The sequence below is a fragment of the Streptomyces lasiicapitis genome (assembly GCF_014646335.1).
GTDB lineage: Bacteria > Actinomycetota > Actinomycetes > Streptomycetales > Streptomycetaceae > Streptomyces > Streptomyces lasiicapitis.
Map to the genome: position 1 here is coordinate 57,672 of NZ_BMNG01000019.1, position 115,343 is coordinate 173,014.

The 115,343-nt window shown below is 71.2% G+C and carries 96 protein-coding genes and 1 pseudogene (2 of these 97 cut by a window edge); 28 read left to right on the plus strand and 69 right to left on the minus strand.

Translation table 11 applies throughout. From position 1 onward, the window contains the following. The 5 genes from IEY91_RS34910 to rimP form a co-directional block, all read right to left on the minus strand. A protein-coding gene (locus IEY91_RS34910; protein ID WP_164319904.1) for a DUF503 domain-containing protein crosses the window boundary here: on the minus strand, positions 1–294 show its 5' portion. The gene continues 3 nt to the left of window position 1, outside the view; the window shows 294 of its 297 coding nt (coding positions 1–294); the start codon lies at positions 292–294; the stop codon falls past the left edge of the window. Positions 295–602: 308 nt separating this feature from the next. Further along, complete coding sequence (infB, locus tag IEY91_RS34915) at positions 603–3,752, minus strand: translation initiation factor IF-2 (protein ID WP_189177047.1); 3,150 nt, start codon at positions 3,750–3,752, stop codon at positions 603–605. Between the two features lie 145 nt (positions 3,753–3,897). Continuing rightward, positions 3,898–4,197 carry a YlxR family protein gene (locus IEY91_RS34920; protein ID WP_164319908.1) on the minus strand — a complete coding sequence of 100 codons (300 nt, stop codon included), beginning with the start codon at positions 4,195–4,197 and terminating at the stop codon, positions 3,898–3,900. 137 nt (positions 4,198–4,334) lie between these two features. Beyond that, on the minus strand, positions 4,335–5,321 hold the full coding sequence (nusA, locus tag IEY91_RS34925; RefSeq protein ID WP_164319910.1) for a transcription termination factor NusA: 987 nt from the start codon (positions 5,319–5,321) through the stop codon (positions 4,335–4,337). Positions 5,322–5,323: 2 nt separating this feature from the next. Then, a complete protein-coding gene (gene rimP / locus IEY91_RS34930; RefSeq protein ID WP_189177048.1) occupies positions 5,324–5,833 on the minus strand; it encodes a ribosome maturation factor RimP in 510 nt (169 codons plus the stop codon). A 295-nt stretch (positions 5,834–6,128) separates the two neighbouring features. On the opposite strand from rimP, the gene IEY91_RS34935 reads away from it, so the two are divergent. The 3 genes from IEY91_RS34935 to IEY91_RS34950 all read left to right on the plus strand — a co-directional run bounded on the left by IEY91_RS34935 (position 6,129) and on the right by IEY91_RS34950 (position 8,623). Further along, entirely contained in the window at positions 6,129–6,659 is a 531-nt protein-coding gene (locus IEY91_RS34935) for a hypothetical protein (RefSeq protein WP_189177049.1), read from the plus strand. 35 nt (positions 6,660–6,694) lie between these two features. Further along, entirely contained in the window at positions 6,695–7,186 is a 492-nt protein-coding gene (locus IEY91_RS34940; RefSeq protein WP_189177121.1) for a ferritin-like domain-containing protein, read from the plus strand. Between the two features lie 522 nt (positions 7,187–7,708). Next, complete coding sequence (locus IEY91_RS34950) at positions 7,709–8,623, plus strand: aminoglycoside phosphotransferase family protein (RefSeq protein ID WP_164319917.1); 915 nt, start codon at positions 7,709–7,711, stop codon at positions 8,621–8,623. A 197-nt stretch (positions 8,624–8,820) separates the two neighbouring features. On the opposite strand, the gene IEY91_RS34955 is transcribed toward IEY91_RS34950, so the two are convergent. The 17 genes from IEY91_RS34955 to IEY91_RS35035 form a co-directional block, all read right to left on the minus strand. Then, positions 8,821–10,515: a proline--tRNA ligase gene (locus IEY91_RS34955; protein ID WP_189177051.1), complete on the minus strand. Its 1,695-nt coding sequence runs from the start codon at positions 10,513–10,515 to the stop codon at positions 8,821–8,823. A 153-nt stretch (positions 10,516–10,668) separates the two neighbouring features. Next, positions 10,669–11,214, minus strand: a complete 546-nt coding sequence (locus IEY91_RS34960) for a GNAT family N-acetyltransferase (protein ID WP_164319921.1) — start codon at positions 11,212–11,214, stop codon at positions 10,669–10,671. Positions 11,215–11,374: 160 nt separating this feature from the next. Then, a complete protein-coding gene (locus tag IEY91_RS34965) occupies positions 11,375–12,223 on the minus strand; it encodes a GNAT family N-acetyltransferase (protein WP_189177052.1) in 849 nt (282 codons plus the stop codon). A gap of 106 nt (positions 12,224–12,329) precedes the next feature. Beyond that, positions 12,330–14,132: an alpha-L-fucosidase gene (locus IEY91_RS34970; RefSeq protein WP_189177053.1), complete on the minus strand. Its 1,803-nt coding sequence runs from the start codon at positions 14,130–14,132 to the stop codon at positions 12,330–12,332. Further along, positions 14,129–15,553, minus strand: coding sequence for a glycoside hydrolase family 28 protein (locus IEY91_RS34975; protein WP_189177054.1), 1,425 nt, complete (start codon positions 15,551–15,553; stop codon positions 14,129–14,131). The genes IEY91_RS34970 and IEY91_RS34975 overlap by 4 nt, the downstream gene beginning before the upstream one ends. Before the next feature lie 50 nt (positions 15,554–15,603). Beyond that, complete coding sequence (locus tag IEY91_RS34980; RefSeq protein WP_229697436.1) at positions 15,604–16,491, minus strand: ABC transporter permease; 888 nt, start codon at positions 16,489–16,491, stop codon at positions 15,604–15,606. Continuing rightward, positions 16,491–17,330 (minus strand): ABC transporter permease, encoded by an 840-nt coding sequence (locus tag IEY91_RS34985; protein ID WP_229697437.1) that lies wholly within the window; start codon positions 17,328–17,330, stop codon positions 16,491–16,493. Before IEY91_RS34985 ends, IEY91_RS34980 begins: the two co-directional genes overlap by 1 nt. Before the next feature lie 119 nt (positions 17,331–17,449). Beyond that, positions 17,450–18,634, minus strand: coding sequence for an ABC transporter ATP-binding protein (locus IEY91_RS34990; RefSeq protein WP_189177056.1), 1,185 nt, complete (start codon positions 18,632–18,634; stop codon positions 17,450–17,452). 4 nt (positions 18,635–18,638) lie between these two features. Further along, on the minus strand, positions 18,639–19,862 hold the full coding sequence (locus tag IEY91_RS34995; protein ID WP_229697438.1) for an ABC transporter substrate-binding protein: 1,224 nt from the start codon (positions 19,860–19,862) through the stop codon (positions 18,639–18,641). Between the two features lie 97 nt (positions 19,863–19,959). Then, the gene (locus IEY91_RS35000; protein WP_189177058.1) at positions 19,960–20,982 is read right to left on the minus strand and encodes a LacI family DNA-binding transcriptional regulator; all 1,023 of its coding nucleotides are present in this window, start codon (positions 20,980–20,982) and stop codon (positions 19,960–19,962) included. A gap of 167 nt (positions 20,983–21,149) precedes the next feature. Next, a complete protein-coding gene (ispG, locus tag IEY91_RS35005) occupies positions 21,150–22,304 on the minus strand; it encodes a flavodoxin-dependent (E)-4-hydroxy-3-methylbut-2-enyl-diphosphate synthase (RefSeq protein ID WP_164319937.1) in 1,155 nt (384 codons plus the stop codon). A 218-nt stretch (positions 22,305–22,522) separates the two neighbouring features. Beyond that, on the minus strand, positions 22,523–23,824 hold the full coding sequence (locus IEY91_RS35010) for a M50 family metallopeptidase (RefSeq protein ID WP_164319939.1): 1,302 nt from the start codon (positions 23,822–23,824) through the stop codon (positions 22,523–22,525). After that, the gene (gene dxr / locus IEY91_RS35015; protein WP_189177059.1) at positions 23,821–25,125 is read right to left on the minus strand and encodes a 1-deoxy-D-xylulose-5-phosphate reductoisomerase; all 1,305 of its coding nucleotides are present in this window, start codon (positions 25,123–25,125) and stop codon (positions 23,821–23,823) included. Before dxr ends, IEY91_RS35010 begins: the two co-directional genes overlap by 4 nt. A gap of 214 nt (positions 25,126–25,339) precedes the next feature. After that, positions 25,340–27,289, minus strand: coding sequence for an acyl-CoA dehydrogenase family protein (locus tag IEY91_RS35020; RefSeq protein ID WP_189177060.1), 1,950 nt, complete (start codon positions 27,287–27,289; stop codon positions 25,340–25,342). A gap of 179 nt (positions 27,290–27,468) precedes the next feature. Next, positions 27,469–28,914: an aldehyde dehydrogenase family protein gene (locus IEY91_RS35025; RefSeq protein ID WP_189177061.1), complete on the minus strand. Its 1,446-nt coding sequence runs from the start codon at positions 28,912–28,914 to the stop codon at positions 27,469–27,471. 423 nt (positions 28,915–29,337) lie between these two features. After that, the gene (locus tag IEY91_RS35030; protein WP_164319947.1) at positions 29,338–30,942 is read right to left on the minus strand and encodes a PucR family transcriptional regulator; all 1,605 of its coding nucleotides are present in this window, start codon (positions 30,940–30,942) and stop codon (positions 29,338–29,340) included. A gap of 444 nt (positions 30,943–31,386) precedes the next feature. After that, positions 31,387–33,531, minus strand: coding sequence for an ATP-binding protein (locus tag IEY91_RS35035; RefSeq protein WP_189177062.1), 2,145 nt, complete (start codon positions 33,529–33,531; stop codon positions 31,387–31,389). A gap of 327 nt (positions 33,532–33,858) precedes the next feature. On the opposite strand from IEY91_RS35035, the gene gabT reads away from it, so the two are divergent. The 4 genes from gabT (at position 33,859) to IEY91_RS35055 (ending at position 40,133) form a co-directional block, all read left to right on the plus strand. Then, positions 33,859–35,193 carry a 4-aminobutyrate--2-oxoglutarate transaminase gene (gene gabT, locus IEY91_RS35040; protein WP_164319952.1) on the plus strand — a complete coding sequence of 445 codons (1,335 nt, stop codon included), beginning with the start codon at positions 33,859–33,861 and terminating at the stop codon, positions 35,191–35,193. A gap of 465 nt (positions 35,194–35,658) precedes the next feature. After that, complete coding sequence (locus IEY91_RS35045; RefSeq protein WP_306309941.1) at positions 35,659–36,219, plus strand: phosphatase PAP2 family protein; 561 nt, start codon at positions 35,659–35,661, stop codon at positions 36,217–36,219. Between the two features lie 43 nt (positions 36,220–36,262). Beyond that, positions 36,263–38,821: an McrB family protein gene (locus tag IEY91_RS35050; protein ID WP_229697439.1), complete on the plus strand. Its 2,559-nt coding sequence runs from the start codon at positions 36,263–36,265 to the stop codon at positions 38,819–38,821. Position 38,822: 1 nt separating this feature from the next. Then, positions 38,823–40,133, plus strand: coding sequence for an McrC family protein (locus IEY91_RS35055; protein ID WP_229697440.1), 1,311 nt, complete (start codon positions 38,823–38,825; stop codon positions 40,131–40,133). 23 nt (positions 40,134–40,156) lie between these two features. Here the strand turns inward: IEY91_RS35055 and IEY91_RS35060 are convergent. From IEY91_RS35060 to IEY91_RS35095, 8 genes and pseudogenes are all read right to left on the minus strand, one after another. Next, positions 40,157–41,254, minus strand: a pseudogene (locus IEY91_RS35060) (chitinase); the annotation flags it as partial. A 213-nt stretch (positions 41,255–41,467) separates the two neighbouring features. Then, a complete protein-coding gene (locus IEY91_RS35065; protein ID WP_164319959.1) occupies positions 41,468–41,938 on the minus strand; it encodes a hypothetical protein in 471 nt (156 codons plus the stop codon). Positions 41,939–42,121: 183 nt separating this feature from the next. Next, the gene (locus IEY91_RS35070) at positions 42,122–43,540 is read right to left on the minus strand and encodes an NAD(P)/FAD-dependent oxidoreductase (RefSeq protein WP_164319963.1); all 1,419 of its coding nucleotides are present in this window, start codon (positions 43,538–43,540) and stop codon (positions 42,122–42,124) included. Between the two features lie 31 nt (positions 43,541–43,571). Then, the gene (locus IEY91_RS35075; RefSeq protein ID WP_164319967.1) at positions 43,572–44,384 is read right to left on the minus strand and encodes an ABC transporter permease; all 813 of its coding nucleotides are present in this window, start codon (positions 44,382–44,384) and stop codon (positions 43,572–43,574) included. After that, positions 44,384–45,310, minus strand: coding sequence for an ABC transporter permease (locus IEY91_RS35080; protein WP_164319970.1), 927 nt, complete (start codon positions 45,308–45,310; stop codon positions 44,384–44,386). Before IEY91_RS35080 ends, IEY91_RS35075 begins: the two co-directional genes overlap by 1 nt. Next, the gene (locus tag IEY91_RS35085) at positions 45,307–46,470 is read right to left on the minus strand and encodes an ABC transporter ATP-binding protein (protein WP_189177065.1); all 1,164 of its coding nucleotides are present in this window, start codon (positions 46,468–46,470) and stop codon (positions 45,307–45,309) included. Before IEY91_RS35085 ends, IEY91_RS35080 begins: the two co-directional genes overlap by 4 nt. A gap of 33 nt (positions 46,471–46,503) precedes the next feature. Next, positions 46,504–47,748: a polyamine ABC transporter substrate-binding protein gene (locus IEY91_RS35090; RefSeq protein ID WP_189177066.1), complete on the minus strand. Its 1,245-nt coding sequence runs from the start codon at positions 47,746–47,748 to the stop codon at positions 46,504–46,506. 72 nt (positions 47,749–47,820) lie between these two features. Continuing rightward, the gene (locus IEY91_RS35095; protein WP_189177067.1) at positions 47,821–49,326 is read right to left on the minus strand and encodes a gamma-aminobutyraldehyde dehydrogenase; all 1,506 of its coding nucleotides are present in this window, start codon (positions 49,324–49,326) and stop codon (positions 47,821–47,823) included. 207 nt (positions 49,327–49,533) lie between these two features. Here IEY91_RS35095 and ybiA point away from each other — a divergent pair, with 207 nt between their 5' ends. The 5 genes from ybiA (at position 49,534) to IEY91_RS35120 (ending at position 54,386) form a co-directional block, all read left to right on the plus strand. After that, positions 49,534–50,067, plus strand: coding sequence for a riboflavin biosynthesis intermediates N-glycosidase (ybiA, locus tag IEY91_RS35100; RefSeq protein WP_229697441.1), 534 nt, complete (start codon positions 49,534–49,536; stop codon positions 50,065–50,067). A gap of 81 nt (positions 50,068–50,148) precedes the next feature. After that, complete coding sequence (locus IEY91_RS35105) at positions 50,149–51,267, plus strand: adenosine deaminase (protein ID WP_373288091.1); 1,119 nt, start codon at positions 50,149–50,151, stop codon at positions 51,265–51,267. Between the two features lie 126 nt (positions 51,268–51,393). Continuing rightward, positions 51,394–52,128 (plus strand): glycerophosphodiester phosphodiesterase, encoded by a 735-nt coding sequence (locus tag IEY91_RS35110; protein WP_164319991.1) that lies wholly within the window; start codon positions 51,394–51,396, stop codon positions 52,126–52,128. Positions 52,129–52,172: 44 nt separating this feature from the next. Continuing rightward, entirely contained in the window at positions 52,173–52,967 is a 795-nt protein-coding gene (locus IEY91_RS35115) for an SAM-dependent methyltransferase (protein WP_189177125.1), read from the plus strand. A gap of 204 nt (positions 52,968–53,171) precedes the next feature. Next, a complete protein-coding gene (locus tag IEY91_RS35120) occupies positions 53,172–54,386 on the plus strand; it encodes a serine hydrolase domain-containing protein (RefSeq protein ID WP_189177070.1) in 1,215 nt (404 codons plus the stop codon). A 24-nt stretch (positions 54,387–54,410) separates the two neighbouring features. Here the strand turns inward: IEY91_RS35120 and IEY91_RS35125 are convergent, their stop codons facing one another. Continuing rightward, on the minus strand, positions 54,411–55,157 hold the full coding sequence (locus IEY91_RS35125) for an SDR family NAD(P)-dependent oxidoreductase (protein ID WP_189177071.1): 747 nt from the start codon (positions 55,155–55,157) through the stop codon (positions 54,411–54,413). A gap of 163 nt (positions 55,158–55,320) precedes the next feature. Here IEY91_RS35125 and IEY91_RS35130 point away from each other — a divergent pair, with 163 nt between their 5' ends. From IEY91_RS35130 to IEY91_RS35155, 6 genes are all read left to right on the plus strand, one after another. Beyond that, positions 55,321–55,932 (plus strand): TetR/AcrR family transcriptional regulator, encoded by a 612-nt coding sequence (locus IEY91_RS35130; protein WP_189177072.1) that lies wholly within the window; start codon positions 55,321–55,323, stop codon positions 55,930–55,932. Between the two features lie 117 nt (positions 55,933–56,049). After that, positions 56,050–56,619, plus strand: coding sequence for a glycerol-3-phosphate responsive antiterminator (locus tag IEY91_RS35135; RefSeq protein WP_189177073.1), 570 nt, complete (start codon positions 56,050–56,052; stop codon positions 56,617–56,619). A 288-nt stretch (positions 56,620–56,907) separates the two neighbouring features. Next, positions 56,908–58,221 (plus strand): MFS transporter, encoded by a 1,314-nt coding sequence (locus IEY91_RS35140; protein WP_189177074.1) that lies wholly within the window; start codon positions 56,908–56,910, stop codon positions 58,219–58,221. Further along, entirely contained in the window at positions 58,173–58,949 is a 777-nt protein-coding gene (locus IEY91_RS35145; RefSeq protein ID WP_189177075.1) for an SDR family NAD(P)-dependent oxidoreductase, read from the plus strand. Before IEY91_RS35140 ends, IEY91_RS35145 begins: the two co-directional genes overlap by 49 nt. 115 nt (positions 58,950–59,064) lie before the next feature. Beyond that, complete coding sequence (locus tag IEY91_RS35150; RefSeq protein ID WP_189177076.1) at positions 59,065–60,534, plus strand: FAD-binding oxidoreductase; 1,470 nt, start codon at positions 59,065–59,067, stop codon at positions 60,532–60,534. Next, positions 60,531–61,988, plus strand: a complete 1,458-nt coding sequence (locus IEY91_RS35155) for an FGGY-family carbohydrate kinase (protein ID WP_189177077.1) — start codon at positions 60,531–60,533, stop codon at positions 61,986–61,988. The genes IEY91_RS35150 and IEY91_RS35155 overlap by 4 nt, the downstream gene beginning before the upstream one ends. A 27-nt stretch (positions 61,989–62,015) precedes the next feature. Here the strand turns inward: IEY91_RS35155 and IEY91_RS35160 are convergent, their stop codons facing one another. From IEY91_RS35160 to IEY91_RS35170, 3 genes are all read right to left on the minus strand, one after another. Beyond that, positions 62,016–63,191: a polyamine ABC transporter substrate-binding protein gene (locus IEY91_RS35160; protein ID WP_189177078.1), complete on the minus strand. Its 1,176-nt coding sequence runs from the start codon at positions 63,189–63,191 to the stop codon at positions 62,016–62,018. Positions 63,192–63,357: 166 nt separating this feature from the next. After that, on the minus strand, positions 63,358–66,156 hold the full coding sequence (locus IEY91_RS35165) for a hypothetical protein (protein ID WP_189177079.1): 2,799 nt from the start codon (positions 66,154–66,156) through the stop codon (positions 63,358–63,360). A 150-nt stretch (positions 66,157–66,306) separates the two neighbouring features. After that, the gene (locus tag IEY91_RS35170; RefSeq protein ID WP_189177080.1) at positions 66,307–67,746 is read right to left on the minus strand and encodes a gamma-aminobutyraldehyde dehydrogenase; all 1,440 of its coding nucleotides are present in this window, start codon (positions 67,744–67,746) and stop codon (positions 66,307–66,309) included. A 156-nt stretch (positions 67,747–67,902) separates the two neighbouring features. Between IEY91_RS35170 and IEY91_RS35175 the strand changes: the two genes are divergently transcribed. The 6 genes from IEY91_RS35175 to IEY91_RS35200 all read left to right on the plus strand — a co-directional run bounded on the left by IEY91_RS35175 (position 67,903) and on the right by IEY91_RS35200 (position 73,722). Further along, on the plus strand, positions 67,903–68,412 hold the full coding sequence (locus IEY91_RS35175; protein ID WP_164320019.1) for an Lrp/AsnC family transcriptional regulator: 510 nt from the start codon (positions 67,903–67,905) through the stop codon (positions 68,410–68,412). Then, the gene (locus IEY91_RS35180) at positions 68,397–69,779 is read left to right on the plus strand and encodes an aspartate aminotransferase family protein (protein ID WP_164320023.1); all 1,383 of its coding nucleotides are present in this window, start codon (positions 68,397–68,399) and stop codon (positions 69,777–69,779) included. Before IEY91_RS35175 ends, IEY91_RS35180 begins: the two co-directional genes overlap by 16 nt. A gap of 180 nt (positions 69,780–69,959) precedes the next feature. Next, entirely contained in the window at positions 69,960–70,850 is an 891-nt protein-coding gene (locus tag IEY91_RS35185; RefSeq protein WP_189177081.1) for an ABC transporter ATP-binding protein, read from the plus strand. Next, the gene (locus IEY91_RS35190) at positions 70,832–72,010 is read left to right on the plus strand and encodes a hypothetical protein (protein WP_189177082.1); all 1,179 of its coding nucleotides are present in this window, start codon (positions 70,832–70,834) and stop codon (positions 72,008–72,010) included. The genes IEY91_RS35185 and IEY91_RS35190 overlap by 19 nt, the downstream gene beginning before the upstream one ends. Before the next feature lie 117 nt (positions 72,011–72,127). After that, entirely contained in the window at positions 72,128–72,532 is a 405-nt protein-coding gene (locus IEY91_RS35195; protein WP_189177083.1) for a VOC family protein, read from the plus strand. A gap of 59 nt (positions 72,533–72,591) precedes the next feature. Further along, complete coding sequence (locus IEY91_RS35200; RefSeq protein WP_189177084.1) at positions 72,592–73,722, plus strand: LOG family protein; 1,131 nt, start codon at positions 72,592–72,594, stop codon at positions 73,720–73,722. An 83-nt stretch (positions 73,723–73,805) separates the two neighbouring features. Here the strand turns inward: IEY91_RS35200 and IEY91_RS35205 are convergent, their stop codons facing one another. From IEY91_RS35205 to rpsB, 10 genes are all read right to left on the minus strand, one after another. Next, on the minus strand, positions 73,806–74,606 hold the full coding sequence (locus tag IEY91_RS35205) for a maleylpyruvate isomerase family mycothiol-dependent enzyme (RefSeq protein ID WP_164320039.1): 801 nt from the start codon (positions 74,604–74,606) through the stop codon (positions 73,806–73,808). A 70-nt stretch (positions 74,607–74,676) separates the two neighbouring features. Beyond that, on the minus strand, positions 74,677–75,747 hold the full coding sequence (locus IEY91_RS35210; RefSeq protein ID WP_189177085.1) for an ABC transporter ATP-binding protein: 1,071 nt from the start codon (positions 75,745–75,747) through the stop codon (positions 74,677–74,679). After that, entirely contained in the window at positions 75,747–77,456 is a 1,710-nt protein-coding gene (locus IEY91_RS35215; protein ID WP_189177086.1) for an ABC transporter permease, read from the minus strand. Before IEY91_RS35215 ends, IEY91_RS35210 begins: the two co-directional genes overlap by 1 nt. Beyond that, on the minus strand, positions 77,432–78,538 hold the full coding sequence (locus IEY91_RS35220; protein ID WP_189177087.1) for a thiamine ABC transporter substrate-binding protein: 1,107 nt from the start codon (positions 78,536–78,538) through the stop codon (positions 77,432–77,434). The genes IEY91_RS35215 and IEY91_RS35220 overlap by 25 nt, the downstream gene beginning before the upstream one ends. A 205-nt stretch (positions 78,539–78,743) precedes the next feature. Then, positions 78,744–79,850, minus strand: a complete 1,107-nt coding sequence (gene rlmN / locus IEY91_RS35225) for a dual-specificity RNA methyltransferase RlmN (protein WP_189177088.1) — start codon at positions 79,848–79,850, stop codon at positions 78,744–78,746. A 78-nt stretch (positions 79,851–79,928) separates the two neighbouring features. Beyond that, positions 79,929–81,062, minus strand: a complete 1,134-nt coding sequence (locus IEY91_RS35230) for a phosphatidate cytidylyltransferase (RefSeq protein WP_189177089.1) — start codon at positions 81,060–81,062, stop codon at positions 79,929–79,931. Between the two features lie 47 nt (positions 81,063–81,109). Next, the gene (gene frr, locus IEY91_RS35235) at positions 81,110–81,667 is read right to left on the minus strand and encodes a ribosome recycling factor (protein ID WP_189177090.1); all 558 of its coding nucleotides are present in this window, start codon (positions 81,665–81,667) and stop codon (positions 81,110–81,112) included. A gap of 157 nt (positions 81,668–81,824) precedes the next feature. Beyond that, positions 81,825–82,583, minus strand: a complete 759-nt coding sequence (gene pyrH / locus IEY91_RS35240; RefSeq protein ID WP_164320059.1) for a UMP kinase — start codon at positions 82,581–82,583, stop codon at positions 81,825–81,827. A 221-nt stretch (positions 82,584–82,804) separates the two neighbouring features. Further along, a complete protein-coding gene (tsf, locus tag IEY91_RS35245; protein WP_164320062.1) occupies positions 82,805–83,641 on the minus strand; it encodes a translation elongation factor Ts in 837 nt (278 codons plus the stop codon). Between the two features lie 109 nt (positions 83,642–83,750). Next, a complete protein-coding gene (gene rpsB / locus IEY91_RS35250) occupies positions 83,751–84,686 on the minus strand; it encodes a 30S ribosomal protein S2 (RefSeq protein WP_164320065.1) in 936 nt (311 codons plus the stop codon). A gap of 271 nt (positions 84,687–84,957) precedes the next feature. Between rpsB and IEY91_RS35255 the strand changes: the two genes are divergently transcribed. Continuing rightward, the gene (locus IEY91_RS35255) at positions 84,958–85,599 is read left to right on the plus strand and encodes a murein hydrolase activator EnvC family protein (RefSeq protein ID WP_189177091.1); all 642 of its coding nucleotides are present in this window, start codon (positions 84,958–84,960) and stop codon (positions 85,597–85,599) included. 120 nt (positions 85,600–85,719) lie between these two features. Here the strand turns inward: IEY91_RS35255 and IEY91_RS35260 are convergent, their stop codons facing one another. The 18 genes from IEY91_RS35260 to proS all read right to left on the minus strand — a co-directional run bounded on the left by IEY91_RS35260 (position 85,720) and on the right by proS (position 100,681). Then, positions 85,720–86,277 carry a TetR/AcrR family transcriptional regulator gene (locus tag IEY91_RS35260; RefSeq protein WP_164328159.1) on the minus strand — a complete coding sequence of 186 codons (558 nt, stop codon included), beginning with the start codon at positions 86,275–86,277 and terminating at the stop codon, positions 85,720–85,722. Positions 86,278–86,440: 163 nt separating this feature from the next. Continuing rightward, a complete protein-coding gene (gene whiG, locus IEY91_RS35265) occupies positions 86,441–87,280 on the minus strand; it encodes an RNA polymerase sigma factor WhiG (RefSeq protein ID WP_164320069.1) in 840 nt (279 codons plus the stop codon). A gap of 297 nt (positions 87,281–87,577) precedes the next feature. Continuing rightward, entirely contained in the window at positions 87,578–88,771 is a 1,194-nt protein-coding gene (dprA, locus tag IEY91_RS35270; RefSeq protein ID WP_164320071.1) for a DNA-processing protein DprA, read from the minus strand. Positions 88,772–88,860: 89 nt separating this feature from the next. After that, entirely contained in the window at positions 88,861–90,486 is a 1,626-nt protein-coding gene (locus tag IEY91_RS35275) for a YifB family Mg chelatase-like AAA ATPase (RefSeq protein ID WP_164320073.1), read from the minus strand. Continuing rightward, positions 90,486–90,878, minus strand: coding sequence for a YraN family protein (locus IEY91_RS35280; RefSeq protein WP_189177092.1), 393 nt, complete (start codon positions 90,876–90,878; stop codon positions 90,486–90,488). The genes IEY91_RS35275 and IEY91_RS35280 overlap by 1 nt, the downstream gene beginning before the upstream one ends. A gap of 96 nt (positions 90,879–90,974) precedes the next feature. Further along, entirely contained in the window at positions 90,975–91,283 is a 309-nt protein-coding gene (locus IEY91_RS35285; RefSeq protein ID WP_003965949.1) for a DUF2469 domain-containing protein, read from the minus strand. 55 nt (positions 91,284–91,338) lie between these two features. After that, on the minus strand, positions 91,339–91,830 hold the full coding sequence (locus IEY91_RS35290; protein ID WP_164328160.1) for an NUDIX hydrolase: 492 nt from the start codon (positions 91,828–91,830) through the stop codon (positions 91,339–91,341). Positions 91,831–91,915: 85 nt separating this feature from the next. Then, positions 91,916–92,695, minus strand: coding sequence for a signal peptidase I (gene lepB / locus IEY91_RS35295; RefSeq protein ID WP_189177093.1), 780 nt, complete (start codon positions 92,693–92,695; stop codon positions 91,916–91,918). A 126-nt stretch (positions 92,696–92,821) separates the two neighbouring features. Then, complete coding sequence (gene lepB / locus IEY91_RS35300) at positions 92,822–93,808, minus strand: signal peptidase I (RefSeq protein WP_189177094.1); 987 nt, start codon at positions 93,806–93,808, stop codon at positions 92,822–92,824. Then, the gene (lepB, locus tag IEY91_RS35305; protein WP_189177095.1) at positions 93,699–94,775 is read right to left on the minus strand and encodes a signal peptidase I; all 1,077 of its coding nucleotides are present in this window, start codon (positions 94,773–94,775) and stop codon (positions 93,699–93,701) included. The genes lepB (IEY91_RS35300) and lepB (IEY91_RS35305) overlap by 110 nt, the downstream gene beginning before the upstream one ends. Then, a complete protein-coding gene (lepB, locus tag IEY91_RS35310) occupies positions 94,768–95,490 on the minus strand; it encodes a signal peptidase I (protein ID WP_164320083.1) in 723 nt (240 codons plus the stop codon). Before lepB (IEY91_RS35310) ends, lepB (IEY91_RS35305) begins: the two co-directional genes overlap by 8 nt. 69 nt (positions 95,491–95,559) lie before the next feature. Beyond that, a complete protein-coding gene (gene rplS, locus IEY91_RS35315; protein ID WP_164320085.1) occupies positions 95,560–95,910 on the minus strand; it encodes a 50S ribosomal protein L19 in 351 nt (116 codons plus the stop codon). Between the two features lie 131 nt (positions 95,911–96,041). After that, positions 96,042–96,863, minus strand: a complete 822-nt coding sequence (gene trmD / locus IEY91_RS35320; protein WP_164320087.1) for a tRNA (guanosine(37)-N1)-methyltransferase TrmD — start codon at positions 96,861–96,863, stop codon at positions 96,042–96,044. Further along, on the minus strand, positions 96,863–97,426 hold the full coding sequence (gene rimM, locus IEY91_RS35325; RefSeq protein WP_164320089.1) for a ribosome maturation factor RimM: 564 nt from the start codon (positions 97,424–97,426) through the stop codon (positions 96,863–96,865). The genes trmD and rimM overlap by 1 nt, the downstream gene beginning before the upstream one ends. Positions 97,427–97,513: 87 nt before the next feature. Next, positions 97,514–97,753: an RNA-binding protein gene (locus IEY91_RS35330; RefSeq protein WP_014176063.1), complete on the minus strand. Its 240-nt coding sequence runs from the start codon at positions 97,751–97,753 to the stop codon at positions 97,514–97,516. A gap of 2 nt (positions 97,754–97,755) precedes the next feature. Next, positions 97,756–98,190: a 30S ribosomal protein S16 gene (gene rpsP / locus IEY91_RS35335; protein WP_164320091.1), complete on the minus strand. Its 435-nt coding sequence runs from the start codon at positions 98,188–98,190 to the stop codon at positions 97,756–97,758. A 213-nt stretch (positions 98,191–98,403) separates the two neighbouring features. Then, a complete protein-coding gene (locus IEY91_RS35340) occupies positions 98,404–99,006 on the minus strand; it encodes a hypothetical protein (protein WP_229697442.1) in 603 nt (200 codons plus the stop codon). 259 nt (positions 99,007–99,265) lie between these two features. Next, on the minus strand, positions 99,266–100,681 hold the full coding sequence (gene proS, locus IEY91_RS35345) for a proline--tRNA ligase (protein WP_189177096.1): 1,416 nt from the start codon (positions 100,679–100,681) through the stop codon (positions 99,266–99,268). 214 nt (positions 100,682–100,895) lie between these two features. Here proS and IEY91_RS35350 point away from each other — a divergent pair, with 214 nt between their 5' ends. Further along, positions 100,896–101,756, plus strand: coding sequence for a class I SAM-dependent methyltransferase (locus IEY91_RS35350; RefSeq protein WP_189177097.1), 861 nt, complete (start codon positions 100,896–100,898; stop codon positions 101,754–101,756). Positions 101,757–101,833: 77 nt separating this feature from the next. On the opposite strand, the gene ftsH is transcribed toward IEY91_RS35350, so the two are convergent. From ftsH to nsdA, 6 genes are all read right to left on the minus strand, one after another. Further along, entirely contained in the window at positions 101,834–103,765 is a 1,932-nt protein-coding gene (gene ftsH, locus IEY91_RS35355) for an ATP-dependent zinc metalloprotease FtsH (protein WP_164320103.1), read from the minus strand. 156 nt (positions 103,766–103,921) lie between these two features. Continuing rightward, a complete protein-coding gene (ffh, locus tag IEY91_RS35360; protein ID WP_164320105.1) occupies positions 103,922–105,487 on the minus strand; it encodes a signal recognition particle protein in 1,566 nt (521 codons plus the stop codon). Positions 105,488–105,597: 110 nt separating this feature from the next. Then, positions 105,598–108,135, minus strand: coding sequence for a [protein-PII] uridylyltransferase (locus tag IEY91_RS35365; protein WP_189177098.1), 2,538 nt, complete (start codon positions 108,133–108,135; stop codon positions 105,598–105,600). Between the two features lie 66 nt (positions 108,136–108,201). Then, positions 108,202–108,540 carry a P-II family nitrogen regulator gene (locus IEY91_RS35370; protein ID WP_006127894.1) on the minus strand — a complete coding sequence of 113 codons (339 nt, stop codon included), beginning with the start codon at positions 108,538–108,540 and terminating at the stop codon, positions 108,202–108,204. Continuing rightward, on the minus strand, positions 108,537–109,889 hold the full coding sequence (locus IEY91_RS35375) for an ammonium transporter (protein WP_164320109.1): 1,353 nt from the start codon (positions 109,887–109,889) through the stop codon (positions 108,537–108,539). Before IEY91_RS35375 ends, IEY91_RS35370 begins: the two co-directional genes overlap by 4 nt. A gap of 347 nt (positions 109,890–110,236) precedes the next feature. Further along, positions 110,237–111,712, minus strand: a complete 1,476-nt coding sequence (gene nsdA, locus IEY91_RS35380) for a transcriptional repressor NsdA (protein ID WP_164320111.1) — start codon at positions 111,710–111,712, stop codon at positions 110,237–110,239. A 698-nt stretch (positions 111,713–112,410) separates the two neighbouring features. Between nsdA and IEY91_RS35385 the strand changes: the two genes are divergently transcribed. Further along, complete coding sequence (locus tag IEY91_RS35385) at positions 112,411–113,115, plus strand: bifunctional DNA primase/polymerase (protein ID WP_189177099.1); 705 nt, start codon at positions 112,411–112,413, stop codon at positions 113,113–113,115. A 130-nt stretch (positions 113,116–113,245) separates the two neighbouring features. Here IEY91_RS35385 and ftsY read toward each other — a convergent pair whose 3' ends face one another. Then, positions 113,246–114,469, minus strand: a complete 1,224-nt coding sequence (ftsY, locus tag IEY91_RS35390) for a signal recognition particle-docking protein FtsY (RefSeq protein WP_164320115.1) — start codon at positions 114,467–114,469, stop codon at positions 113,246–113,248. A gap of 248 nt (positions 114,470–114,717) precedes the next feature. On the opposite strand from ftsY, the gene IEY91_RS35395 reads away from it, so the two are divergent. After that, positions 114,718–115,343, plus strand: partial view of a purine-cytosine permease family protein gene (locus IEY91_RS35395; RefSeq protein ID WP_189177100.1) — the beginning only. It continues 865 nt past the right edge of the window; the window shows 626 of its 1,491 coding nt (coding positions 1–626); it begins with the start codon at positions 114,718–114,720; its stop codon lies beyond the right edge, outside the window.

Consider the following 115,343-nt stretch of genomic DNA (forward strand, 5'->3'; position numbering starts at 1 on the left):
ATCGTCGTCGTCACCGTGGAGGCGCCGCCGTACCGACAGCAGCTCCACCTCGGGCCGGGCGGCGACGAGCCGTTCGCACCGGTCCAGTACGTCCGTGATGTGCCCCGCGTCCCCGGAGACCAGCGCCAGGCCGATCTCGCTCCTGCGGTGCAGGTCCTGGTGGCCGACCTCCGCCGCGCTCACCGCGTACTTCCGCTGGAGTTCCGCCACGATCGGGCGGACGAGGGAGCGTTTCTCCTTCAGCGAATGTACGTCGCCGAGGAGCAGGTCGAAGGACAGAGTCCCCACATACATGTGTGTGCCGGATGTCCCGCCGGTCCGGGATCGCGCCCCGCACGTGGTTGGCAGGGTCACCAGAACCGTACAACGCGCGACCGGTTCCGCTCGACGGAGTTTTCGCCCCCGCCGCCCCTACCCGTCCCGTACCTGGGGCTCCGCCCCAGACCCCGCTCCTCAAACGCCGGAGGGGCTGGATGGATAGCCCGTCCGGCGTTTGAGGACGAGGCGCGGAGCGCCGAAAAAGCGGGGGCAAGGGGCGCAGCCCCCTAAACAGGGTCGGGGGCCGCCCAGGGGAAACCCCGGGCGGCCCCCGACCGTTCACGCTAAGCCCGCGGCTTCTCCCGCATCTCGTACGTCGCGATGACGTCGTCGACCTTGATGTCGTTGAAGTTGCCGAGGTTGATACCGCCCTCGAACCCTTCGCGGATCTCGGTGACGTCGTCCTTGAAGCGGCGCAGACCCTGGATGTTGAGGTCCTCCGCGATGACCTTGCCATCGCGCAGGAGCCGGGCCTTGGTGTTGCGCTTGACCTCGCCGGAGCGGATGAGAACACCCGCGATGTTGCCCAGCTTGGACGAGCGGAAGACCTCGCGGATCTCCGCCGTGCCGAGCTCGACCTCTTCGTACTCCGGCTTGAGCATGCCCTTGAGGGCCGCCTCGATCTCCTCGATGGCCTGGTAGATCACCGAGTAGTAGCGGACGTCGACGCCCTCGCGCTCCGCCATCTGCGCGGCACGGCCGGCCGCGCGGACGTTGTAGCCGATGACGATGGCGTCGGAGCCCATGGCCAGGTCGATGTCCGACTCGGTGACCGCACCCACACCGCGGTGCAGGACGCGGATGTCGACCTCTTCGCCGACGTCGAGCTGGAGCAGCGAGGACTCGAGAGCCTCGACCGCACCGGACGCGTCGCCCTTGATGATGAGGTTGAGCTGCTGGATCTCGCCGGCCTTGAGCACCTTGTCCAGGTCCTCGAGCGAGACACGGCGCACGCGCTTGGCGAACGCGGCGTTGCGCTCACGGGCGGCACGCTTCTCGGCGATCTGACGGGCCGTACGGTCCTCGTCGACCACCAGGAAGTTGTCGCCCGCGCCCGGGACGTTGGTGAGACCGAGGACGAGGACCGGAGTCGAGGGACCCGCCTCTTCCACGTTCTCGCCCTTGTCGTCGAGCATCGCGCGGACTCGGCCGTACGCGTCGCCGGCGACCATCGTGTCACCGACGCGCAGCGTGCCGCGCTGGACCAGGACGGTCGCGACGGCGCCGCGGCCCTTGTCCAGGTGGGCCTCGATCGCGATGCCCTGCGCGTCCTGCTCCGGGTTGGCCCGCAGGTCGAGCGAGGCGTCGGCGGTGAGGACGACGGCCTCGAGCAGCTGCTCGATGTTGAGGCCCTGGCGGGCGGAGATGTCGACGAACATGGTGTCGCCGCCGTACTCCTCGGCCACCAGACCGAACTCGGTGAGCTGACCGCGCACCTTGGTCGGGTCGGCACCCTCGACGTCGATCTTGTTGACCGCGACCACGATCGGCACGTCGGCCGCCTTGGCGTGGTTCAGCGCTTCGATCGTCTGCGGCATCACACCGTCGTTGGCCGCGACCACGAGGATCGCGATGTCGGTGGACTTCGCACCACGGGCACGCATGGCGGTGAACGCCTCGTGACCGGGGGTGTCGATGAAGGTGATCGGACGCTCTTCGCCATTGACCTCGGTCGCGACCTGGTACGCACCGATGTGCTGCGTAATACCGCCCGCTTCACCCGCGACGACGTTCGTCTTGCGGATGGCGTCGAGCAGTCGGGTCTTTCCGTGATCGACGTGACCCATGACGGTCACGACCGGCGGACGGGACATGAGCGCCTCTTCGCCGCCCTCGTCCTCGCCGAACTCGATGGAGAACGACTCGAGCAGCTCGCGGTCCTCCTCCTCGGGGCTGACGATCTGAACGACGTAGTTCATCTCGCCGCCGAGGAGGTGCAGCGTCTCGTCGGAGACGGACTGCGTGGCCGTGACCATCTCGCCGAGGTTCATCATCACCGCGACGAGCGACGCCGGGTTGGCGTTGATCTTCTCGGCGAAGTCGGTGAGGGAGGCACCGCGCGACAGGCGAACGGTCTCGCCGTTGCCGCGAGGCAGCATCACGCCGCCGACCGACGGGGCCTGCATGGCCTCGTACTCCTGGCGCCTCTGCCGCTTCGACTTGCGACCGCGACGCGCGGGACCGCCGGGACGGCCGAAGGCGCCCTGCGTGCCACCGCGGCCACCGGGACCACCCGGACGGCCACCGAAGCCGGGACGACCGCCGAAGCCGCCGCCACCACCGGGACGACCGGCACCGCCGCCGCCACCGCCCGGACCACCGGGACGGCCGGCGAACCCACCGCCGCCACCGCCCGGACCACCGGGACGACCGGCGAAGCCGGGACGGGCACCGCCGCCACCGCCGCCACCGCCGGGACGACCGCCGCCACCGGGACCACGGCCACCGCCGGGGCCACCACCGGGACGCGGACCCGCGGCGGGACGCTGCGGCATCATGCCCGGGTTCGGACGGTTGCCGCCGGGGGCACCGCCAGGGCCGCCGGCAGCACGAGGCGCCTGCGGGCGCGGCATGCCGCCCGGGGACGGACGAGCGCCGCCCTGACCCTGCGGACGGGGAGCACCCTGGCCGCCGCCCTGACCGCCCTGCGGACGGGGAGCGCCGGGAGCGCCACCGGGACGCGGGGCGCCGCCCGGACGGGGCGCCTGCGGGCGCGCCATGCCGGTGGAGCCACCAGAGGTGAAGGGGTTGTTGCCCGGACGCGGGCCGGCCGGACGGCCGCCCGGACGCGGAGCGCCACCCTGGCCGCCGGGGCGCGGAGCACCCTGACGGTCACCGCGGTCGCCGCGGTCACCGCGCTCGGGGCGGTCACCACGGCCCTGGCCACCCTGGCCGGGGGCCGGACGGCCCGCGGGCTTCGGCGCGGCCGGGCCCGGACGGGCACCGGGGCGCGAGGCCTGCGCGGCCGCGGGAGCGACCGGAGCAGCCGGAGCGGCCGGCGGAGCGGTGAACTCCGGGGCGGCCGGAGCCGGAGAAGCCGGGGCCGGCTTGGGCGCCGGCGGCTTCGGGCCCGGACGGGGACCCGGCGCGGCCGGGGCGGCCGGTGCCGACGGGGCCGCGGGCTGCTCGGCCACGGCGGGCTTGGGCGCCGGCGGCTTCGGGGCAGCCGGACGCGCGGCCTGCGCGGGAGAGGGGGACGCCGGCGTCGCCGGCTTGGGGGCGGCCTGCTTGCGCGGCGCGCCGGGCTTGGCGGCGCCGGACTTGCCGTTGCCACCGCCCTGATTCAATGCGTCAGTCAGTTTGCGTACAACGGGCGCCTCGATGGTCGAGGACGCCGAACGTACGAATTCACCGAGTTCTTGGAGCTTGGCCATGACGACCTTGCTCTCTACGCCGAACTCCTTGGCGAGTTCGTATACCCGGACCTTAGCCACTTCGCTCCTTTTAGGTCCGGGTTACGCCGGACCGTCGCTACTTCATGGGCGTACTCATCGCGTGCTCATCGAGTGCTCATCGCAATCTCGACCTACTTCCAACTCGCGGGGTACCAGGGCCGCATGGGGTTCCGTGCGGCACTTTCTACGGTGTTGCCTGCTGGGCAACGGTCTCGGCTGTCTCGACATTCCCGCGCAGTTCCGCGGTGTCGAGCGGTCCCTGGACCCGAAGGGCCCGGGGGAACGCCCGGCGACGGAGCGCCAGGTCGATACAGACCAGGGCGGGGTGTACATACGCACCCCGGCCGGGCAGCGTACCGCTTGGGTCGGGGACGCATTCGCCCTCGACCGCCACGATGCGCAGCAGCTCACTCTTGGCCGCTCGCTCCCGGCACCCCACACACGTGCGCTCAGGGCATGCGCGGGCATGCGTCCGGCCAGACACGCTTAAGTCTACCTCCCCGCACCGACCTCACCCCTTTGGGGCAAAAATCGAACGGTTGTTGTCTTGATCAGTACGAGACCGGGCCGCGAAGCCCAGTCCGGACTACCCCCGGAGCGCCCGGGCTACTCCGGCCGGTCCTACTCCGCGGACTCCTCGGTGTCCGGCCGGATGTCGATGCGCCAGCCGGTCAGCCGGGCCGCGAGGCGGGCGTTCTGGCCCTCCTTGCCGATCGCCAGCGAGAGCTGGTAGTCCGGCACGGTCACGCGGGCGGAGCGGCCGGCCAAGTCGACGATCTCGACCTTGCTGACGCGGGCCGGGGACAGCGCGTGCGCCACCATCTCGCCCGGGTCCTCGGACCAGTCCACGATGTCGATCTTCTCGCCGTTGAGCTCGCCCATGACATTGCGCACGCGGCTGCCCATGGGGCCGATGCAGGCGCCCTTGGCGTTGAGCCCGGAGCGGGTCGAGCGGACCGCGATCTTGGTGCGGTGCCCGGCCTCGCGCGCGATGGCGGCGATCTCCACGGACCCGTCGGCGATCTCCGGGACCTCGAGGGCGAACAGCTTCTTCACCAGGTTCGGGTGGGTGCGCGAGAGCGTCACGGACGGGCCGCGCACGCCCTTGGCGACCCGCACCACGTAGCTGCGCAGGCGCATGCCGTGCGGGTACTCCTCGCCCGGCACCTGCTCCTGCACCGGCAGGATGGCCTCGAGCTTGCCGATGTCGACGAGGACGTTCTTCGGGTCGCGGCCCTGCTGGACGACACCGGTGACGATGTCGCCCTCGCGGCCCGCGTACTCGCCGAGGGTCGCGTCGTCCTCGGCGTCGCGCAGCCGCTGCAGGATGACCTGCTTGGCGGTGGTGGCGGCGATGCGGCCGAAGTCGGACGGGGTGTCGTCGAAGTCCTTGGCCTCCTGGCCCTCTTCGAGGTCCGCCGGGTCCTCCGTCGCCCACACCGTCACATGGCCGGTTTCCCGGTCCAGCTTCACGCGGGCGCGCCGGAAGCTTCCCTCCGTGCGGTGGTAGGCGATGAGGAGGGCCGACTCGATCGCCTCGACCAGCAGGTCGAAGGAGATCTCCTTCTCCCGTACCAGACCCCGCAGGGCACTCATGTCGATGTCCACGGCTACGCCTCCTCCTCTTCCGTCATGTCCTTCTTGTCCTTGCGGTTGAACTCGACCTGCACGCGCGCCTTGTCGATCTCGGCGAAGGCGATGCGGCGGGACGTGGGCTTGCGGCCCTTCACGCCGGGCACCTCGAGGTCGAGGCCCTCGTCGTCCACCTTGAGGATGCGGGCGACGAGCTCGCCGCCCTCCGTCAGCTGGAACTTCACCAGGCGGTCCACGGCGCGCAGATAGTGGCGGCGCTCGGTCAGGGCGCGCTCGGCGCCGGGGGAACCGACCTCCAGGTCGTACTCCCCCTCGCCCATGGCGTCGCTCTCGTCGAGCTTCACGGAGAGCAGACGGCTCACTTCCGCGATCGTGTCGAGGTCCACGCCGTCCTCGGAGTCGATGACGACTCGCAGCACTCGCTTGCGTCCGACCGAGGCCACTTCGATCTCTTCGAGATCCAGGTCCTGGGAGCTGACGAGCGGTTCCAGTAGATGCCGCAGCCTCTCGCTCTGGGTGGTGCTCATCCGGGTGACTCCTCGGCCGCGTGTGCTGTTGTGGGATCGTCGCGTGTCAGGTCAAAGGGTATCCGGTCCGGGAGGGTGTTGCCGTCCACCGCCGGACCCTCCGTACGCCGGGCGCGCTCGGGGTACGAGCCGATCGCGCGTACGAGGACAGGGCGCAGGTACGGTGATCACCGGGCCCGCGCCCACCCCCGCCCGCCGTCCGAGGCCCCGCCCTCCCTCTCGCACCGCCCCCTCGCTCCTTCCCCCGCCCCCGCCCTTCGTGCCCTCGCGGCCAACCTTTCCGAGGACGTCTGCCGTGCCGTCGTATCCCACGCCTTCGTGGTCCCGTCCGGGGCCGCGCCGAAGGAGCCTGCTGACCGGGGCCGCCGGCGCGGCCGGCACCACGCTGCTCGCCGGGTGCTCCGGCTCCGGCGACAGCGGCGACGGCCGCCCGTCCGCCGCCGCCGAGAAGCTGCGCGCGCGTGCGGCGCGGGACAGCGCCGGGCTGCTGCGGCGGTACGACGCCGTGCTCGCGGCCCACGCCCCGCTCGCCGAGCGGCTGCGGCCGCTGCGGGCGGAGGTGGCGCGGCACGAGAAGGCGTTCGCCGAAGGCCGCGCGACGGCGACGCCCACGCCGGCGAAATCCCCTGCGGGCTCCCCCGCCCCGGTCTCCGTCCCGGACTCCCCCAAGGACGCCCTGCGGTTCCTGGCCGCTGCCGAACGGGAGCTGGCCGGGCGGCGCGGCAAGGAGCTCCTCGACGCTCCCGCCGAACTCGCCCGGCTGCTCGCGTCGGTCGCGGCGGCGGGCGCCGCGCACGCCTACCTGCTGACGGAGGACGAGAAGTGAGCACAGTGAGCGCACGGACCGACGCGGGTGCGGCCCTGTCCGACGCACGCTCAGGCGCGTCGGACGACGACGCGAAGAGCGGGACGAAGGACGAGCTGAAGGCGCTGCAGGCGGCGCTGCGGGCCGAGCACGCGGCCGTGTACGGCTACGGGGTGGTGGGCGGCCGGGTCGGCGACGCGCGCCGGGACGAGGCCCGCACGGCGTACGACGCGCATCGCGCGCGCCGGGACGAGCTGCGGCGCGCGGTGCGCGAGCTGGACGGCGAGCCGGAGCCTTCGGCGGCCGCGTACGCGCTGCCGTTCCCGGTGCCGGACTCGGCGGCGGCCGTGCGACTCGCGGCGGAGCTGGAGGAGCGGGTCGCCGGGGTCTACTCCGACCTGGTGCGGGCGGCCGGCGGGGCGCGGCGGTCGGCGGCGGCCGAGTCGCTGCGGGAGGCGGCGGTGCGGGCGGCGCGGTGGCGCGGCGGGAGCGTAGCCTTCCCTGGGCTCTCGGAGCGGTCGGGTGGGTCTGGCGGGTCGGGTGGCTAGGTCCGGCTGGTCCGGATGGGCTGGTGGGTCCGGCCGATCTGGCGGGCCTGGCCGGTCTGACGGGTCCGGCGGGTCTGAAGGGTCTGACGGGTCCGGCGGGTCTGAAGGGTCTGACGGGCCTGGCCGGTCCGGCGGGTCTGACAGGTCCGGCGGGTCCGGCTGGTCCGGATGGTCTGACGGGCCTGGCCGGTCTGACGGGTCTGACTGGTCCGGCGGGTCTGACAGGTCCGGCGGGTCCGGATGGCCTGACTGGTCCGGCGGGTCCGGATGGTCTGACAGGTCCGGCTGGTCTAGCCGGTCTGGCCGGTCCACCGGGGTCCGGCTGGGCCCGGTGGGCGGTGGGCCCGGTGGGGCTGATCGGCTTGCGGCCGTGCGGATCCGGTGGGCCTGCTGGTTCCGATCGGGCCGGTGGCGGCTCGGAGGTCGGGGCGCCGCGGGACTGACCGCGCCACCACGTACGTATGCCTTCGGGCAGTTGGGACACGGACGTCTTCGGGCGGACGGGAAGGGAACACCTCGCGCATGGCTTTCGAACCGCCGCCGCGCCTCGTCCGTGCGCTCGGCGAGACGCCGCGCGACGCCGCCACCGACGACTGGCTCCACCGACTGCCCGAGCTGGCCCAGGAGGCCGTGGCGCGCTGGGAGCTGACCGTCGAGCGGGTGCAGGTGCCCGGGGGGCGCAGCAGCCTCGTCGTGCTCGTACGGACCCGGGAGGGCACGCCCGCGGTGCTCAAGCTGGTGCCGCCGCGGTCGCGGCCGGACAGCGAGCGGGCTGCGCTGGCGCACTGGGGCGGGCTTGGGGCCGCGCGGTTGTTGGACGACGTGGCGGAGGCCGCGGGCGACGGCGCGCTGCTCGTCGAGCGGTTGCAGCGGGACGTGTCCGTGCGGTCGCTGCCCGAGGCCAAGTCCATGCTGGAGGCGGCGGGGACGTTGCGGCGGCTGTGGGTGCCGCCGCCCGCCTCGCACCGGTTCGAGACCGTGGCGGAGCGGACGGGGCGGCAGGCCGAGGCGATGCGCTCCTGCGCCGATCCGGATGTCGCGCCCCTGGTGGCCGCCGCGCTCGCCGCGCGCGAGGAACTGCTCGCCTCGGTGCCCGAGGGGGCTGAGGCGTTGCTCCACGGGACGTTCCGGCAGAGCAAGGTGCTGGCCGCCGAGCGGGTGCCGTGGCTGGCCGTGGGGCCTGATCCGGTGGTGGGTGAGTGTGCGTTCGATCTGGCGCGGCTCGTGCGGGACCGGGTGGAGGACTTGATCGCTTCGCCGTCGGGGGCGGCGGTGGCTCGGCGGCGCGTGAAGCGGCTTGCTGAGGCGCTGGAGGTCGACCAGGAGCGGTTGCGGGGGTGGACGTTGTTCCGGGCCGTGGAGTCCGGCGTGCGCGCGCAGCGCGTCGGCCGCCCCCAGGACGCGGAGCTGCTCCTGGAGTTCGCGGGCTGGCTGTAGCCGTCGCGGGGCGCCCCAGTCCCGCCCCTTTTCCGTAACCAGGGGCTGCCGCCCCTGGACCCCGCCGATCGGCGCTCCGCGCCTCGTCCTCAAACGCCGGACGGGCTAAAACCCAGCCGCACCGGCTAGGTATAGCCCCTCCGGCGTTTGAGGAGCGGGGGTCTGGGGGCAGAGCCCCCAGTTTCCCGCGAGGACCCCTACGCCGAGAGGCGGGCGATCGCCTCCGCCACCGGGAGTTCCTCGCGGGCCCCCGTGCGGCGGTCCTTGAGCTCCAAGATGCCCTCGGCGGAGCGGCGGCCCGCGACGAGGATCTTCGGGACGCCGATCAGCTCGGCGTCGGTGAACTTGACGCCGGGGGACACACCCGCGCGGTCGTCGACGAGGACGCGCACGCCCGCGGCGTTGAGCTGCTCGGCGACGTCGAGGGCCAGCTCGGTCTGCACGGCCTTGCCCGCGGCGACGACGTGTACGTCGGCAGGAGCGACCTCCTTGGACCAGCAGAGCCCCTGCTCGTCGGCGGTCTGCTCGACGAGCGCGGCGACGGCGCGGGAGACCCCGATGCCGTAGGAGCCCATGGTGACGCGGACGGGCTTGCCCTGCTGGCCGAGGACGTCGAGCTGGAAGGTGTCGGCGTACTTGCGGCCGAGCTGGAAGATGTGGCCGATCTCGATCGCCCGGTCCAGCTTCAGACCGGCGCCGCAGGCGGGGCAGGGGTCGCCGGCCTGGACCACGACGACGTCCAGGTAGTCGTCGACCTCGAAGTCACGGCCGCAGACGACGTTGCGCGCGTGGGTGTCGGCCTTGTTGGCGCCGGTGATCCAGGAGGTGCCGGGCGCGACGCGCGGGTCGGCGATGTAGCGGACCTTCTCCAGGCCCTGGGGGCCGACGTAGCCGCGGACCAGGTCGTCGCGGCCCTCGAAGTCCTCGGCGGTGACGAGCTCGACCGCGGCGGGCGCGAGGTGCTCGCCGAGCTTGCCCAGGTCGACCTCGCGGTCACCGGGCACGCCCACGGCGACGATCTCGCCGTCGACCTTGACGAGGAGGTTCTTCAGGGTGGCGGAGGCCGGGACGCCCAGGTGCTCGGCGAGGGTCTCGATGGTGGGCGTGTCGGGGGTGTCCAGCTCCTCGACGGCCGCGTGGCCGTCGGCCGACACCGGCTTGAGGGCGAAGGTCACGGCCTCCGTGTTGGCGGCGTAGTCGCACTCGGGGCAGTCCACGAAGGTGTCCTCACCGGCGGGCGCGGGCGCGAGGAACTCCTCGGAGGCGGAGCCGCCCATCGCGCCGGACACGGCGGACACGATGCGGTAGTCCAGGCCGAGGCGCTCGAAGATGCGCTGGTAGGCGCCGCGGTGCAGGGCGTACGCCTCGGCGAGGCCCTCGTCCGTGGTGTCGAAGGAGTACGAGTCCTTCATCTGGAACTCGCGGCCGCGCAGCACACCGGCGCGCGGGCGGGCCTCGTCGCGGTACTTGGTCTGGATCTGGTAGAGGATCACGGGCAGGTCCTTGTAGGACGCGCACTGGTCCTTGACGACCTGGGTGAAGATCTCCTCGTGGGTGGGGCCGAGGAGGTACTCGGAGCCCTTGCGGTCCTTGAGGCGGAACAGCAGGTCGCCGTACTCCTCGTAGCGCCCGCTGGCCTCGTAGGGCTCCTTGGGCAGCAGGGCCGGGAGGAGGACTTCCTGGCCGCCGATGGCGTCCATCTCCTCGCGGACGACTCGGGCCACGTTCTCGTAGACCTTCTTGCCGAGCGGCAGCCACGTCCAGATGCCCGCGGCGGTCCGGCGTACGTAACCGGCGCGCACGAGCAGCTTGTGGTTGAGCGTCTCCGCGTCCGCCGGGTCGTCGCGCAGTGTCTTGACCATCAAACGGGACATGCGCTGGACCTGGGCCATGGTGATCTCCTGCGTCTTCCTGACGGGGGCGTCTCGTGCCGTGCATCGGCCTTCGGCCTCGTCCTCAAGCGCCGGACGGGCTTTAACCCCTGCTGCTACGAAAGTGTGATGGCCGCAGGTTAGCCGGGGCACGCGGGCACGCGGAAATCCGATTCAGGCGCCGGGCCGCCTCAGGGGCAGTGGTGCGCCCATGACCGCGTACGGCTTGGGGGCGCTCGGGAAGAGGACGCCGCGGGCCAGATCGGCGTAGCCGAGGGAGCGGTAGAGGGCGCGGGCGGGGCTCTCCGTGTCGATGGCGGAGAGGATCGAGCGGGGCTCGGCGGCGGAGTCCGTGATGGTGGTGATGAGGGAGCGGCCGATGCCGCGGTTCTGGTAGCCGGGCCGTACGTGCAGCTCGGTGATCACGAAGGACTCGTCGAGCCAGCCCTCCAGGCCCCAGCCGCGCAGATAGGGCTCGACGACGGTGGACCACCAGTGCGCGCGGTCGTTGGGCATGCCGTAGACGAAGCCGACGAGCCGTCCGTCGCGGGTGGTGGCGCCGAGCGCCCGCGCGCCGGGGTGGGTGAGGTGCCGCAGGACGATCTGGCGGCGTACCGCGATCTCGTCGTCGCTGAGCCCGAAGGCGAGCGCCTGCACGCGCAGCGCGTCGTCCACCCGCGCGGTCAGGTCGAGCGGCCCGATCACGACGTCGTCAGTCATGCGCGAACCCTACTTCGGGCACGTCGCGGGCAGTACGGAGCGGACGCGGCGGCCGGACGCGAGGGACTGGATCAAGACGCGCGCCGGAGCGGCGGCGGCACCACAAGACGCGACTCAGGACGGCCTGGGAGCGGCTCAGGACGGCTCAGCACGGACACCGTCAGAACAGGACGCTCATGAACGCCCCGACCTCCTTGAACCCCACCCGCCGGTAGGTCGCCCGTGCCGCCGTGTTGAAGTCGTTGACGTACAGGCTGACGACCGGGGCGACGTCCGCGAGGGCGTAGCGCAGGACGGCCGCCATGCCGGGGGCGGCGAGCCCCTGCCCCCGGTACTCGGGCGCCACCCACACGCCCTGCACCTGGCACGCGCGGTCGGTGGCGGCGCCGATCTCGGCCTTGAAGACGACGCGGCCTTCGGCGTCGAGGCGGGCGAAGGAGCGTCCGGCGCCGACGAGTTCGGCGACCCGTGCCTGGTAGAGGAGGCCGCCGTCACCGGCCAGCGGTGAGATGCCGACCTCCTCGGTGAACATCGCGACGCAAGCCGGCATGATCGTCTCCATCTCGTCCTTGCGGACGCGGCGGACGTACGGATCGGGCGCGACGTCGTCGGGCAGCCGGTCGGTGACCATGAGCGGCTGCTGGGAGCGGACCTCGCGGGCCGGGCCCCAGGACGGTTCGAGCAGGCGCCACAGGCGGGCGGTCGGTTCGGCGGGGCCGACGATGGAGGAGCAGCGGCGTCCTGCCCTGCGGGCGCGGTCGGCGAAGCCGCGGATCGCGCGCGGGGTAGCGCAGATCGGGACGAGGTTGGCGCCCGCGTAGCAGAGGGACTCCAGCATGCCGTCCTCGTACCAGCCCCACATCTCGCCGCCGAGGCGCCACGGGTCGAGGCCCGCGACGCGCACCCTGGCCGTGACGAAGGCGTTCGCGACCGGCTCGCGGTCGAGCACGGCGAGCGCGGCGTCCAGGTCACTCGGATCGAGGACCCTGGTGGTGGTCTGGGTCAACACGTGCGGGGGCCTCACCATACGGTCTGCTGATCTCCGCACTGTACCTGGCGAGGTTCCGCGGTGCCGCCCGGTCGCGGGTGGGCCACCGGGCGGCCGCGGGGCGCGGTCAGCGGCGGGACACGTGGCCGTGGCCGACCTGGATCTCGTCGATCTTGAGTTGCAGGTGGAAGTTCGGGGCGCTGGGCGCGGCCCAGGTGGTGGTGACGTCGAGCTTCAGGTAGCGGGCGCCGAGTCGGTCGCCGAGGTCGATGAAGCGGATGCCGCGGGCGCTCTCCAGTACCCCGGCCCTGACCTGCCGCCACCGCTTCCCGTCGTCGCTCGCGGACACCTTGTAGTCCTTGATCCGCGCGGAGTCCTCGGGCCTGCCGAAGGTCGAGCGGTTGTGGGTGGGTGACCACTCGCGCTGGTTGATGCCGAGGTGGGTGGCCTTCTTGCGGCTGCCGAGGTCGAGTGTGTACGAAGCCGGGAGTTTGCCCTTGTTGTCGGTGTACGTGGTGAAGTCGCCGTCGGTGAGGGCGGGCTCGCTCGCCTTGACGGAGCCCGTGGGGTAGACGCCCTCGCGCCGGTCGGTGGTCTCGACCTTGAAGACCGTGTCGTACGTGTCCCAGTTCTTGACGGACCGGATGGTGAGGCGGCCGTCGCTCTGGGCGAACGGCAGGGGCTTGCCGGTGCGCAGGTCGGTGATCTTCTTGACGCGGTAGCCGTTGTCGCGCAGGCGGACCTGGTCGCCGGAGGTGGGCCGGGTCGTGACGTGGACGTACTGCGTGGTGGGCTTGGCGCGGCTGATCGTGACGTAGCCGTACGCGCCGTCGTTCCAGGTGCCGGGCTGCATCCCGCCGTACATGTAGCCGCCGCCGTCGACGCCGTGCAGGGACTCCCAGATGGGCGGCAGGTAGTCCTTCATGAAGTTCGTGAACTTCTGCTGCTGGGGCGGGAATCTGCCGTCGACCATGGCCTGGAGGTCCATCAGGGACTTGATGGACGTACCCGAATTGGCCACGTAGCGGCCGACGTTGAGGCCCGTGTCGACCGGGCGGTCCTGGCCGTCGTACCACCAGGCGCCGGTGCTCGGCACCTTGTAGCAGGACTCGGTCAGGCGCGGCATGGGCGTCCAGACGGCCGAGGGCTGGTCGTAGGGCGGGGTCATGCCGGTCTTCTGCTCGTGGGACACCATGTCCATGGCGGCGGTGTCCTCGTTGTTGTTGCTCAGCGTCATGTCGGGCCGACGCTCGCGGATCTGCTCGTAGAGCTTGTGCTGCTCCCAGTACTCGTTGTCGTTGTCGATCCAGAAGCCGGACAGCTTCGGGTAGTTGTCCATGACCTCGAAGAAGTTGTCGTAACTGAACTCGCCGAAGCCGGGGCGCTGGGTGAGGTCGATGTCGCGGCCCTTGTGGGCGGAGTAGGCGGCCGAGTCGAGGGTCTCGATGCCCTGTTCGTCGTGCCACTTGGGGTCGTCGGTCATGTAGAGGATCGTCTTGACGCCCTTGGCCTCGCCCGCCTTGATCAGCTCGCCGAGGAAGTCCCGCTGCGTGGCGCAGGTGCCGGGGATCTTCGAGGGCCAGGGGCGGGCGTAGCCGAGCCGGGAGTGGAAGGTGGCGAGGACGATGTAGCTCGCCTTGAGCTTCTTGGCCTCGTCGACCCAGTAGTCGGGGGTCCAGCCGCCGTCGGTGACGGCCTTCTCCCAGGCGGCGCAGTCGTAGTGCTTGGGGCTGGTGAACATGCCCCAGTGCAGGAAGAGGCCGGCGGTGGCGTCCCTGAGCATGGTCTGGCGGGGCGGGTCGGCGGGCGGGCGCGGGGCTCCGGGCGCCGCGGCGGCTCCGGTGCCGGTGCCGGCGAGCAGCAGCCCGCCGAGCAGGGACAGGACCGCGACCCACAGGGGCCAGGGCCCGCGGCGGCGTACGGGGGTCATACGTGGACCTCGCTTCCGTTGACGTAGACCTTGTGGAGCCTCAGTTCGGGGGCGGCCTCGATGAGGTTCGGCTCGCTCATGCCGGTGAAGTCGCAGTGGGCGACGCGCACGGGACCGAAGGGGTCGGAGGCGAGCCCTTCGAGGTGCAGGGCGCGGCGCGCGCCGTCGTGGACCATGTGCTCGACGCGTACGTCGCGGATGACGGCGGGGTACGGGCCGGTCTGCCCGGAGTAGCGGGTGGTGAGGTAGACGCAGTCGCGGTCGATCTGCCGCCCGGTGAAGTCGCGTACGTAGACGCCGTCGATGGCGCCGCCCCGCTTGGTGTTGGTCTTCAGGAAGACGGGGTGGCGGGGGTTGTGACGCCCGGGGAAGTCGAGGGGGTTGATGCGGCAGTCCTCGGCGAAGATGTCGTACGCCCCGCCGGACATCTCGCTGCCGACGGCGATGCCGCCCCAGCGCCCGGAGAACACGCAGTCGCGTACGACGATGTTGCGGCTGGGCACGCCGACGCGGTGGCCGTCCTCGTCACGCCCCGACTTCACGGCGACGGAATCGTCCTCCGTGTGGAAACGGCACCCGGTGATGAGCACGTCGGCGCAGCACTCGGGATCGACGCCGTCGCTGTTGTTGATGCGCCCGATGACGTCGACGTCCTTGATGAGGACATTCGTGCAGAGCACCGGGTGCAGGGTCCACATGGCGGGTTCGAGGACGGTGACGTCCTGGATGAGGACGTTGCGGCAGCGGTAGAACTGCACCATGTTCGGGCGGAGGAAGTGCCCCGCGCCGAAGAGCCGCTGCTCGACTGGCACGCCCTGCTCCCCCATCCGCCGCAGCTCGGCCTGGTCGGCGGGCTGCCCGCCGCCGGGGTCGCGCCAGCTCTTCCAGGGCCCGTCCATGCCCTGGCCGTCGAGGGTGCCGTGCCCGGTGACGGCGAGGTCGCGCTCGCCGTGGGCGTACACGAACGGCGAGTAGTTCCAGCACTCGGTGCCCTCCCAGCGGGTGAGCACCATCGGCAGGTAGTCGGCGGGGTCGGTGGAGAACAGGACGGTGCCGTCGACGCGCAGGTTCACGCGGCTGCGCAGGCGGATCGCGCCGGTCAGGAAGCGGCCTCCGGCGGGTACGACGACGTGGCCGCCGCCCGCGCGATGACAGGCTTCGATCGCGCGGCGGATGGCTGCGGTGTTCTTCGTGACGCCGTCTCCGACCGCGCCGAAGTCACGTATGTCGTAGCGGTGTTGGGGGAAGCGGGGCGGTCTGATGCGGGCCAGGATGGCGGGGACTCGGGACCAGGGGTCGTCGGTCGGGGTGCCTGGCCGGGCCGCCGGGTCCGCCTCGGCGGCGTACGCGGGTAACAGCGGGGACGTCGCCGCGAGGGCGCCCGCCGTCAGCGCCGTACGGCGGGTGGGACGTGCACGCACAGGACATCACGCTCCAGAGTGGGGGAAGGGGGCGGGAGAGTCAGGGCAGGTCAGGGGTGGGTGTGCTCCTCCTTGACCCGCGTCACCAGCTGCGTCGGGTTGACGAACCGCAGCGCGATCACGAGCAGCACGAGCATCGACAGCGTGTACATCACGGCCATCGCGTCGATGGACTGCTGCGTGCGGATGCCCGCGGAGAACACGGCGTAGTAGAGCGCCACGACGAGGGTCTGGCTGTCTGGCCCCGCCGTGAGGAAGGTCAGCTCGAACATGCCGACCGTCCGCACCAGGACCAGCACGGACGCGGCGAGGATGCCCGGTACGAGGAGGGGCGTGAGGACGCGCAGCAGGACCGAGCCCGTGCGCGCGCCGCACATCCTGGCCGCCGCCTCGATGCGCGGGTCGATCTGCTCGATGAACGGCGTCATCGTCAGGACGACGAACGGCACCGACGGCACGAGGTTGGCGAGCACGACCCCCGTGAGCGTCCCGGCGAGGTGGAACTTGTACAGGACGGTGGCCAGCGGGATGCCGTACGTCAGCGGCGGCACCAGGATCGGCAGCAGGAACAGGAGCAGCACCAGCTTCTTGCCGGGGAAGGACCGCCGGGCGAGCGCGTAGGCGGCGGGCACCCCGATCAGCACCGAGACCGCCACCACCAGCACCGACACCAGCGCCGTCGTCCAGAAGACCTGCCCGAGCGAGAACTCCCGCCAGGCCGCCCCGTACCACTTGGTCGTCCACCCCTCCGGCAGCCAGGTCGTGAACCAGCGCGTGCCGAAGGAGTCCGCGAGCGGTACGCCGACGACGCCCGCGAGGTTGACGAAGAAGAAGCCGAAGACGGCGGCGGCGATCCAGGTCCCCGGCCGTCCCCACCGGCGTCGGCGCGTGACTTCCTTGGCGCGCGCCGTCGGCCGTCTCTCCAGCAGGTCGGCCATCAGCCCTTGCCTCCCGTCGCCCCGCGGTAGAGCAGCGACCGCCAGCCGAGTACGAGCAGGACGACCGCGAGCATCACGGCGGCCATCACCATGGCGATCGCGGAGCCGAGCGCGTAGTCGAACTTCTGGAACGCCGCCTGATAGGCCTCGATCGAGATGACGTGCGTCTCGCCCCGCGGGTCCCCGACGAGCTGCGCCGACGGGAACACCGCGAAGGCCAGCACGAAGGACAGACAGAACGTGATGGCCAGCCCGGGGGCGAGCAGCGGCAGCAGGACGTACCGGAAGCGCTGTGCCCGGCGCGCGCCGAGTGTCGCGGCAGCCTGCTCCAGGCTGGGGTCGATGCCGGTGAGATACGAGAGCGTGAGGAGGTACGCGAAGGGGAAGCCGGTGATGATCAGTGAGGCCAGAACTCCCCAGTAGTTGTGGACGAGTTCGAGCGGCTGGTCGATGAGGCCGATGCCGCGCAGCGCCTTGTTGAGCCAGCCGTTCGGGCCGAGGTAGCCGAGCAGGCCCTGTGCGGTGAGCACGGTGCCGAGCGTGATCGGCATGACCAGGAGCGTGGTGATGAGCCTGCGGCCACGGAACGGACCCCGGGTGCGGAACGCCACCGGCACTGCCGCCAGACAGTTGACGAGCGCCGCGGGCACGGCGAGTTTCAGCGTGATCCAGATGGTCTCGCGCAGATACGGGTCGTCGAAGAAGCGCCGGTAGTTGGCGAGGGCGCCGCCGCCGTCCTTGGGCTGGAAGGACAGGCCGAGGCCGTAGCCGAAGGGGTAGCAGAACAGGAGCAGGAGGAAGGCGACGCCGGGGGCGGCGAGGAGGAGGGTGCGGTCCATGCCGCGTTCGGCCAGGCGGTGGCGGAGGGCGGGTCGCGCCTCCCGGTGCGCTTCCCGGCCGACGGCCGCTCCCCTCGTACCTCTTTTGCTCCTCGTATCCCTCGTATCCCTCATACCCCTCACGCCGAGACCGCCTTCGGCCGCTTCCCCGCGTACGTCGCCGAGTCGCCCCGCGCGTCCTCACCGGCGTCGTCCGCGTCGCCCGCGTCGTCCGGCCCGAAGACGAGCACCCGCTCGGGCGGCGCCGCGACGCGCACCTCGTCGTCGGGGGCGAGCCGCTCGCGGGTGCGCAGGTGCAGTGCCTGGCCGTCCGAAAGGCGGGCCTGCACGGCGAGTTCGCGGCCGTGGTACTCGACGACCTCAACAGTCGCGGGCAGCGTTCCGCCCGGGTGCGGAGTCCCGTCCGGCACGACCTCCAGGTCCTCGGGGCGCACGGCCGCCGTGGCCCGCTCCCCCACCGGCACGCCGTCCCGGTCGGTTCCGGTGATACGGCTGCCCGCGAGGGTGAGGGCCGGGGTGGGGCCGGGGCCTGTGACCGTGACGTCGAGCATGTTGCGGTAGCCCATGAACCCGGCGACGTACCGGTTGGCGGGCCGCGCGTAGACCTCCTCGGGGGTGCCGATCTGCTGGGTGCGGCCGTCGCGCAGGACGACGAGCCGGTCCGCGAGCGACAGGGCCTCCTCCTGGTCGTGGGTCACGTACACGGTGGTGAGGCCGAGCCGCTGGTGCAGTCGGCGGATCTCGGTGCGCATCTCCAGGCGCAGCGCGGCGTCCAGGTTCGACAGGGGTTCGTCCATCAGGACGAGGCGGGGTTCCAGGACGACGGCGCGGGCGATGGCGACGCGCTGCTGCTGGCCGCCGGAGAGCTGGCCGGGCCGCTTGTGCGCGTGCGCGGTGAGGTGCACCAACTCCAGTGCGCGGTCCGTCCGTTCGCGCGCCCGCGCCTTCGGCACCCGCGCCATCTTCAGGCCGAAGGCCACGTTCCCGCGCACCGTCATGTGCGGGAACAGCGCGTAGTTCTGGAAGACCATGCCGAAGCCGCGGCGTTCGGGGGCGAGTCGGTCGATGCGCTCGCCGTCGAGCAGGATCGCTCCCCCGGTCAGGGGCAGCAGCCCGGCCAGGCAGTTGAGCGCGGTGGACTTGCCGCACCCGGAGGGGCCGAGGAGCGCGACGAACTCGCCGCCGCGGATCTCCAGGTCCAGCTCGTGCAGGGCGCGCTGCCGCCCGAAGCTGCGCGAGACCCGCTCACAGCACAGGGAGCCGAAGGAGGAAGTGGAGCCCGGCGAGGACCCGGACGGCGACATCCGCTCACCCGCCCGCGACGTTGCGGTTCCACAGGTCGAAGGCCTTGACCTGGGCCTGCGCGGGCAGCGACGGCTTCTTCGGGAACTCGTCGATCCAGCGGTCGAAGTCGGGGACGCCGTACTCCTCGATGACCTTCCGCGACTTCGCGGGCGCCATCGACAGGGGTACGTCCTTGACCGCGGGCCCGGGGTAGAAGTAGCCGTCGTCGTACGCCTTGGCCTGCTGCTCCGGCGTCAGGATCCACTTGATCAGCTGGAGTACGGCGGACATCGTGTCGGCGTCGACGCCCTTCGGCACGACCGCGTACTGCGCGTCCGTCACCCAGGTCATGCGGTCGAAGCGGCCGACGGCCATCTTCTTGGGGACGGTGCCGAGCGCGCGCGGGTTGATGTACCAGCCCGTCGTACTCATGATCATGTCGACCTGTCCGCCGGCCAGGTTCTTCATGGTCTCCGTGGTCCCGGAGGCGTAGGGCGCGGTGTACTTGTCGAGTTCCTTGAGGTACGCCCACGTCTTGTCCCAGCCCTTCTCCGGGTCCGCCGGGTCCTTGTCGCCGAGCAGGTACGGCAGGCCCATGAGCCAGGTGCGGCCGGGGCCGGAGTTGGCGGGGTCGGCGTACTGGAACCGCTTGGGGTGCTTCTTGGCCCAGGCGAGCAGGGCCTGCGGGGACGCGGGCGGGCTCTTGACCGCGTCGGGGTCGTACTCGACGAGGGGGCCGGACGGGTAGTACACGATCGCGGTGCCCTTGCCCTGCGCCAACTCGGCCATGTCGGCGGCGGGTTGGAGGTAGTCGGGGTCGCCGACGCGGTCGCGGAAGGGCTTCATGTCGGCCCACAGGTCCTGTTCGACGCCCGCGGCGAGGCCGTCCGTGCCGGTCAGGACGAGGTCGATCTGGACCCGGCCCGCCTGCTGCTGGGCCTTGATCTTCCCGGCGAGGTCGGGGGCGGGCGCCTTGGAGTACGTGACCTTGGAGACCGTCTCGGGGTGTGCGCGCTCGAAGGCCTCGATCATGCCCTGGGTCAGCTGGAGGTTCCCCGCCACATCGAGCACGTCGAGCGCGACGGCCTTGCCGGGCTTGGCGGGCACGTCCTTCGCGTCCTGGTCATCGGATGAATCGCCGTCGGGAGCGCCACAGCCGAAGGCGGCGGCGACAAGGACAAGAGCGGCGACGGTCGGCCGCAGGCCACGGCTTCTGGGCGGGCGAGCCTTGCGAGTCGTACGGAACACGGCGGCTCCCTCGGACATCGGCGAGGACGAGGCCGCCGTGAGGTAGCGCTTCCTCGGTCCAGGTGCCCGAACAAGGTCCTGCCATACATCGGAGCTGTCAAGACGGTGCGCTGGTGGAACCGCGAACGTGCAGCTCAACGGGGAGGGCCTCGGCGTCGACGTCCTCCAGAGCGTCGTCCCCGTCCGTGTTTCCGTCCATCAGCCGGACGAGCGCGACGGCGGCCGCCCGCCCGAGTCCGCTGCGGGGTACCGCTACCGTCGTGAGCGGCGGCGAGGAGAACCGGGCCAGGTCGATCTCGTCGAATCCGGTGAGCGAGATGTCCTCGGGGACGCGTACGCCCAGCTCGGCGAGGCGGGACAGCAGGCCGAGCGCGACGAAGTCGTTGTACGCGACCAGGGCGGTGCCGTCGGCCTCCAGGGCGCGCTCGGCGGCGGCGTAGCCCTCGTCCGTGGTGGAGCCGCAGGCCAGCACGGTGACGTGCAGGCCGAACGCCTCGGCGCCCGCGAGGGCGCGCAGCCGCTCCCGGTTGGCCCAGGAGCCCTCGGGTCCGGCGAGGTAGACCACGCGGCGGTGGCCGAGCTGGGCGAGGTGGCCGCACACGGCGAGCACGCCCTGGTGGAAGTCCACGCCGACGGTGTGCAGGGCGAGGCCGGGGGCGCGGCGGTTGGCCACGAGGAGCGGGACGCCGCGGGACGCCAGGGCGGCGAGGTCCGCGCGGGGCATGCGGGGTGCGCACAGGAGCAGGCCGTCGGCGTAGCGGATCAGGTCCTCCGCGAGGTCCCGCTCCACGTCGGGGTCCTCGTCGGAGTCCATCACCAGGACCCTGGCGCCGCTGTCGCGCACCGTCGCGGAGAACGCCTTCACCAGGTCGCTGAAGTGCGGGTTCGCCAGGTCCGGCACGAGTACGCCGAGGGTGCCCGAGCGGCCTCGGGCCAAGCCCTGGGCGGCGGCGCTCGGGCGGTAGCCGAGGTCGGCGATGGCCTGGCGGACGCGGTGCGCCAAGGCGGCGTCGACTGTCGCGACCTCGTTGAGCACGCGCGACACCGTGGTCACCGACGCGTCCGCCGCGCGGGCCACGTCACCGATGGTGACGCGCTTCCCCCGACCTTTCGCCACCATCGGCTGCCGCCCCCCTGCCACGCCTCGGGGAACCGCTTCCCCGGGGTCGGGGGTGTTCCTTCCCTGCGGGTGCGGGGGCGGAACCTGCGCCGCCGCTGCGCGGCGGCCCCCACGGCGGGAAAGCCGACGCCCGCCCCCCGCCAAGGCTCAAGGCCCAGGGGCCGGAACTAGCTGATCGTGACCTCGGGCTCGCCCGACATCACGCCGTCCTTCTCCATCTGCTCGGCGATCTTCATCGCCTCCTCGATCAGGGTCTCCACGATCTTCGACTCCGGGACGGTCTTGATGACCTCGCCCTTCACGAAGATCTGCCCCTTGCCGTTGCCGGACGCGACACCCAGATCGGCCTCACGCGCCTCACCGGGACCGTTCACCACACAACCCATGACGGCCACGCGCAGCGGGACCTCCATGCCCTCAAGACCCGCCGTCACCTCATCGGCCAGCTTGTAGACGTCCACCTGCGCCCGCCCGCAGGACGGGCACGACACGATCTCCAGACGGCGCTGGCGCAGGTTCAGCGACTCCAGGATCTGAATGCCGACCTTGACCTCCTCCGCGGGCGGGGCGGAGAGCGAGACGCGGATGGTGTCGCCGATGCCCTCGCTCAGCAGCGCACCGAAGGCGACCGCCGACTTGATCGTGCCCTGGAAGGCGGGGCCGGCCTCGGTCACACCCAGGTGCAGCGGGTAATCGCTCGCGGCGGCCAGCTGCCGGTAGGCGTTGACCATCACCACCGGATCGTTGTGCTTCACCGAGATCTTGATGTCCCGGAAACCGTGCTCCTCGAAGAGCGACGCCTCCCACAGCGCCGACTCCACCAGCGCCTCGGGGGTCGCCTTGCCGTACTTCTTCAGCAGCCGCGCGTCCAGGGAGCCGGCGTTGACGCCGATGCGGATCGGGGTGCCCGAGTCGCCCGCGGCCCGCGCGATCTCCTTGACCTTGTCGTCGAACTGCTTGATGTTCCCCGGGTTCACACGCACCGCCGCACACCCGGCGTCGATCGCCGCGAACACGTACTTCGGCTGGAAGTGAATATCCGCGATCACCGGAATCTGCGACTTCCGCGCGATCACCGCAAGCGCATCCGCATCGTCCTGCGTCGGACACGCCACCCGCACGATCTGACAGCCCGACGCCGTCAGCTCCGCGATCTGCTGCAACGTCGCCCCGATGTCCGACGTACGCGTCGTCGTCATCGACTGCACCGACACCGGCGCGTCCCCGCCGACAGCCACCGAACCGACCTGGATCTTGCGGCTGACCCTGCGGTCGGCGAGCTTGGTCGGTACGGACGGGATTCCGAGAGAAACGGCAGTCATCTGGCGTGCATCCCCAAGGTGTGGATCAAGGTCCCGATTTCGGCGGGCACCGGGCTTCGCGGCTTCGCGCGTACATCGCTCATTCGCGGGTTCGAGATTACGGCAACCCACCGCAAGCAAGCACATCACGCCCCGATGTCCACCCAATGGTGGGCGGGCCCGCACATACGCGGGCGGTCGGCCACACATCGTGCCCGACCGCCGCAAACATCGCGTGACTAGGAGATTCTCACCGGGTTAACCACATCCGCGATGAGCACCAGGATGGTGAAGCAGATGAAGATCCCGGCGACGACATAGGCGACGGGCATCAGCTTCGCCACGTCGAAGGGACCGGGGTCGGGCCGCCGGAACACCTTCGCCACGTTGCGGCGCAGCGACTCCCACAGTGCGCCCGCGATGTGCCCGCCGTCCAGTGGCAGCAGCGGCAACATGTTGAACAGGAACAACGAGAGGTTGAACCCGGCGAGCAGGAACAGCATCATCGCGATCTGGTTCTGCGGCGGGATGTCCAGGGTGAACACCTCGCCGCCGACGCGGGCCGCGCCCACGACGCCCATGGGCGAGTCCTGCTTGCGGTCGCCGTCACCGAAGGCCGCGTCCCACAGGTCGGGGATCTTGGAGGGCAGCGCCACGATGGACTCGACGCCGTTCTCCATCATGTTGCCCATGCGGTCCACGGACTCGCCGAAGGACTGCTGGACGATGCCGGAGGCGGGCGTGAAGCCGAGGAATCCGGCGTACACGTACTTGCCCTCGACATAGCCGCCGTCGCCGTCGGTCTTGCTGACCTGGTTCTTGATCAGGTTGGCGTGCAGGTCGACGCGCTTGCCGTCCCGCTCCACGGTGAGCGTCGCGGGTCCTGTGGTCTCGCGGATCTTCGACTGCAGCGCCGACCAGTCGCCGACGTCCTTGCCCTGGAAGGCGACGATCTTGTCGCCGGCCTTCAGGCCCGCGGCCTTGGCGGGCGCGGGCTTGTCGCCCTTCTCGCAGGTGTTGCGGTTCTGGCTGGCCTCGATGACGCAGTCGGAGACCTTGCCGACCGACGTCGTCTGCGTACTGATGCCGAAGGTCATCATCACGCCGAGGAAGATCGCGACGGCCAGGACCAGGTTCATGAAAGGACCGGCGAACATCACGATCACGCGCTTCCAGGGCTTGCGCGTGTAGAACAGGCGGCTCTCGTCGCCCGGCTTGAGCTCCTCGAAGGCGGCGGAGCGCGCGTCCTCGATCATGCCGCGCCAGGGCGACGTGGAGCGTGCCTCTATTTTCCCGTCCGGTCCCGGCGGGAACATGCCGATCATGCGGATGTAGCCGCCGAGCGGGATGGCCTTGATGCCGTACTCGGTGTCGCCCTTCTTGCGCGAGAACAGCGTCGGACCGAAGCCGACCATGTACTGCGGCACGCGGATGCCGAACATCTTCGCGGTCGACAGGTGGCCCAGCTCGTGCCAGGCGATCGAGAACAGCAGCCCGATCACGAAGACGACTATGCCGAGGATCATCATCAAGGTCGTCATGCACGAGCCTCCGCGGTCGTCTGGTTCCTCGTCGCCGCCGTCGCCGACGATTTGGTCGTGGCCGTCAGTTCACGGGCCCGGGCGCGCGCCCAGGTCTCCGCTTCGAGGACGTCCGCGACGGTCAGGGAAGTTCCCGCGCGCGGTGTGCCGTGTTCGGCGACGACCTGGGTCACGGTCTCCATGATGCCGTTGAAGGGCAGCGCGCCCGCCAGGAAGGCGTCCACGCACTCCTCGTTGGCGGCATTGAACACCGCCGGGGCCGTGCCCGCGAGTTCCCCGACATGCCGGGCGAGCCCCACCGAGGGGAACGCCTCGGTGTCGAGGGGGAAGAACTCCCAGGTCGAGGCCTTGGACCAGTCGAACGCGGGCGCCGCGTCCGGGACCCGCTCGGGCCAGCCGATGCCGATGGCGATGGGGCCGCGCATGTCCGGCGGGGTCGCCTGGGCGAGCGTGGAGCCGTCGGTGAACTCGACCATGGAGTGCACGTACGACTGCGGGTGCACGACGACCTCGATGCGGTCGAAGGGGATGTCGTAGAGGAGGTGGGCCTCGATGACCTCCAGGCCCTTGTTGACGAGGGTCGCGGAGTTGACCGTGATGACCGGGCCCATCGCCCAGGTCGGGTGCGCGAGCGCGTCCGCGGGCGTGACGTCCGCCAGGTCGGCCTTCGTACGTCCGCGGAAGGGGCCGCCGGACGCGGTGACGACGAGCTTGCGGACGTCGGCGCGGGTGCCTGCGGCGAGCGCCTGGAAGAGCGCGGCGTGCTCGGAGTCGACCGGGATGATCTGGCCCGGCTTGGCGAGCGCCTTGACCAGCGGGCCGCCGACGATCAGCGACTCCTTGTTGGCGAGCGCGAGCGTGCGGCCCGCCTCCAGGGCGGCGAGCGTGGGGGCCAGGCCGATGGAGCCGGTGATGCCGTTGAGGACGGTGTGGCACTCCGGGAAGTCCGCGGAGGCGAGGTGCGTGGCTGCGTCCGGGCCCGCGATGATCTCGGGCAGCGGCTCCCCGGCGCCGTACTGCCCCGCGAGCGCCTCGCGCAGGGCGGGCACGGCGTCCTCGCGGGCGACCGCCACGGTCCGCACCCGCAGCCGCCTGGCCTGCTCGGCGAGCAGTTCGACGCGCCCGCCCGCGGCGGACAGGCCGGTGACGCGGAAGCGGTCGGGGTTGCGCAGCACGAGGTCGACGGCCTGCGTGCCGATCGAGCCCGTGGAGCCGAGGACGACGAGGTCCCGCGGTCCTTCGGCCGCGACGGGGTCGAAGACGAGGTGCGGGTCTGCGAGGGGGGCAGGGCTTTCGCTCATGCCCCCATTGTGGCCGTAGCGGGGCCCGGATCCGACAGCGCCTCTCGGCTCGCGCCGGGCGGGGGCGGGTGGGGGTCCCTCGCGGGGCGCCCCAGTCCCGCCCCTTCTCCGAAACCGGGGGCTGCCGCCCCCTGGGCCCCCGCTGTCGGCGCTTCGCGCCTCGTCCTCAAACGCCGGACGGGCTGAAACCTTGCCGCAACCGGCACATCGGACGTCAGCGGATCGGACGGTGGACGTTCTCCTTCGTGCTCGGGCCCGGTGTCGCGTCCGCGATCCACGGGCCGTCGCCGCTCGGGTCGATGACGCCCTGTTCCAGCCAGGTGTACGTGCCCGAGAGGACACCCTTGACCACCCGGCGGTCCTGGTCGTCGGTGTTGGTCCACAGGCGGCCGAAGAGTTCGTCGACGCGGATGCGGGACTGCCGGCAGAAGGTGTCGGCGAGCTGGTAGGCCTCGCGGCCGTACTCCTCGGTGGTGCGCAGGAGTTCGGCGCGTACGCAGGCCGCGCTCATCGCGAACAGTTCCGCGCCGATGTCGACGATCCGGCCGAGGAAGCCCTGCTTGGTCTCCATCCGGCCCTGCCAGCGCGACATCGCGTAGAACGTGGAGCGCGCCAGCTTGCGCGCCGTGCGCTCGACGTACCGCAGATGACCCGACAGGTCCGCGTGGCCCGCGGGGTTGAAGTCGGCGTACGAACGCGGGAGTTGCCCCGGACCGGCGACGAGCTTCGGCAGCCAGCGGGCGTAGAAGGCGCCCGCGGCGGCACCGGCCCTGGCCTTGTCGGAGAGGGTCTTGTCCGGGTCGATCAGGTCCCCCGCGACCTTCAGGTGCGCGTCGACGGCCTCGCGGGCGATCAGCAGGTGCATGATCTCCGTCGAGCCCTCGAAGATCCGGTTGATGCGCAGGTCGCGCAGGATCTGCTCGGCGGGCACGGCGCGTTCGCCGCGCGCGGCGAGCGACTCGGCGGTCTCGAAGCCGCGGCCGCCGCGGATCTGTACGAGTTCGTCGGCCATCAGGCAGGCCATCTCGGAGCCGTACAGCTTGGCGAGCGCGGCCTCGATGCGGATGTCGTTGCGGTCCTCGTCGGCCATCTGCGAGGACAGGTCGAGGACGGCCTCCAGGGCGAAGGTCGTCGCGGCGATGAAGGAGATCTTCGAGCCGACCGCCTCGTGGTACGCGACGGGCCTGCCCCACTGCTCACGGGCGCTCGACCACTCGCGGGCGATCTTCAGACACCACTTGCCGGCGCCGACGCACATCGCGGGCAGCGACAGGCGGCCGGTGTTGAGGGTGGTGAGGGCGATCTTCAGGCCCGCGCCCTCCGGGCCGATGCGGTTGGCGGCGGGGACGCGCACCTGGTGGAAGCGGGTGACGCCGTTCTCCAGGCCGCGCAGGCCCATGAAGGCGTTGCGGTTCTCCACCGTGACGCCCTCGGCGGCGGCCTCGACGACGAAGGCGGTGATGCCGCCCTTGTGCCCCTCCGACTTCGGCACCCGCGCCATGACCACGAGCAGGTCGGCGACCACGCCGTTGGTGGTCCACAGCTTCACGCCGTCCAGTACGTAGTCGTCGCCGTCCGGCACGGCCGTCGTCGCGAGGCGGGCCGGGTCGGAGCCGACGTCCGGCTCGGTGAGCAGGAACGCGGAGATGTCCGTGCGGGCGCAGCGCGGCAGGAACGCGTCGCGCTGCTCCTGGGTGCCGAACAGCTTCAGGGGCTGCGGTACGCCGATCGACTGATGGGCCGAGAGCAGCGCGCCGATCGCGGGGTTGGCGGAGCCGACGAGCGCGAGCGCCTTGTTGTAGTACACCTGCGTGAGGCCGAGCCCGCCGTACTTCGTGTCGATCTTCATGCCGAGCGCGCCGAGCTCCTTGAGGCCGTTGACGACCTCGTCGGGGATCAGGGCCTCACGTTCGATGCGCGCCCCGTCGATCTTCGTCTCGCAGAAGTCGCGCAGCTTGGCCAGGAATTCCTCGCCGCGCTGCGCCGCCTCGTCGGAGGGCAGCGGGTGCGGGTGGATCAGGTCGAGGCGGAAGCGGCCGAGGAACAGTTCCTTGGCGAAGCTGGGCTTGCGCCAGTCCTGCTCGCGGGCGGCCTCGGCCACCTGCCTGGCCTCGCGTTCGGAAACCTTGGGCTGTGTGGAGTGTGGTGCGGACAAGAGGCTCACCTCGCCGCGAGTCGGGATCAGGGGACCGGATGGTTACTCACCGGTGCTACTGGATCGTTGGTACCCGATTCCAGGCATCCCCACCAGCCTTCGCGCAGCGAACGGCCGCCCGCAAGAGAAACGGCCGGAACCCCCGCACAGCGGGCTCCGGCCGTTCCGTCCCTCTTGCCCTCTTGTGACTACAGGTCGATGCCCGTCAGCACCATCACGCGCTCGTACGTGTAGTCGTCCATGGCGAAGCGGACGCCCTCGCGGCCCACGCCGGACTGCTTCACGCCGCCGTACGGCATCTGGTCGGCGCGGTAGGAGGGCGCGTCGCCGATGACGACGCCGCCGACCTCGAGGGCGCGGTGGGCGCGGAACGCGGCCTGGAGGTCGTGGGTGAACACGCCCGCCTGGAGGCCGTACTTGGAGTCGTTGACGGCGTCGAACGCGGCCTGCTCGCCGTCGACCTTCGTCACGGTCATGACCGGGCCGAAGACCTCCTCGCAGGCGAGGGTGGTGCCGGCCGGGACGTCGGTGAGGACGGTCGGCGCGTACGCGGCGCCGTCGCGCTTGCCGCCGGTCAGGAGCTGGGCACCGGCGCCGACGGCCTCGTCGACCCAGGACTCCACCCGCTTGGCCGCGTCCTCGCTGACGAGCGGGCCGACGTCGGTCTTCGGGTCGGACGGGTCACCGGTGACCTGGCCCTCGACCGCCGTGACGATCTTCGGGAGCAGCCGGTCGTACACCGACGCGTCGGCGATGACCCGCTGCACGGAGATGCAGGACTGGCCGCCCTGGTAGTTGGAGAAGGTCGCGACGCGCGCGGCGACCCAGTCGAGGTCGGCCTCGGAGGAGAAGTCGCCGAGGACGACGGCGGCGCCGTTGCCGCCCAGCTCCAGGGTGCAGTGCTTGCGCGGCACCGAGTCCATGATCGCGTAGCCGACCTGCTCGGAGCCGGTGAAGGAGACCACCGGCAGGCGCTCGTCCTGGACCAGCGCGGGCATCTTGTCGTTGGCGACCGGAAGGACCGACCAGGAACCCGCGGGCAGCTCGGTCTCGGCGAGCAGCTCGCCGATGAGGAGTCCGCTGAGCGGGGTCGCCGGGGCCGGCTTGAGGATGATCGGCGTACCGACGGCGATGGCCGGGGCGATCTTGTGGGCGCACAGGTTCAGCGGGAAGTTGAACGGAGCGATGCCGAGGACGACGCCCTTGGGGAAGCGGCGCGTGAGGGCGAGGCGGCCCTGGCCGCCGGCGTCGGTGTCCAGGCGCTGGGACTCGCCGCCGTTGAAGCGGCGGGCCTCCTCGGAGGCGAAGCGGAACACGGAGACGGCGCGGCCGACCTCGCCGCGCGCCCACTTGATCGGCTTGCCGTTCTCGGCGGAGATGAGCTGCGCGATCTCCTCCGTGCGCTCCACGAGGCGGCGGCTCACGTGGTCGAGAGCCGCTGCGCGGACGTGTGCCGGGGTCGCCGCGAACTCGTCGCGCACGGCGTGGGCGGCCGCGACCGCCTCCTCCACCTGCGCGTCGGTGGGCACGGCTGCCTTGCCGACGAGGCGGCCGTCCCAGGGCGAGGTGACGTCGAGCGTGGTCTCGCCGGTGGTCTGGCGACCGGCGAGCCAGAAGGCGTGGATGGAAGTCATGAGAATCCCGGCCCTTCCGCGGAGGTTCGTTGCTGCTTCTGCTTTTACGAGGTCCACCGTAGGGGTGGGGCCTGCGGCGGGGGTTTGTCCGAGTCGGCGTACTGGCTGCCGCCGGCACACCGGAATGTCAGGGCCGCGCCCTGCTGGGGCTGCGCCCCTTTCCCCCCTTTTCGCCGCTCCGCGGCTCGTCCTCAAACGCCGGACGGGCTTTCTCCCCACCCACCCGCCCTTTTCGCCCTCCGGGCGGGGTGGGGGGGCAGAAGATGCGCGGGGCGGGGCCCAGAACGCGCCGGTCCGCCCCTCCTTCCAGCCCGTCCGGCGATTGAGGACGAGGCCGTTCAGGCCGATACGGGGGTCCAGGGGGCGGAGCCCCCTGGTTACGGGAAAGGGGCGGGACTGGGGCGCCCCGCGAGGGCACCAACCTCAGTCCGTCGACGTAGACGTCGCCTTCAGCGAGAGCCACAGCTCCATCCGGACATCCGGGTCGTCCAAGGAGCGGCCGAGGATTTCCTCGACGCGGCGCATGCGGTAGCGCAGGGTGTGGCGGTGGACGCCGAGGTCCGCGGCGGCGGCGTCCCACTGACCGTGGCGGGAGAGCCAGGCCCGCAACGAGGCGACCAGATCCCCCCGCCCAGTGGCATCGTGCTCGCGCAGCGCCCGCAGCAACCCGTCGGCGAACGCCCGCACCGCGTCGTCCGCGAGGAGCGGAAGCACGGACCCGGCGGCAAGCTCCTCGTGCTCCACAAGCGCCCTCCCCCGCCGCCGCGCCACGGACAGCGCCTGCTCGGCCTGCTTGTAGGCGGACGCGGCGGCAATGGGCCCCGCGGGCGCGGAGAGCCCCATGAGCGGCCCGGGCTCCTCCGCCGGTTCGCGCCCCTCCGCCCGCCCCGAGTCGAGAAACGCGGCGTACTCGACGGCGGCCAACTGCGCCGCACCCCCGTCCGCGACGAGCAGCACGAGCCGCTCCCCGTAGGGCACGACGAGCAGCGCCTCGCCGAAGCGCGCGGCGGCGGACTCGACGGCGTCGACGAGCCCCGTAGACCACGCGCCGTCGGCCGCCGAGGCCGCGTCGCCCGCGGCCTCCGCCGGTCCCGCCGCCTCCGCGACGACGAGGCGGAACGGAGCGTCGAGCAGCCCGCCGTACAGATCACCGGCGACGGCCCGCGCGTGGTCGGGTTCCCCGGCGAGCAGCATGCGCAGCACGGCGGACCCGATCCGGTCCTCCGCGGCCTGCAGCGAGCGGGAGCGTTCGGTGGTGAGGGTGAGCAGGGCGATGGCGGAGTGCACGGCGTACCGCTCGGCCGTGCCGAGGGTGGAGGCCGTGCCGACGGCGAGCGCGGCGCGCGGGCGCCGCCCGGTGCCGAGGGTGTGCAGCTCGACCCGGTCGTCGGCGCCGGCCACGACGAGGCTGGCGGGTGCTGGCCGGTCCCGCAGCCGCTCGACGTCGGTGGTGAGCCGGGCGGCGCGGCGGGCGGCCCACTCGGGCGCGGTGGCGACGACGGCGCCCGAGGCGTCGTACAGCGCGGCCCAGCCGTCGACCTGTCCGGCGAGCGCGCCGAGCAGCCCCTGCGGGCCGTCGCCGAGTGCCTGCTTGGTCAGCTCGCGCTGGGCGGCGAAGCCCGCGGTGACCGCGCGGTACTGGTCGGCGGCGATCGCGGCGGACACGGCCTTGCTGATGGCGAGGAAGGGCGTGCGGCGGGGCACCTCGATGAGCGGGAGCTCCTCCGCCCGCGCCGCCTCGACCAGTGCCTCGGGGATGTCCGGGTAGTTCACGCCGACCGCGAAGCCGAGCCCGACGACGCCCGCGCCGACGAGCCGCTTCACATAGCGCCGCATCGTCTCCGGGTCCTCCGCGTCCAGTTGCAGCGCGGTGATCAGGAGCAGCTCGCCGCCCTCCATGTACGGCACGGGGTCGGCGAGCTCGCTGACGTGGGCCCAGCGCACGGGGGTGTCCAGGCGGTCCTCGCCCGCGCGCACGGTGAGCTTGAGCGCGGAGTGGTGGACGAGCGAGGCGAGCGTGGGCGGCATGGGACCTTCAGGTCGTACGGCGGCGGAGTCCGGTCGGCGAGGACCGCGGGCCGGTGCGGGTGCTGCTGCGGGTGCGGAGTGGTGCGGGTGGTGCGGAACGGTGCGGGTGCTGCTGCGAGTGGTGCGGGTGCGGTTGCTGCCCCGGGTGGTGCGGAGTGGTGCTGCTGTGGGCCGGTGCGAGGCTTGCGAGGCTGGGGGCGTACGGGACAGGGCTGCGGGCGACTACCGGCGAGGCCCCCACCGGCTCCCGACCGGCGCGCGCTCGCCCGTTGATCTTTTGGCCGCCACGTATGACGGCTAGTGTCGATTCTGCCTTACCGTACGGTCGCCTCGGGCGGCTTGCAGGGTATGTACGGCAGCCTTTAACGCACGCCGTGGGCGCGCCCGCGACTCCCGCACGCCCCCTCCGCCCTGCCCCTGCCCCTGCCCCTGGCCCCCCTGGCGTCAGCCCCGCAGATCCACCAGCAACGGCGGCGCGTGCTCCCCCCGCACATCCGTCAGCGAGAGCACCGCGTGCCCCGGCGGCACCGCGTGCGCCAGCTCGGAGGCCGACCAGCGCTCGCGCTCGACCTGGCGGACGGTGACCGCGCGGGCGGTCGGCGCCCGCCCTGTGATCACCCTGCGCAGGGCGTGCACGACCTTGCCGAGGGGCTCCTCGGCGATGATCTGGCGGTCGGTGACGTCTCGCGCCTCCGTCCACTCCTTGCCCCAGACGTCCGCGAAGTCCTGCCCGTCCCACGGGGTGAGCCCGGACAGGGCCATGCGGCAGCCGACGGCGCCGAGCAGAGGCGTACGCAGCGGACGCGGGGCGTCGTCCAACGTACGCAGTGTCATCACGACCCCCGCGTTCGCGGACCGCAGGCGCTGGACGCGGCGCACGGCCTCCGGGGTCACCGTGCCGGTGGCGTCGTCGAGGACGAGGCAGGCGAACAGCGAGCGGTCCTCGCGCGCGGCGGCCGAGGCGGTGAACTGGGCGAGCACGAGGCGCGCGAGGATGCGCGAGGCGTCCGCGTGCCCGCGCTCGGGCAGGTCGATGCGGACCCGCACGGGGTGGTCGAGGGCGCGCAGCGAGAAGGGCGTGGACTGGCCCGAGGTGTCGAAGAACGCGGCGAACGCGGGCCGGTCGAGCAGCGCGATGCGGTCGGCGAGGATCGCGCCCGGATCCCCGGGGTGCCCCAACTGCCGCTCGCGCGCGTCGAGTTCGCGCAGCATGGGCTCCTGGCCCGCCTCCTGGAGGGCCTTGCGCAGCTCGCCGAACGGTCCCGGGACGCCGTCGAGCAGGGCGCGCAGCTCCGGTACGGACGGGAAGCGGCCGTTGACCGTGTGGAACGGGCCGAGGAGCTGGGCGAGGACGGTGGTGGAGCGGCGGCTGTCGGCGCCGGGGTGCGGGTCGACGAGGTCGCCGACGAGCGCCTCGGCGAGGACGGCGGCGGCCTCGTCGGGGTCGGTGGTGCCGCCGTACAGGTCGAGGTCGTACACGGAGTCGGGGTGGCCGACACGCACCACCACGTCGTAGTCGTCGCCGGGTCCGAGGCCCGCACCCGCCGCGCCCACCACGACGACGGCGGCGCGTCCCGCGAGGGCCTGCAGGCACAGGGCCTCGGCGAGCGGCCACACCACCGTGCCGGTCTTGCCGGACCCGGCGGGCCCGACCGCGAGCAGCGAGGTGCCGATCAGCTCGGGCCCGAGCGCGAGTCCTGTGCCCCGGTAGGCGTACGGATTGCGCGGGTCGTCCACCGTCGTGCCGAGCCGCACCTGCGAGGTGGCGAGGTCGTGCCGGGCCGCCCGCGCGGGCAGGTCGCGGTCGCCGGAGGGGTGCGGGCAGGCGGCGGCGCCCTCGCGGACGACGGCGTCGGTGAAGACGGCGAGCGGGCTGTTGCCGGAGCGGACGGAGCGCCAGGCGCGGGCGATGCGGGCGACGTCGATGTCGCGCATCAGCCCGGCGCGGGCGTCGGCGGCCAGCCGGTCGGCGGCGGCGCCGGCGCCTCCGGCGCGGAGCTTGGGCCACTCGGCGGGGTCCTCCTCGGGCGGAGGCGGTGGGGGAGCTGCCTCCCGACGCCACGCAGGTAGGCCGAACCGCCGCCAGACCTCACCCCAGCGGCCGAACCGCGCGAAGGCAGCGAACACTCCAAAGAAGAAAGCACCCACGTAAAGGTGCGAGGCGACACCCCCCACAACCCTGCTGCCGCCATTCGTCCAACTGTCCGGAGCCAGCACCAACCAGGGCCACATCCAGTAACCGCCCAAGTACCCGTTCCACAGCAGCGAGCACAGCAGCCAGCCGCACAGGAACGCGATCAAAGCCCCACTGAACAGCTGCCGCGTCGGGATGACCTCCGGCTCCTGCTCGGGCCGCGGGGCGTGCCCGAACCGCCACACGCCGGGCGCGGCCTGCGGGCGCGGGGTGCGCAGCCAGCCGAGGAACGATTCACCGCCGGCCCCGGCGTCGGGCGCGGCACCCGGCGCCCGCACCGGACGCGGCGGCACCGACACCAGCCGCGCCGCCTCGGCGGAGCCGCCGGGCGGTGCCGGCCGCGGCACCGGCCTTGCATGCGTACCGCGTGCGTCGTGCGTGCCGTCGGAAGTCATGGCCCTTGCCCCCTGACCTGCCCTGTCGAGTGGTTCGCGGCTCAATCTAGTGCCCACGCACCGCAGTTATGCCGCGTGCGCGCCGAACATGGCACGCGGTCCCGCGTGTCCCCGCCCGGCCGGCGGCCATGAGCGGCCGTGACACGCCCCTGTTCACCGGTATGTCCACTCCGGACAACCGCCACGCCCAACATCTCCCCCATGGAGCATGCCCGCGCCCCTTCCCCGCCCCTAACCTGCGGAGAAAAGCCAGAAGCGTCCGAAAGACGAGCGTCGCCAGAAGGCGCGCGTCACACGCGTCCGCACGAACCACCCCCAGGAGCTCTCATGACCGACCTTCCCCAGGAGCGCCGCGTCGTCACCGCCATCCCCGGGCCGAAGTCCCAGGAGCTGCAGGCCCGCCGTACCGCCACGGTGGCGGGCGGCGTGGGCTCGGTGCTGCCCGTCTTCGCGGCCCGCGCCGGCGGCGGCATCATCGAGGACGTCGACGGCAACCGCTTCATCGACTTCGGCTCCGGCATCGCGGTGACGAGCGTCGGCGCCTCCGCCGAGGCCGTCGTGCGCCGGGCCTCCGCCCAGCTGCAGGACTTCACCCACACCTGTTTCATGGTCACTCCGTACGAGGGCTACGTGGCCGTCGCCGAGGCCCTTGCCGAGCTGACGCCGGGCGACCACGCCAAGAAGTCCGCGCTGTTCAACAGCGGTGCCGAGGCCGTCGAGAACGCCGTCAAGATCGCCCGCGCGTACACCAAGCGCCAGGCCGTCGTGGTCTTCGACCACGGCTACCACGGCCGCACCAACCTCACGATGGCGCTGACGGCGAAGAACATGCCGTACAAGAACGGCTTCGGCCCGTTCGCGCCCGAGGTCTACCGCGTCCCGGTGGCGTACGGCTACCGCTGGCCGACCGGCGCGGAGAACGCGGGACCCGAGGCGGCCGCGCAGGCCATCGACCAGATCTCCAAGCAGGTCGGCGCCGACAACGTCGCCGCGATCATCATCGAGCCGGTGCTCGGCGAGGGCGGCTTCATCGAGCCCGCGAAGGGCTTCCTGCCCGAGATCGTGAAGTTCGCCAAGGACAACGGCATCGTCTTCGTCGCGGACGAGATCCAGTCGGGCTTCTGCCGCACCGGCCAGTGGTTCGCGTGCGAGGACGAGGGCATCGTCCCGGACCTGATCACGACGGCCAAGGGCATCGCGGGCGGCCTGCCGCTCGCCGCCGTCACCGGCCGCGCCGAGATCATGGACGCCGCGCACGCGGGCGGCCTCGGCGGCACCTACGGCGGCAACCCGGTGGCCTGCGCCGGTGCCCTCGGCGCCATCGAGACCATGAAGGAGCTCGACCTCAACGCCAAGGCGAAGAACATCGAGTCCGTCATGAAGGCCCGCCTCGCGGCCATCGCCGAGAAGTACGACATCGTCGGCGACATCCGCGGCCGCGGCGCCATGATCGCGATCGAGCTGGTCAAGGACCGCGCCACCAAGGAGCCGAACCCGGCCGCCACCGGCGCGCTCGCCAAGGCCTGCCACGCGCAGGGCCTGCTCGTCCTGACCTGCGGCACGTACGGCAACGTGCTGCGCTTCCTGCCGCCGCTGGTCATCGGCGACGAGCTCCTGAACGAGGGCCTGGACATCATCGAGGCCGCGTTCGCGGAGATCTGAGCGGACCGGACCGTATGCTTCGGGACGACTGGATCAGCCCCTGACGTGTGGCGACCTCACGCGGTGCGGCAGCCATGACCTGGGGTGACGGTCAGGGCCTGTGAAGAACGTGTGGGAGCCCCATGACGGGATGCCGTTCCGTCTGTCGGCCCTTCCCCTCCTGACGTACGGTTTCCGCAGATGAGAGAAACACCCCGCTCACAGGAAACTGTGGGCGACACCGGGTCGGAGCCTCCCCAGCCCCGCCCTGGGCGTGCCTTCGCGCACACACCTGGAGCCCATGGCTCCGGAACTCCTCACCGATCGGATGGCCGCCCGCCCCAAACCCCCCGGGGCGCGCGGCAGCCCGGTCAGCTCGGCCGCTTCGGAACTACCCCCCCTGTTCCGAGGCGGCCGACCACTTTTCTGCTGCTCGGCGGTGTTCTCTTCGTTCTCCTCTTCGCGCTCTGCACCTGGCAGGCCGCCGTGGACAGCCCGCTGCGCCGCCTCGACGAACGCGCGGGCCGCGCCCTCGCCGACAGCCGCCTTCCCGAAGCCGCCGCCGAACTCCTCGCGGACCTCGGCAACATGACGGTCGCGGTGCCCGTGCTCGCGCTGGTCGTCGCGTACACCGCCTGGCGGGCCCGGCGCGTCGGCGCTTTCCGCTGGTGGCTGCCGCCGCTGACCGCGGCCCTCGCGATGGTGGCCGTGCCGCTCCTGGTGGTCCCCGTGAAGCTCGCCGTCGACCGCCCGGGACCGCCCGGCGCGGACGGCAGCGGCTACTACCCCTCGGGCCACACCGCCACCGCCACGGTCGCCTACGGCGCCGCCGCCCTGCTCCTGCTCCCCCTGCTCACCGGCGCCTACGCCCGCCGTGAACTGGTCATCGGCTGCGCCCTGTTGAACGTCGGTGTGGGCCTCGGCCTGGTCCGCAGCGGCTACCACTGGCCGCTGGACGTCCTCGGGAGCTGGTGCCTGGGCGCGGCCCTGCTCGCCGTCATGGTGCTCGTCCGCGCGCGATACGGTCGGGAGCCGACCGAGGACTGATCGCGGGATCACGGGCAACGCCCGGCAAGGCGAGGGGGAACGCATGGCCGACGAGCCGGACCAAAGGAGCGTCACCCCGGACCAGGTGGCCGTCACCGAGCCCGACCACGTGGCCGTCACCTACGAGCGCGGGGACTACGCCCTCACCCGCTCCCCCGGGTACGCGATCCTGCCGGTCCACGGCCGCCTGATCCACCACGATCCGGCTTGCCCCCACCTCACCGACCCCGGGTCGCTGCCCCAATTCCCCGATCCCGACGGCCTGCTGTGGCGCCGCCTCATCGACTCCGCGCCGTCCCGGGACACCGCGGGCCGCGCCGCGTACGCCAAGTCCATCGGGCTCACCGGCGGCAAGGGGCAGCCGATCACGGGTGTGTGCAGCTGCGTGCTCACGCCCGTCTCGCCCACACGCGCCGAGACGTTGCGGCCCTGGCCCCTGGACGAGGCGATCGCCGCCTTCGACCGGAAGCGGCACGCGCCGCTGCTCGCCGAGATGTCCGCGCAGGCCGAGGAGATCCGACGGGCCTTCCCGTGGGAGGACTGGCCGTCGCTGCCGCTCGAACGGTTCGTGCTCGGCCTCGGCGACAGCGCGCAGACCAAGCCGTACTGCTATCTGCTGGAGTTCGGCACCCACGCGCTCGGCTCCATCGCGGGCGGCTCCGCGCGCAAGCACCTCATCTACTGGCGGAACCAGGACGGCAGTTGGTGGCACGATTCGCGGTACGCGAGCGCCGACGAGGCCTGGCAGGAGGTGCGGGCCGGCATCGTCGAGGCGGTCACGGCCGCGCGCGAGGGCCGGATGGCCGACATCGACGCGATCGACGCCATCCGCTCGGGCCCGGCGCTGATCGCCAAGACACTGCGCGTGTACGCGCCCGAGGCGACGCTCGCGCTCTACGCGCAGGACTGGGTGCCGCACCTCATCCAGCGCCTGACCGGCGAGCCGGTGCCGAAGCTCGAACGGTTCGCGCTGCAGGCCCGGCTCAAGGACGTCGTCGACGCCGACGCGCGCTTCGCGGGCTGGTCGTACGACGAGGTCGTGACGTTCCTGTTCTGGTGGGCCGACCCGCACCGCACCCAGCAGATCGTCAAGATCGCGGCGGGCCGCGACGGGAGCCTGTGGGAGCGGTGCCGCGCGGGCGGTCACATCGCCGTCGGCTGGGACGAGGTCGGTGACCTGCGGGCGTACGCGGACAAGGACGAGTTCGCGGCGGCGTTCAAGGCGGCGTACACCGACGAGTACAACGGCCATCAGTCGAAGATCTCCGCGAAGGCCAACGAGGTGTGGAAGCTCCTCGGCCTGCGCCCCGGTGACCTCGTCGTCGCCAACACCGGTGCCAGCCAGGTCCTGAGCGTGGGCCGGGTGACGGACGAGGGCTATGTGTGGCGCGCGGACCTCGACGACCACCGGCACACCGTCGGCGTCGACTGGGACGACCGGTACGCCACGCGTCTGGAGGAGCCGGAGCGGTCCTGGGCGACGGTGACCGTGAAGGACGTCCCGGCCGCGCTGTGGACGAAGATCCGGCGCGCCAAGTCCGCCAGGCCGCGGGCCGACCGGGACGAGGCCGGGACGGACACCCTGCCGGAGGCCGCCGCGGCCGTCGCCCCGCAGCCCCTGGACGCCGAGCTGCGCACGGTCGCCGACGCCCTCGAACGGCGCGGCCAGGCCGTCCTGTTCGGCCCGCCCGGCACCGGCAAGACGTACACCGCGCTGCGCTTCGCGGTGCGGTGGCTGGGTGAGCTGTCCGGTCTACCGGACGTCGACGCGTACGCCGAGCCGGGCACCGAGGCCTTCGGCGCGGCGCTCGACGCGCTCACGGACGCCGGGCGTCTGACGACCGTGACGTTCCATCCGAGCTATGGGTACGAGGACTTCGTCGAGGGCTACCGGCCGGTGCGGGCTGGCGGCCCGGACGGCGCGGGCGGTCCCGCGGGCGGCCTCACCCTCGGCCTCACCGACGGCGTGTTCAAGCGCGTGTGCGCGGCCGCCGCTGCCGACCCCGGCCACCCCTACCTGGTCGTCGTGGACGAGCTGAACCGGGGTCATCTCCCCAAGATCTTCGGCGAGTTGGTGACCCTTCTGGAGAAGGACAAGCGGGGCCGCTCCGTCACGCTGCCGCTCAGCCAGGAGCGGTTCACGATCCCGCCGAACGTGTACGTCATCGGCACCATGAACACGGCCGACCGCTCCATCCGCGCCCTGGACGCGGCCATCCGCCGCCGCTTCGCGTTCCTCGAACTCCTCCCGGACTCGGGCCCGTTGCAGGGCTGCCACGTCGAGGAGCTGCACCTGGCCGACCTGCTCGACGCGCTCAACCAGCGCATCCGCACCCACCTGGACCGCGAGAAGCAGATCGGGCACGCCTTCTTCCTGCCGGGCGGCGCGCCCGTCGACTCCGCCGCCGAACTGGCCGCGATCGTCCGCAGCGAGATCCTGCCGCTGCTCCAGGAGTACGCGTACGACGACTACACCCTCCTCGCGGCCTTCCTCGGCGACGACCTCGTCGACCCCGGCACCCACACCCTGCGGGACCTCGGCGACGAGGGCCTGGTCAGCGCGCTGTACCGGGAACTCCAGGTCAAGGGCGGGTCGGAGTAGCGTGCCGCACCCCTCGGGCGGCACGACCAGGCCCGTGGTGGCCGTGCGGGAGTACGGCACCGCGGTCGTCTACGGGGTCGCGCTCAGCACCGCCGACCGCCGCCTGTGCGCCGCGCCCGCGCTCGCCGACCGGCTCACCGTGCGCGAACTCGCGGGCGGACACCTGGAGTTGACGGCGTACCAGCACGTCGGAGTCGTACAGCTCGACGCCTGCGAGATCCGCGTCCGGCCCAAGTACCTGGGCGAGGACCTCGATGTCCTGCGGATGCTCGCGTACGCCGCCGACGGGAGCTGTCCGCCGCTGGACGCGCTCCGCACGGCCGCCGCGGGCGCCCCGAATCTGCGGGACCTGGTGGCGCTGCTCGTCACCGAGCACGGCGAGCGGCTGCTCGCGCACGGCGCGCGCCGCGACTACGTGACGTCCGAGGAGGATCTGACGTCGGTACGCGGACGACTCCTGGTGGACCGTCAGGTGCTGCGCCACTACGGGAGGTTGGACCGGCTCGCCTGCCGGTTCGACGAGCACGACGCCGACATCCTCGACAACCGCCTGTGCGCGGCCGCCACCGACCTCGCCGCCCGCACGACCCGTGCCCCGGCCGTGCGGGCGAGGGCACGACGCGCGGCGGCGCGGTTCGCCGCCCTCGCGCCGGGGCCCCTCGGCGACGTGCGGGCGGCGCTCGCCGGGCTCGACTACCACCGGCACAACGAGCGCTACCGCGCCGCGCACCGCTGGGCCGCGCTGCTGCTCACCGGCGGCGGCATCGGCGACCTGTTCGCCTCCGGGCCACTGGCCGCACGCGCGTTCCTCGTCGACATGAACACCCTCTTCGAGGCCTTCACGACCCGGCTGCTCACCGACGCGGCGGCGGGCACAGGGCACGCCGTGCGGGATCAGTCGCGGCAGCGCGGCGTCCTGCACGACGAGCGCACCGGGACGCCCTACGGCGAGATCCGCCCGGACGTCCTCGTCACGGGCCCGGACCTGCGCCTCCCCGTGGACGTCAAGTACAAGCTGTACGAGGCCGGGGCGCGCGGCGGGAAGCTGAGCACCGCCGACCTGTACCAGGCCTTCCTGTACGCCCACGCGCTCGCCCGGCAGCCGCAGGGCCGGATGCCGACGTGCGTGCTCGTCCACCCCGGCGGGCCCTCCGCGCCCCGCGAGAGCGTCGCCGTGCGGCGGTGGGACGGCGGGACGTCGGCCCGGGTGCGGTCGCTGCCGCTGGATCTGCCGGGCGTGCTGCGGGAGTTGGGCGGGCCGGGGCGGACGGAGGCGCTGGGGCGGGTCTGGGGTCAACTGCTGCCGACGTAGCCTCAGTTGTTGCCGAAACAGCTTCAGTTGCTGCCGAAGTAGCTGTCGAAGTTCTTCGAGAACTCCCAGTTGTTGAAGCGGTCCCAGTTGATGGACCAGGTCATCAGGCCCTTCAGGGCGGGCCACTTGCCGTGCGTCTTGTAGGAGCCGCAGTTGGTGTTCTTGGTCAGGCAGTCCAGGGCCTTGTTGACCTCGCCCGTGGAGACATGGCCGTTGCCCGCGTTCACCGAGGCGGGCATGCCGATGGCGATCTTCTCCGGGGGCAGCGGCGGGAACACGTTGGCGGTGTTGCCCTTGACGGGGAAGCCGGTGAGCAGCATGTCGGTCATGGCGATGTGGAAGTCGGCGCCGCCCATCTGGTGGTACTGGTTGTCGAGGCCCATGATCGGGCCGGAGTTGTAGTCCTGGACGTGCAGCAGGGTGAGGTCGTCGCGCAGGGCGTGGATGACCGGGAGGTAGGCGCCCGCGCGCGGGTCGGCGCCCCACTGGCCGGGACCGTAGTGCTGGTAGCCCAGCTGCACGAAGAAGGTCTCCGGGGCCATGGTGAGGGTGAAGCCGGAGCCGTACTTGGCCTTGAGGGTCTTCACCGCGGAGATCAGGTTCACGATCACCGGGGTCGTGGGGTTCTTGAAGTCGGTGTCGTTGGCGTTCAGCGAGAGCGAGTGGCCCTCGAAGTCGATGTCGAGGCCGTCGAGGCCGTACTCGTCGATGATCGCGGAGACGGACGAGACGAACTTGTCGCGGGCCTGGGTGGTGGTGAGCCGCACCTGGCCGTTCTGGCCGCCGATGGAGATCTGGACCTTCTTGCCCTGGGCCTGCTTGGCCTTGATGGCGGCCTTGAACTCGTCCTTGGTCTCGACGTTCGGGCACTCGGTCTTCGGGCAGAGGCCGAAGCGGATGTCGCCGGACGTGGCGGAGGTGGGCTCGCCGAAGGCCAGGTCGATGACGTCCCAGCTCGCCGGGGTGTCGGCGAGGCGCGTGTAGCCGGAGCCGTTGGCGAAGCTGGTGTGCAGATAGCCGACGAGGGCGTGGGCGGGCAGCGCTTCGGCGCGGGCCGGAGCGTCCCCGGACCCGGACCCGGGATCGGCCGCGCTGGGCGCCGCGAGCAGGCCGGACGCCGCGAGCGCGAGAGCCGCCGCCGCGGTGACGAGCCGGTGTCTGCGCAGGGCTGAGCGGAATCGTGAGCGGTCCACAACTGCCTCCGGCGGTGGGGGGATTGGGGAGGTCGACAGGGTGCCGAGCGGGACGCGCTCAAGATGGTCCAGACCAATGCGCTTGTCAAGGTTTCGGGCAGCATCGCCTCCCGCCGCGCGGGGTCGGGGCCCGCACGCCGCTCACTCCTCGCCGCGCTCGCTCGACTCCCGTGCGAGCAGCGCCGCCGCCTCGTGCATCGCGAGTTCCAGGATCGCCGGGTCGACGAGCGTGCCCGAGCCGTCCGGCGGGATCAGCCAGCGCACCCCGCCGGTGGACCGCCCCGGGAAGGGCACCACGATCCAGGTGCCGCGGCCCGCGCCGCGCACGCCCGTCCCCACCCACCGCGCGACCGTCCCGGCGGGCACGAAGAACCCCATCCGCGAGTCGCCGAAGTCGGCGAGCACCGGCCCCGGCCGGTCCACCACCCGCGTCAGCACGTCCAGCGTGGGGTGGCCGAGCTCGCCCGGCAGGATGAGCACGTCCCAGAGCCTGCCCGCCGGGAGCAGCGCGACCCCCAGGGGGTTGCGCTCCCACTCCCAGCGGCAGGCCTCCGGATCGGGCGCCACGGACACCAACCACTCAACCGCCGATTTAGGACCCGAGCCCGTCATGGCAGACCTTCCTCTCGTGTGTCACGGATACGCGTGTCACGAGGGAGAGGCACCTCTGGGCGGAGCATTACGCGGGTTCCACTACTGAGTGGTAGTGAAGCGGGTCACGGGTCGGAGCGGGCGTACGCCGGTGGACTATGCCGTGGTCAGTCGCCTCTGCGGCACCTGCCACAACAGTGTGCGTCAACTGTCGAAGCCGAGCCCCACCTTGTCCATCGCCCGCAGCCAGACGTTCCGCCGGCCGCCGTTCTCGTCGGCCCGCGCGAGCCCCCGCTTGGTGAGCGTCACACCGGCCCACGCGAACGGCTCGGGCGGGAACGGCAGCGGCTTGGAGCGGACCATCTCCAGGGCGGTGCGCTCCGTGCGCTCGCCCGCGAGCAGGTCCAGCATCACGTCGGCGCCGAACCGGGTGGCGCCGACGCCGAGGCCCGTGTACCCGGCGGCGTACGCGACCCGATCCCCGTACGCCGTACCGAAGAACGCCGAGAACCGCGAGCACGTGTCGATCGCGCCGCCCCACGCGTGCGTGAAGCGCAGGCCCTCCAACTGCGGGAAGCAGGTGAAGAAGTGCCCGGCGAGCTTGGCGTACGTCTCGGGGCGGTGGTCGTACTCGGCGCGCACCTTGCCGCCGAAGGGGTAGATCGCGTCGTACCCGCCCCACAGGATGCGGTTGTCGGCGGAGAGCCGGAAGTAGTGGAACTGGTTGGCCGCGTCGCCGAGGCCCTGGCGGTTCTGCCAGCCGATGGCGGCGAGCTGGTCGGGGCTCAGCGGCTCGGTCATGAGCGCGTAGTCGTACACCGGGACCGTGTACGGGCGGACGCGCTTGACCAGCGACGGGAAGACGTTCGTGCCGAGGGCGACCTGGCGGGCGTGGACCCGGCCGTAGGGCGTGCGGATCGCCATGCCGGCGCCGGGCGAGGCGAGTTCGAGGGCCGGGGTGTGCTCGTAGATCCGTACGCCGAGTTCGCGGCAGGCGCGCTTGAGGCCCCAGGCGAGCTTCGCCGGGTGCAGCATGGCGACGCCGTCACGGTCGTAGAAGCCGCCGAGGAACGTGGGCGAGTCGACCTGCTTGCGCAGCTCGTCCGCGTCGAGCAGCTCGGCGCCGCCCGCGAGGCCGAGGGCGTCCATCTCCTCGTACATCTCGTGGAGTTCGGCGAGCTGGTGGGGCTGGGTGGCGACGTCGATCTCACCGGTGCGCTCGAAGTCGCAGTCGATGCCGTAGCGGGCGACGGCGGCCTCGATCTCGTCGAGGTTGCGGGCGCCGAGCTCCTCCAGCTTCGCGATCTCCTTCGGCCAGCGGGCGAGTCCGTTGGGCACGCCGTGGGTGAGGGAGGCGGCGCAGAAGCCGCCGTTGCGGCCGGAGGCTGCCCAGCCGATCTCGCGGCCCTCGACGAGGACGACGTCACGGCCGGGGTCGCGCTCCTTGGCGATCAACGCGGTCCACAGGCCGCTGTAGCCGCCGCCGACGACGAGCAGGTCGCAGCGCTCGTCGCCGACGAGGGCGGGTTCGGGGGCGGGCTTGTCGGGGTCGTCCAGCCAGAACGAGACCGGCTTGGCCTCGGAGAGAGACTTGGTCCAGCGGGTCATGGCGCTTGGGGCCATGATTTCCAACTCCTTCAGGGCTCTTACGCTCTTACAGGGATTTCTTGGTGCGGCGCTTTCCGACGAGCATTCCTGCCACCACGAGAAGGACGGCAATCAGGAACATCGCCGTGCCGATCACATTGATCTGAACGGGCGTACCCCGCTGCGCCGATCCCCAGACGAACATGGGGAAGGTCACAGTCGATCCGGCGTTGAAGTTCGTGATGATGAAGTCGTCGAAGGACAGCGCGAAGGCGAGCAGCGCGCCCGCCGCGATGCCGGGGGCGGCGATCGGCAGGGTGACCCGCAGGAAGGTCTGCACCGGACCGGCGTAGAGGTCCTGCGCGGCCTGTTCCAGGCGCGGATCCATGGACATCACGCGCGCCTTCACGGCCGTCACGACGAAGCTCAGGCAGAACATGATGTGCGCGATGAGGACGGTCCAGAAGCCCAGTTGGGCGCCCATGTTGAGGAACAGCGTGAGCAGCGAGGCGGCCATGACGACCTCGGGCATCGCCATCGGCAGGAAGATCAGCGAGTTCACGGCGCCGCGCGCGCGGAAGCGGTAGCGGACGAGCGCGAAGGCGATCATCGTGCCGAGCACGGTCGCGCCGAGCGTCGCCCAGAACGCGATCTGCAGGCTCAGCGACAGCGACCCGCACATGTCGGCGACGCCGCAGGGGTCCTTCCAGGCGTCCGTCGAGAATTCCTGCCAGGAGTAATTGAAGCGCCCCTTCGGCTTGTTGAAGGAGAAGACCGTGACGACGACATTAGGCAGCAGCAGATAGCCGAGGGTGATGAGTCCGGCAAAGACGATGAGATTTCGGCGCAGCCAGCGGAAAAAGGCGGAGAAGACGGCCATCAGACGAGATCCTCCGTCCCCGACTTGCGGATGTAGAACGTCACCATGAACAGGATCGCGGCCATCAGGATGAAGGAGAGTGCCGCAGCCGTCGGGTAGTCCAGAATGCGCAGGAACTGCGTCTGGATGACGTTGCCGACCATGCGGGTGTCGGTGGACCCGAGCAGGTCGGCGTTGACGTAGTCGCCCGCCGCCGGGATGAAGGTGAGCAGGGTGCCGGAGACGACGCCCGGCATGGACAGCGGGAACGTCACCTTGCGGAAGGTCGTGGAGGGCCGGGCGTAGAGGTCGCCCGCGGCCTCGTGCAGACGGCTGTCGATGCGCTCCAGCGAGGTGTAGAGCGGCAGGATCATGAACGGCAGGAAGTTGTACGTGAGTCCGCAGACCACCGCGAGCGGGGTGGCGAGGACGCGGTCGCCGTCGGTGGCGCCGAGCCAGTTGGTGACGTCCAGGAGATGCAGGTTGTTCAGGGCGCCGACGACGGGGCCGCCGTCGGCGAGGATCGTCTTCCACGCCAGCGTACGGATGAGGAAGCTGGTGAAGAACGGCGCTATCACCAGGACGAGGATCAGATTGCGCCAGCGGCCCGCGCGGAACGCGATGAGGTAGGCCAGCGGGTAGCCGAGCAGCAGGCACAGGATCGTCGCGGCGCCCGCGTAGATCACCGAGCGCAGGAACTGCGGCCAGTAGTCGCCGAGCGCGTCCCAATAGGTGGCGAAGTGCCAGGTGACCTTGTAGCCCTCTTCGAGGGAGCCGGTCTGCACGGACGTCGACGCCTGGTAGACCAGCGGCAGCGCGAAGAAGACGAGCAGCCAGAGGATGCCGGGAAGCAGCAGCCAGTAGGGGACGAGGCGGCCGCGCTTGCGGGGCGGCTTCGCCGGGGGCTCGTCGGCCTCGGGGGGCGCGGCTTTGGTGAGGGTCGTCACGCGTCCTCCTCGACCTTCTCGACGCCCGCCTCTGCGTCCTGATCCGCGTCGAGGCCGAAGGTGTGCGCCGGGTTCCAGTGCAGGACGACCTCAGCGCCCGGGACCAGCCGGGTGTCGCGCTCGATGTTCTGCGCGTACACCTCGAAGGCGTCGCAGACGGGGCTGTTGACGACGTACTGCGTGGAGACGCCGATGAAGCTGGAGTCGGCGATGCGGCCCGTGATGCGGTTGCGGCCGTCGGGGATCGCGCCCGCGTCGTCGGCGTGCGTGAGCGAGATCTTCTCCGGGCGTACGCCGACCAGGACCGTGCCGCCGGTCGCGGCGGGGGCGGTACATCGCGCCTTGGGCAGCGTCAGCTTCCCGCCGCCCGCCTTGAGGAACACGTCCTCGCCGCTGACCTCCGCCACCTCGGCCTCGATGAAGTTCGACGTGCCGAGGAAGTTGGCGACGAACGTGGTGCGCGGGTTCTCGTACAGGTCGGCGGGGGCGCCCTGCTGCTCGACGCGGCCGCCGTTCATCACGGCCACGGTGTCGGCCATCGTCATGGCCTCCTCCTGGTCGTGCGTGACGTGCACGAAGGTGATGCCGACCTCGGTCTGGATGCGCTTGAGTTCGAGCTGCATCTGGCGGCGCAGCTTCAGGTCGAGGGCGCCCAGCGGCTCGTCGAGGAGCAGCACCTTGGGGTGGTTGATGAGCGCGCGGGCCACGGCGACGCGCTGCTGCTGGCCGCCGGAGAGCTGGTGCGGCTTCTTGCGGGCCTGCTCGCCGAGCTGGACCAGGTCGAGCATCTCGCCGACCTGCTTCTTCACCGACCTGATGCCGCGCCGGCGCAGGCCGAAGGCGACGTTCTCGAAGATGTCGAGGTGCGGGAAGAGGGCGTACGACTGGAAGACCGTGTTCACCGGCCGCTTGTACGGCGGCAGCGCGGTGACGTCCTGCTCGCCCAGGCACACGGTGCCGCCGCTGGGCTCCTCAAGGCCGGCGATCATGCGCAGCGTGGTGGTCTTGCCGCAGCCGGAGGCGCCGAGCAGCGCGAAGAAGGAGCCCTGGGGCACGGTGAGGTCGAGCGGGTGCACGGCCGTGAAGGAGCCGTAGGTCTTGCTGATACCGCTGAGGCGTACGTCGCCGCCGTGCTCTTTGGGTTCTTTGGCAGTCGTCATATTGGCGTCCCGAGGAATTCGATGAGGTGTACGTCAAGAACCGGTGAGCTTCGCGAACTTCCCCTCGTACGCGGCCTCTTCCTTGGGCGTGAGCGAACGGAAGGCGTGCGACTTCGCGGCCATGGCCTTGTCGGGGATGATCAGCGGGTTCGCCGCGGCCTTGGGGTCGATCTTCGCGAGCGCGTCGCGGACGCCGTCGACCGGGCACACATAGTTGATGTAGGCGGCGAGGCGGGCCGCGGGCTCCGGCTCGTAGTAGTAGTCGATGAGCCGTTCGGCGTTGCGCTTGTGGCGCGCCTTGTTGGGGACCAGGAGATTGTCCGTCGAGGTCATGTAGCCGCTGTCCGGGATGGCGAACTCGATGTCGGGGTTGGAGAGTTTGAGCTGGACGATGTCCCCGGCCCAGGCCACGCACGCGGCGAGGTCGCCCTTGTCGAGGTCGGCGGTGTAGTCGTTGCCGGTGAAGCGGCGGATCTGCTTCTTGTCGACGGCCTTCTGAAGGCGCGCGACGGCCGCGTCGAAGTCGTCGTCGGTGAACTTCGCGGGGTCCTTGCCGAGGTCGAGAAGCACCATGCCCATGGAGTCGCGCATCTCGGACAGGAACCCCACGCGCCCCTTGAGCTTGGGCTCGTCCATCAGCTGCGACACCGAGGTGATCTTCTCCCCGTCGGTCGCCTTCTTGTTGTACGCGATGACGGTGGAGATGCCGGTCCAGGGGTACGAGTAGGCGCGCCCGGGGTCCCAGTCGGGTGAGCGGAACTGGGCGGACAGGTTGGCGTAGGCGTGCGGCAGCTGCGCCGGGTCGAGCTTCTGCACCCAGCCGAAGCGGATGAGGCGGGCGGCGAGCCAGTCCGTGACGCAGATCAGGTCGCGCCCGGTGTCCTGCCCGGCGGCGAGCTGCGGCTTGATCTTGCCGAAGAACTCGTTGTTGTCGTTGATGTCCTCGGTGTACTTGACGCTGATGCCGGTGCGTTTCGTGAACGCGTCGAGGGTGGGGCGTCGCTCGTCCTTGTCGACGTCCATGTACTCGGTCCAGTTGGAGAAGTTGACGCGCTTGTCCTTGTCCGAGCGGTCGTCCGCGGCGATGCCGCCCTCGCCCTTGCCGGCCGCGGGGATGCCGCACGCGCTCAGGGCGCCGAGCCCGCCCGCGGCGAGCACGCCGCCGGCGGAGGCGCGCAGCACCGAACGGCGGCCGACCGCGGCGGAGCCGCCGCGCAGGGCCCGCCGCCCGGCGCTGAGCTGGGCCGGGGACAGACTCTCTGGCTCGTAGTGCTCCATGCGCTTTCTGCCCTTTCGGGAGGTGGGCGGGCGGGCGCCGCCCGGTCGCGCGGCGCCCGTCCCCGCGTGCGGCTAGCGGTCCCCGAAGATCGTGCGGTGCCAGTCCTTCCTGGCCACCGCGGTGTTGTCGAACATGACGTGCTTGATCTGCGTGTACTCCTCGAAGGAGTAGGCGGACATGTCCTTGCCGTAGCCGGACGCCTTGTAGCCGCCGTGCGGCATCTCGCTGAGGATCGGGATGTGGTCGTTGACCCACACGCAGCCCGCCTTGATCTCGCGGGTCGCGCGGTTGGCGCGGAAGACGTCCCGGGTCCAGGCGGAGGCGGCGAGGCCGTAGGGGGTGTCGTTGGCGAGGCGGATGCCGTCGGCGTCGGAGTCGAAGGGCAGCACGACGAGCACCGGGCCGAAGATCTCCGCCTGCACGGCCTCGCTGTCCTGCGCGGCGTCGGCGATGAGGGTGGGCCTGTAGTACGCCCCGGGGTGGTCGAGGGCCTCTCCTCCCGTCACCACGCGCGCGTAGGAGCGGGCCCGGTCGACGAAGGCGGCGACGCGGTCGCGGTGCGTGTGCGAGATGAGCGGGCCGAGGTCGGTGGCCGGGTCGAAGGGGTCACCGAGCCGCACGGTCGCCATCAGGTCGGCGACGCCCGCCACGAAGGCGTCGTACAGGGGGCGCTGTACGTACGCGCGCGTGGCGGCCGTGCAGTCCTGGCCGCTGTTGATGAGGGCGCCCGCGACGGCGCCGTGCACGGCGGCCTCCAGGTCGGCGTCGTCGAACACGACGAAGGGCGCCTTGCCGCCGAGCTCCAGGTGCAGCCGCTTGACGGTGGCGGTGGCGACCTCCGCGACGCGCTTGCCGACGCCGGTGGACCCGGTGAAGGACGTCATGACGACGTCGGGGTGCCCGACGAGGTGCTCACCGGCCTCCTGCCCGGCCCCGGTGACGATGTTGACGACACCGTCGGGGATCCCGGCGGCGGTGGCGGCCTGCGCGAACATCAGTGAGGTGAACGGCGTCAGCTCGGAGGGCTTCAGGACGATGGTGTTGCCGGCCGCGATCGCCGGGAGGACCTTCCAGGCGGCCATCTGGAGCGGATAGTTCCAGGGCGCGATGGAGCCGACGACACCGATCGGCTCCCTTCGTACGTACGAGGTGTGGTCGCCGCCGTCGTACTCCCCCGCCGACTGGCCCTGGAGGTGGCGGGCCGCGCCCGCGAAGAAGGCGGTGTTGTCGATCGTGCCCGGTACGTCGAACTCGCGGCTCAGCTTGATCGGCTTGCCGCACTGGAGGGACTCGGCCTGCGCCAGGTCCTCGGCGCGCGCGGACAGCTCGGCGGCGAAGCGGTGCATGGCGTCGGAGCGCTCGCCGGGGCTCGCGGCCGACCAGCCGGTGTACGCGTCCGCGGCGGCGGCGACGGCGTCGTCCACGTCCTTGGCGCCCGCAAGACCGTAGGTGAGGACCTCATCGCCCGTGGCCGGATCGACCACCGCGTGGGTGCGTCCCGACGTGCCCTGGGTGAGGCGTCCCGCGATGTACTGGGCGCCGTCCGCGAACCGGTCCCGCGCCTGGAATGTGTGCATGACGCTCTCCTCCGCCGGCCGCCCCGTCCCGAGAGGGTCGGCGTAGTTCCAGATCGATTTGAGTGCCGATCCTGACAGGGGGTCGGTGGTCCAGCAAGTGATTCCGTTGTTGCCTTTTGGTTACGCGACGGAATCTGTCGACCAGGTGTCGAGTCGGCCTGGAAATTGTGGGACGGAATGTCAGTGGTGCGTGCCAGGGTGGCGTGCATGAGGGATCTGACGGGGGAGGACACGGTGAAGGAGCGGGTCGAGTACCTGTACTTCTGGGGGCACGCCCCGCGTCGGGACGGTGCGCTGGGGCCCAGCTGTTTCAGCCAGTGGTGGCCCTCGCCGTTCACGGCCGACGGCGTGGAGTACGCGACGGCGGAGCACTGGATGATGGCCGCGAAGGCCCGCCTCTTCGGCGACGCCGACGCCGAGCGGGCGGCGCTCACGGCGCGGACGCCCGCCGAGGCCAAGCGGGCCGGGCGCCTTGTGCGGGGGTTCGACGGTCAGGTCTGGGAGCGGGAGCGCTTCGGGATCGTGGTCGAGGGGTCGGTCCGGAAGTTCTCTTCGGACGAGGCACTGCGGGGGTACCTCGTCGGTACGGGGGAGCGGGTGCTGGTCGAGGCGAGTCCCGTCGACCCCGTCTGGGGCGTCGGCCTCGCCGCCGACGATCCGCGCATCGAGGATCCCGCGGGGTGGCGGGGGCTGAACCTGCTGGGCTTCGCGTTGATGTCCGCGCGGGAGCGGTTGCGGTGACGGTGTCGTCCTGACCGTTCCCGCTGCGGGCGGCTGGGCCGCCAGGGGTGGCCCGGGAGCCCCCGGGGAGCGCGTCCTACGATGATCCCCGACCCCCGCGGGGGTCAGCCGATCAGCCGATCACACCGTGTTCCCGGGGAGGAACCCATGACCGACCAGCACATCTCCGCCGCGCAGTCGACCGCCTTCATCGCTGGGCTGCCCAAGGCCGAACTCCACGTCCACCACGTCGGCTCCGCCTCCCCCCGCATCGTCTCGGCCCTGGCCGCCCGCCACCCCGACTCCAAGGTCCCCACGGACATCGAGGCCCTGGCGGACTACTTCACGTTCACGGACTTCGCGCACTTCGTGCAGGTCTACCTCTCCGTAGTCGACCTGATCCGCACCCCGGACGACGTCCAGCTCCTCACCTTCGAGGTGGCCCGCGAACTGGCCCGCCAGAACGTCCGCTACGCCGAGCTGACGATCACCCCGTTCTCCTCCACCCGCCGCGGCATCGACGAGCGCGCCTTCATGGCCGCCATCGAGGACGCCCGCAAGACCGCCGAGGCCGAGCTCGGCGTCGTACTGCGCTGGTGCTTCGACATCCCCGGCGAGGCGGGCCTGGAGGCGGCCGAGGAGACGGTCCGGCTCGCCACCACGGACGGCATCCGCCCGGAGGGCCTGGTGTCCTTCGGCCTCGGCGGCCCCGAAATCGGCGTACCCCGCCCGCAGTTCAAGCCGTACTTCGACCGCGCCATCGCCGCCGGCCTGCGCTCGGTGCCGCACGCGGGCGAGACCACGGGGCCCGAGACCGTCTGGGACGCCCTGACCCACCTGCGCGCCGAGCGCATCGGCCACGGCACCAGCTCGGCCCAGGACCCCAAGCTTCTCGCGTACCTCGCGGAGCACGGCATCCCCCTGGAGGTCTGCCCCACCTCCAACATCGCGACCCGCGCGGTCGCCACCCTCGACGAGCACCCGCTCAAGCAGTTCGTGGACGCGGGCGTCACCGTCACCATCAACTCCGACGACCCGCCGATGTTCGGCACGGACCTCAACAACGAGTACGCCGTCGCCGCCCGCCTCCTCGACCTCGACGAGCGCGGCATCGCCGCCCTCGCGAAGAGCGCCGTCGAGGTGTCCTTCCTGGACGCGCCCGGCAAGGAGCGGATCAAGGCGGAGATCGACGCGTACACGGAGACGTGGCTGGCCTCCTGACCCGCAGCACCCCCGGCAGCCGCAGCACCCGCACCGCACCCGCACCACCCGGCCCTCGGCGGCCCGGAACGCCTCACCTCCGGGCCGCCGCGGCCACCCCCGGCCGCCCCCGGCCACAATGGACCCATGCGCACCGTGACTGCCGTGGCCCACCGAGGCGACCCCTACCGCGTCCGCGAGAACACCCTCCCCTCCCTGCGCTCCGCGCTCGACCGGGGCGCGGACGCGGTGGAGATCGACGTCCGCCTGACCCGTGACGACGTACCCGTACTACTCCACGACGCGACCCTCGACCGCCTCTGGCAGCACGAGCGGCCGCTCGCCGCGCTCTCCGCCGACGAGGTGCGCGGGCTCACCGCCGGCGGCGTACCCACCCTCGAAGAGGCCCTCAAGGAGACCGACGGCCACCGCGTCCTCGTGGACCTCCCGGGCGCGACGCCCGAGGCGGTACGCACCGTCGTCGGCGTCATCGCCGACTGCGGGGCCGCCGACCGCGCGTACTACTGCGCGGGCCCCGACGCGATGCTCGCCGTGCGCGCCGCGGACCCCGCCGCGGAGATCGCCCTCACCTGGAAATCGCTCGCTCCGCCCCGCCCCGCGCTGCTCGCCGCGATCGCCCCGCGCTGGCTCAACTACCGCTTCGGGCTTGTGAGTCGGGACCTCGCCGACCGCGTGCACGCCGACGGTCTGCTGATCTCCGCGTGGACCGCCGACACCCGCCGCTCCATGCGTAAGCTCATCTCCCACGGGGTGGACTCGATCACCACCAACCGCGTGGACGCACTCGCCGCCGAGCTGTCCCGAAAGCCCCGGCGGCCCCGACAGCACGACCAGCAGACGGGGAAGGAACCTCACGGGTGAACGCAGAGAACTTAGGCAACACGGCGAGCACGCAGCACAACGACATCACTGGCGCCGACCGCATACGCACCGACGTCGCGCACAACGCCCGCGTCTGGAACTACTGGCTGGGCGGCAAGGACAACTACCCGGTGGACCGCGCGGTCGCCGAGCAGGTCGTCGAGATGTTCCCCGGCATCGGCGAAGTGGCCCGCGCCGACCGCGCGTTCCTGGGCCGGGCGGTGGCCCATCTCGTGGAAGACAAAGGCATCCGCCAGTTGCTGGACATCGGCACCGGCCTGCCCACGGGCGCCAACACCCACGAGGTGGCGCAGCGCATCGCCCCCGACGCCCGCATCGTGTACGTCGACAACGACCCGATCGTCCTGACCCACGCGAGCGCCCTGCTCACCAGCTCGCCCGAGGGCACGACCACGTACATCGACGCGGACGCCCGGGACACGGAGCGCATCCTGCGGGCCGCAGCCGAGACCCTCGACTTCGAGCGACCCGTCGCCGTGATGCTGCTCGGCATCCTCAACTTCATCCCGGACACGGCCGAGGCCCGCTCGATCGTACGCACCCTCATGGACGCGGTGCCGTCCGGCAGTTACCTGGTCCTGACCCACCCCACCCTGGACGCCGACGTCGGCGGCGCCGACAACCAGCCGGCCATGGACTTCTGGAACGCCAACGCGACACCCCCCATCACCGGCCGCACCCGCGCGGAGCTCCTGTCCTTCATGGAAGACCTGGAACTCCTGCCCCCAGGCATCGAATCCTGCGCCCGCTGGCGCTCCCCGGAGGCACCCCCGGTCCCCCAGGTCCCCCAACTCGGCGCGGTGGCCCGCAAGCCGTAACCCGGGGGCCGCAGCCCCGGCGCCTGACCTGGAGCCGCCCCCGACCCCTAGGGGCCCACCCCTCAACTACCCCGAGACCAGCGGCAGTTGAACCCTGGTCGCCCCCCAGGGGCCACCCCCTCCTCATTGATGATCCACCGCCCTCCCCCGCCGCACAGGATGGGTACTGGGACACCTCACCCAGCCACCCATCCTGGAGCAGCCATGCCCGCACGCACCCGTCGCCGTTCCGCCAGGCCCGCCGCCTCCCTCGCCCTCGCCACCGCCGTCGCCCTCGGACTCACGGCCACCGCGACGGCTCCCGCCCTCGCCGACTCGCCCGCCCCCGGGGCGACCTCCGCCGACACGGCGGCAGACCGCTCGGGGCCCGACGCCAAGGCCCTGCGCGCCGCCATCGCCGGACTGCCCGACGCCGACGCGACCGCCGCCCTGGTGCGGGTCGCCGGCAACAACGGGACCTGGCGCGGCAGTTCGGGTGTGCGGGACCTACGGACGGGGCGCGACGCCGATCCGAACGGACGGTTCCGGGCCGGGTCCACCACGAAGGTGGTGACGGCGGCCGTCGTGCTGCAGCTCGCCGCCGAGGGCAAGGTCGACCTCGGCGCGCCCGTGCAGCGCTATCTGCCGGACCTCTTCGCGCCGAACGCCGACGCCTTCCGGACGCCCATCTCCGTACGCCAACTCCTCAACCACAGCAGCGGGTTGCAGCCGGGGCGCTCCCTCGGCAAGAACTTCGACGAGCTGTACGCGCACCGCTTCGAGACGCTCAGCCCGCAAGAGGTCGCCGCCACGTCGATCGCGAAGGGACCCGCGTACGCCCCGGGCGTCAAGCAGCAGTACCTGGGCATCAACTACACGCTTCTCGGGCTGCTCATCGAGAAGGTCACGGGGCACTCGTACGAGAGCGAGGCCACCCGGCGCGTCCTCCAGCGCGCGGGCATGCGGCACTCCTCCTTCCCGGGTACGGATCCCCGCATCCACGGCCCGCACAACCGCGGCTACCAGGCCGTGCGGCAGCCCGACGGCGGGATGAAGCTGGTCGACGTCACCGAGTGGAACCAGCGGGACCGCATGGCGGGCGGCGACATGATCTCCACGACGGCCGACCTGGAGCGGCTCACCGTCGCGCTGTTCCGCGGCAGGATCGTGCCGAAGCCGCAGCTCGAGGAGATGTTCACGGTGCCGTCCGACATCGAGGGCGCCACGATGAGCGCGGGGATGAACCGGTACGAAGCGCCCGACGGCCGGGTCCTCTGGCTGAAGACCGGGGGACGGCACGGCTACAACTCGATCCTCGCCGCCACCCGGGACCTGGACACGGTCCTCGTGTACTCCGTCAACTCCACGGACGCCAAGGGGGAGGACATGAACGCCGTCATTCAGCGCATCGTCGCGGCGGCGCTCAAGGTGCGCCGCTGAACCCCCGCCCGCGGGCCGGACGGCCTACGCGTTCGTGCCCCCGTCCACCGTGAACTCCGCCCCCGTGATCGACCGCCCGCCCGGCCCCACCAGGTGGGCGACCATCGCGGCCATGTCGTCGGCGTGCGCATAGCGGCCGAGGGCGGACAGGCCGCGCTGGAGGTCGGCGGACTCGCCGTCGGCCGGGTTCATGTCGGTGTCCGTGGAGCCGGGGTGCACGGCGTTGACGGTGATGCCGCGGGGGCCGAGTTCGCGGGCGAGGGCCTTGGTGAAGCCGCTCAGGGCCGACTTGCTCATCGAGTACAGGACGATGCCGGGGAACGGCGCCTGCAGCGCGAGGTTGCTGCCGATGCTCACGATGCGGCCGCCCTCCGGCAGATGCGCCGACGCGGCCTGGGACCCCACGAACGCGGCCCGCGTGTGGATGGCGAGGACGCGGTCCAGCTCCGCCCGCGTGACCTCCTCGAAGGGGCCGGACGCCCACACACCCGCGTTGTTGACCAGGATGTCGAGGCGGCCGAGCTCGCGGGCCGCCCGGTCCACGGCGTCCCGCACCGCGTCCGGGTCCTCCGCGTCGGACTGGATGGCCACCGCCCGCCGGCCCTGCGCCTCCACGTCCGCGACGACTTCCTCCGCCTTCGCCTTCCCCGCCGCGCTCACATAGGTGAACGCCACGTCGGCCCCGTCCCGCGCAAGGCGCCGCACGATCGCCGCCCCGATGCCCCTGCTGCCACCCGTCACCAGCGCGGTCTTGCCCAGAAGGTCCGTCATCCCCAGCCCCTTTTTCTACGTGAGTAATCTTGCGTCGATTTCTGTGCCGATCGGCACAGAAACTTTTACACGAGCGTACCAGCACGTCAAGGCCTATATTTGTCGGTCGGTACAGAAATTCGCCGAACGTGGGCGCGACAGCGGGAAGAGGGAGGCGGGGATCGTGGCGGGACGTGGGCGGCCCAGGGCGTTCGACCGGGACACGGCGCTGCGCCGGGCCATGGAGGTCTTCTGGAAGCAGGGGTACGAGGCCACGTCGATGACGGACCTCACCTCGGCGATGGGCATCGCCTCGCCCAGCCTGTACGCCGCGTTCGGCTGCAAGGAGGCGCTGTTCCGCGAGGCGGTGACGCTGTACGACGCGACGGAGGGCTCGCACATGGCCCACGCCCTCACCGAACTCCCCACCGCCAAGGGCGCGGTGGAGGCCGTGCTGCGCTACAACGCCCGCGCGTACGCCGACGAGGGCACCCCCCACGGATGCATGGTCGTGCTGGCCGCGACCAACTGCTCCCCCGCGAACGCCCCGGTCCAGGAACACCTCGCGACCTGGCGGCAGGCGGGCGTCGACCAGATGGCCCGCCGCCTGGAACGTGCCGTCGACGAGGGCGAACTCCCCGCCGCCACCGACACCGAGGCGATGGCCGTCTTCTACACCACCGTCATCCACGGCATGTCATTGCGGGCCCGCGACGGGGCGACCCGCGCGGAGCTGGACAAGACGGTGGACCGGGCGATGGCGGCGTGGGACGCGGTGGCCGCTCCGGCGCCCTGACCCCGCGTCTCCGACGCCCTGACCCCACGCCTACGACGCCCTGACCCCACGTCCCGGGCCCAGGTCGCAGCCGTACGCTGAAGGGGCTCGCCGCCGCGCCGCCCCCAGGAGACCCCCATGGACGCCACCCCCCTGCCCACCCTCCTGGAGGAGCACCCGGTCGTCGCCAGCGTCAAGGACGAGGACGACCTGAACGCCGTGCTCCGCTCCGACTGCCGCATCGTCTTCCTGCTCTACGGCACCGTCCTCGACCTGCCCGCGATCGTGCGGCGGCTCAAGGACGACGGCCGCATCGTGCTGGTCAACGTCGACCTGCTCGAAGGCTTCGCGGGCAAGGAGATCGTCGTGCGGTACGTGCGGGAGCGGACGGCCGCCGACGGGATCCTCAGCTCCAAGGCGTTCATGGTGCGCGCCGCCCGTGAGCTCGGTCTCTACGCGGTGCACCGCTTCTTCCTCATCGACTCGATGTCGTACCGCAACCTCGCCCCGCAGGTGCGGATGTCGAAGGCCGACTGCGTGGAGATCCTGCCGGGCTGCATGCCGCGGGTCATCACCTGGGTCGTCGCGGACATCGACGTGCCGCTCATCGCGGGCGGCCTGGTCTGCGACCGCGATGACGTGTTCGCCGCGCTGAAGGCGGGCGCGAGCGCGATCGCCTCCTCGAACCGGGAGGTCTGGCAGATGTAAATCGGGGGTTGACACCCCCGACGCCCCCGCTTTACTTTTGCCGGGCGGCTCGCCGGAAGACGCCGCCTCAAGCTGAACCACAATCGCATATCGGCTTCCTGAGCAAGGCGATCGCGCCGTGTTCCGGGGCAGTTACTAGAGACCAGAGAACAGTAACTCCTTCCCCTCGGGGGAGAGTTGCTGTTCTTTTTTTGTGCCCGTTTCCAGAAACTCCGTGCCCGTTTCCACAAAGAGGTGGTGAGCGCCGTGACCAAGTCCCAGAGATGGGTCCCCTTTCTGATCCTGTCGATGACAGGCGGAATCATCTTCCAGGTCGCGTACATCCGGTTCGTGTTCCTGGGCCCCACGGCGAAGGCGCTGGAGCTCTCGGCGCAGGACTACGCCAACATCATCTCGGTGTTCGGCGTCGTCGCGATGGTGATGTATTTCTTCGGCGGCTGGTTCGCCGACAAGTTCTCGCCGAAGGCCCTCATCGTGACCGCGCTCCTCGGCACCGGGGTCGCCGATCTCTATCTCGGGACCGTCCCGGGATACTGGGGAGTTCTCGCCGCGCACATCCTCATGGCCGTCATGGGAATGGGCCTCTACTGGTCCGCTCTGGTGAAAGCCATCGGAATGCTGGGTGATTCCTCGGAGCAGGGCCGACTGTTCGGTTTCCTTGAGGGCGTGCGGGGTGTCACGTCGACGATCGTCGGCTTCGTGGGAACGGCCGTCGTCGCGGCGAGCGTCGCCGAGGCGGTGGGCGTGCTGTGGCTGATCCGGATCTACGGCGTCCTGTGCTTCGTGTACGCCGCCCTTGTGTGGCTGTGCGTGAAGGGCGACGAGCGCCGCCTCGCCGACCTGGGATCGAGCACCGTCACCCTGCGCCAGCTCTGGCGCGCCGCGCGGAACAAGTACACCTGGCTGATCGGCGGCACGGTCATGCTCATGTACTGCTTCTACACGACGCTCGGCTACTTCTCGCCGCTCCTGGAGCACCAGTACGGGATGGCCGCCGGGCTCATCGGCGTGATCGGCGTCGTACGCACCTACGTCTTCCAGTTCGTCGCCGGACCGGCGGGCGGGGTCGTCGTGGACAAGGTCACGCGGTCCACGCCCCGCTTCCTGCGCTGGATGTTCGCGGGCTGCGCGACCGTCGCCGTGCTCTTCCTGGTGCTGCCGCGGGCGTCCGCCTACAAGTGGGTCGCGCTCGCCCTGATGTTCGCGCTGTGCCTGCTGGTGTTCGCCAGCCGCGGCGTGTACTGGGCGCAGGTCGGCGAGGTCGAGGTGCCAGAGAACGAGCGGGGCGGCGTGATCGGGCTCGCCTCCGGGCTCGCGTATCTGCCCGACGCCTTCCTGCCCACCGTGTGCGCCTGGTGGATCGGGGACCCGGCCGCGAAGCCCGCCGTCCCCGAGCACGGCGGCGGCTACACCACCCTCTTCCTGTTCCTCCTCGCCATGGCCCTGCTCGGCCTCGCCCTCACCACCCTCACGGACCGCACCCGCAGCCGCGAACTCGCCGCCCGCGAAGCCCTCGTGCGGAAAGCCACGTACACAGAAAGAGCGAACTCCCCATGGACATCACCGAGTTCCACCGCGACTTCTTCTCCCTCGACGGCATGAGCGCCATCGTCACCGGCGGCAACACCGGCCTCGGCCGGGCCTTCTCGCTGGCCCTCGCCACGGCGGGCGCCGATGTCTTCGTGCCGTCCGTGGCCGCCGACGACGGCACCACGCGCAAGCTGATCGAGGCCGAGGGGCGCCGCATGGAGTTCCTGGAGGCCGACCTCACGGAGCCGGGCGTGCCGAAGCGGATCGTCGAGGGCTGCGTGGACGCCTTCGGGTCGGTCGACATCGTGGTGAACTCGGCGGGCATCTGCAATCTCGCCGACGTCGAGGAGTTCGGGCGCGCGGAGTGGGACCCGATGGTGAGCGTGAACCTCACCGCCCCCTTCGAGCTGAGCCACGAGGCGGCCCGGTTCATGATCCCGCGGCGCTCCGGGAAGATCATCAACATCGCGTCGATGTTCTCGTTCCTCGGCGGCCAGTGGTCACCGGCGTACGCGGCGACCAAGCACGGCATCGCGGGCTTCACCAAGGCGTACTGCGACGAGCTCGCGCAGTACAACATCCAGGTCAACGCGATCGCTCCCGGCTACTTCGCCACGAAGATCACCGAGGCGACGCGGGCGGACCCCGCGGCGAACCGGCGCGTCCTCGACCACATCCCGGCCGGCCGCTGGGGCGACGCCGCCGACCTGATGGGCACGACGGTCTTCCTCGCGTCGCGCGCCTCGGACTACATCAACGGGCATGTACTCCCGGTCGACGGGGGCTACTTGGTCCGCTGAGCCCCCGCCGCCCCACGCGCACCGCGCCTGCGTACACCGCGCGTTCGCGGACGCCGCTCCCTCGTACACCTCACCCCCGTACACCCCCCACACCGAACCCAAGAGGTAGATCACCATGGCCCAGTCGCTCTCCAAGCTCACCCGCGACGACATCGTCGCCCGCCTCGCGGACCTGCTCTCCGCCGGGCAGATCGTCACCGACGAGGAGCAGCTCAAGCTCGCGAGCGTCGACCGGTTCAAGAAGTACCAGTCGGTGCACGGCATCTTCGACGGCCCCCTCCCGGCCGCGATCGTCAACGCCCGCTCGACCGAGGACGTGTCGAAGGTCCTGGCCTTCGCCGACGAGCACCGGATCAACGTGGTGGCGCGCACCGGCCGCACCGGCACCGAGGGCGGCCTGGAGACCGCGGTCGAGGACACCGTCGTGCTCGACGGCTCGGGCCTCGACGGGATCCTCTCGGTCGACGCCGAGAACATGCAGGCCACCGTCCAGTGCGGGGTGCCGCTCCAGGTCCTGGAGGACCGCCTGCGCGAGCGGGGCCTGACCACCGGGCACTCGCCGCAGTCCAAGCCCCTCGCGCAGTACGGCGGGCTCGTCTCCACCCGCTCCATCGGCCAGTTCTCCACCCTGTACGGGGCGATCGAGGACATGGTCGTCGGCCTGGAGGCGGTGTTCCCCGACGGGTCCGTCACCCGGATCAAGAACGTGCCGCGGCGCGCGGCGGGCCCGGACATCCGGCACATCGTCATCGGCAACGAGGGCGCCCTGTGCTACATCACCGAGGTCACCGTCAGGATCTTCAAGTACCAGCCGGAGAACAACGAGTTCCACGGCTTCCTCGTCGACGACATGACCACCGGCATCAAGGTGATCCGCGAGGTCGTCACGAACGGCTTCAAGCCGTCGGTCGTACGCGTCTACTCCCCCGAGGACGCCCGCCAGCACTTCGCGCACTTCTACAAGGACAAGGTCGTCGTCGTGTTCGTGGCCGAGGGCCCGAAGGGTCTCGTGCGCGCCACCAGCGAGGAGATCGAGCGCGTCGCCGGCCAGTACCCGCACGAGAAGGTCGACCCGGCCCTCATCGAGAACTGGTTCGACCACCTGAACTGGGGCGTCGACAAGATCGAGGCCGAGAAGCAGGTCATGCTCGCCAAGGCCGAACTCGGCTACACCACCGAGGTGTCGGTCGACTGGTCGCGCACCGTCGAGCTGTACGAGAACGTGATCCGCCGCATCCGCGCCGAGTTCCCGGCCGCCGACGACCTGGTGATGCTGGGCGCCCACTCCTCGCACAGCTACCAGACCGGCACGAACCTCTACTTCGTCTACGACTACAAGATCAACTGCGAGCCGCGCGAGGAGATCGAGAAGTACCACATCCCGCTCAACGCGATCATCGTCGAGGAGGCCCTCAAGGCGGGCGGCTCGATGGTCCACCACCACGGCATCGGCAAGTACCGCGCGCCGTGGACGACGCGGGAGCACGGCAGCGCGTACGCGATCCTCGCGAAGCTCAAGGAGACGTTCGACCCGAACGGGATCATGAACAAGGGCACGATCTTCCCGATGGACACCCACGCATGACCAGCACCAGCACCGCCCCCCGCCCCCGTCCCCGCTACTTCATCGGCATCGACAACGGCTCCCAGTCGTCCAAGGTGACCGTCTTCGACGCCCACGGCCGCGTCGCCGGGGAGGGACGCGCCGCGCTGCGCCCCTACGACACGCCCCGCCCCGGCGTCGTGGAGCACCCGGACGACGACCTGTGGACGTCGATCGGCACGGCGAGCCAGGCCGCGATGGCCGCGTTCGGCGGGGACCCGGCGGACATCGTGGGCGTCGGCCTGTGCACGATCCGCTTCTGCCGCGCGGTCCTCAAGGCGGACGGCACCCTCGCCCAGCCCGTCATGAGCTGGATGGACGCACGCGTGGGCATGCCGTACGCGCACGCGGACCGCGAAGCCGCGTACGTGACGACGTCGTCCGGCTACATCAGCCAACGCATGACGGGCAACTTCCGTGACACGGCGGCCAATTACGCGGGCATCTGGCCGCTCGACTCCGACACCTGGCAGTGGACCGACGACGACGCGGAACTCGCCAAGTCCGGCATCCCGCGCGCCATGCTCTTCGACCTGGTGCTGCCCGGCGACATCCTGGGCGAGGTCACCGAGGCCGCCGCCAGGCACACGGGCATCCCGGCCGGTGTGCCGGTCGTCGCCACCGCCAACGACAAGGCGGTCGAGGCCCTCGGCTGCGGTCTGCGCGCCCCCGACACGCTCCTCGTCTCGCTCGGTACGTACGTCGCGGGCATGGCGACGGGCCCGCGCAACCTCAGGAACGCCACGGACTTCTGGACCAACTACGCCTCCGTACCGCACTCCTACCTGTACGAGTCGGGGGGCGTGCGGCGCGGCATGTGGACGGTGAGCTGGTACCGCGACCTGCTCGGCGAGGAGGCCGCGGGGAGCGCCCGCGCGGCCGGGCTTCCGGCCGAGGACCTCCTCAACGCCGAGGCGGCGAAGGTCCCGCCGGGCTCCGAGGGCCTCATGACCGTCCTGGACTGGCTCGCCCCCGGCGACGCCCCGTTCCGCAAGGGCTCGATCCTCGGCTTCGACGGCCGCCACGGCCGCTTCCACATCTACCGCTCGATCCTCGAAGCGCTCGCCATGACCACCCACGACACCGCGTCCCGGATGGCGTCCGAACTGGGCACCGAGTACCGCGAGGTCATCGTCTCCGGCGGCGGCTCCCGCTCAGATCTTCTCCTCCAGATCCACGCCGACGTACACGGCATCCCGGCCCACCGTGCCGCGGCCGCAAGCGCCGCCGGCCTCGGCTCCGCGATCTGCGCGGCCGTCGGCCTCGGCACGTACGCGGACTTCGACGAGGCCGTCGACGCCATGGTCCGCCCCGGCGAGACGTTCCTGCCGAGCGAGGAGAACCATCACCTCTACCGGCGCCTGGAGGAGGTGTACCGGGACGTGCGGGGGCACACCGACGCGATCTATAGGCGGACGTACGACGTGTTCGGCTGAGCCGCGAGCGGTACCCGCGCGGTTGGCCTACAGCCCCGCCAGGGAGTTCCACCGCTTGGCGAACTCCGTGCGCTCCCCGGACCTGATGTCCCGCGCGATCGCGAGCCGCTTGCGCATCGCGTCGTCGGGGAAGATCAGCGGGTCCTCGGCGAGTGCGGCGAGGTCCTTGTCCTTGGAGGAGGCGAGGATGTCACGGGCGGCGGGTACGGGGCAGACGTAGTTGACCCAGGCGGCCAGTTCGGCGGCGATCTCGGGCTCGTAGTAGTGGTCGATGAGGCGCTCGGCGTTGGCCTTGTGGCGGGCGAGGTTGGGGATCATCAGGGACTCGGCCCACAGCTCGGCGCCCTCCTCCGGGACGACGAACTCGATGTCGGGGTCGTCGGCCTGGAGCTGGATGACGTCGCCGCTGTAGGCCTGGCAGGCGAGGACGTCGCCGCTGGCGAGGTCCTTGATGTAGTCGTTGCCGGTGAAGCGGCGGATGTGGTGGCTGTCGACGAGCTTCTCGACCCGGTCGCACATGCGGTGGAAGTCGTCCGCCGTCCACTGGGTGATGTCGACGCCGTCGCCCTGCATCAGCAGCCCGAAGGCCTCGTCGAGGCCGGAGAGCAGCGTGACGCGCCCCTTGAGGTCCCCCGCCCACAGATCCGACACGTGCCGGATCTCCCGGCCGAGCCGCTTCTTGTTGTACGCGATGCCGGTGATCCCCGACTGCCACGGCACCGTGAATTTACGACCCCGGTCGAAGTGCGGCGAGCGCAGCAGCGGGTCGAGGTGCTCGGTGACGTGGGGCTGGCGGGCGCGGTCCATCTCCTGGACCCAGCCGAGGCGTACGAAGCGGGCGCACATCCAGTCGCTGATGACGATGAGGTCGCGGCCGGTCTCCTGGTGGTTCATCAGGGACGGGCTGATCTTGCCGAAGAACTCGTCGTTGTCGTTGATCTCCTCCGTGTAGCGCACGTCGATGCCGGTGCGCTTCTCGAAGGCGTCGAGCGTGGGCCGGCTCGTCTTGTCCTCGTCGTCGGTGTCGATGTAGAGCGGCCAGTTGGCGAAGGTCAGCTTCCGGTCGGTGCGCGAGCGGTCGGCCGCGGCGCGTTCGTCGGGTGCGATGTACGCGGCGGGCACCCCGCAGCCGGTGACGAGCGCGGCCACCCCGGCGGCCGTGGCCCCGCCGCCGAGGGCACGCAGGAGGGTCCGGCGGGACACGGAGGCGAAGGCGGGGGCTCCGCGGTTCGCTCGCACTGCTCTCGGGTTGGCTCGCACCTCGGCAGCATGCACGGGCGCGTGGGGGCCGGGCAATGGACGGTGCGTCGGGGCGGGGGTGGCGTGGGGCGACATGCTGTCGGGCCGCACCGGGGTACGGCCCGCGTCCTCAGCCGTCCGGCGCCGGCCACCCCGCCAGGTCCGACGCCGTCACGCGCGTCAGCGGCGCCTCGTCGAGCACCCCGGGGAAGAGCCGGTACGCCGTGCCGGACGCGGCGTGCTCCGCCCCCGCGAGGTCGCCGTGCACGAGGGCGACCAGCGCGTGACGGTCCGCCAACTCCGGCTCCGCGCACAGCACATCGGGCTCCCACGCGTCGCGGATGCGCACGGCGAAGTCGGCGCGCGGCTCGTCGGGCTCGCGGCGGTACCCCCACAGGACGTGCCCGCGCCCGCGCACCAGGACGTCGCCGTCGGTACGGGCGGCCGCCGTCCAGCAGGCGAGGTCCCACATCGTGGCGCGGCCGCCGGCCTCGAAGGAGTCGAGCAGGTCGTGCCCGGCGCGGCCGATCACCACGCTGTAGCGCCACACGTTGTGGTTGCCCTCGCCCGTGGCGAGTGTGAGGTCGGCCCACCAGGCGCGGCGCGAGCGCAGGTCCACGATCATCGGTACGCGCAGCGCGGCGTCGCCCGCGAGGTCGAAGCGCTGCCGGACGGTACGCGGGTCGAAGACGGCAGGACCGGCCGCCCGCCCCTTCCGCTCCCCCGACACGGCCATGAACCCCGCGAAGGCGTCCGGGAGTTGATCGAAGGGCACGTCGTTGTACGACAGGACGACGGGCACGACGAACCGCACCCCCGCCTTGGCGAGCCGCGCCAGATCCAGGTCGAGGTACTCGGTGGCACCGTGCGGGGCGGGCGCCGCGGTCAGGTCCCCCGAGTGCAGGGCGGCCCCGCCCGCGTACTCGAGCTGGGTGTAGTCGCACAGCCCGACGAACCGCCACGCGTCGTCGTACAGCGCGACGGACAGATCAAGATCCACCCGCACACCCTTGGGCTGCTGCCAGTGCAGAAACAGCCGGACGTTCTCACTGTCCCCCGGCATGGGCAACGAACTGCCGCGCGGCACGGAAACGAGCGAAGCGGCGGAGGCCCGCTCGGCGAACGGCACGGGCAGATCGCCGAGGGAGGCGTCGAGCACGGCGATGTCGTACGGCACGCCACCCTCACCGGTGCGGCTGGGTAGTTTCAGCCCGTCCGGCGTTTGAGGACGAGCCGCGAAGCGGCGATCAGCGGGGTCCAGGGGCGGCAGCCCCTGGTTACGGGAAAGGGGCGGGACTGGGGCGCACCCGCGAGGGCCCACCCCCACCTCCAGCCGCCGCACAGCCTCCGCCTCGATGAGCTCCGCGACCCGCGCCGCCACTCGCGAGGGCAACGGCGGCCGATGGTCATCAACGGCGTACGCCTTAGTCACACGCCCCCGCGGAAAGAAGACGCGCCGACCCCCAGGAACCGCCCGCACCTTCATCCGACCGTACGCCCCGAGCAACGCCCCCACCCCCACCCGAGGCAGAGCATGCCCCAACGCCTCAGCCACCGGCTCCGACAACGTCACCTCACCGGAGCGAGCCAGCAACACATCAAGACGGCGCAGCAGTTCACCGGGCCGGGCACGCAGCAACGCGGCGGCGCCCGTGGTGTCCCACCGGGCGAGCGCCGCCTCGACACGCCCCTGCCACCCGGCGTACCGCAGCCGATCCCCGTCGAGCCGGATGTCGTCGTGCCGAGCGGCCTCCGTGAGGAGTACGTCCGTGAGCGCCGACTCGTCCAGCCGCGTCCCACGCAACACAGCGAAGGCGAGCGCCACACGCGCGTGCCGCGCGGCCCGAGCACCCCCCTCAAAGGGATGCAGAATCTCCCCGACACGCTTCCAGGCAGCCGGATACCGGGCGAAGTCCTCACACAGATGCCGCAGATCGAACGACCCGAGCAGGCCGAGCAGTTCACGCCGCACAGGCCGGGACACCGGCCGCAGCCGCGGCAGTTCGAGCAGATCGGGGTCGCCACCCGACCGCACGACGAGCAGCCGCAGCACATCGGTGGCGGTGCCCGCGTACCGGGCGACGAACGACCGCGCCTCCGGATCGTCCAGGAAGGACGCGAGGACGAGGGCCTTGCTCTCCCGCAGAGGTATCTGGTCCGGCACCCACCCCAAACCGCCCCCAGGTCCGCCGACCGCCCGGCCCCCCGCATGGACCCGCGCGAGCAACAGCACCAAGTCATCGTGATCCTGCGGATTCAACGGAGTCCGGCGACCAAGCAGCGCGCCAAGTTCAGCCGCAGCGTCGTCGGGCGCACCGAGACGCAGGGCACGCAGGACGGCACCACCGTCACCGACAGAGTCAGCGGAGGCGTCAGCGGCGGTGTCGATCCAAGGATCAGTCGGCCCACTCGTCTCATAGCGCGTCTCGCAGACAGGGCACGCGTACCAGACGCAACAGTCCTCACAGCAGCCCCAGTCCGTCATCACACCGTGGCAGTCGTCGCACACCAGGTGCGCGCAGGGCGCGAGCGCGCGCACCCGCGCCTTGGTGCCCGCGCAGTTCATGCAGGGCTGGTGCGGCTGGGCGACGAGGTGGGCGACGACGAGGGAGGTGTAGCGGTCGTACGCGTGCTGGTACGGGATCTCTTCGGGGAACCGTGCGAACAGCGGGGCGTGGCGGCGGTCGGAGCCCATCAGGGCGTCGACGTCCGCGAGCAGCCGCATGCCGGTCACGGCGAGTTCGGCGGCGGGCAGCGCCGCGAGCGCGCGCCGCAGCGGGACGGTCAACAGATGCCCGCGGTCGGCGAGTTCGGCTTCGAGGACGACCACGGCGGCGTCGGTCACGGCGGACCGTCCGGCGCCGGAGGGAACGTACACACTCTGCCGGCGGCGCAGCAGCAGCCCCGCGAGATCGTCGGCCGTCGTCATCAGGTCACACCCCCGTCGGACAAGAAGAAGCGGGGGCGGAGAGTGTGTGCGCTACGGATCTTTTTGCAGAAGAAGGGAGAAGGAAGCACACAACGGGAGCCGCCCCCGCGTACGCAACGGTACGCGGGGCGGCTCCCGAAGGCACCCGAATTAGCCCTCGATGGACGTCATCACGTGCTTGATGCGCGTGTAGTCGTCGAACCCGTACGCCGAGAGGTCCTTGCCGTAGCCGGACTTCTTGAAGCCGCCGTGCGGCATCTCCGCGACCAGCGGGATGTGGGTGTTGATCCAGACGCAGCCGAAGTCGAGACTCTTGGACATGCGCATGGCACGCGCGTGGTCCTTGGTCCACACGGACGACGCGAGGGCGTACTCGACCCCGTTCGCCCACTCCAGCGCCTGCGCCTCGTCGGCGAAGGACTGGACGGTGATGACCGGTCCGAACACCTCGTTCTGGATGATCTCGTCGTCCTGCTTCAACCCCGACACCACGGTCGGGGCGTAGAAGTACCCCTTCTCGCCGACCTGCCGGCCGCCCGCCTCGACCTTGGCGTGCGCGGGCAGCCGGTCGATGAAGCCGGTGACCTGCTTCAGCTGGTTGGCGTTGTTGAGGGGGCCGTAGAGCACGTCCTCGTCGTCCGGCCGGCCGGTCTTCGTGTCGGCGGCGGCCTTGGCGAGGGCGGTCACGAACTCGTCGTGGATGGACTCGTGCACGAGCACGCGCGTGGCGGCCGTACAGTCCTGGCCCGCGTTGAAGAAGCCCGCGACCGAGATGTCCTCGACGGCCTTGGCGATGTCGGTGTCCTCGAAGACCACGACCGGCGCCTTGCCGCCGAGCTCCAGGTGGACCCGCTTGAGGTCCTTGGACGCGGACTCGGCGACCTGCATGCCGGCGCGCACGGAGCCGGTGATGGAGGCCATCGCGGGCGTCTTGTGCTCGACCATGGCGCGGCCCGTGTCACGGTCGCCGCAGATGACGTTGAAGACGCCCGCGGGCACGATGGAACCGATGATCTCGGCCATCAGGACCGTCGAGGCGGGGGTCGTGTCGGACGGCTTCAGGACGACCGTGTTGCCCGCGGCGAGCGCCGGGGCGAACTTCCATACGCCCATCATCATCGGGTAGTTCCACGGCGCGACCTGCGCGCAGACGCCGATGGGCTCGCGCCGGATGATGGAGGTCAGACCCTCCATGTACTCACCGGCGGCGCGTCCTTCGAGCATCCGGGCCGCGCCCGCGAAGAAGCGGATCTGGTCGACCATGGGCGGGATCTCCTCGGACCGCGTGAGTCCGATCGGCTTGCCCGTGTTCTCGACCTCGGCCGCGATGAGCTCCTCGGCGCGCTCCTCGAAGGCGTCGGCGATCTTGAGGAGGTACTTCTGCCGCTCGGCGGGCACCAGGTCGCGCCAGGCCGGGAAGGCGTCGGCCGCGGCCTTCATGGCGGCGTCGACGTCGGCCTGGCCCGAGAGCGGTGCCACGGCATACGCCTCGCCGGTCGCCGGATTGATCACCTCGGTGGTCCGTCCGTCGGCCGCGTCCCGGAATTCTCCGTCGATGTAGTTGCGCAGACGCCGCAGCTCAGTGGTCACTGCCAAGCCCTCCTGTCCAGTGGATGAGACACCCACCCTAGTCGTTGCACCGACGCTTTCAACATACCCAGCGGCCCAGAACTACGAAATCCGCGCAGCAAGACATCGAACGCAACGAAATTCATCGCTGCGGCCTTGCGGAACAGACGAGACGTCGTGCACAGTGAAGTCGTGGCAAGTCGTAGCGCAGACCCCAGCAGCTCCCGAGGCGGGGCGAATCCCTCGGTGGACGCCGTCTCCCTGGCGATCATCGAACAGCTCCAGGAGGACGGCCGCCGTCCGTATGCCGCCATCGGCAAGGCCGTCGGCCTCTCCGAAGCAGCCGTGCGGCAGCGGGTGCAGAAGCTGCTCGACCAGGGTGTGATGCAGATTGTCGCCGTCACGGACCCGCTCACCGTGGGCTTCCGCCGACAGGCGATGGTCGGGATCGACGTCGAGGGTGACGTGGACCCGGTCGCGGACGCCGTGGCCGCCATGCCGGAGGCGGAGTACGTGGTGATGACCGCGGGCTCGCACGACCTCCTGGTGGAGATCGTCTGCGAGGACGACGACCACCTGCTCGAAGTCATCAACAAACGGATCCGCGCGCTCCCCGGCGTGCGCTCCACCGAGAGCTTCGTCTACCTCAAGCTCAAGAAGCAGACCTACATGTGGGGAACCCGATAGCCGTGAGCACCAAGGACCTCAGCCGAACCGCGTACGACCACCTGTGGATGCACTTCACCCGCATGTCGGCGTACGAGAACGCGCCCGTTCCCACCATCGTGCGTGGCGAAGGGACCTACATCTACGACGACAAGGGCAAGAAGTACCTCGACGGCCTCGCGGGCCTGTTCGTGGTCCAGGCAGGACACGGCCGCCGGGAGCTCGCCGAGGTCGCCGCCAAGCAGGCCGCCGATCTCGCCTTCTTCCCCATCTGGTCGTACGCCCACCCCAAGGCCGTGGAACTGGCGGAGCGCCTCGCGCAGTACGCGCCGGGCGATCTGAACAAGGTCTTCTTCACCACCGGCGGCGGCGAGGCCGTCGAGACCGCCTGGAAGCTGGCGAAGCAGTACCACAAGCTCACCGGCAACCACACGAAGTACAAGGTCATCTCGCGCGCGGTCGCCTACCACGGCACCCCGCAGGGCGCCCTGTCCATCACCGGCCTGCCGGCCCTCAAGGCCCCCTTCGAGCCGCTGGTCCCCGGCGCCCACAAGGTGCCGAACACCAACATCTACCGCGCCCCGATCCACGGCGACGACCCCGAGGCCTTCGGCCGCTGGGCCGCCGACCAGATCGAGCAGGAGATCCTCTTCGAGGGCCCCGAGACGGTCGCCGCGGTCTTCCTGGAGCCGGTGCAGAACGCGGGCGGCTGCTTCCCGCCGCCGCCCGGGTACTTCCAGCGGGTCCGCGAGATCTGCGACAAGTACGGCGTGCTGCTCGTCTCCGACGAGGTCATCTGCGCCTTCGGCCGCCTCGGCACGATGTTCGCCTGCGACAAGTTCGGCTACGTCCCCGACATCATCACCTGCGCCAAGGGCATGACCTCGGGCTACTCCCCGATCGGCGCCGCGATCATCTCGGACCGCATCGCCGAGCCGTTCTACAAGGGCGACAACACCTTCCTGCACGGCTACACCTTCGGCGGCCACCCCGTCTCCGCCGCCGTCGGCCTCGCCAACCTCGACCTGTTCGAGCGCGAGGGCCTCAACCAGCACGTGCTCGACAACGAGTCCGCGTTCCTGACGACCCTGCAGAAGCTGCACGACCTGCCGATCGTCGGCGACGTCCGCGGCAACGGCTTCTTCTACGGCATCGAGCTCGTCAAGGACAAGGCCACCAAGGAGTCCTTCACGGACGAGGAGTCGGAGCGCGTGCTCTACGGCTTCGTCTCCAAGAAGCTCTTCGAGTACGGCCTGTACTGCCGCGCCGACGACCGCGGTGACCCGGTCATCCAGCTGTCGCCGCCGCTGATCGCCGACCAGTCGACGTTCGACGAGATCGAGGGCATCGTCCGGCAGGTGCTCACGGAGGCCTGGAGCAAGATCTAATACCCCCGCACGAGCGCCGTAACCGGCCCGGGTGCGCCCATCCGAGTGGGATGGGCGCACCCGGGCCGCGTCCTTGTCCGGCGCCCGGCGCCGAATCCTTAGCGTGCCCAGTGACCGATCGGCCCAGCCTTCGTTCCCCCGTACGGGGGAGGCAATCTGATCTGAACCGAGGTGTACGCCATGGTGGCCCCGCCGGACAACGACGTGCTGTGGGCACGAGCCCTGCACGTCACGCTCAACGGCTCCCCCGCACTCACCGGTGTCTCGCTCGGTGTCCGCGAACGCGAGATCCTCGCCGTCGGCGGCCCGCGCGGCAGCGGCAAGACGACGCTGCTGCGCTGTCTGTCGGGCCAGCTCCTGCCCCACCAGGGCGAGGTGTGGTTCAACTCCACGCCCGTGCACACCATGGGCCCGCTGGTCCGCGAGCGCCTGCGCCGCGACCGCTTCGGCTGGATCGACCCCCAGCCCCGTCTGGTGCCCGAGCTGAACGCCTGGGAGAACGCCGCGCTCGGCCTGATGCTGCGCGGCGGCGCCCGCCGCCTCGCCCGCGTCGCCGCCCACGAGTGGCTGGAGCGCCTCGACATCGGCGACTGCGCCCGCAAGCGGCCGCACGCCCTCACCCAGTCCGAGCGCCAGCGCGTCTCCATCGCCCGCGCCCTGGCCTGCACGCCGTCCGTGCTCTTCGCCGACGAGCCCACCGCGCCGCTGCACCGCGCCGACCGCGCCCACGTCCTTCGTACGCTGACGACGGCGGCCCGCTCGCACGGCATCACCGTCGTCCTCGCCACCCACGACGCGGAGGTCGCCACGCTCGCCGACCGCACGGTGACGCTGCTCGACGGGCGGCGGGTGCATACGGTGCATCTGCCGGGGGACGATCTGGTGCGCGCTGGGGTGGGTGGGGGTGCTGGGGCTTCCGCTTCCGGGAAGTCCGGTGGGTCCGGAGGCTCAGGGGGCGCGGGAGGCTCAGGCGGGCCGGACGGTTCCGGCGGCCCCAACAGCCCTGCCGGCCCCGCCGCCTCCGACGGCTCCGACACGGAAGGCCGGGCCGCGTGCTCGCTCTCCGTCTAGCCCGCGGCTCCCACCCCCTGGTCCAGTTGCGCAGGCTCCTGGTCGCCGCCGCCGCGGCCGGCACCGGCTTCCTGCTGCTCTGCACCCTGGGGTACGCGATGAGCCACCCGGCGTCCACCGGCTCCGTGCTCCGCCTCGCCTGGTGCGCCGCCCCGATCGCCGCCACCGTCCACTTCGCGGTCGCCGTGGCCCGCACCGACCCCGGCACCAAGCCGCGCCCCGGCCTCGCGGCCATCGGGCTCGGTCCCGGTCAGCTCATGGTGATCACCGCCATGACCACGGCCGTGGCCTGCACGCTCGGCTCCATGGTGGCGCTGCTGTTCTTCCTGCACCTGCGCGGCGACCTGTCGGGCCTGCCGTTCGACGGCGCGGCGGCCGAACTGCTCGCCGCGGACCGGCCGTTGCCGCTCGCCGCCGCCCTGACACTGCTCGCGCTCGTGCCGCTCGCCGCGTCCGTGGCCAGCGCCGTCGTGCTGCGCCCGCGCCCCGCCAAGCCGGGCACCGTGCCCGAGCCCGAGGACCCCGCGCCACCGGCCGCCGCGCCGGGCGGCCTGCCCTGGGGCGTCGCGCTGATCGCGGCCGGGCTCGCCGCCGAGACGTACGCGAGCGGATTCGCCGACGGATCGGACGGCTCGGGCCCGCGCATGCCCGGCGGACTCGCGGGCAGCCCCGTCGGCGCCCTGGCCGGCTGGGGCCTCACCGCCCTCGGCCTCGCCCTCGCCGGGCCCGCGCTCACCCACCTGTGCGGACGGCTGCTCCAGGCGGTCCGGCCGGGCGCGCTGCGGCTGCTCGCCGGGCGCGTGCTCCAGCAGGAGGCGCGGCGGATCGGGCGGCCGCTCGGTGTGGTGTGCGCGGTGGCGTCGGGCGCGTACGCGGCGGGGGCGCTGTACGCCGACGCGGTGGGCAGCCGCTCGGAGATCGGGCCGCTCACCACGCTCGGCGCGCTGCTCGTCGCGGGCTGCGCCCTCCTGACGCTGACCACGGCCGCCGTCGAGGCCAAGCACGCGCGCGCCGACACGACGGCCGCGCTGCTGCGGCTCGGGGCACCGGCCGCGCTGCTGCGGGGCTGTGTGGCGCTGCGGGCCGGGGCGCTGTTCGCGGTGTTCGGTCCGGTGACGTGGCTGGTGGCGGAGCTGTCGACGATGCCGTTGGTGCGCTGAGAACTCGTACGAGAAAATTCCGCGGCGGCCGATGAGTTCCGGGCCGAGGGGTCGTCTAATCCTCCGTAAGACGCACACACGCGCTTACGCGAGGCACACACCCCACGGGAGACGCACATGTACCAGCAGATGATCTTCGTGAACCTGGCCGTGAACGACGTCGAGGCCTCGAAGAAGTTCTTCACCGCGCTCGGCTACTCGCTCAACCCGCAGTTCTCCACGGACGACACCGCCTGCGTCAAGATCAGCGACACGATCGTCGCGATGATGCTGAGCAAGTCGCACTACAAGGAGTTCACGACCAAGGAGATCGCGGACCCCACGAAGACCAGCGAGGTGCTCCTCTGTCTGAGCGCCGAGAGCCGCGACGCGGTCGACGGGCTCGTCGACAAGGCGCTGGCGGCGGGCGGCACGGCCGGCAAGACCCAGGACTACGGCTTCATGTACGGCCGCTCCTTCGACGACCTGGACGGCCACACCTGGGAGGTCATGTGGATGGACGAGTCGCAGGTCGAGGGCTGAGCGGGAGCCACGTCCCGGCCGGGCGGGACCCGCGTCCCAGGGGTGCATAGCATGGGCGGATGCTGCCCTCCGAAGCATCCGCCCGTCACCCCGGCGACCGCGAGATCGAGACGCTCGCCGAGTTCGACGAGGTCATGGCGGTACGCGGCTCGCTCGCCGGATTCCGCGTCCAGGCCGTCGACTTGACGGACCGTACGTCCGCGCTGCTCACCGCGGACACCACGGGCGCCGTGTTCCTCGGCTGCCCGATGACGGAGGACGCCGCCGCCCGCGTCCGTGCCGGTGGCGCGCTGGTCTTCCCACCCGTCCCTGGCCTGCCGTTCGACCCCTACCGCGCGCTCCTGTACACGCCCGGCGACCTGTTCGCGGGGCTCGACGACGGCGGGTACGAGGCGACGCCGGACGCCCGCGCCTACGCGTGGTTCCAGCAGACCAAGGCCGACGGCGACGTCTTCGCGTCGATGCTGCGCGCCGTGCACGACGACTCCATCTCCGACGCGCTCGACGAACTCCTCGTCGGGGCGCGGGTGGTGGGCGTCATGGGCGGCCACGCGATGGCGCGGGGCACGGAGGAGTACGCGGGTGCGGCGCGGCTCGGCCGGCAGCTCGCGCGGGCCGGGTTCACGGTGGCGACCGGGGGCGGTCCGGGAGCCATGGAGGCGGCGAACCTCGGGGCGTACGCGGCCGTGTACGACGACGCGATGCTGGACGAGGCCCTGGTGATCCTCGCCAAGGCGCCCTCGTTCACGCCGTCGGTGACGGAGTGGGCGCGGGCCGCGTTCGCGGTGCGCGAGCTGTGGCCGTCCGGCGGTCCTTCGGTCGGCATCCCCACGTGGTTCTACGGCCACGAGCCGCCGAACGCGTTCGCCGCGCACCTGGCCAAGTACTTCGCCAACGCCACCCGCGAGGACGGGCTGCTCGCCCGGTCCAACGCGGGCGTCGTCTTCCTCCCGGGCGCCGCGGGCACCGTCCAGGAGATCTTCGACAACGCGACCCCCAACTACTACGAGTCCCGCGGCACCCCCACCCCCATGGTCCTGGTCAACGCCCACCACTGGACCCACCATCTCCCGGCGTGGCCCCTCCTCCAGTCCCTCTCGGCGAACCGCCCGATGGGCTCACGGATCGCTTTGGTGGACGACGTGAGCGAGGCAGCAACAAAGCTGACCGAGCTGGGGGGTACTGCTTAGTCGACCCGGCTGTGGGCAGTCGTGCCGCAGGGCGGCACGGGTGGGCACAGCCCCACGCCGACGTGCACCGTCACACCCCACCGTCACCCAAACGAAGCCCGCTCCAGCCAGAACTCCAGCAACTCCCGATCCCCCAGCACCTCAACCCGCCCGGAGTCCAACCCCCGCCGCCGGTAGAACGCCAGCAGCACCTCCGTAAGCGGCCCCCGAAGCGCGACATCCGCCTTCTCGTGCGCCCGCCGCCACACAACCCCCTCCGGAGCGAGCTCCACCACCCACTCCGCGTCCAACGCCGCCCCGGCGGCCCCCGCATCCACCGCGTGGAGATGAATGCTCCGCCCGTCCCCCCGCAACTCGTGCGCGTTGTCCGCCAAGTTGGTCCGCTGCACGTACTGCACGATCTCCAGCCACTCATCGATCGCGTCAGCGGCGACCTCGGGCGCCACCTCGTACGGAACCCCCGCGGCGATCGCCGCGTCGGCCCGGTGCACGGCCACCTCGTGCGTCATCCGCCGGGCCCAGAACTCGGCGGTGTGCTCGTCGGTCCACGTCCACACGGCCGTGTCGCCGGAGGCTCCGGCCAGGGCGGCGTCCATCCGCTCCGCCGTCTCGGCGAGCCACGCGTCGAGCGCGGCGGGATCGTCGTCACCGGGCCCCTGGAAGCCGGGGACGTCCGACTCGGCGACGTGGGCCTCCGCCCGGGTCCGCACATGCGCCTCGACCCACCGCACCGCGCCCCCGGTGTGCCGGGCGAGCTCCCCGAGGGTCCACTCGGGACAGGTCGGCACGGTCACCGACAGGTCGGCCCCGGCCAGGGTCTCCCTGAACAGCCCGATCTGTGTGGCGACTTCTTCGCGGTAACGGTCGTATCCAAGTCTCGTCATGGCCGAACCATAAGTCGACGTCCCGCGCCCCGGCAGCCGGGTTTCCGCCACCGCCGCACAGCGGAACCCCTCAGCCGAGCACCACCACGTCACCCGAGTCGAACGCCACCCCCACCGTCTCCCCCACAGCGGGCGCGTCCCGCAGCGCGCACGCCGCCTCGAGCCTCGGCCCGCCGGGCGGTTCCAGACGCACGGCGACATGCGTACCCCGGAACGTACGCGCCGTCACCACACACGCGAGCCCCTCCCGCGCCCCCACGAGCCGCACCCCGGCCGGCCGCACGAGCAGCCTGCACGCCCCCTGCCGGGTCCCGTCCGGCACGGGGACCTTGCCCCACACGGTGTCCGCGGCCTCGCCGGTGACGGTCGCGTCGACCACGTTGTCGAAGCCGAGGAAGCGCGCGACGAACTCGTCGGCGGGGTTCCGCCACACCTCAAGCGGCGTACCGGACTGGGCGATCCGCCCGTCCCGCATCACCACGACCCGGTCCGCCAGCGCGAACGCCTCGCCCTGGTCGTGCGTGACCGCGAGCACCGTCGTACCCAACTCGCCGAAGAGTTCCCGCAGTTCGGCGACGAGGCGTTCGCGCAGCGAGCGGTCGAGCTGGCCGAGGGGTTCGTCGAGCATCAGCAGGCGGGGCCGCGGCGCGAGCGCGCGGGCGAGCGCGACGCGCTGCTGCTCGCCGCCCGACAGCGAGGAAACGGCCCGCTTCTGCGCACCCGGAAGCCCCACCAGGTCCAGCAACTCGGCGACCCCCAGGGCCTGTTCCGCCCGCGAGGCGCCGTGCATCCGCAGCCCGAAGGCGACGTTGCCCGCCACATCGCGCTGCGGAAAGAGCTGATGGTCCTGGAACATCAGGCCGACGCCCCGCTTGTGCGCGGGCACCCCGCCCTGGTCGCGCCCGCCGAGCACGATCCGCCCGCCGTCGAGCCCCTGGAGCCCGGCGACGGCCCGCAGCAGCGTCGACTTGCCGCTGCCGCTCGGCCCGAGCACGCACACAATCTCGTGCTCGGCGACGTCGAGGCCCACGGTGTCGAGGGCGGCGCGGGCCCCGAAACGTACCGTCACGTCGTCGAGACGCAGCAGCGCCCCGGCGTCGGCACCGGCCGTGGAGGCGCCCTTCGGCTGCACGGCAGTCATCAGAACTCTCCCGTCGTACGTTCCGTACGCAACCGCTCCAGGAGCAACAGCGACACCGCGCACACCACCATCAGAATCGTCGAAAGGGCCATCGCCTGGCCGTAGTTGAGGTCTCCGGCGCGCCCGAGCAGCCGCGCCACCGCGACCGGCAGCGTCGGGTTGTCCGGCCGGGCGATGAACACCGTCGCGCCGAACTCGCCGAGCGACACCGCGAAGGCGAAGCCCGCCGCGATCAGCAGCGCCCGCCGCACCAGCGGAAAGTCGACCTCGCGCCAGGCGCGCAGCGGCGAGGCCCCGAGCACCGCGGCCGCCTCGCGCAGCCGTCCGTCCACCGCGCGAAGGACGGGCAGCATCGTGCGTACGACGAAGGGGACGCCCACCAGCGCCTGCGCAAGCGGCACCAGGATCCAGGACGCCCGCAGGTCAAGGGGCGGCTTGTCGAGGGTGATCAGGAAGCCGAAGCCGACGGTCACCGCGGACACGCCGAGCGGCAGCATGAGGAGCGCGTCGAACCCGCGCACGAGCCGCCCCGCGCGCCGGGTCAGCGCGGCCGCCGCGAGCCCGCCGATCAGCACCGCGATGGCCGTCGCCACGACCGCGTACCGCAGCGAGTTCCCGATCGCGTCGACGGCCGGGACGAGGAACGCCCCGCCGTCGGTCGACCGCAGCGTCTCGTAGTAGAGGAAGCCGTAGCCGTCGGGCCCGTCGAACGAGCGCTGCACCAGCACGCCGAGCGGCAGCAGGATGAGCAGCGCGACGGTCAGGAGCACGAAGCCGAGCAGGCTCCACTGCCCGGCCCCGCGCGGCCGCCGCACCGTCGCCGAGGCGTCCACGAGGCGCAGCGCGCTCTCGCGCCTGCGCACCGTCCAGGCGTGCACGGCGAGCACCGCGCCGACCGCCGCGAACTGCACGATCGTCAGGACGGCGGCCGTCGGCAGGTCGAGGAGCTGCGCGGTCTGCCGGTAGATCTCGACTTCGAGCGTCGAGTACGCCGGTCCGCCGAGGATCTGTACGACGCCGAAGGACGTGAACGTGAACAGGAAGACCATCAGCGCGGCCGCCGCGACGGCGGGCCCGAGCGCAGGCAGCGTGACCGTGCGCCAGGCGGTGAGGCGGGAGGCGCCGAGCATGCGGGCGGCCTCCTCCTGGCGCGGGTCGAGCTGCGACCAGAGCCCGCCGACGGTGCGTACGACGACGGCGTAGTTGAAGAAGACGTGCGCGAGCAGGATCGCCCACACCGTCGTGTCCAGGCGCATCCCCCACAGCTCGTCGAAGAGCCCGCCGCGCCCGATGACGGCGAGGAAGGCCGTGCCGACGACGACGGTGGGCAGCACGAACGGCACGGTGACGACCGCCCGGAGCACCTGCTTGCCCCTGAAGTCGAAGCGCGCGAAGACGTACGCGCCGGGCAGCGCGATCAGCAGCGTGAGCGCTGTGGAGGCGAGCGCCTGCCAGGTGGTGAACCACAGCACCTGCTGGATGTCCGACTGCCCGATCACCTCGCCGATCCGGCCGAACTGCCAGCTCCCGTCGGCCTTCAGGCCGCGCGCGACGATCGCGGCGACCGGGTAGGCGAAGAAGACGGCGAAGAACGCGACGGGCAGGGCCATGAGGCCGAGCCGAGCCGCGCTCCCGCGCCGGCCCCCGGGAAGACCCCTACGGACCTTCCCGGAGCCGGGCTCGGCTACTTCAGAACGAGCGAGGTCCATGACTTGACCCACTGCTCACGGTTGTCGGCGATCTTCTTCGGCGCCATGGTCTCCGGCTTGTCGACCCGCACCCCGAACTTCCGGAACAGCTCGGGCGTCTGCGCGGCCTCCCGCACCGGGTTCACGAACATCTGCAGCGGCATGTCGTCCTGGAACTTCTTGCTGATCATGAAGTCGAGGAGCGCCTTGCCGCCCTTCTCGTTCTTCGCGCCCTTCAGCAGGCCCGCATACTCGATCTGCCGGAAGCAGGTGCCGGTGGCGACGCCGGTCGGGGCCTCCTTGGGCTGCGGCTTGGCGTAGAGCACCTCGACGGGCGGCGACGAGGCGTACGACACGACGAGCGGCCGGTCGCCCTTGGCCTTCTTGCCGCCGGCCGAGCCGGAGAACTCCTCGTTGTACGCCTGCTCCCAGCCGTCGACGACCTTGACGCCGTTGGCCTTCAGCTTCTTCCAGTAGCCCTGCCAGCCGTCGTCGCCGTACCGCGCGGCCGTGCCGAGCACGAAGCCGAGACCGGGCGAGGACGTCGAGGCGTTCTCCGTGACGAGGAGGTTCTTGTACGCGGGCTTGATCAGGTCGTCGAAGGACTTCGGCGGCGCCAGCTTCTTGTCGGCGAAGTACTTCTTGTCGTAGTTCACGCAGATGTCGCCGGAGTCGATGGGCGTGACGCCCTTCTCGCCCCCCGCGAGCCGGTACTGCGGCAGGACCAGGTCCGCGCCCTTGGCCTCGTACGGCTGGAAGACGCCGTTGTCGAGGGCCCGCGACAGCAGGGTGTTGTCGACGCCGAAGAACACGTCGCCCTGCGGATTGCCCTTGGACAGGATCGCCTTGTTCACGGCCTGCCCGGCGTCGCCGTCCTCAAGGACGCGGACCTTGTAGCCGGAGGTCTTCTCGAAGTCCTTCAGTACGTCCTTGGAGACGTTGAAGGAGTCGTGCGTCACGAGGGTCACGGACTTGGAGTCCGACGCCTTGGACCCGCTGTCCGAGCCGCACGCGGTGACGGCGACGAGCCCGAGACCCACGGCGGCCGCCGTGAGAGACGCCCTCTTCACCGACGCCTTCTTTGTGGTGCTCACGAAAAACATCCTCCTGGAGTGACCAGGAAGAGACGCGGCCCCGCCCGGGACCGACGGATCGGCGTCCCGGGCAGGGCGCAACAGCTTGAGTAGCGACCGAACTTCCTACCCAGAATGACCTGGGCGAGGTTCAGAGGGTCTGCGGCCGATACCGCACTCTCAGCGCTGTGGCGCTCCCCTGTCGGAATATGCAGATGTGGTTACGCCCGCAAGACTACCTCTCGGACGCCGCGAGCTGGCCGCATGCCCCGTCGATCTCCTGGCCACGGGTGTCACGGATGGTGACCGGCACGCCGTGGGCGGCGATCGCCTCGACGAAGGCCTTCTCGTCCTCGGGCCGGGACGCCGTCCACTTCGAGCCGGGTGTCGGGTTCAGCGGGATGAGGTTGACGTGCACCGGCTTGCCCTTGAGCAGCCGCCCGAGCCGGTCGCCGCGCCACGCCTGGTCGTTGATGTCCCGGATCAGCGCGTACTCGATGGACAGGCGACGGCCGGACTTGGCCGCGTACTCCCAGCCGGCGTCCATGACCTCGCGGACCTTCCAGCGGGTGTTGACCGGGACGAGGGTGTCGCGCAGCTCGTCGTCGGGCGCGTGCAGCGAGATGGCGAGGCGGCACTTGAAGCCCTCGTCAGCGAACCGGTGGATGGCGGGCACCAGGCCGACGGTGGACACGGTGATGCCGCGCTGCGAGAGGCCGACGCCGTCGGGCTCGGGGTCGGTCAGCCTGCGGATGGCCCCGACCACGCGGTTGTAGTTGGCGAGCGGCTCGCCCATGCCCATGAAGACGATGTTGGAGAGCCGGGCCGGGCCGCCCGGGATCTCGCCGTCCCTGAGGGCCCGCATGCCGTCGACGATCTGGTGCACGATCTCGGCGGTCGACAGGTTCCGGTCAAGGCCCGCCTGGCCCGTCGCGCAGAACGGGCAGTTCATGCCGCAGCCCGCCTGGGAGCTGATGCACATGGTGACCCGGTCCGGATACCGCATCAGCACCGACTCCACGAGGGTGCCGTCGAACAGCCGCCACAGGGTCTTGCGGGTGGTGTCGTCGTCACAGCTGATGTGCCGCACCACCGACATCAGCTCAGGAAGCAGCGCCTCCTGAAGCTTGCCGCGCGCACCGGCCGGGATGTCCGTCCACTGCTCGGGCTGATGCGCGTACCGCGCGAAGTAGTGCTGCGAGAGCTGCTTGGCGCGGAACGGCTTCTCGCCGGTCGCGGCGACGGCTTCCTTCCGCTCGGCGGGCGTGAGGTCGGCGAGGTGCCGCGGCGGCTTCTTGGCTCCACGGGGGGCGACGAAAGTGAGTTCTCCGGGCTTAGGCATGGTTCGTCCATTGTCCCAGAGATACGAAGAGGGGCCCGCACCCTGTGGATAACGGACCCCTTCGCACGAAACCGCAGGTCAGCCGGTGCCGACGAACGCCACCAGCAACAACCACACCACTGGGGCCGTAGGCAGCAACGAGTCCAAGCGGTCCATGATCCCGCCATGGCCGGGCAGCAGCGTGCCCATGTCCTTGATGCCGAGGTCGCGCTTGATCATCGACTCGCCGAGGTCGCCGAGCGTCGCGCTCGCCGCCACCGCGAGGCCGATGAGCAGGCCCTGCCACCACGTCCCGTCGTCGATCAGGAAGTGCATGCACAGCGCGCCCGCCGCCATCGCGAAGGTCACCGCGCCGAGCAGGCCCTCGCGGGTCTTGCCGGGGCTGATGCGCGGCGCGAGCTTGTGCTTGCCGAAGCGCCAGCCGATCGCGTACGCGCCGGTGTCGCTGACCACGGTCAGGACCAGGAAGGTCAGCACCCGCTGCGGGCCGTCGCCCGCGGTGAGCATCAGCGCCACGAACGTCGCGAGGAAGGGAACGTAGAACGCCGCGAAGACACCCGCCGTGACGTCCTTCAGATAGCCCTCGGGAGGCTCGGTCATGCGCCACACGAGCACCGCGAGCGCGGTCAGCGCCATCGCCACCCAGGCGCCCTCGGCGCCGCGGACATACCCGGCGACGACCATCGCGGCGCCGCCCACCGCGAGCGGCACCAGCGGCGCCTTGATGCCCTTGCGCTCTTCGAGGCGCGAGGTCAGCTCCCAGAGGCCGACCACCACGGCGACCGCTATGACGCCGACGAAGACCGCCTTCCGGATGAAGAGCGACGCGACGATGACCGCGCCGAGCCCCACGCCGACACCTATGGCCGCCCCGAGGTCACGGCCCGCGCTCTTCTTCTGCGGGGCTGGGGCGGGGTGTGGTGCGCCGGTCATGGGCTCCTGCGGCTTCTGCGCGGGGGGTGCTGGGGGCGCGGGCGGCGTCTCGTCACGGAACAGGGGGCCGCTCGGCTGAGCAGCCCCCCGGTCGTCGTCCTGGTGTCCGGCGCTCGCGCTGACGTCGGGAACGATGGGCATGGGCTGGGTCTCTGAAGGAGTCACAGCGTCCTGCGCATCGTATGCGGGACCCGCCGGGGCAGCACCCTGGAGCGGTCCCTGGTCGGGTGCCCCCCAGTACCCGGCTCTGGGCGGCGCCCCCCAGGAAGTGTCGTTCACGGAATTCGGAATCCTCAGACCTAGATCGGACGTCGAGTCGGACTCGATCAGACCTCGAGCAGCTCGGCTTCCTTGTGCTTGAGCAGCTCGTCCACCTGGGCGACGTACTTCGAGGTGGTGTCGTCCAGGTCCTTCTCGGCGCGACGGCCCTCGTCCTCGCCGATGTCGCCGTCCTTGATCGCCTTGTCGAAGGCCTCCTTGGCCTTGCGACGGATCGACCGGATCGAGATCTTGGAGTCCTCGGCCTTGGTCTTGGCGACCTTGATGTACTCCTTGCGACGGTCCTGGGTGAGCTCGGGGAACGTCACCCGGATGATGTTTCCGTCATTGCTCGGGTTGACGCCGAGGTCCGAGTCGCGGATCGCCTGCTCGATGTTGCGCAGCGCGGTCTTGTCGAACGGGGTCACCACGGCCATGCGCGGCTCGGGCACCGAGAACGAGGCGAGCTGGTTGATCGGCGTCAGCGCGCCGTAGTAGTCGGCCACGATCTTGTTGAACATCGCCGGGTGGGCACGGCCCGTACGGATCGCGGCGAAGTCCTCCTTGGCGACCACGACGGCCTTCTCCATCTTCTCCTCGGCCTCGAGGAGGGTCTCTTCGATCACCACTTGCTCCTGCGTGTCTTGAGTAGGCCCGGCTTCCACGGATCGGCCGGCTGCGTCGCGTCTCTTTCCTGCACGGTGTCCGACCGGCAGGGCTTTGTCCATCCCCTCGATGGGGTCGTCCGACGGAGTCGTCGACCCCTTGAGGGACGTACTCTGCTCAGGCCCGGGAGTCCTGGTCGCCCACGAGTGTGCCGATCTTCTCACCCTTGACCGCCCGGGCGATATTGCCCTCCGCGAGCAGTTCGAAGACGAGAATGGGCAGCTTGTTGTCCCGGCACAGGGTGACGGCGGTGGCATCGGCGACCTTCAGGTCGCGGGTGATGACCTCGCCGTACCCGAGGGAGTCGAACTTCACCGCGTCCGGGTTGGTCTTGGGGTCCGAGTCGTAGACCCCGTCGACGCCGTTCTTGCCCATGAGCAGCGCTTCCGCGTCGATCTCCAGGGCCCGCTGGGCGGCGGTGGTGTCGGTGGAGAAGTACGGCATGCCCATACCGGCGCCGAAGATGACGACGCGGCCCTTCTCCAGGTGGCGCACGGCGCGCAGCGGGATGTACGGCTCCGCGACCTGCCCCATGGTGATGGCGGTCTGCACGCGGCAGTCGATGCCTTCCTTCTCCAGGAAGTCCTGCAGGGCCAGGCAGTTCATGACGGTTCCGAGCATGCCCATGTAGTCCGAGCGGGCCCGGTCCATGCCGCGCTGCTGGAGTTCGGCGCCGCGGAAGAAGTTGCCGCCGCCGATGACGATGGCGATCTCCGCGCCGTCCCGCACGACGGCCGCGATCTCGCGGGCGATGTTGTGCACCACATCGGGGTCGACGCCGAGGCCGCCGCCTCCGGCGAACGCCTCGCCGGACAGCTTCAGCAGGAAGCGCCCGGCTACTTTGCCGTCGTCACTCTTGGTGTCGGCCTTGGTCATGGAGTTCTCCTTGTGGTGCACATACGAAGAGGCCATTGCCGGTGGGGTGGTGTTCATCCCATCTGCGGCAATGGCCTCCTCGTCAGATCTTGCGGTCGTCCGTCGCGTGCGAGGGTCCCACGTTTCCGGGTTCCCCTCGGGTACGCCGTCACGCCCGTCGCTGCGTACGCGGGCGACCGGGCCAGACCCTAGCGGGGTCTACCGTCGATCGTGGTACGGACTCAGATGCCGACCTTGATGCGCGAGAAGCGCTTCAGGGTGACACCGGCCTCCTGCAGGACCTTCTCGACGGACTTCTTGTTGTCGAGGGCGTAGGGCTGGCCCAGGAGAGTGGCGTCCTTGAAGAAGCCGTTGACGCGACCCTCGACGATCTTCGGGAGCGCGGCCTCCGGCTTGCCCTCGGCGCGGGTGGTCTCCTCGGCGACGCGACGCTCGGTCTCGACGACCTCGGCCGGAACGTCCTCACGGGTGAGGTACTTCGGCGCGAAGGCGGCGATGTGCTGGGCGACGCCCTTGGCGACCTCGGCGTCGGCCTTGTCGAGCTCGACGAGGACACCGATCTGCGGGGGCAGGTCGGGCATCGTGCGGTGCATGTACGCGAAGACGAAGCCGTCGGAGAACTGCGCGAAGCGGTCCAGGACGATCTTCTCGCCGAGGTTGGCGTTGGCCTCGTCGACGAACGCCTGGACCGTCTTGCCGGGCGCGATCTCGGACGCGAGGAGCGCCGCGACGTCGGCCGGGCTGGTCTTGGCGATGTGGGCGGCCAGCTCGTTCGCGACGGACTGGAACTTCTCGCCCTTGGCGACGAAGTCGGTCTCGCACTTGAGCTCGACGATCACGCCGGAGGTGTTGTCGTCGGCGATGAGGGAGACCACGGCGCCGTTCTCGGCGGAGCGGCCCTCGCGCTTGGCGACGCCCTTCTGGCCCTTGATGCGCAGGGCCTCGACGGCCTTGTCGACGTCGCCGTCGGCCTCGTCGAGGGCCTTCTTGCAGTCCATCATGCCGGCGCCCGTGAGCTCACGGAGCTTCTTGACGTCAGCGGCGGTGTAGTTCGCCATGATTCTCGAAAGTCTTTCTCGAAGTCGAAGATCTACGGGTGAACGGCGGGGGCCGTGCTTGTGGCACAGGCCCCCGCCGTCAGCAGCCGAAGCCGCACAGACTCAGACGTCAGGCCTGCTCGGCGTCCGCGGCCGGAGCCTCGGTGGCGTCGTCGGCCGGCTTCTCGTCGGCCTTCGGGGCTTCCTCGGCCTTGGGGGCCTCGGCGGCCTCGTCAGCCTTGGGGGCCTCGTCGGCCTTCGGGGCCTCGACGGCCTCGTCCGCCTTCTTCTCGCCCTCGAGCAGGTCGCGCTCCCACTCGGCGAGCGGCTCGCCCGCGGCCTTCTCGCCCGGCTTGGAGTCACCGGTGGCGACGCCGGAACGGGCGATGAGGCCCTCGGCGACGGCGTCGGCGATCACGCGGGTGAGCAGGGTGACGGAGCGGATCGCGTCGTCGTTGCCCGGGATCTTGTAGTCGACCTCGTCGGGGTCACAGTTCGTGTCGAGGATCGCGACGACCGGGATGTTGAGTTTCCGGGCCTCGCCGACAGCGATGTGCTCCTTCTTGGTGTCCACGATCCAGACGGCGCTGGGCACCTTGGACATCTCGCGGATACCGCCGAGGGTCTTCTCCAGCTTGGCCTTCTCGCGGGAGAGGACGAGCAGCTCCTTCTTGGTGAGGCCGGAGGCGGCCACATCCTCGAAGTCGATCTGCTCGAGCTCCTTCAGGCGCTGCAGGCGCTTGTAGACGGTCGAGAAGTTGGTGAGCATGCCGCCCAGCCAACGCTGGTTGACGAAGGGCATGCCGACGCGCGTCGCCTGCTCGGCGATGGCCTCCTGCGCCTGCTTCTTCGTACCGACGAACATGACCGTGCCGCCGTGGGCGACGGTCTCCTTGACGAACTCGTAGGCGCGGTCGATGTACGACAGCGACTGGAGAAGGTCGATGATGTAGATGCCGTTGCGCTCCGTGAAGATGAAGCGCTTCATCTTCGGGTTCCAACGGCGGGTCTGGTGACCGAAGTGGACGCCGCTTTCCAGCAGCTCCCGCATCGTGACGACGGCCATGGCCGTACTCCTTGGTGTTTTCTCGGTTATGTCCTGACGCCCGGCACGCGCCGTGCCACGTACTCGCGTACGGGACCGAAAGGCGCTGACACCACTGGCTCGGAAAAGCGCGGTGTCGGGGCGTGCGAAGTCGACCCGGTGACCCGGATCGCCACATGAAGTGTACGGGACCCGCGGGGCGGCGGGTGACGCCGCTGTCCACAACCGGCTGGTAGTCCACCGTTCCCGGCCATGATCCCCGCGGAACGGCGCGGGGCGGGACCGTTCCGGCATGACGTGTGAGCGACTGCCCCGGGTGCGGGGCGTGACGAATGTGGCGGTGTGGGTCCTGGTGCTGCTGGCGCTGGCCTGCGGGTCCGTGCGGGCGGCGGGGGTGGGGCCGGGGCCGTCCGCGGGCCGCGCGCGGGCGCCCGAGCCGCCGCCCGGGGCTGCGTCCGCGGCGGATCCTGGACCGGTTCCGGCCGTCGGCGGCGCCTGGCCGGTGGGGGCGCGTCCGTGGGTGGTACGGGGGTGGGAGCCGCCGGCCTCGGAGTACGGCGCGGGGCACCGGGGCGTGGACCTGGCCGCGCCGCCGGGCTCCCCGGTCCGCGCGGTGGCCCCGGGCCGGGTGTCCTTCGCGGGGCGGGTGGCGGGCCGCGGGGTGGTCTCGGTGGAGCTGTCCCGCACGGGGGACCCGCCCCTGCGCACCACCTACGAGCCGGTGCGGCCCACGGTCAAGAAGGGCGCCCGGGTGACTACGGGCACCCTCCTCGGCACCCTCGACCCCACGGCCCCCTCCCACTGCCCCACGACATGCCTGCACTGGGGGCTCCTGAGAGCGGACACCTACCTGAACCCGCTGGCCCTGCTTCCCCCATGGCTACTGGGCGGGGCCCCGTCCCGCCTGCTGCCGCTGACTGCGGAGCACCTGTGAGGGGCCCCCTTGTCGAGCGAAGCCGAGAGCTTGGGGATGGGGAGGTGGGCACAGCCCACGGTTCCGGGTGCCCTCAACGTCCACGCCAACCGAAGTCACCCCCGGCCCAGGGCCAGAGGCCTAGCCCCGCACGCCCCGCAGCGCCATGCCCACGGCAGCCTCCGTAATGGCCTGGGGATCCTCGGCCACGCCGAGTTCGATCCGCCGCACCGCGGCGTCCACGATCCCCTGAAGCAGCATCGCGGCCAGCCGCGGCTCCTGATGCCCCAGCGCCCCGAGCGCCTCCACGATCATGGCCACGAGCCCGCCGTGCGCGGCCCGGATCTTCTCCCGCGCCCCCGCGTCCAGCTCACTCGCCGAGATCGCCACGACGGCCCGGTGCCGCCGGTCCCCGACCAGCGCGAGCTGCCGCCGCACATAGGCCTCGACCTGCTCCTCGGGCGATTCCGCCGCCTCCATCGCCGCCGAGACCTCCGCCGCCCACACGGGGAAGTCGACCTCGCAGAGCTCTTCCACGACAGCCGCGCGCGAGCGGAAGTACTCGTAGACGGACGAGCGCGCGAGTCCCGTGCGCTCGGCGAGCGCGGGGAACGTCAGCGCCTCCGTACCGCCTTCGGACAGCAGGGATCGCGCTGCGTCCAGCAGGGCGCCGCGCTGCATCGACCGGTGCTCGGCCACAGAGGCCGCTCGAATCCTTGGCACGCCTCCACTTTACGGACGCGGCGCCCGCCAGGGGAGCCCGCCAAGCAGGCATTCGTCCTGGCAGCGGCGGCGCGCGCCCGAAAGGCGCGGCCGGGGCAGGGACGATTCACCACACGCACCCACGGCCCCGCCCTCCACCTCACCGACCAAAACTGGCCAGCTTCGCCCGCAACTGCAGCACCGATTTCGTGTGGATCTGGCTCACCCGGCTCTCCGTCACGCCGAGCACGTTGCCGATCTCGGCGAGCGTGAGCCCCTCGTAGTAGTACAGCGTGACGACGGTCTTCTCCCGCTCGGGCAGCGTGTTGATCGCCCGCGCCAGGAGTCGCCGCAGCTCACGGCCCTCGGCGACCTCGACCGGGTTGTCGGCGGCGGTGTCCTCGAGGGTGTCCATCAGACTCAGCCGGTCGCCCTCGCCGCCGACGTGCAGCAGCTCCTCCAGGGCGACGACGTTCGCCAGGGACAACTGGCTGAAGACCGCGTGCAGTTCCTCCACCGCGATGCCCATCTCGGCCGCGACCTCACCCTCGGACGGGGTGCGCCGCAGCCGCGCCTCCAACGTGGCGTACGCCCGCTCCACGTTGCGCGCCTTCTGCCGCACGGACCGGGGAATCCAGTCGAGCGCCCTCAATTCGTCGATCATCGCGCCCCGGATCCGCGTGATCGCATACGTCTCGAACTTGATCGACCGCTCGATGTCGAACTTCTCGATCGCGTCGATGAGCCCGAAGACCCCCGACGACACGAAGTCCGCCTGCTCGACGTTGGGGGGCAGACCCACGCTCACGCGGCCCGCGACGTACTTCACGAGCGGCGAGTAGTGCAGGATCAACTGCTCGCGCAGCCGCCCGTCGCCCGTCGTCTTGTACGACCGCCACAGCTCGTCCAGCGACGTGGGAGCGGGTGGCCGCTCCCGCTCGCCGCTTCGGGCGGCTGGGGGAACTGCCGCCCGGTCGGACCCTGACGTGTGCTGGGGCATGCGTCGCCTTGAGCCGTTCTGCCGTGATCTGGAAAGTTGCCGGACCCGGTGCGCTGGTGGGTTTGCGCGAAGTGAATGAGTTGTCCGTCTTATTGCCTGTCCGCACCGGATTCGTTGTGAGCGTAGCGTGACTGAAGTGCCACAGAGTGCGAAGAGTATGGGATCGCACGTACGCAGATACGTTCCGCTTGACGCTCTTCGGGATCACTTTCGTCGCGCTCCGTGACGGATCGGCCGCGCCAACTGCACGTTTTCCCAAGGTCGTCGGAGTTCATCCGTCCGGCGCAACACACACCGTCACGCACCACCTCCGCCCGGAAAGAGCGAGAGAATCGCCTGGCGTGTCAACTGCCAGCCGTCGCCGTGTCGTTCGACGAACCCGAGCGAGCGAAGTTCGTACAGCCGGGCGACCGCGTCGTCCGCACTGGTGCCCGCCCCTCGTGCGATGTCCCGCGCCTCGGCGCTCCCGTGCGCCGGCAGCGCGGCCAGCACCCGGGCGGCGCCGGGGTGCAGCAGATCGCGCGGCACGACCGGCCCGCGCCGCGGGGGCGCGAGCTCCCCCATGTCCCCGACCAGCTCCACGACTTCGGCGGCGTCGCCGACCAGCACCCCGTCCCCGCGCAGCAGTTCGTGCACCCCCGCCGACAATCCACTGGTGGCGGGCCCCGGCACCCCCATCGTGTGCCTCCCGAGGTCCTGTGCGGAGCGCGCCGTGACCAGCGCACCGCTGCGGTAGGCGGCCTCCACGACGACGGTGCCGCGGGTGAGCGCCGCGATCACCCTGTTCCGCAGGATGAATCTGCTCGGCGTCGGGTGGTCGCCGGGCGGCAACTCCCCCACGACGAGCCCCTGTTCCGCGATCCGCCCGATCAACTGTGCGTGCCCCCGGGGATAGGGCCGGTCGACCCCGCACGCGAGCACCGCCACGGTGGCGCCGCCCGCGCCGAGGGCACCCCGGTGCGCCGCACCGTCCACGCCGTACGCGCCACCGGACACCACCACCCACCCGCGCTCGGCCAGCCCCGCGCCGAGGCTCGCCGCCATGTGCGCCCCGTACTCCGTGCAGGCCCGGGCCCCCACGACCGCCACCGACCGCAGCGCCCAGATCCGCAGTGACGGCCGCCCCCGCACCCACAGCCCGACAGGTCGCGCGTCCCCCAAGTCGTCGAGCTGCACCGGCCACTCGGCGTCCCCCGGCACCACGAACCGCGCCCCGACCTCCCCGGCCGCCTCCAGATCCCGCTCCGCCCGCACCCGCCCAGCCCGGGCCAGCAGCCCCTCCCACCGCTTCGCCGTCACCCCCGGCAACCGCTCCTCCCCGTCGCCCGGCCCTCTCCCCTCCACCAGACACCGCAGCACCTCGACGGCCCCCCACTCCCGGAGCCACCGTCCACCCACGGCATCCCCGGGCTCCAGCACCCGCGTCAACGCGACACGGGCGAGGCGTTCGCCGTCGGGCGGCGGGGACGGACTACTTGTCGAGCCCGGCACAGCGGGTGGAGCTGGGCCCTGCCCGGCCGACGGATCCCGGGGATCCCCGGGATCCCGGACTTCGCCCGGACCCCACCCGCGCTCCCCGCTCACGACCTGGCCCCCACCACCATGGGCACCCCACGCGGCACCCCCGTGCGCAGTTGCAGCGCCAGCGCCACATCGCCCGCGTCCGGGCGGTCGTGGCCCGTCAGGTCGGCCACGGTCCACGCCACCCGCAGCACCCGGTCGAGGCCGCGGGCCGTGAGGAAGCCCCGCTCCAGGCTGTCCTCCGCCTCGGCCAGGGATCCGGGGACGGCCTGCCACCGGGTGCGCAGCTCATGCCCTGGCACCTCGCTGTTGGTGCGCCAGGGTGTGCCCTCGAAGCGGGTGGCCGCGCGCTCCCTGGCGGCGCGCACGCGGTCGGCCACGACCTGTGTGGACTCGCCCCGCGCCCCCTGCGCCGTCAGTTCGGAGCGGGTGACGGGCTCCACGTGGACCCTGAGGTCCACCCGGTCGAGGAGCGGGCCGGAGAGCCTGGCCTGATAGCGGCGGATGCTGTTCGGCATGCAGTCGCAGCTCTCGCCCGTGACGCTGTAGCGGCCGCACGGGCAGGGGTTCGCCGCGAGCAGCATCAAGAACCGCGACGGCAACCGCACCACGCCCGCGCTGCGGGCGATCACGACGTACCCCGACTCCAGCGGCTGGCGCAGCGCGTCCAGCGCGTGGCTGCTGAACTCCGGCGCCTCATCGAGGAAAAGCACCCCACGATGAGCGAGGGAGACCGCCCCGGGACGCGCGATCCCCTTGCCGCCGCCCACGAGTGACTGCATGGTCGCCGAGTGGTGCGGCGCGCAGAACGGCGGGACGTCCACCAGCGGCTTGCCGGGCGGCAGCATGCCCGCGACCGAGTGGACGGCCGTCACCTCCAGGGACTCCGCCCTGGACAGCCGGGGCATGATGGCCGGCATCCGCTCGGCGAGCATGGTCTTGCCCGCGCCCGGCGGACCCTGCAGGAACACATGGTGTCCGCCGGCCGCCGCCACCTCCATCGCCGTGCGCGCCGAGACCTGGCCGACCACGTCCGCGAGGTCGTGCCGCTGGTCGTGCTCCGGGGTCCCGAAGCCGCCCATGCCCGTACCGAGCCCGGCGCCGGGCAGGTTCAGGCCCGCCATCAGCGGGTCCGGGCGGCCCTCCTCGGCCGGATCCTCCTCCGGGACCGGTTCGTCGGTCAGGACCGCGATGAGCTGCCGGAGGCTGCGGACACCGAGGACGGACACCCCGGGCACCAGTGCGGCCTCCGCTGCCGTGCACTCGGGCACGACCACCTGCTCATAGCCGGCCTCGGCCGCCGCGAGGACGGCGGGCAGCACACCACGCACCGGCCGCACCCGTCCGTCGAGACCCAGTTCGCCGATCATCACGATGTCCGCGAGGACACGGGGGTCGATCCGCTCCGAAGCGCCGAGGACCGCGCAGGCCACGGCCAGGTCGAAGCCGCTGCCGCCCTTCGGCACGGACGCGGGGCTGAGGCCGACCGTGAGCTTCTTCTGCGGCCACTCGCCACCGGAGTTCACGACCGCCGCCCTGACCCGGTCACGGCTCTCCGTGAGGCTCTTGTCGGGCAGCCCCACCAGCGTGAACGCCGCGACGCCCGGTTCCAGGTCGGCCTGCACCTCGACGACGACGCCCTCGACGCCGACCAGAGCCACCGAACACGTACGCGCGAAGGCCATCACGCCACCCCCCGCGCGTGCTCGACCACGGGAGCGCCGCGCTCGGGCACGACCACGCCCACCAGGTCGATGCGCACACCGCCCGGTGGCGCCCCGCCGTGTTCCTGAAGCCAGCGCTCGGCGAGGCCGCGCAATCGCTTGGCCTTGACCGGTGTGATCGCGGCCATCGGATGCTGGAAGGAGGCCTCCCTGCGGGTCTTCACCTCGCAGACGACCAACGCGTCGCCGTCGCGGGCGACGATGTCGATCTCACCCGTCCTGCCGCCGCGCCAGTTGCGGTCCAGGACCGTCATCCCGGCTTCGGCCAGCCGCCGTGCGGCCAGCTCCTCGCCGTACTTGCCGAGTGCACCCTGTGCGTTCATGTCGGCACCACCTCCGACACCCACGGTCACGCGGCGGGGCCCAGCTATTGGATCTTGGTGTGCTACCGACGGGTTGTGGACAACTCAGTCACCCGAAGGTGGAGCTCACGCGTCAGGCGGTGGAACTCAGCCGCCCGGCAGCTCGAGATCGCTCTTGTTGAGCTCCTCGATGTTCACGTCCTTGAACGTGAGCACTCGCACCTGCTTGACGAACCGGGCCGGCCGGTACATGTCCCAGACCCAGGCGTCCGCCATCGACACCTCGAAGAACACCTCACCCTGGACCGAGTGCACCTGCATCTCGTAGTCATTCGTGAGGTAGAAACGCCGCTCGGTCTCGATCACGTATTTGAACAGACCGACGACGTCGCGGTACTCCCGGTAGAGCTTCAGCTCCATCTCGGTCTCGTACTTCTCGAGGTCCTCGGCGCTCATGGCATGTTCCCCTTCAGCCGTGCGTCCCCCTATTGTGCGCCAGCCCCGGGAGCCCCTACACGATTTCCGTGTCGAGGGTCTGGGGTGTGCTCGGAGGACCCTCGTCGAGCAGCGTGCGCAGCAGCTCGGCGAGTCTGGTCGGATACACCGTCTCATGCGCCCGGGCGAGTTCCCGGCACGTCCACCAGCGCGCTCCGGCGACACTGCGCCGCTCCAGCTCGGTCAGTCCCGCGGCGCGCGTCGCCGTCTGCGCGGTTCGCGCCAGGTAGTACCACTCGTCCTGGTCCCAGCGCCGCCCGGCGAAGGGAAAGGAGCACACCCGCCGCCACAGAACGGGGCCGAGTTCGACGTCTGTGATTCCGGTCTCTTCGGCGAGCTCCCGCAGCGCGGCCTGCTCACGCGTCTCGTCACCCTCAAGGCCACCACCCGGAGTGAACCACCAGTCGTCCGCGGGGTCGCCCGGCTCGTGCCCGTGCAGCAGCAGGATGCGGTCGCGTCCGTCGAGGAGCACGACCCGCGCCACCTTCCGCAGCGGCCGCCCGGACACCGCGTCGTCCCCAGGGGCGCCGTCGGCGCCGACGGTCTCAGCAGACCCAGTGACCCCGGAGGCCCCAGCGGTTCCCGCCACGTCCTCAGCCGACACCAGCGGCCTCCGTGGTCCCACTCGACCTGCTGCCGCCGCCCGCGCCCCCGGCGGGCCCGGTGCGCCGCCGCGCGAGCTTGGCGATCGGCCCGTACGCCGCCCCGCCGAGGACGAGAGCCGCGCCCACCACCACGGAGGCGAGGACGAGCCGCAGCGGCCCCGGCTCCGACGTACCGCCGGGCAGGTCGTCGAAGCCCGTGGCACGGTCGAGCATGCCGTCCAGCGGCCAGGCCACGGCGTCGACCCGGCCCTTCACCGCGCTGCGCGGCACGGAGCCCTGGCCGGCGTCCTGCAGATGCGTGCTGGAGTCCAGCGACCCGCTGCGCTCGTCACCGAGCAGGAACAGACGGCCCTCGGGGACCGTGGTCGCGGGGATGCCGTTCGTCGAGGCCGGTGTTCCCTTGGGGAGATACGGTTCGTCGATCTGCTTGCCGTTGACGGTCAGCTTGCCGTCCGTGCAGCAGGCGATCCGGTCGCCGCCGACGCCGGCGACGCGCTTGACCATCGGCAGGTCGCCCCAGGCCTTCTGCCGGAAGACGACGACGTCGCCGCGGCGCACGTCGTCGCCGTCGATGCGCTGGGCGAGGACCCGGTCGCCCGCCCCGATGGTGGGGGTCATCGAGCCCGTGGGGACGGTGTACGGCTGGTAGACGAACGCGCCCCAGACGAAGCCGCCGAGGAAGAGCACACAGCCGAGGGCCACGGCGACCCCCGACAGCGTGCTGCCGAGCCGTCCGTGGCCCTCGTCCGTACGACGTGTCGTGCTCATCCCAGTGCTCCCCCGGTTCGGAGACGACCCCGCGGCCCCTCGTACCGAGTATGCGAGCGGCGTACGACAGTGACGCGCTCTGTTCGGGACGGGGGCCGTGGAAGATCGGTGATCTGGGACGGCAGACTACCCGGCGGTACGTCCGCCAGAAACCCTGGTGCCGCGCCCGGAATCGAGGCGTGCGGCCACTCGCCGACGGCGCCACAGGACGAGGGGCAGGGCGCCCGCGAGGCCGAGGGCTGCCGGAGCGGCGCTCATGGCCTGGCTGATGCCGGGCTGGTCGAAGGTGTCCGGGACCGGCAGCGTTCCCCAGCGGGTGGGGGGCCAGGCGATCACGAAGGCACGGCCCACGACGTTGTCGACGGGGACCGCGCCGCCGCCCGGCTGGTTCTGGTGGTACCGGGAGTCCAGGGAGTTCTGCCGGTGGTCGCCCATGACCCAGATTTTGCCCTTGGGGACCGTGATCTTGAACTGGCCGCCCTGGTCGTCGACCGTGCAGGGGGTGTTGCCCTCGAAGACGTAGTTCTTCTCGTTCAGCGCCTTGCCGTTGACCTTCACGGGGCCGGTGCCCTTGCACTCCACGGTGTCGCCGCCGACGGCGATGACGCGCTTGATGAGGTCCTTCTCGTCGGCGGACGGCATCAGGCCGATCCAGCCGAGGACCTTCTGCACCGCGTTCGGGTCGGGGGTGGGCTCGCCGTCCAGCCAGTGGCCGGGGTCCTTGAAGACCACGACTTCGCCGCGCTCGGGCTCGGAGCCGAACCACGGCGTCAGCTTGTCGACCAGGACCCGGTCGCCCTGCTGGAGCGTGTTCTGCATGGAGTCCGAGGGGATCGAGAACGCCTGGACCAGGAAGGTCTTGATGACCAGGGCCAGGATCAACGCGATGCCGATGAGGAGCGGAAGCTCCTTCCAGAAGGACTTGGGCTTCTTGGCCTTCGGGGGCTTCGGCTGCTCGCCGTCCTGCGGGCCCGGGACACTGGTCTCACCGGGGGCCGCGGTGTCAGGGCCGGTGCTCATCCCGTCCGCCGCGGGTGCCGGCTCCGCGGAGTGCCCAGGCTGCTCCTCGGGCCCCTCGTGTCCGGATCGTGCGCCGACCGCCACATCCCCCACATCCACTCCTCAGTCCGTACCACTGCCTGCCCCGTGCGCGATGCAGGCCCACCACTCCCATAACGAGCGGGAGTTCCGCAGGGGTCGGGAGGCCGGTAATTCCGTTGCGATCGCCGGGGGCCACCTTATGCGACGCTCCTGTGGCGGTGTCCGACCCGGCGGGCGCGTCGGGAACGGACGCGTACGTATCGGGCTCTTCCAGTTTGCGCCAGTGGCCGAAGGGCCAGGCGATGACAAGGGCGCGGCCCACCACCTCGTCTTCCGAGACGGTGCCGCTGAACTTCTCGTTCCGGTGGAAGCGGGAGTCGGCCGAATCCGACCGGTGGTCGCCCATGACGAAAAGGCGTCCCTTGGGGACCTTCACCTCGAACTCGAAGAGGGAGGGCTTGTCCCCGGGGTGGAGGTAGGGCTCGTTGAGCGCCACGCCGTTGACGGTGACCTTGTCGTTCTTGTCACAGCACTTCACGGTGTCGCCGCCGACGCCCACGACGCGCTTGATCAGGTCGCGCTCGTCGTCGGACGGGAGCAGTCCGATGAAGCTCAGGCCCTGCTTGACCTGCTTGATGACGACGGGGTCGTCCTTCTTCTTGCCGCGCTCTTCCTCGAGCCAGTTCCCGGGGTCCTTGAAGACGACGACGTCCCCGCGCGCGGGCTTGTTGCCGAACCACGGGGTGAGTTTGTCGACCAGGACGCGGTCGCCGATGCGGATCGTCTGCTCCATGGAGCCCGAGGGGATCACGAAGGCCTGCACCAGGAAGGTCTTCAGTACCAGGGCTATCAGCAGGGCGACGACTATGAGGAGCGGTATCTCCTTGATCGCGGAGCGGCGCCTGCGGCGCTTGACCTTCTTCGCGAGCTTGCGGCGCTCGGCGCGGCCGGGCAGTACGGGGCCGCTGGTGGGGCGGGTCCCGGTGGGCAGCCGGGTGTCGGCCGCGTGCGTGGCCTTCGCGCGGCCCCTGTTACCCATGCGTGCCGCCTGGTGCGGGCACGCGCGCGTAGGCGTCGGGACGCTTCAGGGAGGTCAGGCGGCCGAGCGGCCAGGCGATCCAGTCGGCCCTGCCGATGACCGCGTCGACGGGGATCATGCCGCCGCCGGGAGAGCCCAGGTGGTCGCGGGAGTCGCTGGAGTCGCTGCGGTGGTCACCGAGCAGGAAGAGGGCGTCGTCGGGCACCACGACATCGAAGGGCACCGTCGAGGGGGCGTCTCCGCGGAACAGGTAAGGCTCGTCGACGGGCTCGCCGTTCACCTTGATCCTCCCCCGCTTGTCGCAGCAGACCACCCGGTCGCCGCCCACGCCCGCGACCCGCTTGACGTAGTCGGAGTCTCCGAAGTAGCCGCTGCCGTCGAAGACGACCGCGTCACCGCGCTGTGGGCCGGAACCGAAACGGTACGCCAACTTGTTGACGAGTACGCGGTCTCCGGGCCGGAACGCGGGCTCCATGGAGCCGCTGGGGATCGCGTAGGGCTGCACCACGAAGGTGCTGACCAGGAGCAGTGCGCCCATGCACAGGAGCGCGGTCAGGGTGAGGCGGCCGCCGGGGACCCAGTCCATGAAGGACGCGAAAACGGAGCGCGACCGCTCCTCCGTGCCCTCCGTGTCCGGTGCGTCCGCGGGAGCGGGTCCGGATTCGGAGGAGGGGGAGGAGCGGTCGCGCTCCGTGTGCTGTGCTTCGGTGTCCATCGGGGCCAGATGCTATCCGGCCCCGCTGTGGACCCGCGCGGGAGCTCGGCCCGGGGGCCGGGCGCGAGATCAGTTCTCGCGCTTCTCCTTGATCTTCGCGGCCTTGCCGCGCAGCTCGCGCAGGTAGTACAGCTTGGCGCGACGGACGTCACCCTTGGTGACGAGCTCGATCTTCTCGACGATCGGGGTGTGCACCGGGAAGGTGCGCTCGACGCCGACGGAGAAGGAGACCTTGCGGACCGTGAAGGTCTCGCGGACACCGGCGCCCTGGCGGCGGATGACTACGCCCTTGAACTGCTGCACACGGGAGCGGTTGCCCTCGATGACGCGGACGTGGACGTTGACGGTGTCACCCGGGCGGAAGGCCGGGAGGTCGCTGCGCAGCGACGCGGAGTCGACGGTGTCGAGCAGGTGAGACATGATCGTCTGCTTTCTTCGCTGATGCCACAGGTCACCAGCGGAACGTGGTGATGAGGATTCGGTAGCTGATCGCGTCGGGCGGGCGTCGTTCCCCCTGTGGCAGGGGCGCACGCTGGACGTACAGCAGCGGTCTATTCTTCCACGGCCTCGGGGTCTCGCCCAAATCGGCCGTCGGGCCCCGGCCGCCACCCCAGGATCGAGAGCATCTCGCGGTCCTTCTTGTCGAAGGCCGCGGGGTCGCAACGCTCAATGAGATCGGGCCTGTTGCGGGTGGTGCGGCGCAGCGCCTCGTCCCGCCGCCAGCGGGCGATCTTGCCGTGGTGGCCGCTGAGCAGGACGTCCGGGATGCCCTGTCCGCGCCACTCCGGGGGCTTGGTGTAGACGGGGCCTTCGAGGAGATTGGCCATGGCTCCCGGCGCGAAGGAGTCGTCGCGGTGGGACTCGGCGTTGCCGAGGACCCCGGGCAGGAGCCGGGCCACGGCCTCCGTGACGACCAGCACGGCGGCCTCTCCGCCCGCGAGGACGTAGTCGCCGATGGACACCTCGTAGACGGGCATCCGGGTCGCGTACTCGTCGATGACGCGGCGGTCGATGCCTTCGTAGCGCGCGGGCGTGAAGACCAGCCAGGGCCGCTCGGAGAGCTCGACGGCGAGTTCCTGGGTGAAGGGGCGCCCACTGGGCGTGGGGACGACGAGGACGGGCCCGTGGGCCCCCGCCTCGTACCCCTCGGCGAGCACGTCGTCGAGGGCTGCGCCCCAAGGGTCGGTCTTCATGACCATGCCCGGGCCGCCGCCGTAGGGGGTGTCGTCGACCGTGTTGTGCCGGTCGTACGTCCACTCCCTGAGGTCGTGCACGTTGACGTCGAGCTGCCCACGCGCGCGTGCCTTGCCGACGAGGGAGACGTTCAGGGGTTCCAGGTACTCGGGGAAGATCGTGACGACGTCGAGCCGCATTACGCCTGGTCCTCCGGGGCCGCCTCGGCGTCACGCGCGGACGCGATCTCCGCGCGGTCGTCGATCAGGCCGGGCGGCGGGTCGATGACGGCCCGCTGCTCCTCCAGGTCGATCTCCGTGACGATCTCCTCGACGAACGGGATCATGACCTCGCTGCCGTCGGGGCGCTCCACGATGAACAGGTCCTGCGAGGGCAGGTGCGAGATCTCGGTGATCCGGCCGACCTCGGCACCGTCCTTGGTGACCACGTCGAGGTCCATCAGCTGGTGGTCGTAGAACTCGTCCGGGTCCTCCGGGAGCTCTTCGGGGTCGATCTCGGCGATCAGCAGCGTGTTGCGCAGCGCCTCGGCTCCGGTGCGGTCGCGTACGCCCGCGAAGCGCAGCAACAGCCGGCCACTGTGCACGCGGCCGGTCTCGATGGTCAGCGGCCCCGTGCTCGCGGGGTCGGTGGCGAGCACGGCGCCGGGGCCGAGCCGCAGCTCCGGCTCATCGGTGCGCACCTCGACGGTGACCTCGCCCTTGATGCCGTGGGCGCGGCCGATCCGCGCGACTACGAGCTGCACTGTGCTGTCTCTCCCTTGACTGAATACGACTGCGGGCCGGGGACGGCTCTGGAGCCCTCCCCGGCCCGAGCCGGTGCTACGTGTGGTTCAGCGAACCTGGTCGACGTCGACGAGGTCGACGCGGACACCGCGGCCGCCGATGGCACCCACGACTGTCCGCAGCGCGCGTGCGGTGCGGCCGTTGCGGCCGATCACCTTGCCCAGGTCGTCCGGGTGGACCCGGACTTCGAGGACGCGCCCGCGGCGCAGGTTGCGCGAGGCGACCTGCACGTCGTCGGGATTGTCGACGATGCCTTTCACGAGGTGCTCGAGAGCCTCCTCGAGCATGCTCAGGCCTCGGTCGACTCGGCCGCGGACTCGGCCGGGGCCTCGTCCTTCTTGTCGGCCTTCTTCTTCTGCGTGATGGCCTCGCCCTTGGGCTCACCGTCGACGTCCTTGGCCACGGCCTCGAAGAGGGCGCGGTGGTCCGCCTTCGGCTCCGGCTGGAGCAGCGGCGCGGGGGCCGGGAGGCCCTTGTGCTTCTGCCAGTCGCCGGTGAGCTTCAGGATCGCGAGGACCGGCTCGGTCGGCTGGGCGCCGACGGAGAGCCAGTACTGCGCGCGCTCCGAGTTGACCTCGATGCGCGAGGGGTTCTGCACCGGGTGGTACAGACCGATCTCCTCGATGGCCCGGCCGTCACGGCGGGTACGGGAGTCGGCGACGACGATGCGGTAGTGAGGCGAACGGATCTTGCCCAGACGCTTCAGCTTGATCTTGACTGCCACGGGAGTGGGTTCTCCTGGATTGACGTGGTTGGGCACAACGGGATGCCGCGTGGGGTTGCGGTACTCGAGATGCCCGATGGACGCGTCAGCCGGAGGAGAGAGGGGTCCTGTGCGACTGTCGAGTACAGCTAGCCATTGTGCCACATGCCACTGGGGCAGCCGAATTCGGTCGGCCGCCCCCCGCAGCAGCTCATCACGGGTGGGCGGCCCGCCTCACCCCGCTCCCGCGCCCACGCCGACCACTTCCGGGATCCGGAAGGGCTTGCCGCAGCCGCCGCACATGATGGGCGCCTGGGCGAGCACCGACGGCACGACGCGGACATTGCGCCCGCAGTCGCAGACCGCCTTCACGCGCACGCCGCCTCCGGAGGACCCGTGCCGGGCGGCCGGGCCGCGGAAGGTGCGTGAGGTGTCCGCCGTGGTGGCGGCCGTGTGCGCCTTGAGGGCGCGCTGCAGCCGCTCGATGGTCGGGCGATAGCGCTTCTTCGCCTCGGGGTTGAGCGTGACCAGGGAGAAGCCGCTGCTCGGATGTGGCTCTTCCGGATGGTCGAGGCCCAGCTCCTCGGCGATCGAGAGGAATCTGCGGTTGTGATAGCGGCCCGCGCGTGAGGTGTCGCGTACGCCGCGGGCGGCGGCGATGCCGTGGACTGCTTCGTGGAGCAGTCGCTCGAAGGAGAGCTCGGCGCCGCAGGCGGACGACGACTCTCCGATAAGGGATTCGGGCGCGGCTAGGTCCGGCAGCTCGGAGTGGTGCCGCTGAATGTCGGCCCACGCCTGTGCCAGCTCTGCGGCGAGAACAGGTGGTGTCGTGCTCACGTCGTGACAACGAGCCGGGGTGCCTCCGGGTTCCATTCCGGGGCATCTCAAATAATTTGCACTTACCCGTCAGTTGCCATTGATGCGTCCGGACGAGGGCGGGTGCGCTGATCTGCGGAGAAGCCTCGCAGCTCGCCGCAAGCCGGTACGTAGTGCCGCGTACGCGCGGGCGCGTAGGTCAACTCCGTGCGCCGGGGCCCCTGTTGCGGAGGACCGCGACGGTCGCCTCGTGAAGGCGGCCAAGACGGAATCCCGGCTCTCAGTAGGCGCGCGCCACGACGGCGACGTTACCGGGTGCGTCATCGGCGTCCGGCACCGCCCCGTCCTGAGCGACCAGACACCGTACGGTCACGCCGCGCTCGGCCAGTTCCGCCTCGCCCGCGGGACCGAGCGCGGACCACGGAAGGCGTGCCCAGCCGCCCGCCGCGGCGGCTTCGATGGCCTCGTCGGCGCTGGTCACGTCGCTCGTACGGGATTCACGGCGGGCGCGGGCCTGGGTGAGCAGCAGCTCCTGGCCCTCTTCGAGGACGGTGGGCAGCAGGGTGGCGAGAGCGTCCAGGGCGACGGGCTGCTTGCCGCCTGGGATGCGGCGTACGAGCATCGCGGTGCCGTTCTCCAGGTCGCGCGGGCCGATCTCCACCCGGACGGGGACGCCCTTGAGCTCCCAGTCGACGGCGCGGCGCCCGAAGGGGGTCTCCGTGCGGTCGTCGACCTGGACGCGCACGCCGGCCGCCGTCAGCCGCTCGCCGACCTCGCGCACCTTCGCGAGCACGGCTTCGTCGTCCTTGACGGCGAGGACGACGACCTGGACGGTCGCGAGGCGCGGCGGCAGGCGCAGGCCGTTGTCGTCGCCGTGCATCATCACCAGGGCGCCGATCATGCGGGTCGTGGCGCCCCAGGAGGTCTGCCAGACCAGCTCCTGCCTGCCGTCCTTCGACAGGTACCGGGTGCCGAAGGCCTTGGCGAAGTTCTGCCCGAGTTCGTGGCTGGTGCCGAGCTGGAGGGCCTTGCCGTCGCCCATCATGCCTTCGAGCGTGAGGGTGTTGATGGCGCCCGCGAAGCGCTCGCTCGCGGTCTTGCGGCCGAGCACGAAGTCCATGGCCAGGAACTCCCGCATGAAGTCTCCGTAGACGTGCCGGTGGATGCGGGCGGCGAAGTCGCGTGCTTCCTCGTACGTCGCGTGCGCGGTGTGGCCCTCCTGCCAGAGGAACTCCGACGTACGCAGGAACAGGCGCGGCCGCAGCTCCCAACGGACCACGTTGGCCCACTGGTTGATCAGCAGCGGCAGATCGCGATAGCTCTGCACCCACTTGGCGAAGTACTCGTTGACGATGGTCTCCGAAGTGGGCCGAACCACGACCGGCTCCTCCAGCTCCTTGCCGCCGCCGTGGGTGACGACGGCCAGCTCGGGGGCGAAGCCCTCGACGTGCTCCGCCTCGCGCGTGAGGTACGACTGCGGGATCAGGAGCGGGAAGTACGCGTTCTGGGTACCCGTCTCCTTGATGCGCGCGTCCATGTCCCGCTGCATGCGCTCCCACAGGCCGTAGCCGTACGGCCGGATCACCATGGTGCCGCGCACCGGGCCGTTGTCGGCCAGCTCGGCCTTGGTGATCAGGTCCTGGTACCAGCGGGGGAAGTCGTCCGCGCGGGGCGTGAGTACGGGTGCCTTTGCCATGGCGCGCATGGTACGTCCGAGTCGCCTGAAGGGCCGGAAATTTACGGTCCCAGGGGGCGCACGACGGTGGCACACAAGCATTGCCCCACAACCTCTGGACGCCACGACGGATGCGGAGTTCTCTGGCATACGGGGGAAGCGTGAAGGCACGTCGTGGGGGCGGACGAACCGTAGGAATCAGTACGACAACTCTCGGCGGATTGGGGCGCTTTCGATGACACCTACGCTCGTGCACTCACACCTCCCGCGCGCGGGTGCTCCCCCACGTGTGGACCGGTGCGCACGCGCGCGTGACTGGGCGGAGATCCAGGAGAGGATGCTGGTCCCGCTCTATGAAGCGGTCTACCAACGGCTTGAGGTGGGCCGCGGCACGCGTCTGCTCGACCTGGGCTGCGGGTCCGGGCTCGCCCTGCTGATGGCCGCCTCCCGGGGCGCCTCGGTGACCGGCGTCGAACCGTCGGCGCCCGAACGCCTGGCGCTCGCCCGTGAGCGCCTCGCGCCGGACGCGTCCGCCGGATCGGCCGAGCGGCCCGGCACTCGGCTGGTGGCGGGCCCGCCCGAGGGCGCCGCGGGCCCGGAGACTCCCGCGTACACCCTGGTGACCGCCTTCCAGCCGATCGGGTGCGTGGCGGGCGACTCCGAGGGCCTGTCGGCGCTCCTGGAGAGGGCGTCTCCGCTCGCCGAGCGGGGCGCGCCCGTGGTCCTCGCGGGCTGGGGGCCGCCGGAGCGCTGCACGACGTCGTCGGTGCTCCGGGTGGCCACGAAGCTCGCCGATCCCCTGCGCAGCACGCGCAGTTGGCGTGCCGCCTGCCGGGACGACCTGGAGGAGGTCGCCCAGCGCGCGGGCCTCAAGCCCGACGGCTCGGGCCGCGTGGCGTGCCCCTTCGGCTACGCGGACATGGACAGCGCCGTCCGCGGACTGCTGTCCACAGGCCTGTTCGACGCGGCAGTCGGCGCGACGGACCAGTTCCAGGTGGACAAGGAACTGACCGAGGCCCTCCACCCACACCAGCGCCACGACGGCACGGTGTGGATGCCGAACGTGTTCCGGTACTTGATCGCGCGGACTCCGTAGGACGCGGATTCCGTAGGACACGGACTCCGTCGGGCACAGACACAGGGACGCCACGCCGGCCCGCTTCCGCGTGTGCCTCACGTTTCCTTGGTGAGGCGGGTGATACCGGCCACCCTGTAGGCCTCGGTTTCCTCCAGGGTCTCGTTTTGGAGGAGGGCGGTGGCCAGGGCGTCCAGTTGGGGGCGGTGGTCGCGTAGTTGGCGGCAGGCGCTTTCGTAGCACTCGTCGACGATGCGGCGCATCTCGTGGTCGATGGCGTCCAGGGTGCCGGGTGCGGCGGCGAGGCCGTAGGCCTGCTGGGCGTCGTTCGGCAGGGCCGAGAGGCGGCCCACGCGTTCGCTCATGCCCCAGCGGGCGACCATGCCGCGGGCGATGTTGGAGACCTGCTCCAGGTCGTTCTCGGCGCCGGTGGTGATGACTCCGTAGACGACGTGTTCGGCCGCCATGCCACCCAGGGCACCGATGATGCGGCCGCGCAGATACTCCTCCGTGTACGCGTATCTGTCGGCGTCCGGGGTGGACAGGGTGACGCCGAGTGCGCGTCCGCGCGGGACGATGGTGATCTTGCGGACGGGGTCGGCGCCCGGCTGGAGCATGCCGAGCAGGGCGTGACCGCTCTCGTGGTACGCGGTGCGGCGGCGCTCCTCGTCGGGCATCACCAGCGGGCGCTCGGCGCCCAGTTGCACCTTCTCCAGGGCCTCGGAGAGGTCGGACTGCGTCACCACCCGCTGCTTGCGCTTCACGGCGAGCAGGGCGGCCTCGTTGGCCAGGTTGGCGAGGTCGGCGCCGGTCATGCCCGGGGTGGTGCGGGCGACCTGCGCCAGGTCGACGCCGTCGGCGAGCGGGATGGTCCGGGTGTGGATCTTGAGGATGGCCTCGCGTCCGCCGCGGTCGGGCGGGGACACGTTCACGACCCGGTCGAAGCGGCCGGGGCGGGTCAGGGCGGGGTCGAGGATGTCGGCGCGGTTGGTGGCGGCGATGACGATGACGCCCTCGGAGCCGGAGAAACCATCCATCTCGGTGAGGATCTGGTTGAGCGTCTGCTCGCGCTCGTCGTGGCCGCCCATCCCGCTGCCGCCGCCACGGGCCCGCCCGATGGTGTCGATCTCGTCGATGAAGATGATGGACGGGGCGACTTTCCGCGCCTCGGCGAAGAGCTCCCGTACGCGCGAGGCCCCCACGCCCACGATCATTTCGATGAATTCGGAGGCGGAAGCGGAGAAGAACGGCACTCCTGCCTCGCCGGCCACGGCCCGCGCCAGCAGGGTCTTTCCCGTTCCCGGCGGTCCGGCCAGCAGCACGCCGCCCGGCATTCTCGCGCCCATCTCCCGATAGGCGTCGGGATTCTTCAGGAAGTCCACCACGTCATTGAGCTCGCCCTCGACCTCGTCGATGCCGGCGACGTCCTCGAAGGTCGTCCGCTTCTTGCCGGGCTCCAGCTCGATGGGCTTCGGCGGCTGCTTGCGCCCGAGCATGCCGCCCGCGCCGCCCATCCCCGAGGCCATGCGCCGCGCGATGAAGATCCACAGCACCACCAGCAAGAGCATGGGAGCAAGGGAGATCAGGAGGTTGGAGAGGAAGCTGCGCTGCTGCACCACCGGCTCGGCGGTGACCGTGACCTTGTTCTTCGTCAGGTCGCCCCACAGCTTGTCGTCCGCGAATTCGGGCCGCTGCGTCTTGAATTTGGTGTATTTGTCGCCCCCGTCCGGATCCTTCTGCTCCTTCTTGAGCTGGCCCTGAATCGCGTCGCCCTTGGAGTAGATCTTCGAGACGTTTCCGGAGTCGACCTGCTTGTTGAATTCCGTGTACGAGATCGTCGGCTCGTCGCCGTCACCGAAGAAGGAGAGAACGAGGTTGGCGATGAGATAGACGATCAGGGCCGTGAGGATCAGCCCGCCCCAGCCGCCCGGCAGCTTCCGCTTCGGCGGCGGCGTGGGCGCGGGCTCCGGAGCACCCTCGGAGCGCCACGGCTGCTCGGGCTTCTGACGTGGCGGCACGGGGTTGCTCATATGCGGACGCTACGACACAAAATGCCCACCGGCACCCGCGCGGAACACCCCCGCAAACGCCTGGGGCGCCGCACCCATCGGTGCGGCGCCCCAGGCGACGTACGACGTACGAGACGGGCGTGCCGTCCGTCAGCCCATGGACCAGCAGCCCATGTACTAGCCCATGAACTTCTTGAACTCGTCCGGCAGCTCGAAGTCCTTGCCGCCCTGACCCGCGGCCGGAAGCCCGAAGGCACCGCCCGCCGCGGCCTCCTCGGCGGCGGCGCGCCGCGCGGCGGCCTCGTCCTCCTGCTGCTTGCGCTTCATCGGGTTGCCGGAGCGCTGCTTGCCCTTGGCCTGCTTCTGCTTCTTCTTCGTCTTGCCGGGGCCGCCGCCCATGCCCGGCATCCCGGGCATCCCCGGCATGCCGCCGCCCTGGGCCATGCGGGACATCATCTTGCGCGCCTCGAAGAACCGCTCGACCAGGTTCTTCACGGCGCTGACCTCGACACCGGAACCCTTGGCGATACGGGCCCGGCGCGAGCCGTTGATGATCGTCGGCTCCTGCCGCTCACCAGGGGTCATCGACTTGATGATGGCCGCGGTGCGGTCGACGTCCCGCTCGTCGAGGTTGTTGATCTGGTCCTTGATCTGCCCCATGCCGGGCAGCATCCCGAGCAGCTTGCTGATGCTGCCCATCTTCCTGACCTGCTCCATCTGGGCCAGGAAGTCGTCCAGCGTGAAGTCCTTGCCGCCCTTGCTGCTCGCCAGCTTGGAGGCCATCTTCTCGGCCTCTTGCTGCGAGAAGGTCTGCTCGGCCTTCTCGATGAGCGTGAGCATGTCGCCCATGCCGAGGATGCGGGACGCCATGCGGTCCGGGTGGAACGCGTCGAAGTCGTCCAGCTTCTCGCCGTTGGAGGCGAACATGACCTGGCGGCCGGTGACGTGCGCGATGGAAAGCGCGGCACCGCCGCGGGCGTCGCCGTCGAGCTTCGAGAGCACGACGCCGTCGAAGCCGACACCGTCGCGGAAGGCCTCCGCCGTGTTCACGGCGTCCTGACCGATCATCGCGTCGACGACGAAGAGGACCTCGTCGGGGCTGACGGCGTCGCGGATGTCCGCGGCCTGCTGCATCAGCTCCTGGTCGATGCCGAGGCGTCCCGCGGTGTCGACGACGACCACGTCGTACTGCTTCGTACGCGCGAACTCGACCGAGTCCTTGGCTACCTGCACCGGGTCGCCGACGCCGTTGCCCGGCTGCGGGGCGTAGATCCCGACGCCCGCGCGCTCGGCGACGACCGAGAGCTGGTTCACGGCGTTGGGGCGCTGGAGGTCGCAGGCCACGAGCAGCGGCGAGTGCCCCTGGGCCTTCAGCCAGCGGCCGAGCTTTCCGGCCAGCGTGGTCTTACCGGCGCCCTGGAGGCCCGCGAGCATGATGACCGTGGGCGGCTGCTTGGCGAAGCGCAGGCGCCGCGTCTCGCCGCCGAGGATGCCGATGAGCTCCTCGTTGACGATCTTGATGACCTGCTGGGCCGGGTTGAGGGCCGCGGAGACCTCGACGCCGGTCGCGCGCTCCTTGACCTGCTTGATGAAGGCCCGGACCACGGGGAGGGCGACGTCCGCTTCCAGCAGGGCGATACGGATCTCGCGCGCCGTGGCGTCGATGTCCGCCTCGGAAAGCCTGCCTTTGCCGCGGAGGTTCTTGAATGTCGCTGCGAGGCGATCGGAAAGAGTGTCGAACACGGCGGTCGCGAATCCTCATGGTCGTGGGGCAGGGACGGTCGCCCTCCAGAGTATCCGGCCGAGAAGACAGAGAGCCCTGGCCGGTCGGATTCGACCCGCCAGGGCACCACTCACGCCCGCAACGCCTCCTCCACCCCCCGAGCCACCCCCGCCGCCCGCTCCCCGCTCAGCGGCGCCCCGTCCGCCCCCGTCACATAGAAGGCGTCCACGGCGTTGGCCCCCAGCGTGGAGACGTGCGCGCTGCGCACCCGCACCCCTGCGGCCTCCAGCGCCCGCCCGATCCGGTGCAGCAGCCCCGGGGCGTCCTGGGCCCGCACCTCGATCACCGTCGCCCGCCGCGACCCCGCCGACGCCACGGTCACCCGGGGCGGCGGCGCCACCGTCCCGCGCCGCCGCGGGTAGGCGGCGTCCCGCTCGGCCAGCCGCGCGGCGATGTCGAGGGACCCGTCGAGGGCCCGCACCAGGTCGGCCCGCAGCCGCGTGGCCTGCGGCAGGGACCCGTACTCGGCGGCGACCCACCACTGCAGCATCAGCGCGGAGCCGGACATCCCCTCGGGCAGCTCCACCGCCCTCAGCTCCGCGGTCCGCACGGTCAGCCGGTGCATGGCGAGCACCCCGGCGACGGCCGGAAGCACCCCGCCCTGCTCGGGCACGGCGACGAGCAACTCCACCCCGAGCGGCTCGGGCTGCTCGGCCCCGGCGACGGGACCCAAAGCCCCGCCGACAGCCTCCGCCCGCAACCCCAGCACCGGCGCCCCCGTCCGCACCGCCTCCACCGCAAGCCGCTCCTGCTCCGCCGAAGCAGGCGCGAGCGCGGGCGCGGACCCGGACCCACCGCCCTCGCCCACACCCTCCGCATACTCGTCGCCCGTGCCCCCGGCCAGCTCCGCCGCCACCCGCTTCACCAGGTCCGCGACCAGCGACCCCCGCCACGACGACCACGCCGCGGGCCCGGTGGCCAGCGCGTCGGCCTCCGTGAGGGCGTGCAGCAGCTCGAGCGTGCCGGTCGAGCCGACGGCGTCGGCGACGGACTTCACGGTGGCGGGGTCGTCGAGGTCGCGCCGCGTCGCGGTCTCGACAAGGAGCAGATGGTGGCGTACGAGACAGGCGAGCACCGCGACGTCACCGCGGTCGAAGCCCACGCGCGCGGCCACGTCCCGGGCGATGATCTCGCCGGCGACGGAGTGGTCGCCGGGCCATCCCTTGCCGATGTCGTGCAGGAGTGCGGCGACGAGGAGCAGGTCGGGGCGGCCGACCCGGCGTGTCAGCTCGGCGGCCCGCACGGCGGTCTCGACGAGGTGCCGGTCGACGGTCCAGGTGTGCACGGCGTTGCGCTGGGGGCGACACCGCACGCGCTCCCAGTCGGGCAGCAGCCGCGTGATGAGGCCCTCGGCCTCCAGTGCCTCCCAGACCTGGACGGTGGGCCGCCCGGCGCCGAGCAGCGTGACGAGCTGCGAGCGTGCCTCGGCGGGCCACGGCGTGGGCAGCGGCCGGACGGCGGCCGCCATCCGGCGCACGGCGTGCAGGGACAGCGGAAGACCGGCCTGCGCGGCGGCAGCGGCGGCCCGCAGCGGCAACACCGGGTCGCGCTCGGGCCGGGCGGCCCGCGCGAGCACGACCTCGCCGTCCTGCTCCACGACGCCCTCGGCCAGCGGCGACCGCTCGGCGGCGGTCACCGCGCCCTTGCCGCCGCCCAGGAGCCCGCGCAGCCGCGGCTTGGCCCGCCGCGCCCGCAGCACGCGCCCTACCTCGCGCCAGGTCACGTCGCCGGCGTACGCGATGGTGCGCGCGGCCTCGTACACCTGCCGCAGCAGGGTGTCGGCGTCGAGCAGGCCGAGTTCGGCGGCGACCTGGTCCTGTTCCTGGAGGGTGAGGCGGTCGGTGGCGCGACCGGTGGTCAGGTGCAGCGCGTCGCGTACGTCGAGCAGGGCGCGGCGGGCCTCGGCGAGGCCCTCGCGGGGCGCGTCCGCGAGCCAGGAGGCGGCGACGGCCCGCAGCGCGGTGGCGTCCCGCAGGCCGCCGCGCGCCTCCTTCAGGTCGGGTTCGAGGAGGTGGCTCAACTCGCCCTGGCGTACGGCCCGTTCCTCGCACAGCTCGCGCAGCTCGGGCAGCCGCTTGGGCGCCTGGTTGCGCCAGTCGGCGAGGACGGAGGTGCGCATCGCGGCGGTGAGCCCCAGATCACCGGCGATGTGCCGCGCGTCGAGCAGGCCGAGCTGGACCTTCAGGTCGTCGGCGGCCGTCTTGCGGGCCTCGCCCGGGGTGCGTACGGAGTGGTCGAGCGCGAGGCCGAGGTCCCAGACGGGGTACCAGATGCGGTCCGCCAGGGAGGCGATCGCGGCGGCGTCCGCGCCGCCGTCGTGGAGCAGCAACAGGTCGAGGTCGCTGCGCGGCGAGAGCTCGCCGCGGCCGTAGCCGCCGACGGCGATCAGCGAGACGCCGCGCAGCTCGCCGGGACTGGTGCCCAGGTCGGCGACGCCCGCTCCGAAGAGGCCGTTCAGCCATCCGTCCGTGAGTTCGGCCAGGGCCGAACGCCGCGGCGGCCCGGACCGCGCCTCCTCTTGGAGGAGGCGCAGCCGGGCCGCCGCGTAGCCACTGGGTCCGGAGTCTCCGGAGTCCTCTGATTCCTTCCGTACTTCCACGCTCGTCACCCAGCGGCTCCTGTTCTCTGTGGGACTACAGCGCGTACGCCACGTACGTCACGCACGCCATGCGCGTCACAGGGCGTCCGGCCCGCGCTCGCCGGTCCGCACCCGGACCGCCGTGTCGACGGGGACACTCCACACCTTGCCGTCACCGATCTTGCCGGTGCGGGCGGCCTTGACCACGACCTCGATGAGCTGTTCGGCGTCCTCGTCCTCGACGAGCACCTCGATGCGGATCTTCGGTACGAGATCGACGGTGTACTCGGCGCCGCGGTAGACCTCGGTGTGGCCGCGCTGGCGGCCGTAGCCGCTGGCCTCGGTGACGGTCAGGCCCTGGACTCCGAAGGCCTGGAGGGCTTCCTTGATCTCGTCGAGCCGGTGCGGCTTGACGACCGCGGTGATGAGCTTCATGCGTCCACCTTCTTGTTCTTCTGCGCCGACTGGACCGGGCCCGGCACCGCGGTCGCGGTGCGCGGTGCGGAGCCGCCGCCCGCGCCGCTGAAGTCGTACGCGGTCTCGGCGTGCTGGACCTGGTCGATGCCGCCGACCTCCTCGTCCTCGTCGACCCGCATCCCGATCGTCTTGTCGATCAGGAAGGCGAGCACGGCGGAGGCGACGAGGGAGTAGCCGAGGACGGCGCCGACACCGGCGGCCTGCTTGCCCAACTGCTCGAGGCCACCACCGTAGAAGAGACCCTTCGCCGTCGACTGCCCGCCACCGGTGGCGAAGAGGCCGACGAGCAGCGATCCGACGACACCGCCGACCAGGTGGACGCCGACGACGTCCAGGGAGTCGTCGTAGCCGAACTTGAACTTCAGGCCGACGGCCAGGGCGCACAGCAGACCGGCGACGGCACCGATGGCGATCGCGCCGAGCGGGGAGCAGGAGCCGCCGGACGGGGTGATGGCGACGAGGCCCGCGACGGCGCCGGAGGCGGCGCCGAGGGTGGTGAACGCGCCGTGCCGGATCTTCTCGTACGCGAGCCAGGCGAGCATCGCGGCGGCCGTGGCGATCTGGGTGTTGAGGAACATCAGCGCGCCGACGCCGTCGTCGTTGCCGAGCCAGGATCCGGCGTTGAACCCGAACCAGCCGAACCACAGCAGTCCGACGCCGAGCATCACCAGGGGCAGGCTGTGCGGGCGCATCGGGTCCTTCTTGAAGCCGACGCGCTTGCCGATGACCAGGATCACGCCGAGTGCCGCGGCGCCGGCGTTGATGTGCACGGCCGTACCGCCGGCGAAGTCGATCACGCCGAGCTCGAAGGCCCAGCCGCCGGTGCCCCACACCCAGTGCGCGACCGGGAAGTACACAATCGTCGCCCAGAGCGCGACGAACAGGGCCCACGCGGTGAACTTCACCCGGTCCGCGAGCGCACCGCTGATCAGCGCGGGCGTGATGATCGCGAACATCAGCTGGAACACGGCGAAGACGTAGACCGGGATGGTGTAGCCGTCCCAGAGCTGGTTGAGGCCGATGCCGCCGAGGCCCACGTAGTCGCTCTCCCAGCCGAAGAGGCTGCCGTGGTCGGTGCCGAAGGCGACGGAGAAGCCGTAGAGCACCCACAGGATGGTCACGATGCCCAGGCTGATGAAGCTCATCATCAGCATGTTCAAGGTGCTCTTGACGCGGACCATGCCTCCGTAGAAGAAGGCGAGACCCGGCGTCATGAGCATCACCAGGGCGGAACAGATCAGCATGAACCCGGTGTTGGCGGCAGACATCTGTGGGGCGTCTGCGGCAACCGTGATGCCTGGGGGCATCGGCGTCTCCTCGTCGTCGGATACGGCCCGTGCGGGCTTCAGCCTCTGCGGTGCGAGGACGGTGGGCCGGTTATGCGGCACGAGATTGGCGCAGCGCGGTTTCGGTCAGTGCCGCTCGATGTTTCGCGGCAGTGACGAAGGGGGCGTGCGTGTTACGCGTGGGTGAACCGCGCGTGGTCCGGGGTGCGCAGGACATACCCTCTCGAATCCCCCGGGCAGTAGACCGGCCGCGGCGGCCATCCGATGACCTGGCGTGGGGGAGCCGAGTCGGGCTGTCGGGATGGGCCGGCCGCGGCCGGAGTGGGTGCGCGGCGTGCCGCTCGGGCGGGCCGCGACAGGCGGGACCTTTAGACGGCCTCCGCGGTTTCCGGCATGTCTACGGCGAGCTGGTCGGTCAGCCGGACCACTTCGGCGACGTCCCCGAAGTCCCGCAGGGCGTTGTCGACGGTCTTGCGCAGCCGGGTGTTGACCCGCTCGGAGCGCACCTTCTTGGCGATGTCCAGGGCCTCGGCCGCGAGCACGGTGCTCTGCTCGGGCTCCTGCTGGAGCAGGTGCACGGTGGCCATGCCGATCAGGTTCAGTGCGTACGAACGCTGGTGCTCGGGGTCCTTGCCGAAGAGCTCGACGGCGCGGCCCATGACGGGCTCGGCCAGCGAGGCGTACGTGGGGCTGCGGCCTGCGACGTACGCCAGGTCGCGGAAGGAGTGGGCGTTCTCGCCGTTCAGCTCCGCCTCGGAGAAGAAGCGGATCCAGTCGGGCTCGGGGTCGTCCCAGTCGTCCGCGTCGGCGAAGGTGTCCTCGGCCATGCGGACGGCCCGTTTGCAGCGGCCGGGCTGGCCCATGCCCGCGTAGGCGCGGGCCTCCATCGCATACAGCATCGACTGGGTGCGGGGGCTGGCGCAGTCACGGCTGCCGTACTGCGCGAGGTGGATCAGCTCCAGGGCGTCGTCGGGGCGGCCGAGGTGGATCATCTGGCGGCTCATGCTGGAGAGCACGTACGAACCGAGGGGCTTCTCGCCCGCCTCTTTGGCGGCGTGCAGGGCCAGCACGAAGTACTTCTGGGCGGTGGGCTGGAGGCCTACGTCGTAGCTCATCCAGCCGGCCAGCTCGGCCAGTTCACCGGCGACCTTGAACAGGCGCTTCGCGGTGGCTTCGGGCTGGGGCTCCTGGAGCAGGTCGGTCACCTCGTGGAGCTGGCCGACGACGGCCTTGCGGCGCAGTCCGCCGCCGCACTGGGCGTCCCACTGGCGGAACATCACCGTCGTGGACTCCAGGAGGTCCAGCTCCGGTTTGGAGAGCCGGCCGGGGCGGCGCGGGACGAGCGGCTCGGGCTCGGGCGCCGCCGGAGCGGAGGGTCCCGGCACGAGCCAGCGCTGCATGGGCTCGATGAGGGAGGGGCCCGCGGAGAGGGCGAGCGAGGTGCCGAGGAAGCCGCGCCGGGCCAGCATCAGGTCGCTGCGGCTGAACTCGCTGATGAGCGCGACCGTTTGCGGGCCGGTCCAGGGCAGATCGACGCCGGAGACGGACGGGGACTGGTGGGCGGCGCGCAGGCCGAGGTCCTCGACGGCGACGACGCAGCCGAAGCGCTCGGAGAACAGCTCGGAGAGGATGCGCGGGATGGGCTCGCGCGGGTTCTCGCCGTCCAGCCAGCGGCGGACGCGCGAGGTGTCGGTGGAGATGTGGTGCGCGCCCAACTGGCGCGCTCTGCGGTTCACTTGGCGTGCCAGCTCGCCCTTCGACCAGCCGCTGCGCACGAACCAGGAGCCAAGCATCTCGTTGGGGCGCTTCTCAGCGTTCACACCGCTTCCGCTACTGCCGCCCACTGGAACGCCCCCATCCCTCAAGCCACTTGTTCGCGGTCCACGTCAAGCCCTAACAGAATGCCGCGTGTTACGGCGCCCCGTCCGGAGAATGTCACCCTTCGAACGGGAAACCGACTTGCCTCCGGCATACCCACGGGTGCGCGTGCCTCCGGGGCATGTACTGAAAGTAATCCTACGATCACCGCTCCGGCGAGGGCGAACACGGAAACGCCACCATTCGCCACCCCTTCGAATGAACTCCCGGCCCGCAGCACGCGATTCACTTGACACAGAGGAACCGCGACCATCCGAAAGTGGGCGGAGAGAAGCACTCAGGGGCGCGGGCCACGGAGTGCACCACCCGCAATGCCTCCGGGCGCCGGCAGCACCTGACGGCGGAAGACGGTGAAAGTCGGCGAGAGTCGGCTTGAGACGTGCACAACGCATCGCAGGGCAGAGAGTCACGATCCGATTCCGTCACGTAACCACCGCACAGGCGACCCGTTGGAGGGGGCATGGGCTTCACGATCGGCGGCATCCGGGGGACCAAAGAGCCCCGGGCCGGTGTCCGGGGAACGAACGAAACAGACGGCACGGACGGCGCGGCGCGGGGAAGCGAAGAGGGCGGGACCAAAGAGGGCGGACGCAAAGTGGGCGCCACAAAGGAACACGGCACCAAAGAAGGCAGCGGCAAAGAGGGCGGGACCGGTCGGAGCGGCGTGACGAAAGAGGCGCGCGCGGCCAGGGAGACGAAGGAGCCCCGCGCGGCCAGGGAGACGAAAGAGCCGAGGGAATCGCGCTCCGCGTCCCGTCGGCGCTGCCGTTCGAGCGCGTCGGACTGCACGGCCGTGGCGGAGTACACGGGCCTGTGGGGCTGGGCCGCGGTGCCCGGCGCGCGCGCCCAGGACGGCCGCTGCTCCTGCGGCCGCGCCGACTGCCCGGCGCCCGGCGCCCACCCGCTGGACTTCGCCCCGGAGGTGCCCGCGGGCGCCACGCTCGACGAAGTGACCGAAGCCTGGGCGCAGTTCCCCGGCGCCGCGGTGATGCTGCCCGTCGGCCGGTCCTTCGACGTGATCGAGGTGGCCGAGACCGCGGGACGCCGCGCGCTGGTGCGGCTCGAACGGATGGGCCTGCCGCTCGGCCCCGTCGCGGCCACGCCCGACGGCCGCACGCACTTCTTCGTGGCCCCCGGCGCCGCCGCCGAACTCCCCCAGCTGCTCTACCGCATGGGCTGGGACGACGCCGCCCTCGACCTGCACGGCCTCGGCCCCGGCGCGCACATCACCGCCCCGCCGTCCGACCGCGGCGGCCTCGGCCCGGTCCGCTGGCTGCGCTCCCCCGACCCGGACTCCGTGACGGGCCCGCCGCACGCGCGCCTCGTGCTCGGCACGCTGGCGTACGTCGCCCACCGGTCACCCGCGTGACGCGCGCCCCGCGCGCGGGGACCGCCTGACGAAGCGCGGTGCGGTGTGACCAAGCGCGGGACCACATGACGAAGTGCCCCGCTCCCGGCTGCACCCGGGGGCGGGGCACTTCTTCGGTGGCCGCACCGGCTCAGTCGCCGATGAGCGCGTCCACGAAGGCTTCCGGCTCGAACGGCGCCAGGTCGTCCGCGCCCTCGCCGAGCCCGACGAGCTTGACCGGCACGCCGAGCTCGCGCTGGACCGCGATCACGATGCCGCCCTTGGCGGTGCCGTCGAGCTTGGTGAGGACGATGCCGGTGATGTCGACGACCTCGGCGAAGACGCGGGCCTGCACCAGGCCGTTCTGGCCGGTCGTGGCGTCCAGGACGAGCAGGACCTCGTCCAGCGGCGCGTGCTTCTCCACGACGCGCTTGACCTTGCCGAGCTCGTCCATCAGGCCGGTCTTGGTGTGCAGCCGGCCCGCGGTGTCGATGAGGACGACGTCGGCGCCCTCGGCGATGCCCTCCTTGACCGTGTCGAAGGCGATCGAAGCCGGGTCGCCGCCCTCGGGCCCGCGGACCGTGCGGGCGCCGACGCGCTCGCCCCAGGTCTGCAGCTGATCGGCGGCGGCGGCGCGGAAGGTGTCGGCGGCGCCGAGGACGACCGAGCGGCCGTCGGCCACCAGGACGCGGGCGAGCTTGCCGGTGGTGGTGGTCTTGCCGGTGCCGTTCACGCCGACGACCATCACGATGCCCGGGGTCTCCAGGCCGGACTCGGTCTTCACGACGCGGTCGAAGTCCGTGCCGAGCAGGTTCAGGAGCTCCTCGCGCAGCAGGGTGCGCAGCTCGTCGGGCGTGCGCGTGCCGAGCACCCGCACCCGCTCGCGCAGCCGCTCGACCAGCTCCTGGGTGGGGGCGACGCCGACGTCGGCGGTGAGGAGCGTGTCCTCGATCTCCTCCCAGGTGTCCTCGTCCAGGTGCTCGCGCGACAGGAGCGTGAGCAGGCCCTTGCCGAGGGCGTTCTGGGAGCGCGAGAGGCGGGCGCGCAGGCGCACCAGGCGGCCCGCGGTGGGCTCGGGGGTCTCGATCTCGGGGGCGAGGGGCGCCGCGGGCGGCTCCTCCGTGACGACGGGCGCGGAGGCCGACGGCTCGGCGACCGGCAGATCGACTTCCTCGATCGTGCGGCGCGCCTCGTCGCGCGGCGTCTCGGCCTCGTCGCCGACGTGCGGCTCGGCGGGCGGGGCGGTGATGGTGGGGGGGACGGAGGGGGCCTTCGCCTCGGGCAGCCGCTTCTTCTTGCGGCTGCCGACGACGAGCCCGCCGATCGCACCGACCACGACCACGGCGATGACTACAGCAAGGATGACGATTTCCATAACCCACCCAGTATCAGTCATGGGCCCTTCGGGCAGCGCCCTTGTGCTTTCCTCCAAAGGACATAGGCCACTAGCCGACATTACTCGGACTAAAGTACGATGGAAGAGGCTGCGTCAACGCGCGTAGAGTCCCCCACAGATTCATCCGTTGGTCACCCAGCCATTCATCAGCTGCTCACCAGCGAACTCCCCCACCGGCCGGCGACGACGTCGACGCAAGCCGAGCGAGAGGCACGGAACCACCCCTCATGAGCACCACCGCCGAAACGGCCGAACACGAAGGCGCCCTGGAGACCCGCGGGTTGGAGCCCGTGCCGGACTCCGAGCGCCACGGCAAGACCAGTGAGCTGTTCCCCACGTGGGTCGCCGCCAACATCAGCGTTCTGCTCCTGACGATGGGCGCGGGCCTGATCGTCTCGAACAGCCTGAACTTCTGGCAGGTCCTGGTCGTCGCCCTCGTCTCCCCCGTGCTGAGCTACGGCCTGGTGGGCCTCGTCTCCATCGCGGGCAAGCGCGGCGGTTCGCCGGGCATGACGCTCTCGCGCGCGGTCTTCGGCCAGCGCGGCAACCTCTTCCCCGGCTCGCTGATCTGGGTCGCCCGCTGGGGCTGGGAGACGATCAACGCGGTCACGGGTGCGTACGCGATCCTCACGGTCCTGGACATCTGCTTCGGCGTGAAGCAGAACACGGCCCTGAAGGTCATCACGCTGCTCGCCTTCGTCGCCGCCACGTTCCTGATCTCGGGCCTCGGCCGCAAGGTCCTGCACGTGTGCAGCCAGTGGTCGACGTACCTCTTCGGCGCGTTCAGCATCCTCGTCCTGGTCTATCTCCTCACCGACACCGACTGGTCCAAGGTCTTCGACCAGCCCGCGGG

Excerpts from the sequence above, each read along its gene's own strand:
- ispG (WP_164319937.1), bottom strand. The coding sequence starts at position 22,304 with ATGACTGCCGTTTCTCTCGGAATCCCGTCCGTACCGACCAAGCTCGCC.
- rpsB (WP_164320065.1), bottom strand. The coding sequence starts at position 84,686 with ATGGCCGTCGTCACGATGCGGGAGCTGCTGGAAAGCGGCGTCCACTTC.
- lepB (WP_164320083.1), bottom strand. The coding sequence starts at position 95,490 with ATGGACACCGAAGCACAGCACACGGAGCGCGACCGCTCCTCCCCCTCC.
- IEY91_RS35285 (WP_003965949.1), bottom strand. The coding sequence starts at position 91,283 with ATGAGCGCCGAGGACCTCGAGAAGTACGAGACCGAGATGGAGCTGAAG.
- pyrH (WP_164320059.1), bottom strand. The coding sequence starts at position 82,583 with ATGACCAAGGCCGACACCAAGAGTGACGACGGCAAAGTAGCCGGGCGC.
- IEY91_RS35350 (WP_189177097.1), top strand. The coding sequence starts at position 100,896 with ATGACACCTACGCTCGTGCACTCACACCTCCCGCGCGCGGGTGCTCCC.
- IEY91_RS34950 (WP_164319917.1), top strand. The coding sequence starts at position 7,709 with ATGGCTTTCGAACCGCCGCCGCGCCTCGTCCGTGCGCTCGGCGAGACG.
- IEY91_RS35135 (WP_189177073.1), top strand. The coding sequence starts at position 56,050 with ATGGACGCCACCCCCCTGCCCACCCTCCTGGAGGAGCACCCGGTCGTC.
- IEY91_RS34960 (WP_164319921.1), bottom strand. The coding sequence starts at position 11,214 with ATGACTGACGACGTCGTGATCGGGCCGCTCGACCTGACCGCGCGGGTG.
- IEY91_RS35215 (WP_189177086.1), bottom strand. The coding sequence starts at position 77,456 with ATGGACCTCGCTCGTTCTGAAGTAGCCGAGCCCGGCTCCGGGAAGGTC.
- IEY91_RS35195 (WP_189177083.1), top strand. The coding sequence starts at position 72,128 with ATGTACCAGCAGATGATCTTCGTGAACCTGGCCGTGAACGACGTCGAG.
- IEY91_RS35375 (WP_164320109.1), bottom strand. The coding sequence starts at position 109,889 with ATGCCCCCAGGCATCACGGTTGCCGCAGACGCCCCACAGATGTCTGCC.
- rimP (WP_189177048.1), bottom strand. The coding sequence starts at position 5,833 with ATGAGCACCACCCAGAGCGAGAGGCTGCGGCATCTACTGGAACCGCTC.
- IEY91_RS35025 (WP_189177061.1), bottom strand. The coding sequence starts at position 28,914 with ATGACTTCCATCCACGCCTTCTGGCTCGCCGGTCGCCAGACCACCGGC.
- gabT (WP_164319952.1), top strand. The coding sequence starts at position 33,859 with ATGACCGACCTTCCCCAGGAGCGCCGCGTCGTCACCGCCATCCCCGGG.
- IEY91_RS35090 (WP_189177066.1), bottom strand. The coding sequence starts at position 47,748 with ATGGAGCACTACGAGCCAGAGAGTCTGTCCCCGGCCCAGCTCAGCGCC.
- IEY91_RS35030 (WP_164319947.1), bottom strand. The coding sequence starts at position 30,942 with ATGCCGCCCACGCTCGCCTCGCTCGTCCACCACTCCGCGCTCAAGCTC.
- IEY91_RS35065 (WP_164319959.1), bottom strand. The coding sequence starts at position 41,938 with ATGACGGGCTCGGGTCCTAAATCGGCGGTTGAGTGGTTGGTGTCCGTG.
- IEY91_RS35275 (WP_164320073.1), bottom strand. The coding sequence starts at position 90,486 with ATGGCCTTCGCGCGTACGTGTTCGGTGGCTCTGGTCGGCGTCGAGGGC.
- IEY91_RS35050 (WP_229697439.1), top strand. The coding sequence starts at position 36,263 with ATGGCCGACGAGCCGGACCAAAGGAGCGTCACCCCGGACCAGGTGGCC.
- IEY91_RS35370 (WP_006127894.1), bottom strand. The coding sequence starts at position 108,540 with ATGAAGCTCATCACCGCGGTCGTCAAGCCGCACCGGCTCGACGAGATC.
- IEY91_RS35205 (WP_164320039.1), bottom strand. The coding sequence starts at position 74,606 with ATGACGAGACTTGGATACGACCGTTACCGCGAAGAAGTCGCCACACAG.
- IEY91_RS35185 (WP_189177081.1), top strand. The coding sequence starts at position 69,960 with ATGGTGGCCCCGCCGGACAACGACGTGCTGTGGGCACGAGCCCTGCAC.
- IEY91_RS35095 (WP_189177067.1), bottom strand. The coding sequence starts at position 49,326 with ATGCACACATTCCAGGCGCGGGACCGGTTCGCGGACGGCGCCCAGTAC.
- tsf (WP_164320062.1), bottom strand. The coding sequence starts at position 83,641 with ATGGCGAACTACACCGCCGCTGACGTCAAGAAGCTCCGTGAGCTCACG.
- IEY91_RS35330 (WP_014176063.1), bottom strand. The coding sequence starts at position 97,753 with ATGCTCGAGGAGGCTCTCGAGCACCTCGTGAAAGGCATCGTCGACAAT.
- IEY91_RS35070 (WP_164319963.1), bottom strand. The coding sequence starts at position 43,540 with ATGGCCCCAAGCGCCATGACCCGCTGGACCAAGTCTCTCTCCGAGGCC.
- IEY91_RS35220 (WP_189177087.1), bottom strand. The coding sequence starts at position 78,538 with ATGTTTTTCGTGAGCACCACAAAGAAGGCGTCGGTGAAGAGGGCGTCT.
- IEY91_RS34985 (WP_229697437.1), bottom strand. The coding sequence starts at position 17,330 with ATGGACCGCACCCTCCTCCTCGCCGCCCCCGGCGTCGCCTTCCTCCTG.
- IEY91_RS35035 (WP_189177062.1), bottom strand. The coding sequence starts at position 33,531 with ATGACTTCCGACGGCACGCACGACGCACGCGGTACGCATGCAAGGCCG.
- IEY91_RS35200 (WP_189177084.1), top strand. The coding sequence starts at position 72,592 with ATGCTGCCCTCCGAAGCATCCGCCCGTCACCCCGGCGACCGCGAGATC.
- ftsY (WP_164320115.1), bottom strand. The coding sequence starts at position 114,469 with ATGGAAATCGTCATCCTTGCTGTAGTCATCGCCGTGGTCGTGGTCGGT.
- IEY91_RS35075 (WP_164319967.1), bottom strand. The coding sequence starts at position 44,384 with ATGGCCGTCTTCTCCGCCTTTTTCCGCTGGCTGCGCCGAAATCTCATC.
- IEY91_RS35120 (WP_189177070.1), top strand. The coding sequence starts at position 53,172 with ATGCCCGCACGCACCCGTCGCCGTTCCGCCAGGCCCGCCGCCTCCCTC.
- IEY91_RS35210 (WP_189177085.1), bottom strand. The coding sequence starts at position 75,747 with ATGACTGCCGTGCAGCCGAAGGGCGCCTCCACGGCCGGTGCCGACGCC.
- dxr (WP_189177059.1), bottom strand. The coding sequence starts at position 25,125 with ATGAGCGAAAGCCCTGCCCCCCTCGCAGACCCGCACCTCGTCTTCGAC.
- IEY91_RS34970 (WP_189177053.1), bottom strand. The coding sequence starts at position 14,132 with ATGACCCCCGTACGCCGCCGCGGGCCCTGGCCCCTGTGGGTCGCGGTC.
- IEY91_RS35085 (WP_189177065.1), bottom strand. The coding sequence starts at position 46,470 with ATGACGACTGCCAAAGAACCCAAAGAGCACGGCGGCGACGTACGCCTC.
- IEY91_RS35000 (WP_189177058.1), bottom strand. The coding sequence starts at position 20,982 with ATGGTGGCGAAAGGTCGGGGGAAGCGCGTCACCATCGGTGACGTGGCC.
- IEY91_RS35150 (WP_189177076.1), top strand. The coding sequence starts at position 59,065 with ATGGCCCAGTCGCTCTCCAAGCTCACCCGCGACGACATCGTCGCCCGC.
- IEY91_RS34990 (WP_189177056.1), bottom strand. The coding sequence starts at position 18,634 with ATGTCGCCGTCCGGGTCCTCGCCGGGCTCCACTTCCTCCTTCGGCTCC.
- IEY91_RS35110 (WP_164319991.1), top strand. The coding sequence starts at position 51,394 with ATGCGCACCGTGACTGCCGTGGCCCACCGAGGCGACCCCTACCGCGTC.
- IEY91_RS35155 (WP_189177077.1), top strand. The coding sequence starts at position 60,531 with ATGACCAGCACCAGCACCGCCCCCCGCCCCCGTCCCCGCTACTTCATC.
- lepB (WP_189177095.1), bottom strand. The coding sequence starts at position 94,775 with ATGGGTAACAGGGGCCGCGCGAAGGCCACGCACGCGGCCGACACCCGG.
- IEY91_RS34980 (WP_229697436.1), bottom strand. The coding sequence starts at position 16,491 with ATGGCCGACCTGCTGGAGAGACGGCCGACGGCGCGCGCCAAGGAAGTC.
- ftsH (WP_164320103.1), bottom strand. The coding sequence starts at position 103,765 with ATGAGCAACCCCGTGCCGCCACGTCAGAAGCCCGAGCAGCCGTGGCGC.
- IEY91_RS35145 (WP_189177075.1), top strand. The coding sequence starts at position 58,173 with ATGGACATCACCGAGTTCCACCGCGACTTCTTCTCCCTCGACGGCATG.
- rplS (WP_164320085.1), bottom strand. The coding sequence starts at position 95,910 with ATGTCTCACCTGCTCGACACCGTCGACTCCGCGTCGCTGCGCAGCGAC.
- IEY91_RS35140 (WP_189177074.1), top strand. The coding sequence starts at position 56,908 with ATGACAGGCGGAATCATCTTCCAGGTCGCGTACATCCGGTTCGTGTTC.
- rlmN (WP_189177088.1), bottom strand. The coding sequence starts at position 79,850 with ATGCCTAAGCCCGGAGAACTCACTTTCGTCGCCCCCCGTGGAGCCAAG.
- IEY91_RS35125 (WP_189177071.1), bottom strand. The coding sequence starts at position 55,157 with ATGACGGACCTTCTGGGCAAGACCGCGCTGGTGACGGGTGGCAGCAGG.
- trmD (WP_164320087.1), bottom strand. The coding sequence starts at position 96,863 with ATGCGGCTCGACGTCGTCACGATCTTCCCCGAGTACCTGGAACCCCTG.
- IEY91_RS35255 (WP_189177091.1), top strand. The coding sequence starts at position 84,958 with ATGACGTGTGAGCGACTGCCCCGGGTGCGGGGCGTGACGAATGTGGCG.
- whiG (WP_164320069.1), bottom strand. The coding sequence starts at position 87,280 with ATGCCCCAGCACACGTCAGGGTCCGACCGGGCGGCAGTTCCCCCAGCC.
- lepB (WP_189177093.1), bottom strand. The coding sequence starts at position 92,695 with ATGAGCACGACACGTCGTACGGACGAGGGCCACGGACGGCTCGGCAGC.
- IEY91_RS34955 (WP_189177051.1), bottom strand. The coding sequence starts at position 10,515 with ATGGCCCAGGTCCAGCGCATGTCCCGTTTGATGGTCAAGACACTGCGC.
- IEY91_RS35010 (WP_164319939.1), bottom strand. The coding sequence starts at position 23,824 with ATGACGACCTTGATGATGATCCTCGGCATAGTCGTCTTCGTGATCGGG.
- ybiA (WP_229697441.1), top strand. The coding sequence starts at position 49,534 with ATGAGGGATCTGACGGGGGAGGACACGGTGAAGGAGCGGGTCGAGTAC.
- IEY91_RS35105 (WP_373288091.1), top strand. The coding sequence starts at position 50,149 with ATGATCCCCGACCCCCGCGGGGGTCAGCCGATCAGCCGATCACACCGT.
- proS (WP_189177096.1), bottom strand. The coding sequence starts at position 100,681 with ATGGCAAAGGCACCCGTACTCACGCCCCGCGCGGACGACTTCCCCCGC.
- IEY91_RS35165 (WP_189177079.1), bottom strand. The coding sequence starts at position 66,156 with ATGACGACGGCCGACGATCTCGCGGGGCTGCTGCTGCGCCGCCGGCAG.